This window comes from Streptomyces sp. NPDC003034, assembly GCF_053591375.1.
The window spans coordinates 56,888-168,492 of the sequence record NZ_JBSFTS010000010.1 but is presented as its reverse complement, the minus strand read 5'-3'; the positions used below and the strand labels follow the sequence as shown (position 1 = coordinate 168,492).

General features: G+C 72.7%; 105 protein-coding genes and 2 pseudogenes (2 of these 107 running past the window's edge). 47 read left to right on the top strand and 60 right to left on the bottom strand.

Annotated elements, in window-relative coordinates; all coding sequences use genetic code 11:
- The 6 genes from ACWDX7_RS13865 to ACWDX7_RS13840 form a co-directional block, all read right to left on the bottom strand.
- Positions 1-655 carry the 5' portion of a glycosyltransferase family 9 protein gene (locus ACWDX7_RS13865; protein ID WP_451493333.1) on the bottom strand. Its footprint begins 425 nt before the window's first position, so the window shows 655 of its 1,080 coding nt (coding positions 1-655); its start codon is at positions 653-655; its stop codon lies beyond the left edge, outside the window.
- Positions 652-1,353 carry a D-glycero-alpha-D-manno-heptose-1,7-bisphosphate 7-phosphatase gene (locus tag ACWDX7_RS13860; protein WP_451493332.1) on the bottom strand — a complete coding sequence of 234 codons (702 nt, stop codon included), beginning with the start codon at positions 1,351-1,353 and terminating at the stop codon, positions 652-654. Before ACWDX7_RS13860 ends, ACWDX7_RS13865 begins: the two co-directional genes overlap by 4 nt.
- Positions 1,350-2,426, bottom strand: a complete 1,077-nt coding sequence (locus ACWDX7_RS13855) for a glycosyltransferase family 2 protein (protein WP_451493331.1) — start codon at positions 2,424-2,426, stop codon at positions 1,350-1,352. The genes ACWDX7_RS13860 and ACWDX7_RS13855 overlap by 4 nt, the downstream gene beginning before the upstream one ends.
- The gene (locus tag ACWDX7_RS13850; protein ID WP_451493330.1) at positions 2,423-4,087 is read right to left on the bottom strand and encodes a carbamoyltransferase family protein; all 1,665 of its coding nucleotides are present in this window, start codon (positions 4,085-4,087) and stop codon (positions 2,423-2,425) included. Before ACWDX7_RS13850 ends, ACWDX7_RS13855 begins: the two co-directional genes overlap by 4 nt.
- 85 nt (positions 4,088-4,172) lie before the next feature.
- Complete coding sequence (locus tag ACWDX7_RS13845; RefSeq protein WP_451493329.1) at positions 4,173-5,135, bottom strand: NAD-dependent epimerase/dehydratase family protein; 963 nt, start codon at positions 5,133-5,135, stop codon at positions 4,173-4,175.
- A gap of 182 nt (positions 5,136-5,317) precedes the next feature.
- A complete protein-coding gene (locus ACWDX7_RS13840) occupies positions 5,318-6,064 on the bottom strand; it encodes an SDR family oxidoreductase (protein WP_451493328.1) in 747 nt (248 codons plus the stop codon).
- Positions 6,065-6,261: 197 nt separating this feature from the next.
- Here ACWDX7_RS13840 and ACWDX7_RS13835 point away from each other — a divergent pair, with 197 nt between their 5' ends.
- Positions 6,262-7,146 carry an oxygenase MpaB family protein gene (locus tag ACWDX7_RS13835; protein WP_451493327.1) on the top strand — a complete coding sequence of 295 codons (885 nt, stop codon included), beginning with the start codon at positions 6,262-6,264 and terminating at the stop codon, positions 7,144-7,146.
- 172 nt (positions 7,147-7,318) lie between these two features.
- Positions 7,319-7,837: a DUF6098 family protein gene (locus ACWDX7_RS13830; RefSeq protein ID WP_451493326.1), complete on the top strand. Its 519-nt coding sequence runs from the start codon at positions 7,319-7,321 to the stop codon at positions 7,835-7,837.
- Positions 7,838-7,927: 90 nt separating this feature from the next.
- Here the strand turns inward: ACWDX7_RS13830 and ACWDX7_RS13825 are convergent, their stop codons facing one another.
- Entirely contained in the window at positions 7,928-8,494 is a 567-nt protein-coding gene (locus ACWDX7_RS13825) for a hemerythrin domain-containing protein (RefSeq protein ID WP_451493325.1), read from the bottom strand.
- Between the two features lie 208 nt (positions 8,495-8,702).
- Between ACWDX7_RS13825 and ACWDX7_RS13820 the strand changes: the two genes are divergently transcribed.
- Positions 8,703-9,239 (top strand): hypothetical protein, encoded by a 537-nt coding sequence (locus tag ACWDX7_RS13820; RefSeq protein WP_451493324.1) that lies wholly within the window; start codon positions 8,703-8,705, stop codon positions 9,237-9,239.
- Between the two features lie 71 nt (positions 9,240-9,310).
- On the opposite strand, the gene ACWDX7_RS13815 is transcribed toward ACWDX7_RS13820, so the two are convergent.
- From ACWDX7_RS13815 to ACWDX7_RS13800, 4 genes are all read right to left on the bottom strand, one after another.
- Entirely contained in the window at positions 9,311-9,730 is a 420-nt protein-coding gene (locus ACWDX7_RS13815) for a CBS domain-containing protein (RefSeq protein ID WP_451491578.1), read from the bottom strand.
- Positions 9,731-9,891: 161 nt separating this feature from the next.
- Positions 9,892-10,317, bottom strand: a complete 426-nt coding sequence (locus tag ACWDX7_RS13810; protein WP_451491579.1) for an STAS domain-containing protein — start codon at positions 10,315-10,317, stop codon at positions 9,892-9,894.
- A gap of 167 nt (positions 10,318-10,484) precedes the next feature.
- On the bottom strand, positions 10,485-11,732 hold the full coding sequence (locus ACWDX7_RS13805; protein ID WP_451491580.1) for an FUSC family protein: 1,248 nt from the start codon (positions 11,730-11,732) through the stop codon (positions 10,485-10,487).
- Positions 11,733-11,755: 23 nt separating this feature from the next.
- Positions 11,756-12,463 carry a UdgX family uracil-DNA binding protein gene (locus ACWDX7_RS13800; RefSeq protein ID WP_451491581.1) on the bottom strand — a complete coding sequence of 236 codons (708 nt, stop codon included), beginning with the start codon at positions 12,461-12,463 and terminating at the stop codon, positions 11,756-11,758.
- Between the two features lie 289 nt (positions 12,464-12,752).
- On the opposite strand from ACWDX7_RS13800, the gene ACWDX7_RS13795 reads away from it, so the two are divergent.
- Positions 12,753-13,277 (top strand): GNAT family N-acetyltransferase, encoded by a 525-nt coding sequence (locus ACWDX7_RS13795; RefSeq protein WP_451491582.1) that lies wholly within the window; start codon positions 12,753-12,755, stop codon positions 13,275-13,277.
- A 91-nt stretch (positions 13,278-13,368) separates the two neighbouring features.
- Here the strand turns inward: ACWDX7_RS13795 and ACWDX7_RS13790 are convergent, their stop codons facing one another.
- Complete coding sequence (locus ACWDX7_RS13790) at positions 13,369-13,608, bottom strand: chaplin (protein WP_451750517.1); 240 nt, start codon at positions 13,606-13,608, stop codon at positions 13,369-13,371.
- A gap of 300 nt (positions 13,609-13,908) precedes the next feature.
- Between ACWDX7_RS13790 and ACWDX7_RS13785 the strand changes: the two genes are divergently transcribed.
- The 4 genes from ACWDX7_RS13785 to ACWDX7_RS13770 all read left to right on the top strand — a co-directional run bounded on the left by ACWDX7_RS13785 (position 13,909) and on the right by ACWDX7_RS13770 (position 18,650).
- On the top strand, positions 13,909-15,204 hold the full coding sequence (locus ACWDX7_RS13785) for a DUF2254 domain-containing protein (protein ID WP_451491584.1): 1,296 nt from the start codon (positions 13,909-13,911) through the stop codon (positions 15,202-15,204).
- Positions 15,205-15,408: 204 nt separating this feature from the next.
- A complete protein-coding gene (locus ACWDX7_RS13780) occupies positions 15,409-16,974 on the top strand; it encodes an alpha/beta hydrolase (protein ID WP_451491585.1) in 1,566 nt (521 codons plus the stop codon).
- A 252-nt stretch (positions 16,975-17,226) separates the two neighbouring features.
- Positions 17,227-17,925, top strand: a complete 699-nt coding sequence (locus ACWDX7_RS13775; RefSeq protein ID WP_451491586.1) for a dioxygenase family protein — start codon at positions 17,227-17,229, stop codon at positions 17,923-17,925.
- A 239-nt stretch (positions 17,926-18,164) separates the two neighbouring features.
- On the top strand, positions 18,165-18,650 hold the full coding sequence (locus tag ACWDX7_RS13770; RefSeq protein WP_451491587.1) for an allene oxide cyclase barrel-like domain-containing protein: 486 nt from the start codon (positions 18,165-18,167) through the stop codon (positions 18,648-18,650).
- A gap of 187 nt (positions 18,651-18,837) precedes the next feature.
- On the opposite strand, the gene ACWDX7_RS13765 is transcribed toward ACWDX7_RS13770, so the two are convergent.
- Entirely contained in the window at positions 18,838-20,169 is a 1,332-nt protein-coding gene (locus ACWDX7_RS13765; protein ID WP_451491588.1) for a hypothetical protein, read from the bottom strand.
- 683 nt (positions 20,170-20,852) lie between these two features.
- On the opposite strand from ACWDX7_RS13765, the gene fusA reads away from it, so the two are divergent.
- From fusA to ACWDX7_RS13735, 6 genes are all read left to right on the top strand, one after another.
- On the top strand, positions 20,853-22,934 hold the full coding sequence (fusA, locus tag ACWDX7_RS13760) for an elongation factor G (RefSeq protein WP_451491589.1): 2,082 nt from the start codon (positions 20,853-20,855) through the stop codon (positions 22,932-22,934).
- A 168-nt stretch (positions 22,935-23,102) separates the two neighbouring features.
- Positions 23,103-24,125 (top strand): SDR family NAD(P)-dependent oxidoreductase, encoded by a 1,023-nt coding sequence (locus ACWDX7_RS13755; protein WP_451491590.1) that lies wholly within the window; start codon positions 23,103-23,105, stop codon positions 24,123-24,125.
- A gap of 74 nt (positions 24,126-24,199) precedes the next feature.
- Entirely contained in the window at positions 24,200-24,682 is a 483-nt protein-coding gene (locus ACWDX7_RS13750; RefSeq protein WP_451491591.1) for an SRPBCC family protein, read from the top strand.
- Positions 24,679-26,259 carry a phytoene desaturase family protein gene (locus ACWDX7_RS13745; protein WP_451491592.1) on the top strand — a complete coding sequence of 527 codons (1,581 nt, stop codon included), beginning with the start codon at positions 24,679-24,681 and terminating at the stop codon, positions 26,257-26,259. The genes ACWDX7_RS13750 and ACWDX7_RS13745 overlap by 4 nt, the downstream gene beginning before the upstream one ends.
- Before the next feature lie 187 nt (positions 26,260-26,446).
- The gene (locus ACWDX7_RS13740; RefSeq protein WP_451491593.1) at positions 26,447-28,129 is read left to right on the top strand and encodes an SDR family oxidoreductase; all 1,683 of its coding nucleotides are present in this window, start codon (positions 26,447-26,449) and stop codon (positions 28,127-28,129) included.
- Positions 28,130-28,149: 20 nt separating this feature from the next.
- Positions 28,150-29,532 carry a cryptochrome/photolyase family protein gene (locus tag ACWDX7_RS13735; RefSeq protein ID WP_451491594.1) on the top strand — a complete coding sequence of 461 codons (1,383 nt, stop codon included), beginning with the start codon at positions 28,150-28,152 and terminating at the stop codon, positions 29,530-29,532.
- A 131-nt stretch (positions 29,533-29,663) separates the two neighbouring features.
- On the opposite strand, the pseudogene ACWDX7_RS13730 reads toward ACWDX7_RS13735, so the two are convergent.
- The 6 genes and pseudogenes from ACWDX7_RS13730 to ACWDX7_RS13705 all read right to left on the bottom strand — a co-directional run.
- Positions 29,664-30,431 (bottom strand): annotated as a pseudogene (locus tag ACWDX7_RS13730) (IclR family transcriptional regulator domain-containing protein); the annotation flags it as partial.
- Between the two features lie 869 nt (positions 30,432-31,300).
- Entirely contained in the window at positions 31,301-31,879 is a 579-nt protein-coding gene (locus ACWDX7_RS13725) for an RNA polymerase sigma factor (RefSeq protein WP_451491595.1), read from the bottom strand.
- A 356-nt stretch (positions 31,880-32,235) separates the two neighbouring features.
- A complete protein-coding gene (locus ACWDX7_RS13720; RefSeq protein WP_451491596.1) occupies positions 32,236-32,904 on the bottom strand; it encodes a maltokinase N-terminal cap-like domain-containing protein in 669 nt (222 codons plus the stop codon).
- 94 nt (positions 32,905-32,998) lie between these two features.
- Complete coding sequence (gene bla / locus ACWDX7_RS13715) at positions 32,999-33,982, bottom strand: class A beta-lactamase (RefSeq protein ID WP_451491597.1); 984 nt, start codon at positions 33,980-33,982, stop codon at positions 32,999-33,001.
- A gap of 129 nt (positions 33,983-34,111) precedes the next feature.
- Entirely contained in the window at positions 34,112-34,315 is a 204-nt protein-coding gene (locus tag ACWDX7_RS13710; RefSeq protein WP_451491598.1) for a hypothetical protein, read from the bottom strand.
- Positions 34,316-34,341: 26 nt separating this feature from the next.
- Positions 34,342-35,127, bottom strand: a complete 786-nt coding sequence (locus tag ACWDX7_RS13705; RefSeq protein ID WP_451491599.1) for a DeoR/GlpR family DNA-binding transcription regulator — start codon at positions 35,125-35,127, stop codon at positions 34,342-34,344.
- A gap of 223 nt (positions 35,128-35,350) precedes the next feature.
- Here ACWDX7_RS13705 and ACWDX7_RS13700 point away from each other — a divergent pair, with 223 nt between their 5' ends.
- Positions 35,351-37,444 (top strand): SpoIIE family protein phosphatase, encoded by a 2,094-nt coding sequence (locus ACWDX7_RS13700; protein WP_451491600.1) that lies wholly within the window; start codon positions 35,351-35,353, stop codon positions 37,442-37,444.
- A gap of 385 nt (positions 37,445-37,829) precedes the next feature.
- Here ACWDX7_RS13700 and ACWDX7_RS13695 read toward each other — a convergent pair whose 3' ends face one another.
- Together ACWDX7_RS13695 and ACWDX7_RS13690 are read right to left on the bottom strand one after the other, a co-directional pair.
- Positions 37,830-38,840 carry an AraC family transcriptional regulator gene (locus ACWDX7_RS13695; protein ID WP_451491601.1) on the bottom strand — a complete coding sequence of 337 codons (1,011 nt, stop codon included), beginning with the start codon at positions 38,838-38,840 and terminating at the stop codon, positions 37,830-37,832.
- A 291-nt stretch (positions 38,841-39,131) separates the two neighbouring features.
- Positions 39,132-39,305: a hypothetical protein gene (locus ACWDX7_RS13690; protein ID WP_451491602.1), complete on the bottom strand. Its 174-nt coding sequence runs from the start codon at positions 39,303-39,305 to the stop codon at positions 39,132-39,134.
- Positions 39,306-39,578: 273 nt separating this feature from the next.
- Here ACWDX7_RS13690 and ACWDX7_RS13685 point away from each other — a divergent pair, with 273 nt between their 5' ends.
- Both ACWDX7_RS13685 and ACWDX7_RS13680 read left to right on the top strand, forming a co-directional pair.
- Positions 39,579-40,862 (top strand): exo-beta-N-acetylmuramidase NamZ family protein, encoded by a 1,284-nt coding sequence (locus ACWDX7_RS13685; RefSeq protein WP_451491603.1) that lies wholly within the window; start codon positions 39,579-39,581, stop codon positions 40,860-40,862.
- Positions 40,863-41,139: 277 nt separating this feature from the next.
- The gene (locus ACWDX7_RS13680) at positions 41,140-42,048 is read left to right on the top strand and encodes an endonuclease/exonuclease/phosphatase family protein (RefSeq protein ID WP_451491604.1); all 909 of its coding nucleotides are present in this window, start codon (positions 41,140-41,142) and stop codon (positions 42,046-42,048) included.
- Between the two features lie 29 nt (positions 42,049-42,077).
- On the opposite strand, the gene ACWDX7_RS13675 is transcribed toward ACWDX7_RS13680, so the two are convergent.
- Positions 42,078-42,791, bottom strand: a complete 714-nt coding sequence (locus ACWDX7_RS13675; protein ID WP_451491605.1) for a ribonuclease H family protein — start codon at positions 42,789-42,791, stop codon at positions 42,078-42,080.
- 317 nt (positions 42,792-43,108) lie between these two features.
- Between ACWDX7_RS13675 and ACWDX7_RS13670 the strand changes: the two genes are divergently transcribed.
- On the top strand, positions 43,109-44,278 hold the full coding sequence (locus tag ACWDX7_RS13670) for a DUF418 domain-containing protein (protein ID WP_451491606.1): 1,170 nt from the start codon (positions 43,109-43,111) through the stop codon (positions 44,276-44,278).
- A gap of 55 nt (positions 44,279-44,333) precedes the next feature.
- Here the strand turns inward: ACWDX7_RS13670 and ACWDX7_RS13665 are convergent, their stop codons facing one another.
- Both ACWDX7_RS13665 and ACWDX7_RS13660 read right to left on the bottom strand, forming a co-directional pair.
- Positions 44,334-45,653 carry an SH3 domain-containing protein gene (locus ACWDX7_RS13665; RefSeq protein WP_451491607.1) on the bottom strand — a complete coding sequence of 440 codons (1,320 nt, stop codon included), beginning with the start codon at positions 45,651-45,653 and terminating at the stop codon, positions 44,334-44,336.
- Between the two features lie 257 nt (positions 45,654-45,910).
- Positions 45,911-46,627, bottom strand: coding sequence for a TetR/AcrR family transcriptional regulator (locus ACWDX7_RS13660; protein ID WP_451491677.1), 717 nt, complete (start codon positions 46,625-46,627; stop codon positions 45,911-45,913).
- Between the two features lie 181 nt (positions 46,628-46,808).
- Here ACWDX7_RS13660 and ACWDX7_RS13655 point away from each other — a divergent pair.
- The 3 genes and pseudogenes from ACWDX7_RS13655 to istB form a co-directional block, all read left to right on the top strand.
- Positions 46,809-48,265 (top strand): annotated as a pseudogene (locus ACWDX7_RS13655) (CocE/NonD family hydrolase); the annotation flags it as partial.
- A 170-nt stretch (positions 48,266-48,435) separates the two neighbouring features.
- Positions 48,436-49,299 carry a Mu transposase domain-containing protein gene (locus ACWDX7_RS13650; RefSeq protein ID WP_451750541.1) on the top strand — a complete coding sequence of 288 codons (864 nt, stop codon included), beginning with the start codon at positions 48,436-48,438 and terminating at the stop codon, positions 49,297-49,299.
- A gap of 115 nt (positions 49,300-49,414) precedes the next feature.
- Positions 49,415-50,194 carry an IS21-like element helper ATPase IstB gene (gene istB / locus ACWDX7_RS13645; RefSeq protein ID WP_451491678.1) on the top strand — a complete coding sequence of 260 codons (780 nt, stop codon included), beginning with the start codon at positions 49,415-49,417 and terminating at the stop codon, positions 50,192-50,194.
- 78 nt (positions 50,195-50,272) lie between these two features.
- Here the strand turns inward: istB and ACWDX7_RS13640 are convergent, their stop codons facing one another.
- Positions 50,273-50,605 carry a YdhR family protein gene (locus tag ACWDX7_RS13640; protein ID WP_451491609.1) on the bottom strand — a complete coding sequence of 111 codons (333 nt, stop codon included), beginning with the start codon at positions 50,603-50,605 and terminating at the stop codon, positions 50,273-50,275.
- A gap of 692 nt (positions 50,606-51,297) precedes the next feature.
- On the opposite strand from ACWDX7_RS13640, the gene cutA reads away from it, so the two are divergent.
- Positions 51,298-51,624, top strand: coding sequence for a divalent-cation tolerance protein CutA (gene cutA / locus ACWDX7_RS13635; protein WP_451491610.1), 327 nt, complete (start codon positions 51,298-51,300; stop codon positions 51,622-51,624).
- A gap of 7 nt (positions 51,625-51,631) precedes the next feature.
- Here cutA and ACWDX7_RS13630 read toward each other — a convergent pair whose 3' ends face one another.
- The 3 genes from ACWDX7_RS13630 to ACWDX7_RS13620 form a co-directional block, all read right to left on the bottom strand.
- On the bottom strand, positions 51,632-52,069 hold the full coding sequence (locus ACWDX7_RS13630; RefSeq protein WP_451491611.1) for a hypothetical protein: 438 nt from the start codon (positions 52,067-52,069) through the stop codon (positions 51,632-51,634).
- 335 nt (positions 52,070-52,404) lie between these two features.
- Positions 52,405-52,653, bottom strand: coding sequence for a hypothetical protein (locus ACWDX7_RS13625; protein WP_451491612.1), 249 nt, complete (start codon positions 52,651-52,653; stop codon positions 52,405-52,407).
- 167 nt (positions 52,654-52,820) lie between these two features.
- Positions 52,821-53,330, bottom strand: a complete 510-nt coding sequence (locus ACWDX7_RS13620; protein ID WP_451491613.1) for a hypothetical protein — start codon at positions 53,328-53,330, stop codon at positions 52,821-52,823.
- 394 nt (positions 53,331-53,724) lie between these two features.
- Here ACWDX7_RS13620 and ACWDX7_RS13615 point away from each other — a divergent pair, with 394 nt between their 5' ends.
- Positions 53,725-54,099, top strand: a complete 375-nt coding sequence (locus tag ACWDX7_RS13615) for a toxin Doc (protein ID WP_451491614.1) — start codon at positions 53,725-53,727, stop codon at positions 54,097-54,099.
- A 28-nt stretch (positions 54,100-54,127) separates the two neighbouring features.
- Here the strand turns inward: ACWDX7_RS13615 and ACWDX7_RS13610 are convergent, their stop codons facing one another.
- The 9 genes from ACWDX7_RS13610 to ACWDX7_RS13570 all read right to left on the bottom strand — a co-directional run bounded on the left by ACWDX7_RS13610 (position 54,128) and on the right by ACWDX7_RS13570 (position 61,296).
- Positions 54,128-54,514: a hypothetical protein gene (locus ACWDX7_RS13610; RefSeq protein WP_451491679.1), complete on the bottom strand. Its 387-nt coding sequence runs from the start codon at positions 54,512-54,514 to the stop codon at positions 54,128-54,130.
- 313 nt (positions 54,515-54,827) lie between these two features.
- Positions 54,828-55,769 (bottom strand): MurR/RpiR family transcriptional regulator, encoded by a 942-nt coding sequence (locus ACWDX7_RS13605; RefSeq protein ID WP_451491615.1) that lies wholly within the window; start codon positions 55,767-55,769, stop codon positions 54,828-54,830.
- Positions 55,770-55,947: 178 nt separating this feature from the next.
- Positions 55,948-56,289, bottom strand: coding sequence for a TcmI family type II polyketide cyclase (locus tag ACWDX7_RS13600; protein ID WP_451491616.1), 342 nt, complete (start codon positions 56,287-56,289; stop codon positions 55,948-55,950).
- A gap of 20 nt (positions 56,290-56,309) precedes the next feature.
- Complete coding sequence (locus ACWDX7_RS13595; protein ID WP_451491617.1) at positions 56,310-56,789, bottom strand: SRPBCC family protein; 480 nt, start codon at positions 56,787-56,789, stop codon at positions 56,310-56,312.
- A gap of 1 nt (position 56,790) precedes the next feature.
- Positions 56,791-57,045: an acyl carrier protein gene (locus ACWDX7_RS13590; RefSeq protein ID WP_451491618.1), complete on the bottom strand. Its 255-nt coding sequence runs from the start codon at positions 57,043-57,045 to the stop codon at positions 56,791-56,793.
- Positions 57,046-57,075: 30 nt separating this feature from the next.
- The gene (locus ACWDX7_RS13585) at positions 57,076-58,314 is read right to left on the bottom strand and encodes a beta-ketoacyl synthase N-terminal-like domain-containing protein (RefSeq protein ID WP_451491619.1); all 1,239 of its coding nucleotides are present in this window, start codon (positions 58,312-58,314) and stop codon (positions 57,076-57,078) included.
- Positions 58,311-59,582, bottom strand: a complete 1,272-nt coding sequence (locus ACWDX7_RS13580) for a beta-ketoacyl-[acyl-carrier-protein] synthase family protein (protein ID WP_451491620.1) — start codon at positions 59,580-59,582, stop codon at positions 58,311-58,313. Before ACWDX7_RS13580 ends, ACWDX7_RS13585 begins: the two co-directional genes overlap by 4 nt.
- Entirely contained in the window at positions 59,579-60,022 is a 444-nt protein-coding gene (locus tag ACWDX7_RS13575; RefSeq protein WP_451491621.1) for a cupin domain-containing protein, read from the bottom strand. The genes ACWDX7_RS13580 and ACWDX7_RS13575 overlap by 4 nt, the downstream gene beginning before the upstream one ends.
- Before the next feature lie 176 nt (positions 60,023-60,198).
- Positions 60,199-61,296 (bottom strand): SchA/CurD-like domain-containing protein, encoded by a 1,098-nt coding sequence (locus tag ACWDX7_RS13570; RefSeq protein ID WP_451491622.1) that lies wholly within the window; start codon positions 61,294-61,296, stop codon positions 60,199-60,201.
- A gap of 288 nt (positions 61,297-61,584) precedes the next feature.
- Here ACWDX7_RS13570 and ACWDX7_RS13565 point away from each other — a divergent pair, with 288 nt between their 5' ends.
- Entirely contained in the window at positions 61,585-63,216 is a 1,632-nt protein-coding gene (locus ACWDX7_RS13565) for an FAD-dependent oxidoreductase (protein ID WP_451491623.1), read from the top strand.
- Between the two features lie 131 nt (positions 63,217-63,347).
- Here the strand turns inward: ACWDX7_RS13565 and ACWDX7_RS13560 are convergent, their stop codons facing one another.
- Complete coding sequence (locus ACWDX7_RS13560) at positions 63,348-63,557, bottom strand: acyl-CoA carboxylase subunit epsilon (protein WP_451491624.1); 210 nt, start codon at positions 63,555-63,557, stop codon at positions 63,348-63,350.
- 317 nt (positions 63,558-63,874) lie between these two features.
- Here ACWDX7_RS13560 and ACWDX7_RS13555 point away from each other — a divergent pair, with 317 nt between their 5' ends.
- The 6 genes from ACWDX7_RS13555 (at position 63,875) to ACWDX7_RS13530 (ending at position 71,901) form a co-directional block, all read left to right on the top strand.
- Positions 63,875-64,093 (top strand): hypothetical protein, encoded by a 219-nt coding sequence (locus ACWDX7_RS13555; protein WP_451491625.1) that lies wholly within the window; start codon positions 63,875-63,877, stop codon positions 64,091-64,093.
- Positions 64,094-64,568: 475 nt separating this feature from the next.
- Positions 64,569-66,053, top strand: coding sequence for an aldehyde dehydrogenase family protein (locus ACWDX7_RS13550; RefSeq protein ID WP_451491626.1), 1,485 nt, complete (start codon positions 64,569-64,571; stop codon positions 66,051-66,053).
- 15 nt (positions 66,054-66,068) lie between these two features.
- Positions 66,069-67,682 (top strand): GMC family oxidoreductase, encoded by a 1,614-nt coding sequence (locus ACWDX7_RS13545; protein ID WP_451491627.1) that lies wholly within the window; start codon positions 66,069-66,071, stop codon positions 67,680-67,682.
- A gap of 20 nt (positions 67,683-67,702) precedes the next feature.
- Positions 67,703-68,800, top strand: coding sequence for a quaternary amine ABC transporter ATP-binding protein (locus ACWDX7_RS13540; RefSeq protein WP_451491680.1), 1,098 nt, complete (start codon positions 67,703-67,705; stop codon positions 68,798-68,800).
- 52 nt (positions 68,801-68,852) lie between these two features.
- The gene (locus tag ACWDX7_RS13535) at positions 68,853-70,922 is read left to right on the top strand and encodes an ABC transporter permease subunit (protein ID WP_451491628.1); all 2,070 of its coding nucleotides are present in this window, start codon (positions 68,853-68,855) and stop codon (positions 70,920-70,922) included.
- Between the two features lies 1 nt (position 70,923).
- The gene (locus tag ACWDX7_RS13530) at positions 70,924-71,901 is read left to right on the top strand and encodes an ABC transporter substrate-binding protein (protein ID WP_451491629.1); all 978 of its coding nucleotides are present in this window, start codon (positions 70,924-70,926) and stop codon (positions 71,899-71,901) included.
- 102 nt (positions 71,902-72,003) lie between these two features.
- Here ACWDX7_RS13530 and ACWDX7_RS13525 read toward each other — a convergent pair whose 3' ends face one another.
- From ACWDX7_RS13525 to ACWDX7_RS13515, 3 genes are all read right to left on the bottom strand, one after another.
- Complete coding sequence (locus ACWDX7_RS13525) at positions 72,004-73,218, bottom strand: S8 family serine peptidase (protein ID WP_451491630.1); 1,215 nt, start codon at positions 73,216-73,218, stop codon at positions 72,004-72,006.
- 361 nt (positions 73,219-73,579) lie between these two features.
- Positions 73,580-73,948, bottom strand: coding sequence for a PRC-barrel domain containing protein (locus tag ACWDX7_RS13520; protein WP_451491631.1), 369 nt, complete (start codon positions 73,946-73,948; stop codon positions 73,580-73,582).
- 92 nt (positions 73,949-74,040) lie between these two features.
- A complete protein-coding gene (locus ACWDX7_RS13515) occupies positions 74,041-74,202 on the bottom strand; it encodes a hydrophobic protein (protein ID WP_451491632.1) in 162 nt (53 codons plus the stop codon).
- A 253-nt stretch (positions 74,203-74,455) separates the two neighbouring features.
- On the opposite strand from ACWDX7_RS13515, the gene ACWDX7_RS13510 reads away from it, so the two are divergent.
- From ACWDX7_RS13510 to ACWDX7_RS13495, 4 genes are all read left to right on the top strand, one after another.
- Complete coding sequence (locus ACWDX7_RS13510; RefSeq protein WP_451491633.1) at positions 74,456-74,611, top strand: DUF6131 family protein; 156 nt, start codon at positions 74,456-74,458, stop codon at positions 74,609-74,611.
- Between the two features lie 90 nt (positions 74,612-74,701).
- Positions 74,702-75,550, top strand: coding sequence for a DUF1206 domain-containing protein (locus ACWDX7_RS13505; protein WP_451491634.1), 849 nt, complete (start codon positions 74,702-74,704; stop codon positions 75,548-75,550).
- Between the two features lie 140 nt (positions 75,551-75,690).
- The gene (locus ACWDX7_RS13500) at positions 75,691-75,945 is read left to right on the top strand and encodes a DUF6381 family protein (protein WP_451491635.1); all 255 of its coding nucleotides are present in this window, start codon (positions 75,691-75,693) and stop codon (positions 75,943-75,945) included.
- Positions 75,946-76,050: 105 nt separating this feature from the next.
- Entirely contained in the window at positions 76,051-76,560 is a 510-nt protein-coding gene (locus tag ACWDX7_RS13495) for a mycothiol transferase (RefSeq protein WP_451491636.1), read from the top strand.
- Between the two features lie 81 nt (positions 76,561-76,641).
- On the opposite strand, the gene ACWDX7_RS13490 is transcribed toward ACWDX7_RS13495, so the two are convergent.
- Entirely contained in the window at positions 76,642-78,003 is a 1,362-nt protein-coding gene (locus tag ACWDX7_RS13490; RefSeq protein WP_451491637.1) for an FAD-dependent oxidoreductase, read from the bottom strand.
- A gap of 256 nt (positions 78,004-78,259) precedes the next feature.
- Between ACWDX7_RS13490 and ACWDX7_RS13485 the strand changes: the two genes are divergently transcribed.
- Positions 78,260-78,451 (top strand): DUF5302 domain-containing protein, encoded by a 192-nt coding sequence (locus ACWDX7_RS13485; protein ID WP_392051861.1) that lies wholly within the window; start codon positions 78,260-78,262, stop codon positions 78,449-78,451.
- Between the two features lie 85 nt (positions 78,452-78,536).
- Here ACWDX7_RS13485 and ACWDX7_RS13480 read toward each other — a convergent pair whose 3' ends face one another.
- A complete protein-coding gene (locus ACWDX7_RS13480) occupies positions 78,537-79,130 on the bottom strand; it encodes an NAD(P)H-dependent oxidoreductase (RefSeq protein WP_451491638.1) in 594 nt (197 codons plus the stop codon).
- A gap of 162 nt (positions 79,131-79,292) precedes the next feature.
- On the opposite strand from ACWDX7_RS13480, the gene ACWDX7_RS13475 reads away from it, so the two are divergent.
- Both ACWDX7_RS13475 and ACWDX7_RS13470 read left to right on the top strand, forming a co-directional pair.
- On the top strand, positions 79,293-79,706 hold the full coding sequence (locus ACWDX7_RS13475; protein WP_451491639.1) for a rodlin: 414 nt from the start codon (positions 79,293-79,295) through the stop codon (positions 79,704-79,706).
- A gap of 214 nt (positions 79,707-79,920) precedes the next feature.
- Entirely contained in the window at positions 79,921-80,844 is a 924-nt protein-coding gene (locus tag ACWDX7_RS13470; protein ID WP_451491640.1) for a glycoside hydrolase family 19 protein, read from the top strand.
- Positions 80,845-80,892: 48 nt separating this feature from the next.
- Here the strand turns inward: ACWDX7_RS13470 and ACWDX7_RS13465 are convergent, their stop codons facing one another.
- From ACWDX7_RS13465 to ACWDX7_RS13425, 9 genes are all read right to left on the bottom strand, one after another.
- On the bottom strand, positions 80,893-83,655 hold the full coding sequence (locus tag ACWDX7_RS13465; protein ID WP_451491641.1) for an AAA family ATPase: 2,763 nt from the start codon (positions 83,653-83,655) through the stop codon (positions 80,893-80,895).
- A 258-nt stretch (positions 83,656-83,913) separates the two neighbouring features.
- Positions 83,914-85,686 (bottom strand): S8 family peptidase, encoded by a 1,773-nt coding sequence (locus ACWDX7_RS13460; protein ID WP_451491681.1) that lies wholly within the window; start codon positions 85,684-85,686, stop codon positions 83,914-83,916.
- A gap of 557 nt (positions 85,687-86,243) precedes the next feature.
- A complete protein-coding gene (locus ACWDX7_RS13455; RefSeq protein ID WP_451491642.1) occupies positions 86,244-86,981 on the bottom strand; it encodes a DUF1838 family protein in 738 nt (245 codons plus the stop codon).
- Positions 86,982-87,089: 108 nt separating this feature from the next.
- Complete coding sequence (locus ACWDX7_RS13450; protein ID WP_451491643.1) at positions 87,090-88,337, bottom strand: cytochrome P450 family protein; 1,248 nt, start codon at positions 88,335-88,337, stop codon at positions 87,090-87,092.
- Entirely contained in the window at positions 88,334-89,572 is a 1,239-nt protein-coding gene (locus ACWDX7_RS13445; RefSeq protein ID WP_451491644.1) for a cytochrome P450, read from the bottom strand. The genes ACWDX7_RS13450 and ACWDX7_RS13445 overlap by 4 nt, the downstream gene beginning before the upstream one ends.
- Positions 89,569-90,198 (bottom strand): GTP-binding protein, encoded by a 630-nt coding sequence (locus tag ACWDX7_RS13440; protein ID WP_451491645.1) that lies wholly within the window; start codon positions 90,196-90,198, stop codon positions 89,569-89,571. The genes ACWDX7_RS13445 and ACWDX7_RS13440 overlap by 4 nt, the downstream gene beginning before the upstream one ends.
- A complete protein-coding gene (locus ACWDX7_RS13435) occupies positions 90,179-90,538 on the bottom strand; it encodes a DUF742 domain-containing protein (protein WP_451491646.1) in 360 nt (119 codons plus the stop codon). The genes ACWDX7_RS13440 and ACWDX7_RS13435 overlap by 20 nt, the downstream gene beginning before the upstream one ends.
- Entirely contained in the window at positions 90,535-90,936 is a 402-nt protein-coding gene (locus ACWDX7_RS13430) for a roadblock/LC7 domain-containing protein (RefSeq protein WP_451491647.1), read from the bottom strand. The genes ACWDX7_RS13435 and ACWDX7_RS13430 overlap by 4 nt, the downstream gene beginning before the upstream one ends.
- On the bottom strand, positions 90,933-92,597 hold the full coding sequence (locus tag ACWDX7_RS13425) for a sensor histidine kinase (protein WP_451491648.1): 1,665 nt from the start codon (positions 92,595-92,597) through the stop codon (positions 90,933-90,935). Before ACWDX7_RS13425 ends, ACWDX7_RS13430 begins: the two co-directional genes overlap by 4 nt.
- 323 nt (positions 92,598-92,920) lie before the next feature.
- Here ACWDX7_RS13425 and ACWDX7_RS13420 point away from each other — a divergent pair, with 323 nt between their 5' ends.
- Positions 92,921-93,817 carry an ATP-grasp domain-containing protein gene (locus ACWDX7_RS13420; RefSeq protein ID WP_451491649.1) on the top strand — a complete coding sequence of 299 codons (897 nt, stop codon included), beginning with the start codon at positions 92,921-92,923 and terminating at the stop codon, positions 93,815-93,817.
- Positions 93,814-94,635, top strand: a complete 822-nt coding sequence (locus tag ACWDX7_RS13415; protein ID WP_451491650.1) for an ATP-grasp domain-containing protein — start codon at positions 93,814-93,816, stop codon at positions 94,633-94,635. The genes ACWDX7_RS13420 and ACWDX7_RS13415 overlap by 4 nt, the downstream gene beginning before the upstream one ends.
- Before the next feature lie 92 nt (positions 94,636-94,727).
- Here the strand turns inward: ACWDX7_RS13415 and ACWDX7_RS13410 are convergent, their stop codons facing one another.
- Together ACWDX7_RS13410 and ACWDX7_RS13405 are read right to left on the bottom strand one after the other, a co-directional pair.
- Positions 94,728-95,885: a DUF2330 domain-containing protein gene (locus tag ACWDX7_RS13410; protein ID WP_451491651.1), complete on the bottom strand. Its 1,158-nt coding sequence runs from the start codon at positions 95,883-95,885 to the stop codon at positions 94,728-94,730.
- Positions 95,886-96,090: 205 nt separating this feature from the next.
- Positions 96,091-96,987 (bottom strand): hypothetical protein, encoded by an 897-nt coding sequence (locus ACWDX7_RS13405; RefSeq protein WP_451491652.1) that lies wholly within the window; start codon positions 96,985-96,987, stop codon positions 96,091-96,093.
- Positions 96,988-97,176: 189 nt separating this feature from the next.
- On the opposite strand from ACWDX7_RS13405, the gene ACWDX7_RS13400 reads away from it, so the two are divergent.
- Positions 97,177-97,593: an STAS domain-containing protein gene (locus ACWDX7_RS13400; protein WP_451491653.1), complete on the top strand. Its 417-nt coding sequence runs from the start codon at positions 97,177-97,179 to the stop codon at positions 97,591-97,593.
- A 198-nt stretch (positions 97,594-97,791) separates the two neighbouring features.
- The gene (locus ACWDX7_RS13395; RefSeq protein WP_451491654.1) at positions 97,792-99,270 is read left to right on the top strand and encodes a condensation domain-containing protein; all 1,479 of its coding nucleotides are present in this window, start codon (positions 97,792-97,794) and stop codon (positions 99,268-99,270) included.
- Positions 99,271-99,331: 61 nt separating this feature from the next.
- Here the strand turns inward: ACWDX7_RS13395 and ACWDX7_RS13390 are convergent, their stop codons facing one another.
- Positions 99,332-99,601, bottom strand: a complete 270-nt coding sequence (locus ACWDX7_RS13390; RefSeq protein ID WP_451491655.1) for a hypothetical protein — start codon at positions 99,599-99,601, stop codon at positions 99,332-99,334.
- Positions 99,602-99,786: 185 nt separating this feature from the next.
- Between ACWDX7_RS13390 and ACWDX7_RS13385 the strand changes: the two genes are divergently transcribed.
- The 3 genes from ACWDX7_RS13385 to ACWDX7_RS13375 all read left to right on the top strand — a co-directional run bounded on the left by ACWDX7_RS13385 (position 99,787) and on the right by ACWDX7_RS13375 (position 101,669).
- Complete coding sequence (locus ACWDX7_RS13385) at positions 99,787-100,125, top strand: thioredoxin family protein (RefSeq protein ID WP_451491656.1); 339 nt, start codon at positions 99,787-99,789, stop codon at positions 100,123-100,125.
- 141 nt (positions 100,126-100,266) lie between these two features.
- Positions 100,267-101,454: a cytochrome P450 gene (locus ACWDX7_RS13380; protein WP_451491657.1), complete on the top strand. Its 1,188-nt coding sequence runs from the start codon at positions 100,267-100,269 to the stop codon at positions 101,452-101,454.
- Between the two features lie 20 nt (positions 101,455-101,474).
- Complete coding sequence (locus ACWDX7_RS13375) at positions 101,475-101,669, top strand: ferredoxin (protein WP_451491682.1); 195 nt, start codon at positions 101,475-101,477, stop codon at positions 101,667-101,669.
- A gap of 87 nt (positions 101,670-101,756) precedes the next feature.
- Here ACWDX7_RS13375 and ACWDX7_RS13370 read toward each other — a convergent pair whose 3' ends face one another.
- A complete protein-coding gene (locus ACWDX7_RS13370) occupies positions 101,757-103,280 on the bottom strand; it encodes an FAD-binding oxidoreductase (protein WP_451491658.1) in 1,524 nt (507 codons plus the stop codon).
- A 338-nt stretch (positions 103,281-103,618) separates the two neighbouring features.
- Positions 103,619-103,822, bottom strand: a complete 204-nt coding sequence (locus tag ACWDX7_RS13365; RefSeq protein ID WP_451491659.1) for a cold-shock protein — start codon at positions 103,820-103,822, stop codon at positions 103,619-103,621.
- Positions 103,823-104,215: 393 nt separating this feature from the next.
- Here ACWDX7_RS13365 and ACWDX7_RS13360 point away from each other — a divergent pair, with 393 nt between their 5' ends.
- The gene (locus tag ACWDX7_RS13360) at positions 104,216-105,592 is read left to right on the top strand and encodes a DEAD/DEAH box helicase (protein WP_451491683.1); all 1,377 of its coding nucleotides are present in this window, start codon (positions 104,216-104,218) and stop codon (positions 105,590-105,592) included.
- 101 nt (positions 105,593-105,693) lie between these two features.
- Here the strand turns inward: ACWDX7_RS13360 and ACWDX7_RS13355 are convergent, their stop codons facing one another.
- From ACWDX7_RS13355 to ACWDX7_RS13345, 3 genes are all read right to left on the bottom strand, one after another.
- Entirely contained in the window at positions 105,694-106,632 is a 939-nt protein-coding gene (locus ACWDX7_RS13355; RefSeq protein ID WP_451491660.1) for a class I SAM-dependent methyltransferase, read from the bottom strand.
- Positions 106,633-106,845: 213 nt separating this feature from the next.
- Positions 106,846-107,067, bottom strand: a complete 222-nt coding sequence (locus tag ACWDX7_RS13350) for a hypothetical protein (protein ID WP_451491661.1) — start codon at positions 107,065-107,067, stop codon at positions 106,846-106,848.
- A 134-nt stretch (positions 107,068-107,201) separates the two neighbouring features.
- On the bottom strand, positions 107,202-107,768 hold the full coding sequence (locus ACWDX7_RS13345) for an SRPBCC family protein (protein WP_451491662.1): 567 nt from the start codon (positions 107,766-107,768) through the stop codon (positions 107,202-107,204).
- A gap of 552 nt (positions 107,769-108,320) precedes the next feature.
- Between ACWDX7_RS13345 and ACWDX7_RS13340 the strand changes: the two genes are divergently transcribed.
- Entirely contained in the window at positions 108,321-110,066 is a 1,746-nt protein-coding gene (locus ACWDX7_RS13340; protein ID WP_451491663.1) for a VanW family protein, read from the top strand.
- Positions 110,067-110,201: 135 nt separating this feature from the next.
- Positions 110,202-111,605, top strand: partial view of an acyltransferase family protein gene (locus ACWDX7_RS13335; protein ID WP_451491664.1) — the 5' portion only. The gene runs 42 nt beyond the window's last position; only the first 1,404 of its 1,446 coding nucleotides appear in the window; its start codon is at positions 110,202-110,204; its stop codon lies off the right edge, out of view.

Sequence of the window (111,605 nt, the reverse complement as noted above, 5' to 3'; positions counted from 1 at the left end):
CCGGGCCTCCGGTCACGACGACCCGGTACCCGGCGCGGTGCAGGGCCGCGCAGGCGCGTGCGGCGCGCGCCGGACTCCAGGCGCGCGCCGTCACCGCCGCACCCGGGTGCAGCACCACATACGGGTCCCGCCCGGTCAGATGCGTGCAGTCGGGCGGTTCACTGACACGAAGGTCCCCCCCGTCGCCTCGCGGCAGCGCGAAACCGGCGTCCACCGCGAGGTCCAGGGCGGCCTGCGCTTCGTGGCGGTCGGGACGTCGGTGGTGGCGCAGGTCGAGGAGTGCACCGGGATAGTCTTCGCAGTCGGCGGCCGTCCAGCGGACGCCGGCGAGTTTGAGCAGCAGGGCGGCCGGCAGCGGGCTCTGGTGGTAGGAGACGAGGATCAGCGCGCGGTCGAAGCGGCCGCGGGACACGGTGGCGATCAGGTCGAGCCAGGGGCCGTTGGACACGGGTACGGGTTCCAGACCCACCCAGGGGGCCTCGTAGACGAGCACGTCGTCGACGCCGGGCAGCAGCCGGGCCGCCGGCGCGCCCTGCGGACCGCACAGCAGCGCGGTGTGGGAGGAACCGTGTGCGACGGCGCGCAGCGCGGGTCCGGCCAGGATGACGTCGCCGGCGCTGTCCAGCCGGACCACGAGCGTGCGCGGGGCGGTCATCGCACACCGCTCGGCGTGCGCACGGTGTCGGTGTCGTCGGCTCCGGTGTTTAGGACGAGGCGGACGGCCGCCAGCAAGTCGGGGGCCGTCTCCAGGGCCCGGCGGACCTCGTCGGGCCGGGTGAGGGCGGTGGGCACCAGGATCCCGCGGGCCCCGGCGGCGCGGGCCGCTTCCATGTCGGCGCCGATGTCGCCGATGACGACGGTGCGGCCGGCCGGTACGCGCAGCCGCGCGCAGGCGGCGAGCACCAGTCCGGGGGCCGGCTTGCGGCAGTGGCATCCGTCGTCCGGTCCGTGCGGGCAGACGGCCCATACGGCGAACGGTCCCATGAGGGCGTCCACGCGCCGGCGCACAGCGTCGACCTGGTGGCGGGTCAGCAGCCCGCGGGCCACCCCCGACTGGTTGCTGACCACGCCGACCGGGATGCCGAGGGCGGTCACCGCGGCGACGGCCTGCCGGGCCGAGGGCATCGCCAGGACGCGTCGGGGGTCGCCGTTGTAGGGCACGTCCACGACGAGCGTGCCGTCGCGGTCGAAGAGGACCGCCGCCGGGAGGGCGGGGTCCGCCGCCGCGCCGTCGGATGACGAGGGGCCGCGCGCGGGTGCGCAGGGGAGCCCGCCGGACAGCCAGGGGCCGTCGGCAGTGGAGGCGGCGGAGGCGTTCTGCGCCGGACCCGTCGGCGGGAGGCGGCCGTTCATGCCCGTACCTGCGCGACGGCCCGCTCCGCGGTGCCCGCCGGGAGGGGCCCGGGCCCGGGGGACGCGAGGGGGCGGGCGCGGCGGTGGACGGCCAGGCCCCGCAGCCAGTGCCAGCTGGCGGTGGGAGGGATGAGTGCGCTGGTTATCGCCATGGCGGCACTCTCCTCGCGGGTGCGCGGCCCCGGCGCGATCCGGGCCGCGGCGAACTCGGCGGTCCCGGCCAGCCATCCGGCGGCGCACAGCGCGGCGGCGCCGGGCCGGCGCAGTGCGGCGCAGGACAGCGCCGCCAGGGCCGCGCCGGTCACCAGCAGGTGCCGTGGGAGTCGTCCGCGCGGTGCCTGCGCCCGGCTCCACCAGTCCCGGCCGTGCAGCCGGGTCATCAGCACGTCGTCGGCGTTCCCGGCCTGCTGGCGTACGGAGATCCAGCGGTCGGCGGGCCGGACGGGGTGGGTGGTGCGGCGGCTGCCCGCCGCGAGGGTCCAGCCCGCGTCCTGGACGCGCAGTGCCAGGTCCGCGTCCTCGCGGTAGGCCCGCCGGAAGCGCTCGTCGAATCCGCCGACGGCTTCCAGGGCCTTCCGGCGGTAGGCCATGTCCGCGGTGATCCACCGGGCGCTCGCCAGCCCCGCCGTATTGCGTTCCCAGTCGGTGGGGCGGCGGTCGGCGGGCAGGGGCACGGTGATGCGCGCGGTGACACCGGCGGTGCGGTCCGCCGCGCCCGAAAGGTCGCGGGCCAGCTGCTCGCACCAGTCCGGAGCGGGGACCACGTCGTCGTCCAGGAAGACGACCCACGCCACCGTGCCGGCCACCCGCCAGCCCGCGTTCCGCGCGGCGGCCGGCCCGCGGCCGCCGGTGCTCACCACGGTGGTGAGCGGCCGCAGCGCCTCGGGGACCTTGGCGAGCGGCCCGGCGCCGCGCGGCGCCCGCCGGTCGTCCACGAGCACCACCCGGTCCGGCCGGGGCCCGCGGGCGTGCGCCAGCGCCGTGAGGCAGGTGTTCAGGCTGGGGCGGCCGAGGGTGGGGATGACGACGGCGTACGCGGGGGCCGCGTGCCGGGCGCCGGGTGTACCGGTCATCGCGACCACCCGTCGTCGCCCGAGCCGAAGAAGGTGCCGCGCCGGACGGCGTACGGGCCGATGGCGAGGAGGTCGACCGGTGAGGAGCCGAAGCATTCCAGCGCTTCGCGCGGGTCGTCGACCATGGGCCGGCCCGCCGTGTTGAGGCTGGTGTTGACCACCACGGGCAACCCGGTGAGCTGCTCGAACTCGCTGAGCATGCGGGCGACCAGCGGTTCGGACGCCGGGTCGACGGTCTGGATGCGGGCCGTCCCGTCGACGTGTACGACGGCGGGGATCCGCTCCCGCCACCCCGGCGCGACCTCGTGGACGAAGAGCATGTACGGGCTGGGGATCGGCCCGTCGAAGATGTCCGCCGCCCGGTCGGCGAGGACCATGGGGGCGACCGGCCGGAACTGCTCGCGGCCCTTGACGTCGTTGAGGCGTTCGAGATTGCCCGCGTGGCCCGGATGGGCCAGCAGCGAGCGGTGGCCCAGTGCCCGCGGCCCGTACTCCGAACGTCCCTGGAACCAGGCGACGACGGCGTTGTCGGCCAGGGCGCGCGCCACGGTCGCGGCGATGTCCGGCGGGCGCTCGAACGGCACGGCGGCCGTCTTGAGGAGGGCGCCGAGCTCGGCGTCGGACCATTCGCGCCCCAGATCGGCTCCGCCCATGGGCTCCGGCTCGTCCCCCAGGCCGGCGGAGAGCAGCAGCGCGCCGCCCAGGGCGGTGCCGGCGTCGCCGGCGGCGGGCTGTACCCAGACCCGGGAGAAGGGCCCTTCGCGCGCGATGCGGGAATTGGCCACGCAGTTGAGGGCGACGCCCCCGGCGAGCGTGAGCACCTGGTCGTGCGTCTGGCCGTGCAGCCAGCGCGCGAGGTCCAGCAGTGTCTCCTCCAGTACGGCCTGGGCGCTGGCCGCCACGTCCGCGTGGTCCTGGGTCCAGGGCTCCTCCGGGTCGCGGGGGGCGCACAGTTCGTGCCAGGGGACGCCGGTGGCGCGGAAGCCTCCGTCGCCGGTGGGGTGGACGTAGCGACGCAGTTCCGCCAGCATGCGCGGCCTGCCGTGCGAGGCCAGGGCCATCACCTTGAACTCGTCCGAGGAGCGCAGGAATCCTAGGTGGGCGGTGAGTTCCTCGTAGACGAGGCCCAGCGAGTGCGGCAGGTCCTGGGCGTACAGCGGCTCAAGCCGGTCATGGACGCGCCGCGCCGCCAGATGGGAGGCGCGCTCGCCGCGCCCGTCCAGCACCAGCACGGAGGAGGTCTCGGCGCCGTCCGCGGCGAAGGCTCCCGAGGCGGCGTGGGCCATGTGGTGCGGGACGAAGCGGACGATGCCCCGGTCCAGGCCGGGAAGCGCCGTCGCGAGGAACCCCGGGGCCTCCCGCGCGTACATCAGCCTCAGGTGGTCCCACGGGTCGTCCAGGCCCATGGCATCGGCGGACAGCGCGAGATCGGGGTCGAAGGAGTAGGCGACGGCGTCGAGGTCCTCGGGACGCAGTCCCGCTCGCTTCAGGCACCAGGCCGCGGCCTGTTCGGGCAGCTCCCACGCGGAGAACGGCAACGGGCGCTTGCCGTGCTTGCGGCGCGAGAACCGCTCCTCCTCGGCGGCGGCGACGGTACGCCCGTCGACGACGACCGCGGCGGCGGGGTCGTGGAAGAGGGCGTTGATCCCGAGAATGCGCATGATGACAGCCTTTCGATGAGGAGCGCGCCAGGCCCTGCCGGTGCCCGCGGGCACCGCGAGGGCATTGGGCCGTGACAGCCGGGGGTCAGCTGTCCGGGTGCGCGCGGAACCAGGCGATGGTCCGCCGCAGTCCCTCTTCGGCCGTCACCGTCGGTTCCCACTGGAGCTTGTCGTGCGCCAGCGTGATGTCCGGACAGCGCACCGCCGGGTCGTCCGTGGGGCGCTCCACGAAACGGATCTCGGAGCGGGAACCGGTCAGTTCGATGACCCACTGGGCCAGTTCCAGCATCGTGATCTCGTTCGGATTGCCGATGTTGACGGGGCCGCGCATCCCGTGGGCCGCCGCGGCGAGGATGCCGCGCACCGTGTCGTCGACGTAGCACAGCGACCGGGTCTGGAGGCCGTCGCCGGTGACGGTGAGCGGCTCGCCGGCCAGGGCTTGGCGGACGAAGGTCGGGACGGCACGGCCGTCGTAGCCGCGCATCCGCGGACCGTAGGTGTTGAAGAGGCGCACGATGCCGGTGTCGGTACCGTGCGCGCCGGCGTCGGCGGTGGTCAGCGCTTCACCGAAGCGCTTGGCCTCGTCGTACACGCTGCGCGGGCCGACCGGGTTGACGTTGCCCCAGTACCGCTCGTTCTGCGGGTGCTCGTGCGGGTCGCCGTACACCTCGGATGTGGACGCGAGTATGAAGCGGGCGCCCGCCTTGTGGGCCAGTGCCAGCGCGTTGCGCGTGCCGAGGCTGCCCGTCTCCAGGGTGTGCAGCGGCAGCCGCAGGTAGTCGGCGGGTGAGGCCGGCGAGGCGAAGTGCAGGACGAGATCGGGCGGCCGCTCGACGGTGAAGGGCTGGGAGACGTCGGCCTGGTGGAAGACGAAGCCGGGCCGGTCCCGCAGGTCCGCGATGTTCTCGGGGCGTCCGGTACTGAAGTCGTCCAGGCAGGTGACGTCCGTACCCGCGTCCATCAGGGCGGTGCACAGGTGGGAGCCGACGAAACCGGCACCGCCGGTGACGACGGCGTGCTCCCAGCGGCGTGGGGCTGCTGTGTTCATGGAAACCTCCTCTGACGAGCGGACTTCGAGTTGTGCTCACCCTGCGTCGGACCGCGCCCTTCGGCACGCGGGGATACGGCATTGAGGTGATTCACGGGCCGTTAGCCCGTCGGCCGGGGCGGGGCGGGCATCCGCCGGCCCCGACAATCCGGGAGCCGGCCGGCGCGGCGGACCCGGCGGTGTCACGGCCAGGACGGCTCCCGCCGGGGGACGACCACCAGTTCCGACACCGCGCTGCCCGCCGGCACCGAGAGGGCGTACAGCACCGTGTCCGCCACGATCTCCGGGCTCTGCAGCATGGAGACGTCGGCGTCGGGGAAGCGGTCGAGGATGAACGCCGTCTCCATACCGCCGGCGATGATGCCCGTGACGCCGATGCCCGGGCAGTCCCGCTGAGCCTCCTTGAACAGGGTGTGCGTGAAGGCCCGCAGTCCCGATTTGCTCGCCGAGTACGGACCGGCCTCCGTCCACGTCCGGTTCGCCGCGGTCGACAGGATGTTGACGATGTGGCCTCCGCCCTGGCGGATCATCCGGCGGTAGGTCTCCAGGCACAGGTACATCGGCCCCAGCAGGTTCGTGGTCACCACCCGTGTGACCTCCTCGGCCGTCAGGTGCTCGATCGGCTTCGAGACGTCGACGGCCGCGTTGTTGACGAGGATGTCCACCCGCTGGCCGTCCTCCTCGGTCTCCCGCAGGACCGCGGCGACCGCGCCCGCGTCGCAGACGTCCATCGCGACGAAGCGCGCCTTGCCTCCGGCTGCCATCAGCCCGGCGCACAGTTCCTGCGCCAGGTCCTCGCGTACGTCCGCCACCAGGACGGAGGCGCCGGCGTCGGCCAGCCTCCGCGAGATGGCGGCGCCCAGGCCCCGCGCTCCGCCGGTCACCAGGGCCTGCTTGCCGTGCAGGTTTCCGTATACCGCGCCGCCCATGCCGCTGTGCCTTTCCTCGGTCCGGCGGTGGCCGACGCAGGGTTCGACCGCGCTGCCGCCGCTCTTGCCCTCCACTGTGCGGAGCCCCGCGCGAGCGGGCACGCCGGGTTACGCCACTGCGCCCCCTACGCCCCCGGATCGGGCGACGGCCACCGCGCACTGCTGACAGGAGCCGGGCCGAAGACCACAATGGAGGGATGGCAGCGTCGTCCGCCCCTGTGCTGGCCGGGCTGCGGGAACAACTCGGCCGCAGCCTGTTCCACCGCGTCGCCGGTGACGCCGGTCCGGCGAACCGGGCCCGCATCCACGGCACGGCCGGGCCGCGCTGGTTCGGCCCCGAGCGGCCCGTCCGCCGGGTCCACGGCGACGCCTCGATGTTCATCGGAGGGCTGCGCGCGCTGCTGCTCCAGTCCCTGCACCCGCTGGCGATGGCCGCTGTGTCGGCCCATTCCGGATTCCGCGGGGACCCGTGGGGGCGGCTCCACCGCACGAGTACCTTCCTCGCGGTCACCACGTACGGGACGGCGGAGCACGCGCAGCAGGCGGTCGATCACGTACGGGCCGTTCACGAGCGGATACGCGGAACGACCGCCAGCGGCGAGCCGTACCACGCCGGTGACCCGCATCTGCTCGCCTGGGTCCACATCGCCGAGATCGACAGTTTCCTGCGGGCGCACCAGCGGTACGGCGCCCACCCGCTCGACGGAGCCGGCTGTGACGCCTACATCGCCGACACCGCTCGCGTGGCCACCGCGCTCGGCGTGCCGGATCCGCCGCTCAACAGGGCGGAGCTCGCCGAGCGGCTGCTCGCCTACCGGCCGGAACTGCGCGGCACGCCCGAAGCACGGGACGCCGCGCGCTTCATCGTCCTCCACCCGCCTCTCCCCCTCGTCGCGCGCCCGCCGTATGCCGTGCTCGCCGCGAACGCGGTCGGCATGCTCCCGGACTGGGCGCGGTCGGAGCTGGGGCTGCCCTGGCTGCCGGCGGTGGTGGAGAAGGCCTGCGTGCGGCCCACGGGCCACGCGATGACAGCGGCCATCCGCTGGGCCATGGGCACGCCTGCTCCGACCCGGGACCGCTGAGCGGGCGCCGTACCGGTCCTGGACCGGCCCTGAGCCGTGACGCTCGGGCAAGAAGAGCGCGGCGGCGTGGACGTTAGGAGCGGCGCCCGCCTGGGCAGGCGCCCGCTGACGCCGCGCACCGCGAGATGGCCGTGCGGCGGACTGGAAGCACTGCACTACCCGGGAGGACCAGGTGGATGGGGACGCGCGGCTCCCGACGCTCAGGAGCCTGGACGAGGTCGCCGAACAGCTGACGGACACCGCGCAGGTGTACGTACGCTGGTCGCGCGGCCCCGACACCGACCTCGGCACGGCCCCGGGCGCCGACCCGGGGAGGGACCCGGCCAGGGGCTCGGGCGGGGAGTCGACTGCGCGTACGCGTACGGCTCGCAGCTCTGACGAGCTCACCGGCACCCCGCTGCCCGGGCTGTCGGCCAACCCGCTCGCCGTGGAACCCTGGTGGGGAAACCGGCCGCTCCGGATCTGGGTCGCGCGGCGCCTGCACGACTACAGCCACCTCCCCCGGATCAGAGGTGCCGACGTGCGGCCGTGGCTGCTCAAGGGCAGGGAAGTCGGCCGTGGACCGGACAACGAGCCCCTCGTCGGTGACGTGGAGCCGCTGGCCTGGATCGAACTCGGCGTCATCGAGGAGGCCACGAAGGAGATCACGATGCAGCCGGGCCGGTGGGGTCCCATCCAGCGCACCCCCTGAGGGACCTGCCGAAGCCCCTTCCAAGACTGGCAGAGCCGTCTTGGAAGGGGCTTCGTCGGCGGACGCGGCTTCGTCGGCGGACGCCGTTGTTCAGGAAGGCTCTTTGCCGCGCCCGGTCATCGCGTCGCGCAGCCGGTCCACCAGCCCGACGCCGGGGGCCAGGAGCTTGTTGGCCGGCGGCTTGTCCGGGGCGGAGGGGTGCGGGCGGGTGGGCGCCGTCTTCTTGGCCTGGCGCACCTTGTCACCGAGACCGTCGAGTACGTCCTGCGAGCAGGCGGCCCGCAGGCGCGGGAAGAGGTCGTTCTCCTCGTCGGCGACGTGCGCCCGGATCTCCGCCATGAGCTGCATGATCATCTCATCGAACCGGGGGTCGTCGGCGTCGCACCCCTCAAGCGCCTTCATGGTGCGCTCCGCCGCGGCGTGGTCTTCGAGTTCCTTGTCCGCGATGCTGTCGCCGTTCGGCAGGTGTTTCCGCGCGGCGGGATACAGGTACGCCTCCTCCGCCACCGAGTGCCGGACGAGTTCCATGGTCACCTGGTCCGCGTACTGCTTTCTCCGGGGGTCACCGGAGGGCAGTTCCTCGATATTGGCGAAAAGCTCCTCGACCTCCTGGTGGTCGGCCATCAATTCCGCGATCACGTCTCCGCCGTGCCCCATGGGGAGTCCCTTCTCCGCAATGTGCTCCGAAATGCTGCGGTCCTCAGTGAAACCCGCCGACCCCGCGGAGCGAGCTTCCACGCGCTCCGCGTGTCGGCCCCGCGTCCTCACCCATGCACTGTGACCTGGCCCATTCCGCAAATGGCCCTGAGGCGATAGAGTCCCGTCCTCCCCCATTCGCCCCGCTTCTTACTCCGAATTGGCCACCGTGTCCGCAGACTCCCCCCTCTCCTCCCTGATAGCCGCGACGGCTCAGTGGCTCACCCACGCCTACCCGGCCGCCGGGGGCGCCTTCCAGCGCGGTCTGGCCGAGGCGCAGGCCCGCCAGGCCGTCACCGTCGCCGCGTGGCTGCGGTACCCCACGGAGCTGGACGCAGAGCTGATGGGGCTCCTGGGACCCGGCGGCTCGGCGCGGCTCGACTGGATCACCGGCGCCGAGCCCGAGGGGTCCGACGACGACACCCAGCCGCACGCGTGGCGCAGCTGGGTGGACGAGGTCGTGGCGAGCTGGGCCGCTTGCCTGCTGGGCACCCCCGCCCTGGTGAGCGCGGCTCTGACGGCCCTACCGGGGACGGAGCGCGCGACGGGCGGAGCCGTCGAATTCCGGCGCCTGACCCATCCGACCGAGAACGACTGGCAGGCGGCGGCGCTGCTCCGCCACCCCGACCTCCTCGCTCCCGTCGCCGACCTGCATCAGGAACAGCTCAAGCAGCTCCTCCAGGGGACGGCCTCCCCCGCTTGCTGACCCGGCCCCGGCATGGTGGCGCCGGCCCCCGCCGTGCGGCGGGGGCCGGCGCCACGGCCGGGGCCGACGCGTCAGGTGTTGGACTCGGCGGCGCTGATATCGGCGAGCGCGGACTTCTCGTCGCGCTCGATGGCGAGGTCACCGAGGGAGACGATGCCCACGGCCCGGTCTCCCTCGACGACGGGCAGCCTGCGCAGTGAGTGGTCGCGCATCAGGCTGACGGCCCGGTCGACGTCGTCGTCGGGGCCGACGCTGACGACGTCCGCGCTGCAGATCTCGCCGACGGTCGTGTTCTCGGGATCCTTGCCCTCGGCGAGGGCGCGAACGACCAGGTCCCGGTCGGTGACCAGACCGCGCAGATGCCCGTCGTCGGTGACCAGCACGTCACCGATGCCCTCGTCGCGCATGCGGCATGCGGCGTCGTGGACGGAGGTGCCCTCGCCGACCGTGACCAGACGCTCGGTCATGATCTCTCGAATCTTCTGAGCCATCATGTACTCCTTGAGGTGTGGGCGGACTGCGGCCACGGGACGGCCGCACACCGTCCGCACAGCGCCCCTTCCCCTGCCCCGGCGCCCTATTCAGGCACGGGAGGGTCACCCGGCGGCGCGGCCCCGGTACGGCGCGGCTCGACGGGCCACCCGCGGCGCACCTACCCGAGGGGCAGGCTCTCCCCCTCGGCCGCTTCGCCGGCAGCGCGGTGGCGTTCACGTTCGGCGCGCTCCTGGATCATGCGGCGGAAGCCGACCAGAGCGCTGTGCTTGGCGGAGTACGGTCCGGCGCCGGGCAGACCCGCGATCGACCCCATGAGCCGCCGGGGCTGGGGCTGCCAGCCCACGACGAGCACGCGGAAGCCGCGGTGCTCGGCACGCCGGTGCAGTTCGAGGAAAAGCAGCAGGCCGGAGGAGTCCATGAAGGGCACCTCGTGCACGTCGATCAGGGCGACGGCCGCCTCCGGAGGGACCACGTCCAGCACCTGCCCCAGGACCGGCCCGGCGGCGGCGTCCAGTTCGCCCGCCGCGCTGATGAGGACCGTGTTGCCGGCGCACTGGATCACCGTATGGAAAGAGGCCGTCATGGTGGTGCCCTTCCTGCTGCCAGTTGGCCGCACTGGCGGGCGCACTGCCGCAGCCCGAGAGCACATCCTGCCTCCGGGGAAGCCCTTCGCAGGCCCAGGCGCGCCAGAGGAACCGTTTCTCTCACCGCGGCGAGGGCCGGTGGTTCTCAGGGGACAGCTGACCGCCGTTACCGGCGCCCGGCCTTCTTCCGGCCCGAGGCGCGCGCCCCGACCGACGTCCGGCGTACCCGCTGACCCATGCGGTGCAGGCGCGGATAGCGTTCCCGCTGCGTGCGGGAGTGCCGGTCCAGTTCCTCCAGGAGCCGTTCCGAGCGCTTCTCCACGCCCAGCTCGTCCAGGACGCGGTCCGCTTCGGCGAGCAGCGCCCCGTACAGATGCCACTCCTCCGGGTGGTCCCGTACCTCCTCCAGCAGCAGATCGGCGAGGCGGTCCCGGCTGACGCGCGCGGTGTGCAGTTCCTGCGTCAGCCGGGCCTCGGCCTCCTCGGCGTTGGCGCTGACCTGGGCGGTGATCAGTTCGGCGAAGGACTCGACGGCGATGGCCGTATGCCCGTAGAGGTCCTGCAGGGCGCCGGTGACGGGGTGGGGCAGGAGGGGGCCGTCCTCCGCCCGGACCTTGGCCAGGTCGGTCAGCGTCCGGCAGGACACCCGCAGGACCACGGCGCAGATCTCCAGGGTGTCGAGCCCCGTGCGCAGCACCAGGCGGAACAACGTGCCCTCGCGGACCCGGGGATTGAAACGCAGGCTGTCCTCCGCCTGCCGCAGCGCCGCGTCGACCAGCGCGATGTCGTTGTCGAGCCGGCGTGCCTCGTGCAGCCGGGCGGCGGCCTCCTCGACGGTCGTGCGGCCGCCCAGGGCGGTGCTGATGTGCAGCAGCAGGGTCTGCATGCGCTCGGCCAGGTCGGTGATGGCATCGCTGGCGGGCTGCACCCAGACCGGCGGCACGAAGAGCACGTTGAACAGCAGACCGACCGCGGCACCGATCAGCGTCTCCAGCACCCGGTCCCACGCCGTGTCCGCCACCCTGGTCACGCCGAGGACCAGCATCGCGCTGATCGCCACTTCGGGCACGAACTCGCCCGCCTTCACGACGCGGCCAATGACGAGGGAGGCGAGGATGATCAGCCCCAGGCTCCACCAGGTCAGCCCCACCAGGGCACTGAAACCGATCGCGATGAGGACTCCGGCGACCACCGAGTTGACGCGCCGGACCCCCGTGGTGAGCGTGGTGTACAGCGTCACCTGCACCACGAGCAGGGCGGTGAGGGGAGCGGTCAGGGGAGCGGGCTCGCTGCTCAGTTGCAGCGCGACGACGTACGAGACGACGGCGGCGGCCGTGGAGCGGACCGCCTGGACGACGGCGGGCTCCCGATAGCGGCGCACCAGATTGCGCAGGGTCCGGGAGCGTTCACCCACGCCGTCTCCCCGAAATATGCGGCTCAATTCAGCGCCTTCGCGGCGACGCGCAGGTCGGCGAGGAGTCCCCGGTAGGCGGCCTCCCGGTCGGGGGCGCGCAGGACGGCCGAGGGGTGCACGGTCGCGAGCAGTCGCGCGTGCCCCGGCGCGGTCCCGGCCGGGCTCTCGCCCAGGGCGTCCGGGTCAGGCATGGGCAGCAGGACGCCGCGCTGCTCGGTCACCCGGAACGAGTTTCCGAGGAGGGCCTTTCCGGCCGTGCCGCCGAGGGCGATGACCAGATCGGGGTCGATGACCCGCAGTTCCGCCGCGAGCCAGGGCCGGCAGGCTTTCATCTCGCGCAGACTGGGCGCCTTGTGGATCCGGCGTTTGCCGCGTTCGGCGACCGTGTGCTTGAAGTGCTTGACGGCGTTGGTGAAGTACACGGGTTCGTCGTCGATGCCCGCTTCGCTCAGCGCCTTGTGCAGGAGCGCTCCGGCGGGCCCCACGAAGGGTTCGCCCCGGCGGTCCTCCTGGTCTCCGGGCTGTTCCCCGACGAGTACGAGGCGTGCCTCGGCCGGGCCCGCTCCGAACACCGTCTGCGTCGCGTCCTCGAACAGCGGGCAGCCGCGGCAGGAGGCCGCGGCCCGCCTGAGGTCCTCCATTGCGCCCCTGGCGGGTACGAAGGGTCCGGCGTCGTACTCCGTGGGCGCGGAGGCCGGGCGATCACCATGGGTGTCCGCTCGTGCGTCCATCGATACCACCCTCTTCTCCGTGCCCTCGGTGAGCGCGACCCTCGGTGAGCGCGCGCCCGTTCTCCCGGCACCCGGAACTGCTCCCGGCCCGGGCGACCGGCCGTGGACGCACGGCGCTCCCCCCGCCTGCCCGCCGGGTAGGGAAGTAATCACACCAATCGCCCGTTGTCCGAGGCCAGCGGCATAGCACTGTCTGCCGGAAGGGGGCCGGTGGCCTCGCCGGCCACTGCGCCGACGAGGACCGGAAGCGACCCGTCGGCCGGACGGCCCGGCTGTTAGGGTCCGGCGTATGCCCGAACTCGTCGCCCCCACCCCCCGGCTCCACTCCTCGTGGCTCGCCTCACGCGCGGAGTGGGGTGCCGATGCCCACATGGACGGCGCCGGCCTCGGCTCCGACGACGACGTGGACAGCCCGGAGGGCTTCGCCGCCTGGGTGGAACGTCTGCGGGGCTACGGGGACCGTACGCGGCCGGTGGAGCAGGGGCGGGTTCACGCGACGTACTGGTGGATCGCCGAGGGGGACACGTATCTGGGGGCCATCGACCTGCGGCACTACCTGAACGCGCTCCTGCTCGACGCGGGCGGCCACATCGGCTACAGCATCCGGCCCTCGGCGCGCCGGCGCGGCCTGGCCACCTGGGCGCTGGCGGCGGTCCTGCACGAGGCCCGGATCATGGGAATGGACAGGGTGCTGCTGACCTGCACCCCGGACAACGCGGCATCGGTGCGCACGATCGAGCGCTGCGGCGGCGTACTGGAGGACACCCGCGAGACCCTGATCGGTCGCAAGCGGCGGTACTGGATCGACCTCTAGGCCCAAGCCCTGGTCCGGGCTTCCGTGGCTCCGCCCGGGGGAAGGCCTCGTCCCGGCCAGGCCGTGGTCCGGGACGAGGCGGGCCTCAGCCTCAGGCGTTGACGCAGACGTTGCCGGTGGCCGGGTTGGCGGCCCCGATCAGGCTCACACTGTTCCCGCAGAGGTTGACCGGAAGGTGAATCGGGACCTGGACCAGGTTGCCCGACAGGACACCCGGGGAGTGGGCCGCGACCCCGACGGCGCGGGCGTCCGCGGACGCCGCAGAAGCTCCGCCCATGACCGCCAGGGCGACCGCCATGGCAAGACCGGCACTCTTCCAAACACGCGACACGTGGCATCTCCTCGCATTACGGCAGCGGCAGTGAAGCACCGCGCGGCCCCGGAAGGGGCCGCCAGCCCTTTCCTTCGGCAGCCGGGGCGAAAAGGTTCGCCCCGGACGGGAGGGTTCGCCCGAAGGCGTGCTCCCGACTCCTCTGTTCGGAGGTATCCCGGCTGTGCGGAGTTGCCGGGTGGGCGGTTCACAGGGCTCTGGACGCGCAGTAGCCGGAGCCGCGCAAGAAACACCGTCCCCGGACAACCCGGCTGGTTCCCCAGGAGGAGGACCAGTAGCCGTCCTCGCTATTGTCCCCTCATGAACGTTTTGCCCGGATTCAGGAAACCGTGGCGGTTGCTGAGGATGAGGGAGCATCTGCGGGACACCCTGTGGTTCGCTCCCGCCGCCGGGCTGGTCTTGACATGCCTGCTGTGGAATACCGCCCGGGTAGCGGACGAGGAACTGGTCACCGCTCTGGTGGATGCCGGGATCAGCGTGCGGGACTTCACGGAGGACGCCAAGGCGATCGTCACAACGGTCAGCCAGGCGATGATGACTTTCCTCGGGGTGGTGTTCAGCATCTCCCTGGTGGCGCTCCAGATGACGAGCGGTCAGCTGACGCCCCGGGTGGTCCGCATCTTCGTCCGCAGCCGGATCACCAAACTGACGCTGACGGTCTTCTTGTCGACCTTCGTCTTCTCGCTGCTGGTCCTCACCTCGTACAACGACACGGTGGCACCCGGCCGTGGCACGCCGGTGCCACTCCTGCAGTCATTGGTCACACTCCTGATGGTCGGCTTGAGTCTGCTGCTGTTCATCGCGTATGTGACGTCCACGGTCCGGCTGATGCAGGTGGGGCCGGTCGTCGACCGCATCACACGGGAAGCACTGCGCGCAGTTGCCCGGCACGCGGTCGCGGAAGTCGGGCCGGTTGAGCTGCCGGCGCAGACCGGGGTGCTCCAGCACCGGGGGCGGGCCGGGGTGCTGCGCGAGGTGGACGTGGAGCGGCTGGTCGGGCTGGCCCGCCGGCACAACGTGGTCCTGCGGGTCATCCTGCGTGTCGGGGACTACGTCATGCCCGGCACCGTGCTGCTGGCGGTGCACGGCGGCCGCTGGCCGGCCCCGTCGGCAACCACGGGATCGGTGGTATGGGTGGGGAGCGACCGCGGTGCGCAGCGGGACCTGGGTTTCGGGCTGAGGCAGCTGGCCGACATCGCCCTGCGGGCCTTGTCCCCGGCCGTCAACGACCCCACGACCGCGGTGCAGTGTCTGGACCGCATCGTGCACCTCCTGGCAGCACTGGGCACCCGCCCTTTGGGTCCCGTACTCCACCGCGACCGCGCCGGCCAGGTACGGCTCGTCCAGGCCGGACCGGAGTGGACGGACCTCGTCGATCTCGGCCTGACCGAAATCCGTGCCGCGGCCGCCGCCCAGGCACAAGTCACACGCCGCATGCTCGCCGGCATCGACGACCTCCTCCCGCTCGTGCCCCACGAGCGGCGAGAACCGCTGCTCCGGCACAGGGCCCTGCTGGAACTCTCCGTGCACCAGGCCCTCTCCGATCCGGCCGACAGCGCCTTCGCCCTGCGGAGCGACCGGCAGGGCATCGGGTAGAAGGTCAACTCCGCTAAGCCGGCAGACCGATGCACCACCAGTGCTCGCCTCTCAACGCCGTTCAGCCGTGTGGGTGCTCCGGGCAGGCGTCCGGCAGGCGGCGGCCGTAGCGTCGCCGTGGACCAACCATGCCTGGGCCGGGGCAAGTGACCGGACGCATGGTGTACCCGGCTGTTGCATCCGGCTCATGGAATGGCACCGCTCATGCGCGCGAAGCTCATCGTGACCAGCACGCTCCTGGCGGGCGCCGTGGCGGCCGGCTGCGGCAGCGGCGGCGGGCAGACGGTCAGTGGCGCTGCGGCCGCGCGGATGGACCTGCGCACGTTCTACGAGCAGGACGTCACCTGGCGCGCGTGCCCCGCCGGGGATGTCCCCGCCGACGCCCCCAAGGGATTGCAGTGCGCGACGGTGCGCGTGCCCTTGGACTACAGCCGGCCGGGCGGCCGCATGATCGAAGTCGCCGTCAACCGGCTGCCCGCCACGGAGCCGGGCAGGCGCGTCGGGTCACTGCTGACCAATCCCGGCGGCCCGGGCGGGTCGGGCCTGGGGTACGTGTACGACAGCGCCACGGAGTTCTCCCCCGCGGTGCGGGCCCGGTACGACATCGTGGGGATGGACCCTCGCGGGGTGGGAAAGAGCTCGCCGGTGCGGTGTCTGACCGCGCAGGAAGAGGCCCGCCTGGACAAGGCGGCGGACGCTGATGTGCGGACGATCGGGCGGGGGTACGCCAAGGCGTGCGCGGCGCAGGCGGGTGACCTGCTGCCCTTCGTCGGCACCGACAGCGTGGCTCGCGATCTGGATGTGGTGCGGGCCGTCCTCGGTGACGAGAAGCTGGCGTACTACGGGCTGTCGTACGGGACGCTGCTCGGCCAGTTCTATGCCCAGCAATTCCCCGGCCGCACCGGGCGGATGGTCCTGGACTCGGTCGTCGATCCCAGCGTATGGCCCGCTGACACCGCGGCCGAAGGGGCGGCGTTCGACACGGCGCTGGGCGTGTTCGTCCAGAGCTGCCTGGACAGCGGCGACTGCCCCATGGGCGGCGGGCGAGCCGAGGTCACCAAGAGGATCGACGACCTGATCACACGGCTGAACCAGCAGCCGGTCAAAGCCGCCGACGGCGCAGTCATCACCGGCTGGGATCTGGCCGGGGGGCTGAACCAGACGCTGTTCGCCGAAGAGCTGTGGGTGGCCGCGCAGGAAGCCCTCGGGGCCGCTTTTCAGGGCGACACCACGCCGTTGGCCGCCTACCTGCGCCTCATCACCGGGGACGCTACGGGTGCTTCCTCCGACATGGGCGGGGGTTTCGCGGTGCGCTGCCTGCACCTGCGCGCGGATCAGCGCACTGCGTCGGCCGTCGAGGAGACGGCCGACGAGGTCGACAAGGCCGCCCCCGTCTTCGGCCGGATGATGATGATCGGCCGGTACGCGTGCACCGACTGGCCTGCCAAACCCCTGCCCAACGCCGGACGCGCACTGAAAGCAGAAGGCGCGCCCGAGATCCTGCTCGTGCAGAACTCCTTCGACGCCGCCACCCCCGCGCAGTGGGCCCGTAGCGTCGAAGGCCAGCTCGACAGGGCCCGCCTGATCACCAACGCCTCCGGCGGCCACGGCTTCTACACCAAAGGCCCCTGCACCAGGAAGGCAGTCGACGACTACCTTCTGAACGGCACCCTGCCCGCCCACGGAACCGTCTGCCACGACAGGGCCCCCGGCATCACAACCACGAGCCCGAGCCCCAGTGCCAGTGCCAGTGCCGTACCGGCCGACTGAACGTACAGGGGTGCAGCCCGCCAACTTCCGCACTGACCTCCGCGGCGCGCCTGCACGGGCTGCGGGCCAAGCTTGGAGGTGGCAGGTGGCAGGTGGCAGGTGCCGAGTGTGGGTGCTGCCGAGTGTGGGTGGTCCCGTCAACCAGTCAGCCTCTGCACGCCGTGTCGATGACCACCGGACCCTGCGGGTTGGGGCACGGTTGCCGTGGCAACCGTGCAGCCCAGCACCCGAGATCATCCAAGGGATTCCCTCATGCCCGAAAACGCCCCCTCCCCCGCCAGCCGTCGCGCTGTCCTCCTGGCAGCGGGTACGGCCGGGATGGCCACACTGGCGTCAGCCTTCGCCGCCTCCGCGACCGGCCACGGCCCCGAACAGACCGCGGCCCACTCGAATCCTCTGCCCCAAGCGACCACCCCGGCCTGCGTCCTGACCACCGAGTGGGGCGCCGGCCCCTACTACCTCGACCTGGACCGGGTGCGCTCCGACATCACGGAAGACCGCGAGGGCATCCCCTTCCGCCTCGACCTCACCATCGTCCGCAGCTCCCAGGGCTGCCGGCCGCTGGAAGGAGCCGCCGTGGACGTCTGGCAGGCCGACGCGGCAGGTGACTACTCCAGCAACGGCGCCACCTTCCTGCGCGGCACCCAGATGACCGACAGCGCCGGCCGGTGTACCTTCCGCACCATCGTGCCCGGCTGGTACGCCGAACTCGCCCCCCACATCCACTTCAAGGTCCGGCCCGACAACCACACGGAAACCTCCTCTCAGCTCTTCTTCCCCGAAGACCTGCTCAAGGAGCTGTACACACGCCAGCCCTACGCGCAGCGGCAAGTCCCGGAACAGCCCAACGCCCGTGACGACCGCTACCGGTCCTCCGGCGCCTCTCTGACCCTCTCGCTCACCCCCGACGGTGACGGATACCGCGCCGCGTACACGGTGGGAATCGCCTGAGCACAGTGCGCGGCACGCTCCTGAAAGGGACCTGGCGGCTGGCCGGTCCGCACACCGCGTGTTCGACGGCGGCCGCTGGCCGGGCCATCGGCCAGGGGAGTCATTGCGCGGCACCGACGGGTGACAGTCGGCCTGCCGAACAACGAAAGCCACCCCAAGCGGTGCACGGTGGGACTGCGGATCGCCAGCCTCCCAGGGCGATCTGGTCACCCCTACTGCCCCCACGCACTGGAGGCCCGATGCCCCACTACCGCTCCCACCGTGTTCTCGCCGCCACCGCCGCCGTCTGCGCAGTTCTGGCCACAAGCGCCTTCACATCCCCGTCCCCCAGCCAGCCGGCCCGCTCCGACAAAAGACTGCACTGGATCGGAGTGGAGGAGACCAGCACCCAGACTCCCACCGCGCGGGTGGGCGACATCTGGTCCGTCTACCGCACCCTGTACGAGGCCAAGGACGGCAAGCCGGGTCGCAGGATCGGCGAGTCCAGCTCACAGTGCAGCGTCGTCCACGTCACCGCGAATGAGCTCGTCTCCCACTGCCATGGCGTCGCCCAGACCCGTGAGGGCAGCATCAACATCGGATCCATGCAGACACGCACCGGCCCCGGCCCGCACTCCTGGACCGCGGCGGTACTGGGCGGAACCGGTGCCTATCGAGGTGCCACCGGGGAAGCAACCCTCACCCGACATGACAAGTACACGCTCTTCGACATCGATCTCGACTGAAGCACCGGCGTGCATGATCCGTCCCCCGGGGAGCGCGCGGAGGGGCCCTGGCCTCCCCCCGGCCAGGGCATGTGACTCAGCCCCGGAGCCACACGCCTCCCGAACTCCTCGACCAACGACTCCCCCACGAAGTTGTCGTAGCCCATCGGGTGCGGGCCCGGGGAGGGGGGCTTACCCAGGGTGCGGGTCAGCGCCGGCTGGGTGTGGGGGTGCGGTGCAGGAACTCCAGCCGTTGTTGTGCCAGTTTCAGGTGGCGCGGATCGAGGGACGGCAGGGCACGCAGGAGGCTGATGAGTTCCGGACCCGCCTCGATGGCGGCGGCCCGGTCCTTGAGCCGGCTCCAGCAGTACAGGGCGCCGGCCGCCGCGGCCTGGACCTCCGGTGCGTCCGGGGGCTGCTGGGCGAGCCGGGTACGGCCCGCACCGGTCCACAGCCGGGTCGCGAGCCGGAAATCGCCCGCCATCCGTGCGAGGTCGGCGCGGATCTCCAGCCACTGGGTCGCCGCCGGTGAGGTGTACCCGTAGGTCTGCAGGACGTGCTGCTCCCACGCCTGCGCGAGCGTGGCCGCCTCCACGTGCCGGCCGGAGACGGCCAGCGCGTGGATGCGCGGACGCGGATCGTGGGCCGCGGCGCCGGCCGGCGTCGGCGGCCGGGCCGGGACCTGCTGCCTCGGCGGCGGGTGGAGCGGTGGGGCCTGTCCGGACCCGCCGGCCGGCGAGAGCGGCGCGGCCGCCGGAGTCCGCGGCGGGAACCAGGAGCCGTGGCCGCCGGTGGTTGCGGCCGCCGGGCCGGTGTCTTTCCCGGTCGCCGGGGAGAAGGACCGCCCCGGCCCGGCGGGCGCGCCCAGCTCGCGGGCCGTCGGCAGGACCATCGCGCCCGGGGGCAGCGCCGCGGCTCCCACCGCCAGGGCGTGCAGCTGCAAGCCGGGGGGCCGGCCGGGGCTGCGGCGGAGCTGGTCGATCCACTGCCGCGTATAGGGGCTGACGCCGTCGCCTCCGCCGGCGAAGGCGGGCGGGGAGACGACTCCGTACACCTCCGCGCAGGGGGAGGCCGGCAGGCTGCCGTACTCCTGTAGCACCGGCCACGCGGTACTGTCCGCGACCAGATCGAGCAGGAGCACGGTGGGGAGGCCGGCCGGGCGGCCGCGCAGTTCGGCGCCCAGCCATTCCCAGGGCAGTGCCGTGTAGCGGACCGTGCCCGGCGTCGTCCCCGCCAGGGCGAAATGGAGCTGCCTGCCCCGGCGGTCGGCCGTCAGCCGGCCGGAGAGGTAGACCAGCAGCGGGCCCGGCGTGGCCGCCGCCGTGCGCAGCCGGGTCAGCACGGTGTTCGGGTCCCGCGCCCCGTCGAGATACGTGGTGTCGGAGGGCAGCTCGCTGTTCAACAGCATCGAGACGGGCACCATCCCCAGCGCGGCCAGGTTGGCACTCGGCGCCACCTGAACGGTGCGGCGGCGCACCGCGACATCCCCGGCCAGGAGAAGCGCGTGCCCCCGCTGAGGCTCCAGCCCGATGTTCTGCATGACCGAACCGTACTCACTCCCTCCGCCCGGGAAGCAGCCCCTCTCCCCACCCGCGCCGGGGGTTGCGGAAGCGGACGGCGGGACGGAACTGCGGCGGGGAACAGAGCCCGCCGGGCTGCGGAACCGATGGCTCCACCGATCCGCCCACCGTGGGCCGGAGTCGGGGTCGGTTCCGCTCCTCCTCGGCGCGGCCTCCCGTCAGCCGCCCCCGGGCCACCAGACGGACAGTCAGGCACCTTCTGCTCGTGCCGTCTTCGACCTGGCAGACGGAAAACCGCGTGCCCCCGGACGACCGCGCTCATAGACTCGGCGGGCACGCTGCCGACCGGGCACCGCGCATCTCATGCCGAGTGAAGAGAAGGGGAACGGGCCATGCGCGTCCACCGCACCGCCGCCTTCGTTCCCCCGTCCCGGTACGACGTGATCCCGGTGTCTCACCGCGGGCGGTGCCGGCTGCGCGGCCGGCACCGTGTCCCCGTGACGCACCTTTAGGTCTCCCCTTCCCGCTCCCGTACGCCACCCGCCCGGGCTTCTGCCGCCCAGGGCGGGGCTGTCGGCGACCGCGTGTGCCCGCTGCTCCGAGCAGAGGCCGGCGCCGTCCCGGCCGGGCCCACGGGCGGGGGGGGGCCGCCGTCCCGGGAATCGCGCTGCCCTCTTCCTCAGCACGTGAAAGGCCACGGGCCATGCGCACCACCGACCGACCCCTCGTCACCAGTTCCCCCACCACCACCCCCACCACCGTCCGCAATCTGGGCATCCTCGCCCATGTCGACGCGGGGAAGACCACGATCACCGAACGCATCCTGTTCGCGACGGGCGCCATCCACCGGCGGGGCGAGGTCCACGACGGAACGACCGTCACCGACTTCGACACCCAGGAACGCGACCGCGGCATCACCATCTTCGCCGCCGCCGTCAGCTGCTCCTGGCACGGGCATCGCGTCAACCTGATCGACACCCCCGGCCACGTCGACTTCGCCGACGAGGTCGAGCGGTCCCTGCGGGTGCTCGACGGGGCGGTCGCGGTGTTCGACGCCGTCGCGGGCGTCGAACTCCAGAGCGAGTCCGTGTGGCGCCAGGCCGACCGGCACCAGGTGCCGCGGATCGCCTTCGTCAACAAGCTGGACCGTGCGGGCGCCGATCTCGACACGGCCGTCGCCTCGATCCGGGAGCGGCTGGGCGCCGTCCCCCTCGTGGTCCAGCTGCCCATCGGGCGGGAGGACGCTTTCACCGGCGTCGTGGACCTGCTGACGATGCGTTCGCTGCTCTGGCCCGCCGGCTGCGACACGTACGAGACCGGGCCGGTGCCGGAGCCGCTGCGGCAAGAGGCGGAGCGGCGCCGCCGGCTCCTGGAGGAGGCGGTGGCCGAGCTCCATCCGGACGCGCTGGAGGAGTTCTGCGCGACGGCGGCGCTCAGTGAGCGGACTCTGGTGCGCGCTCTGCGGGAGCTGACCCTGCGCGGGGAGGGCCTGGTGGTGCTGTGCGGCTCGGCGTATCGCAACCGCGGGATCGAGCCGCTGCTGGACGCGGTCGTCGCGTACCTGCCGTCGCCCGCCGACATGCCTCCGGTACGGGGCGTGGACCGCGGCGCGGAGCAGGAGCGCGCCCCGGACCCGGCGGAGCCCTTCGCGGCCCTCGCCTTCAAAGTGACGGCGACGGCGACCGGGCGGCTCACCTACCTGCGGGTCTACGCGGGCACCCTGCGCAAGGGGGCATGCGTACTGGACGCCGGCACGGGCCGTACGGAACGGGTCGGCCGGATCCTGCGGGTGCAGGCCGACCGGCACGAGGAACGGGAGGAGGCGGTCGCCGGTGACATCGTCGCCGTGGTCGGGCTGAAGGCGGCCCGGGCGGGCACGACCCTGTGCGCGCCGACTGCCCCGTTGCTGCTGGAGCCCCCGTCGGTGGCCGAACCGGTGGTGTCGGTGGCGGTCGAGGCCCGCCGCAGCGGTGACACGGGCCGGCTCGCGTCGGCGCTGGCGCGGCTGGCCGAGGAGGACCCCTCGCTGACGGTGCGGTCCGACGCGGAGACCGGCCAGACGGTGCTGTCGGGGATGGGCGAACTCCACCTGGAGGTGGCGGTGGAGAAGATCCGGCGCGCCCAGGGGCTGGAGGTCGTCGTCGGCCGGCCGCAGGTCTCCTACCGGGAGACCGTCGTACGCGGCGTGACCGGCCTCGTCTACCGCCATGTCAAACAGGACGGTGGCGCCGGGCAGTTCGCTCACGTGGTCCTCGACGTCGAACCGCTGGCGGAGGGGGGCTTCGAGTTCCGGTCGGCGGTGGTCGGCGGCCGCGTGCCGCAGGAGTACGCACGCGCGGTGGAGGCCGGCTGCCGCGACGCCCTCGCCGAGGGCCCGCTCGGCGGTTTCCCGGTGACCGGGCTGCGGGTGACGCTCACCGACGGGGCGACCCACTCCAAGGACTCCTCGGAGCCGGCGTTCCGGGCGGCGGGCCGGTTCGCGCTGCGCGAGGCGCTCCGCGCCAGCACCGTCGAGCTCCTGGAGCCGGTCGTGGAGGTCAGGGTGACCGTCCCGGAAGACGGTGTCGGGCCCGTTCTCGGTGATCTCGCGGCCCGCCGCGGCCGGGTGTCGGGGTCTACGGCCCAGGCCGGGACCGCGGTGATCACGGCAGCCGTGCCGCTGGCCGAGCTGTTCGGCTACGCGTCCCGGCTGCGCGGCCGGACCCAGGGCCGGGGGACCTTCACGGCCCGGCCGACGGGCCTCGCCCCCGTACCGCCCTCGGTGGCGGGCGCGCTGCTGGCCTAGCCGGGGCAGCGGCTGTTCCTCGGCTGACGCGCTGCCGTCCGAGAGCCGGGGAGAGGACGTACTCGCTCCGCCCCGTACGCCGGGGCGGAGCGGTCGTGGCGCCCGGGCCGGGAGACAGTCGGTCCCGCGCGCAGGCATGAAGTCGGGAATCCAGGTGAGACGCCACGCATGAGGATGCGAGGGCGGGTCGTCGTGATCACGGGCGCGTCGAGCGGGATCGGCCGTGCCACCGCACTGGCGTGTGCGCGGCGCGGGGCGAAGGTGGTCCTGGCGGCCCGCAGCGAGGAGTCGCTGCGGGCCGTCGCCGCCCAGTGCGACGCCGCCCACCGCCAGGCCGAGGGTTTCGCCGTGCCCACCGATGTGACCGATGCCGCGGCCGTGGACGCACTCGCCGAGGCGGCTGTCTCGCGGTACGGCAGGATCGACGTCTGGGTGAACGCGGCGGCCGTGGGCATCTTCGGCCGCTTCGACCAGACGCCCCCCGCCGACCTGCGCCGCCTGCTCGACGTCAACCTGATGGGCGCCGTGTACGGGGCGCGCGCGGCCGTTCCCGTCATGCGCCGCCAGCGGCGGTCCCTGCTCATCGACGTCTCGTCCATGCTGGGCGGCGTCGTGCAGGCTCCGTACATGTCGGGCTACGTGATGTCGAAGGCGGCCCTGACCACCTTCGACCACGTACTGCGCCAGGAACTGTCCCTGACCGGCGCGCGGGGCATCACGGTGTGCACGCTGCTTCCGGGCGCGGTGGACACCCCCTTCTTCCACAACGCGGCCAACCACACCGGCCGGCGCCTGCGTTCCATGCCCCCGGTCGCCACTCCGGAACGGGTCGCCCGCGCCGTCGTCGGCACGGTCCGCCGCCCGAGGCGGCGCGTACTGGTCGGCCCGTACACGGGCTTGCTGGCGCTCGCCCACGCGCTGGCCCCCGGGCTCGTCCGAAGGGTCGTCACCTGGCGCACCGACCACGCGTACTTCGGCGCACCGGGCACCGCACCGCAGACCACCGGGACGCTGTACGCGCCGACCGCGCGGAACGCGGCGGTGCGGGGCGGACGCGGAAGCGGCTGGCGCACGGCTCTGCGCCGTGGCGCGGCCGCGGCCGTGGCGGGGGGCGCAACAGCGCTTCTGGTACGGGCGGCCCCCGGATGCCCCCGGGCTCCCGCGCCGCCGCACGGCACGCGCCGCGGCTGACGCGCCCCGGAACCGTCCGTCGAGGCCGCACAACAGATCCCATCGAGTACAGGACCGCTGACAGGGAGATTCTCATGGCAGAGCGCCACCGGCTCATCCGCCGCCCGCCCGCTGACGTGTGGGCGGTGCTGAGCGACGGCCGCCGGTACGCCGACTGGGTGGTCGGGACCCATGCCTCGTGGGAGGACGACGGGGGCTGGCCACGGGAGGGGTCCGCCTTGAAGTACCAGCTGAAGTTCGGCCCGTGGACCTATACAGGCCGTACCATCGTGCGCATCCTGGAGCCGGGCCGGCGCCTGGAGCTCGAAGCCTTGAGCGGAAAGGCCGGCAGCGCCCGGATCGCCATCGAGGTGAAGCCCTGGGGCGAGGACACCCTCGTCATCGTCGACGAGCACCCCTTGCGCGGACCGGCGGCCACCTTCCACACCGCCGCGTTCGACGCGCTCCTCCAGCTGCGGCACCGCAACATGCTGTCGCGTCTCGCCCACGTCGTGGAATCGGGGCACCCGGTCGAATCGGGGCACGCGGTGGAGTCGGGGGAAGGGCAGCTCCCGTGACGGCGCCTGACGCCGTCGTGATCGGGGCCGGTCCGAACGGTCTGGTGGCCGCCAACCTCCTGTGCGACGCGGGCTGGCAGGTCGTCGTCCTGGAAGCCCGGGACGAGCCGGGAGGAGCGGTACGCAGTGACCGGGGCCTCGACCCGGACTTCGTCCACGACCTGTTCAGCGCCTTCTACCCGCTGGCCGCGGCCTCGCCGGTCATCCGGCGGCTCCGCCTGGAGGACGAGGGGCTGCGGTGGAGCCGCTCCCCCGCCGTCGTCGCCCACCCGCTGCCGGACGGCCGGTGCGCGGTCCTCGCCGCCGATCCACGGGACACGGCCGCCTCGGTCGGGCGTTTCGCCCCGGGTGACGGCGCGGCGTGGGAGCGCCTGTACCGGCTCTGGCAGCGGATCGGCGACGACCTGACCGGGTGTCTGTTCACGCCCTTCCCGCCCGTCCGGCCGGGCCTGCGGCTCGCGGCCCGGCTGCGGGCCGCCGAAGGACTGCGGCTCGCGCGGACGATGCTGCTGCCCGCGCGCCGGTTCGGCGAGGAGCAGTTCGCCGGTGAGGGTGCCCGCCTGCTCGTCGCGGGCAACGCGCTCCACGCGGACCTCGGTCCGGAATCCGCCCTCGGCGGCGGCTTCGGCTGGCTCATGTGCATGCTGGGCCAGGAACACGGCTTCCCCGTGCCCGTCGGCGGCGCCGGGCAGCTCTCCGCGGCGCTCGTCCGGCGGCTGGAGGCCCGCGGCGGCGTCCTGCACTGCGGGCGGGCGGTGACCCGGGTGGTGGTCCGGGACGGGCGTGCGGTCGCGGTGCGCACGCAGGACGGCGCCGAGATCCCGGTACGCCGGGCCGTACTGGCCGACGTACCGGCTCCGCTCCTGTACGAGTGCCTCGTCGGGGAGGAGCACCTGCCGCCCTTGCTCCGCGGGGACCTGCGGCGCTTCCAGTGGGACCTGGCGACCGTCAAGATCGACTGGGCCCTTTCGCGCCCGATCCCCTGGCACGCCGAGGGCGCGCACGGTGCCGGGACCCTTCACCTGGCGGACGGGATGGACCATCTGACGCGGTTCGCCGGGCAGCTGGCCATGAGCAGGGTGCCCGACGCGCCCTTCGTCATCCTCGGCCAGATGACGACGGCCGACCCGAGCCGTTCGCCTGCCGGTACCGAATCCGCCTGGTGCTATACGCACGTGCCGCAGCGGGTCCTCGGCGACGCCGGTGAGGACGGCATCACCGGGCTGTGGGACGAGCGGGAGAAGGAAGCGATCGCCGCCCGGGTGGAGTCCCGGATCGAGCGGCTCGCCCCCGGCTTCCGCAGCGCGATCCGTGCGCGGCGCGTGCTCGCCCCGCCCGATCTGGAACGGCTCAACCCCGCTCTCGTCGGCGGCGCGGTCAACCAGGGCACGACCAGCCTGCACCAGCAGTTGCTGCTGCGTCCGGTTCCCGGTAGCGGCCGGCCGCGGACGCCCGTACGCGGCCTCTACCTGGCCTCCGCGTCGGCGCACCCGGGAGGCGGCGTCCACGGGGCGCCGGGGGCGAACGCCGCGCGTACGGCCCTGCGCTCGCTGCGGCCGCCGCGCCGGCGGCCGTGAGGCGGTGGACGGCCGGGGCCCGCCCGCGCGCGGCTCCGTACCTCGGTCCGTCCGTCCGCCCGTCCGCCCGAGCAGGACGCGGGTGTCGCGTTCGCGCACCTGCGGCCGCGCCTGTACCAATGACACCGAGGGCCGCTTCGCGAGCCTTCCCGGAGTCCCGGCGGGGCCAAGAGGAGCGGAGACAGCCATGACGGGCCTGCACTGCCTGGTCACCGGAGCCACCGGCTACATCGGCGGCCGGCTGGTGCCCGAGCTGCTGGAAGCCGGGCACCGCGTCCGCTGCCTGGCCCGCTCGCCCGAGAAGCTGCGCGACCATCCCTGGGCCGGTCGCGCCGAGGTCGTCCGCGGCGACGCCACCGACCCACGGTCCGTGGCGGAGGCCCTGCGCGGCATCGACGTCGCCTACTACCTCGTCCACGCCCTCGGCGGCGGCTCCGGTTTCGAGGCACGCGATCGCACCGCCGCCCGCGTCTTCGCCGAACAGGCCCACGCCGCCGGGGTCCGCCGCATCGTCTACCTCGGCGGACTCACCCCCGCCGGCATCCCCGTCCGGGACCTCTCCCCGCACCTGCGCTCCCGCGCCGAGGTCGGCGAGATCTTCCTCGCCGGGGCCGTGCCGGCCACCGTCCTGCGCGCGGCCGTCATCATCGGCTCCGGCTCCGCCTCCTTCGAGATGCTGCGCTACCTCACCGAACGCCTGCCCGTCATGATCACGCCCAGCTGGGTCGGCACCCGCTGCCAGCCCATCGCCGTCCGGGACGTGCTGCGCTACCTGGTCGGGAGCGCGGCCATGGGTCCCGAGGTCGACCGGGCCTTCGACATCGGCGGGCCGGACGTGCTCACGTACGAGGAGATGATGCGCAAGTACGCCGTCGTCGCGCGGCTGCCGCACCGGCTCATCCTGCGCGTCCCGATGCTCACCCCGAGGCTGTCCAGCCTCTGGATCGGCCTGGTCACCCCCGTACCGCGCTCCCTGGCCAGACCGCTCGCGGAATCACTGCGGCACGAAGTGGTCTGTGCGGAGCACGACATCGCTCGCTACGTCCCCGACCCGCCCGGCGCGCCCCTCGGCTTCGACCAGGCCCTCACGCTCGCCCTGCAGCGGGTGCGGGAGGCCGAGGTGACCACCCGCTGGTCCTCGGCCTCCCTCCCGGGGGCGCCCAGCGACCCGCTGCCCACGGACCCCGACTGGGCGGGCGGCAGCCTGTACACCGACCGGCGCGCACGGACCGTCGACGCGTCGCCGGCCGCCCTGTGGCAGGTGGTGGAGGGCATCGGCGGGGACCACGGCTGGTACTCCTTCCCGCTGGCCTGGGCCGTGCGCGGCTGGCTCGACCGGCTGGTCGGCGGTGTCGGCATCCGCCGGGGCCGCCGGGACGCGGCGCGGCTGCGGGTGGGCGATTCGCTGGACTTCTGGCGGGTGGAGGAGATCGAACCGGGCCGCATGCTGCGCCTGCGCGCCGAAATGCGGCTGCCGGGCCTCGCCTGGCTGGAGATGTGCGCGGACCCGGTGGCGGACCCGGACCCCGGCCGGGACAGTGACCCCGGCGCGGGCCGGGAGCACGGCGCGGGCAGGGAGCACGGCGGCGGTCCGGAGCCCGTTTCCGCCCCAGCCATCCGCGCCGCCGCCGAGCCCCGTCCCCGCGTGCGCTACCGGCAGCGGGCGCTGTTCCACCCCCACGGACTGCTCGGGCATCTGTACTGGTGGAGCGTGTCGCCCTTCCACGCCGTGGTCTTCGGCGGCATGGCCCGCAACATCGCGCGCGCCGCCGAACGCCTGGACCAGGAGGCCGGCGCGCGCTCGGCGGCGCCATCCGCCCGGGGCCGGTCCGCCGAGGTACCCGCCGCCCCTCGTCCCCCGCGGACCTGAACGCCATGGAGCGGCACATCATGAACGTCGCGGTGGTCCTCTACACCTCCGACCTGCGCCTGCACGACCATCCGCCGCTGCGCGCGGCGCTGGCCTCCTGCGAGGCAGTGGTCCCGCTCTTCGTCCGCGACCGGGCCATCTCGGCCGCCGGCTTCGCACCGCCCAACCGGCAGGCCTTCCTGGCCGACTGCCTGACCGATCTCGACACCGGGCTGCGCTCGCGCGGCGGCCGGCTCGTCATCCGCTCCGGCGACGCCGTCACCGAAGTGTGCTCCCTCGTACGGGAGACCGGCGCGCGCGAGGTGCACATGGCCGCCGGGGTCAGCGCGTACGCCCATGCCCGCGAGGACCGGCTGCGCGCCGCCCTCGAAGCCGCCGGCGCCCGCCTTTACGTGCACGAGGCGGTGGTCACCGTCGTCGCCCCGGGGACCGTCCACCCGGCCGCCTCCGGCCACTTCGCCGTCTTCACCCCCTACCTCCGCCGCTGGGCCGCCGAGCCGCTGCGCGCCGCCGCCCCCGCCCCCCGGACGGTCCGCGTCCCCGACGGCGTCGGCTCGGAACCGCTGCCCGCGCGCGCCGCCGTCCCCGGAACCTCCCCGGGCCTCCCGCGAGGCGGCGAGATCCGAGCCCGCCGCCTCCTGGCGGGCTGGCTCGGTTCGGGTGTCACCGACTACGAGGAGACCCACGACGACCTGGCGGGCGACGCCACCTCCCGCCTCTCCCCGTACCTGCACTTCGGCGCCCTGTCGCCCACCGAGGCGGTCCTCGGCGCCCGCGCGGTCGGCGGGGGCGGCGCCGATGCCTTCGTACGGCAGTTGTGCTGGCGCGACTTCCACTACCAGGTGCTCGCCGCCCGGCCGGAGACGGCCGCGAGGGACTACCGCCCCCGCCACGACCGGTGGCGCACCGGCCCCGAGGCCGAGGAGGACATCGAGGCCTGGAAGGACGGCCGCACCGGCTACCCCGTGGTCGACGCGGCCATGCGCCAGCTGCGGCACGAGGGCTGGATGCACAACAGGGGCCGCATGCTGGCGGCGAGCTTCCTGACCAAGACCCTGTACGTCGACTGGCGCACCGGCGCCCGCCACTTCCTGGACCTCCTCGTAGACGGTGACGTGGCGAACAACCAGCTCAACTGGCAGTGGGTGGCCGGCACCGGCACCGACACGCGCCCCAACCGGGTCCTCAATCCGGTCCGGCAGGGCCTGCGGTACGACCCGCTGGGCCGCTACGTGCACCGCTGGGTGCCCGAGCTGGCCGCGCTCGCCGCCCCGCGCGTCCACGAGCCGTGGCGGCTGCCGGCGGCGGAGCGCGCGCGGTACGACTACCCGGAGCCGATCGTGGACCTCGCCCACGGGCTCGACCGCTTCCGGCAGGGCCGGGCAGGCGGTGCCTGGACCTAGCCGGTCGTGGTCAGGATGCCGCTCCCGGGTCCGGCGGCGCCGGTTCGCGGGGGCTCGTCCCGCTGCGCCGTGCCCGTGGTGACGGATCCTTCCTTGCAGCCTTCCTTGCGCGGTGCGCCCGGGCTGCCGGCGACGACGAGTGCGAGCAGGACGGCGGCGGCCTCGCTCTGCAGGATCCGGGCGGCCTGCTTGAGGCGGTGGGGGTCGGGGGCCGGGATGGACAGGGCCAGGCATTGCGCGTTCGGACCGGCGGTGATCGGGACCGCCGCGCACACCGTGCCCAGCGCGTACTCCTGGAGGTCCAGCAGCGGCGCGTTGGGCCGGCGTTCATCGAGTTGGTGGAAGAGGACCTGCTGACTGGTGATGGTGTGGGAGGTGAGGCGGGCGGTCCGGTGGCGGGACAAGTGGTCCCTGCGGCCGTCGTAGTCCAGCTGGGTCAGGAGCGCCTTGCCGACGGCGGATGCGTGGGCCGCGGCGCGGAAGTCCACCCATTCCTCCACCAGCGGTGTCGCCGGCCCGTCGGCGTACTGGGTGATCGAGACCTCTCCGTCGGTGTACCGGGCGACGTAGACGGCGGCGCCGACCGCGTCCCTCACCCAGGCGAGGGCTTCGTGGAGCTGCCCTCGCCCGTGCTCGTTCACCGCTTCGGTCAGGAGCAGGGCGGTGCCGGCGACGTAGGCCTCCGGCCCGGTCGCCGCGGCCAGTTCGGCCCGGATCAGCTGCTCCATCACCCGGGCCAGCACCAGCTGCGGCAGTTTCGTCTCACGGGCGATCTGCGTGAGGCTCACCCCGCCCGAGTGGCGGTTGATGATCTCCAGTACGCGCAAGGCGTGGTGTACGGATTCCAGGGCGGCCGGGGCCGGCTGCCCCTCGGGCGACCTGCGGGCCGCCTGGGTCAGCTGAGGGGCCTTGAGTGCTTTGAGCGCCCATGCGTTGGCCTCCTCCGTCAGGTTCAGGGGGCTGAGCCGTGCGTGCTGGGCGACGGCGACCGCGACCTGCGGGCCGGGGCAGAAGACCTCTCCCACATCCGGGTCCGCCGCCGAGAGCCGCGCGGTGACGGCTCGGTGCAGCCGGGCGGGAAGCCGGTAGCCGGTGCGTCCGGACCGGCCGGGGCCGCCCGTGAGGGTGGTGAGGTCCTGGGTGGTGAGGGGCGGGGTGGTCCAGATGACGGAGGCGCCGAGGGCGTCTTCGAGGTCGGCCGGGATCTCCGGCAGGGCCGGCAGGTCGTCATCCGGGGGGAGCGTCCGGGCCTGGCGGTTCCAGTGCCGGGCGGTGGAGATCTCCGCGCGGGCGAGATGGTGGAGGTACAGGCAGCGGGCGGCGGTTTGGGAATCGGCTCCGGCCGCGTACTGGAACCAGAACTGCGCGCTCTCCATCTTCCCGGCGAGGTGCAGCAGACTGGCGAACAGCAACGCCGACGGCATGCTGTGGGGCCACGAACCCGCCGCCAGGGCGCGCCGGGCGAAGGCCCTGCTCTCCACCAGGCACCTGGCCGTGTCGTCCAGGCTCCTGGCCGCGCGTACGTGGCACGCGGCGTCCAGCACCAGCCGATCGGAGACGGCCGGCACTCTCTGGCCCGGCACCGGCAGCCCGGTCCGTGCGGCGGTGGTCGTCGCCGAGCGGGCGCGGTCGGCCACGACGCGGCGGGCGATCCGGCGGCGGGCCGCGTACTCGTCGTATCCGGCGTACTCCTCCGCCAGCACCGTCGCCTCCTGCAGCGCCGCGTCCAGCCCGCACAGCGGCATGTCGCCCTCGCGTGTCATGTCGCTCACTGGTCCTTCTCCTCTCCGGGGATCCAGTCCACCCCGAGCTTGCGGGACAGGGTGCGGCGTGCGCCGCGGACGTGCGAGCGGACCGTCGCCGGGGCGATCCCCATCATCCGGGCGACCGTGTCGTAGTCGTTGCCCAGCAGGAAGGCCAGCAGCACCACGTCGTAGTGCCGCTCGGACAGCTCCGCGATCGCCGCGTACAGGCCGAGCTTCGACTCCAGCAGCTCCAGGCGTTCCCGTGAGGACCGGCGCAGCGCCGCGAACCACGCCGTCTCCACCATGGCCACCGGCCGGTCCAGCACCGTCAGCCTCCGGTCGACGTGCTCGCGCAGGGCGGCCCAGGCGAAGGCGTGCAGGCTCTCCTCCCGCAGGGCGTGGGGCCAGACCTTCAGCAGGAAGGTAAAGACGTCGTCGACGGCCTCCTCGGCGTCCCGGGGCGTGCCCAGTTGCAAGTGGGCGTAGCGCAAGTAGGCGCGGTGGTGCTGGGAGTGGAAGGCCGTGAAGTCCACGGGCAGGACGCCCGCCAGTTCGCTGGAGACCGCCTGGTCCCCCGACGGGTCGAACTCTCCTTCGCTCATGCGCTCCCCCGCTGCTGCTGGGCGGACACGCGGAGCGCGGTGGTGACTATCAGCGCGAGGGCGACATGGTCGGCAAGGTTCACTTCGGCGAAAGACCTTCCCACTGGTGTGTGCGTACAGCGCTGCCTGCCCCGTGTCCGGCAGCCGTGGAGCGCCGAGCGCTCCTCAGCACCACCCCATCGGAAAAGGCGCCGCATCGTGCACACCGGTCACCGGAATTCTTGTGGAAGAGGCGCACTCGGTTTCTCGCGCGCCCCCTCACACCCGAACACACCAGGCCGGAAAGGACAGAAGGGACAGGGGGAAGGAGAGAGGGAAGGGAAGGGGCAGAAGGAGGAAGGGAGAGAGGGAGGCGGCTACTTGAGCACCGCGAAGGCGGCGCGGTGCCGCGTACCGTCCGCGGAGCTCCAGCCGGCTGCCACGTGCCCGTGCGTCCCGGCCGGTCCGGACGCGCCGTCGCCGTCCGGGTCCGGCCGCAGGACGCGTGTCACCGTGAGGGTGTGCGGGCCGTCCGGCGCCGCCGGGTCCAGGACGAGATCGGTGCCGTCCGGCCCGTTGCCGACGGCCGTGCATCCGGTGGAGGGCGACAGGCCCGCCCCGGCGAAGTGAGCGGTGACCGAGGGATCGGGGGTGTCACTCGTGCTCTGGTGCTGCGGTTCGGCGCGACCCTGGAGCAGCGCGAGCAACCGGCCGATGAGAACGGGGTCGTGGGCGCCGTCGTACACCCAGCGGCGTCCGAGCACGCCGTGCTCGGAGGTGCCGATCAGGGCGTGCTCCGCCGCGTCGAGGGGAGCTCCACGGTAGGTCACGGGTACGTGGTAGGCGACCGGTTGTGTGCCGGACCGGTCCTCGATCACCATGAACTCCATTCCCACCTCCCCCTCGGGGTCGTCGAGCCGGAAACCGCCGGCCCCGCTCAATTCGGGTGCGCTGCCGGCGCCGAGGTACCAGGGCTGCGTGGGGAGCCACGAGGCGAGGAGTTCGAGCTTGCCGGGGGTCATTGTGGTCGCGTGGATGACTGCCATGCCTGGTCAACCGCCGGGGCCGCCCGTGGATTCCGCAGCGCGGGGCCGGAGTTCCGGCCCCGCGCCGGCCACGACAGGGGTGGGGCAGACGAGGTCAGACCAGCGCCGCCGCCACGAGCCGGGAGGCTTCCGCGATCAGCGGGTCGTCCGCCTTCGCGTCGCGGACGTACTGGGTCGTCAGGATGGCCAGTACGATCGGCGGGCGGTGCGGGGGCCAGGCGATGCCCACGTTGTTATTGGTTCCGTACGATCCGCCACCGGTCTTGTCCGCGACGCTCCAGTCGGCCGGAAGGCCCTTGCGGAGCCTCTCGTCACTGGTGGTATTCGCCAGCAGCCACCCCGTCAGCCGGTCCCGGTCGCCCGCTTCCAGTACGTCTCCGAGGACGAGCCGGGCGTAGGTCTGGCCGATGGCGCGAGGATTCGTGGTGTCGGTCTCCCGTTCCGGTTCGGCGGAGTTCAGCTTCGGTTCCCACCGGTCGAGGCGGGTGGCACGGTCCCCGATCGAGCGGCAGAACGCGGTGATGGCCGTGGGACCGCCCAGCTCCCGCAGCAGGAGGTTCGCCGCGGTGTTGTCGCTGAAGGAGATGGCGGCGGAGCACAGTTCGCCGATGGTCATGCCGTGGGCGAGATTCTCGGGCAGGCTGGTCTGCGGGGAGTAGCCGGAGCGCTTGACGGTCTTGTCGCCGTACCGGATGCGCCGGGCGAGGTATTCGCCGTCGTGGTCGAGGTCGCGCAGGACGGCCGCGGCGGCGAGCGTCTTGAACACGGAGCACATCGGAAAGCGCTCGTCCGCCCGGTGGAGCACCGTGCGGCCGGTCGCCGTGTCCAGGGCGAACACTCCCAGGCGAGCGCCGTGGTCCCTTTCGAGCGCCGCCAGCCGGTCGGCGAGGTCGTCCGCGCCCGGCGCCGAGCCCGTAGCACCCGTGGAACGCGTAGAACCCGCCGATGCCGCCGATGCCGCCGATGCCGCCGACGCGGTGCCGGGTCCGGCGGCCGTCAGGGCCGCCGCCGCGCCGATGGCCAGGACGGCGCGGCGGGTGGGGGTTGCTCCTGCGGTCTCCAAAGTCCTTCTCCTCATCGTCAGAGCTCGTCTTACGGACGGAAGACGCACGCTACGGCCCGAACGGTTCGGTCGCTCCGTGGGTTTGTTGGGTTTCGTGGGTTGGGTGGGCTCGGTGGGATCAGATCGCTCAGATGACTCCGACGCCTACGGCAGCGAGCTCCGCGGCTCTCCGGCACGGCCGCCGGCCTCCCGTTCGTAAGCGGCGGCGAGTTCGGCGACGAGGTCGTCCCGGCCCGCGGCGACCGCCGCGTTGATCTTCGCCACGTAGGCGTCGTGGAGCGGATCGCCTTGCGCCGCGGGCGGCCGCGGCGCGGCTCCCGAGGGGGAAGGGTGGGGTACAGCAGGCACGGGATCACTCCGTACGAGGGGTCGGGTCAGGACAGGACGATGTCGACGCCGGCGTCGCGCAGGGCGGACAGCGTCTCCGGCCCGCTGGGGTGGGTACCGCCGTCGTCGGCCGCGGTGTCGGTGACGAAGGTGTCCACGGCTCCCAGTGGGGCGACCTTGCTGAAGGCGCGCACTCCGAGCTTGGTGGCATCGGCCACGGCGATGGTCCGCGAGGACTGGGCGAGGCCGGACTGCTTCACCGCGGCGTCGTCCAGGGAGAATTCCGACCATCCGTGCTGGGCCTGGACCCCTCCGATCGACATGAGGTACACGTCGAACGCCATGGCTTCCAGGGCCCGTGCGGTGAGGGGCCCGACCAGCGATCCTTCCCCGGCACGGGTTTGACCACCGATGACCAGCAGCCGGATCCCCGGCCGGTCGGCCAGCCGTACGGCGCATTGCAGACTGAGGACCGCCACCGTCAACGGTGCCCGGGCCACCAGGTGCTCGGCCGCCGCCAGGGTCGTGGTGCCCGCGTCGAGCAGTACGGTCGACCCGGGCTCCACCAGCTCCGCGACGGCGCGGCCCAGCCGGTCCTTGGTCGCCGCCTGCCACTCCACGCGGGCCGCGAATCCCGGCTCCTCCTCGCGCGACCGCGTGGCGACGGCGCCACCGCGTATCCGCTTCACCACGCCCTGGCGCTCCAGCTCGTCCAGATCGCGCCGCACCGTCATCTCCGACACGCCGAGCCGCTGCGCCAGCTCGGCCACGGAAACGCGGCCGGGGCCCTGCACCAGCCGCAGTGTGAGATCGAGACGATTCGCTACTCCCATACCCACTTTCTAACACAGAGCTGTTCGAATGAACAGGAAAATGTGAGATTACGGGCCGTGGGCAGCCTCCGGCGTGCCACTGCCCCGCGGCTCCGTGGTGCGGCTTTCGGGGCCGTCATGTCGACGTGACGGTGTCCTGGGCAGACGATGAGGGGGGCGTCGGTCGATCCGGCCCGGTGTGAGCGGGCCGCTCACACGCGGCGACTGTGCAGGAGGGCCAGGGATGGCGGATGCGGAGGCATGGCGAGCCGCGGCGGGGACACCGGTCGGGCCGGTGGATCCCTCGCTCGCGGCCGGCGGCCTGCTCGACGTACTGGGGGTGGCGGCGGTCGTCCTGGACGCCGAGGGCAGCATCCGGTTGTGGAGCCCGCAGGCTCAGCAGCTCTTCGGCTACACCTCCCGTGAGGCCCTGGGCCGCTACGCGGCCTCCCTGCTGGTCAGCGAGGAGCACCGCGATGTGGTGCTGAGGCTGTTCTCACGGGTGATGTCCGGCGGCGAGACGTGGGCGGGCGTGTTCCCGGTCCGCCACCGGGACGGCCGAACCGTGTCCGTGGAGTTCCGCAACATGCGGCTGGAGGCCGAGAACGGGCGCCTCTTCGCCCTCGGCCTGGCGTCCGAGGAGGCCACGCTGCGGCGCGTCGAGCGTGACCTCGCCCTCTCGATGCGCCTGGTGGACCAGTCCCCCATCGGCCTGGCGGTCCTGGACACGGACCTGCGCTACATCCTGGTCAACCCGGCTCTGGAACGCATCAACGGCGCGTCCGCCGCGCAGCACCTCGGCCACCGGATCGGCCATGTCCTGCCCTTCCTGGACAGCGCCGGCATCGAGGCGCAGATGCGGGAGGTCCTGACCACCGGTGAGCCGGCCCTGGACACGTTCACGACCGGTCGCACGCACGCGAGCTCCGAGCGGGACCACGCCTGGCTCGTTTCGCTGTACCGGCTTGAGGACCAGGCCCACCACGTCATCGGCGTGGCCGTCTCCGTCGTGGACGTCACCGAGCAGCACCACGCGGCCCTCTCCGCCGCCCAGGCGCGCCGGCGCCTGTCCCTGATCGCGGACGCCTCGGTGCGGATCGGCACCACGCTGGACCTGTACGTCACCGCCCGGGAGCTGTCCGACATCGCGGTCCCGGAAGTCGCCGACATCGCGGCCGTCGACGTCCTCGACACCGTCCTGGCCGGCCCGAGACCCGGCGAGAACACGGACGGCGGCGCCGTGCGCTTCCGTGCGCTCGCGGTCAAGGCGGCCTACCGCACACCCGCCGAGCAGGCCGCGGACCCGGTGGGCGAGGTGGCCATGTACGGACCGACGCGCCTGGTCACCCAGTGCGCCCGGTCGGCCGTACCCGTCCGCATCTCCCACGTACGGCCCGAGGACTTCCCCCGGATCGCCCGCGACGCCGAGGCCGCGCGGCTGCTCCTGGAAGCCGGCGTGCACTCGTACCTCGCCGTCCCCCTGATCGCGCGCGGGGAGGTCCTGGGAACCCTCGACCTCAAACGCGCCCGCAACCCGGCGCCCTTCAACCGCGACGACGTCCTGCTCGCCTCGGAACTGGCCGCGCGCGCCGCCGTCTGCATCGACAACGCGCGCTGGTACCAGAAGCAGCGCCAGTCCGCGGTGACCTTGCAGCGCCATCTCCTGCCGCAACAGCCGGCCACCACCGCCGGTATGGACATCGCCTTCCGCTACCAGCCGGCCACCGGGGACGACGAAGCCGGAGGCGACTGGTTCGACGTGATCCCCCTGGGCGGTGACCGCACGGTGCTGGTCGTCGGCGATGTGATGGGCAGCGGCATCAACGCCGCGGCCACCATGGGGCAGTTGCGCGCCACCGTCCGCGCCCTGGCCCGTCTCGACCTCGAACCGGCCACCGTCCTGACCCACCTCGACACCGCCACCGCCGACCTAGGCGACGCCATGGCCACCTGCGTGTACGCCCTGTACGATCCGCACACCCGCCACTGCCGGATCTCGTTGGCCGGTCACATGCCGCCCGTCCTCGTCCGCCCGGGCCACCACCCGCAGCTCCTGGACCTGCCCACCGGCACGCCGCTGGGCGTGGGCGGTCCGTTCACCACCACGACGCTCACCCTGGGCCTCGGCGACGACCTCGTCCTCTACACGGACGGCCTGATCGAAACCCGCGACCAGGACATCGACACGCGCCTGGAGACCCTCACCGACCTGCTGGCCGGGCCGAGCCGCACGCTCGAAGACACCTGCGACCTCCTGCTGGCCGCCCTGCGCCGCCCCGACACCCACGACGACGTAGCCCTCCTCGTCGCCCGTACGCACACCCTGGACGAGCGCTGACCCGCGGCTTACCCGCTACGGACCGACAACCGGCCTGTGTAAGACGGGCGGAGCCGGCCGCGCCCCGCCCGGCGGGCACGGGGGCAAGTGGTCCGCCGGGCGGGTGCGCAGGGCGCCGGTGACGTGCCGGGCCCACGGCCCTCGCCATACCGAGGGCCGTCCGGCCCGGGATCGCCGCGGGAGGCACCCCCGTGGCTGCCCGCTGTGCGATCCCGCCCGCGTCGCCGCCCGGACCGCGGGCCGCCGTTCGGCGCGTGTGCGCCCTCGGCGGGTGTGTTCCGGGCCGGCCGGACCACATCATGTCCGCGGGGCGAGTCCTGCGGCTATCCGTTTTCGGCGGGGCGCCGGCACTTTTCCGGATAGCGGGGCGGCCGGGTCTTCGGCTTCACTGGTCCCGGCGGGCGTTGCGGATCGTCTGCGAGGGGGTCTCCCCGTAGGCCTCGCTGTAGTGGCCGGTGAACCGGCCCAGGTGGGTGAAGCCCCAGCGCAGCGCCACGTCGGTGACCGTCGGCGGAGTACGGCCGTCGGCGGGCGCTTGGAGGTCACGGCGCGCCCGTTCGAGCCGCACCCCGCGCAGATACGCCAGCGGCGTGGTGTTCAGGTGCGAGCGGAAGCCCTCTCTCAGACTCCGTACGCTCACCCGGGCCGCCTGGGCCATGTCGGCTACGGATATGGGCTCCCGGGCGTGGTCGGCACAGAAGTCCGCGGCGCGGCGTACGGCGGCCGGCAGGGCCGCGGGGCCGTGGCCGGCCACCTTATCGCTGAGCACGTGGGGTTGCGCGTCCAGCAGGCCGTTGACCAAGAGCTGCTCGAAGTGCCGTACCGCCAGCGGCGAACGGGCGGCGAGTCCGGAGCCGGCGAACTCGGCGAAGTGCCCCACGACGCTCAGCCAGGCCTGCACGGGCTCGGCCCGCCCGTCGAACACCGGGGCGAAGTCGAGCGCCCTGCGCGGCACGTCCCCGAGCCGGACGGAAAGGGCCTCGTCGACCATCCGGCGCGGAATGACGAGGACTCGGTTGACGCTGGCCTCGTTCCAGCGCATCGACATCTGCTGCCCCGGTCCCACGATGCTGAGCGGGGAGGAGAGCGTCCTGCCGTTCACGGTGACGGCCCCGTCCCCAGCGAGCGGCACATGGATGTTGTAGAAGTCCAGCGGCGCGCCCGGCTTGACCTCGACCTCGGCGCCGTAGCCCAACTCGTAGAGACCGAGTGCCCCTTCGTGGGAGCACCGGAACCGGCCGTTGAGCGCGTGGTCGGCGAGAACCGAGAGCCGGTTCGGCGCGAAGCGCGTGCTGATCAGGTGGTGCAGTTCTTCTACGTCGCTGCCCCGGAACAGGAGGCCGTGCTCCCCCGCCGCCTGCTCCGGACCGCGTCCGTTGGTGTCAGAGATGTGCATGTGCATGTACCTCACGCCGGGCTACGGTTTCTTCGGGCCGGGCAGGTCGGGAGCCGGGCCCGGCTCCCGAGTACCCCGGATGCGGTCGCGTCCCCGGATTGCGGTCACGGGCCGTATCGGGTCGGCCGGCCGGCCGGCCGGCGCCAGGTGTGGGGACGCGCATGTGGCGAGCGGACCGCCCCGGGTGACGGGGCGTCCGTACGGCGCGGAGCGCGGGCCGTCTCCCTCGCGCGCCGCTGATTATCGTACTGTGCTGGCGCACCGCGCCCGGCGGTGGCCGAAACGGTCGCTTCAGCTCTTGTCCTGGGCGAGGATCCGGTCGGCGATGGAGTGCGGGCAGGCGGCCGTGTGCCAGGTGACGGAGACCGAACCCTCTTCGACCCAGAGGCTGCGGACGCCTCCGTCCTCGGGTCTGGCCCGGCAGAAGGAGCAGACGACGGTCTCCGACCGGAAGAGATCAAACATGGCCGGTGTCCTTTTCTCCAGGCAACGTTCGCACACCAGGTAGTCCAGAACTATCAAATCCGGCACCGTCCGGCTGTAGTACCCGCAAGTACACACCAGAGCGGACCGTCATCCCGCCGCCCGCATCGGCGCGCCGGGCGCGTCCCGCGCGCACGTCCCCGCCTCGCCCGTCACCGGCTCGTGTGTCGCCGGCTCGCGTATCCCCGCCTCGCGTATCCCCGCCTCGCGTGTCGTCGAGGCAACACCCGGTAGGCAGTGGCTACCTTGCGTCTCATGACGTCTCGGAGGGCCTTCCTCACCACTTCCGCCGCCGCCGTCGCCGCGGCGCTGCCCGCGGCACCGGCACCGGCATCGGCAGCCGCCGCGGCCCGCGGCCACCGGGCGGCCGCCCCGACCCCTCCGGTGCTTCCCGGCTTCGAGCGGCTCGCCGCGGACGGGTACCGCCTCCTGGAGGGCCAGCGGGTCGGCGTGTTGACGAACATGAGCGGCATCACCCGCGACTGCAAGGGGATCGTCGACGTGATGCACGGCGACGAGCGGGTGAAGGTGACCGCCGTCTTCACCGGCGAGCACGGCTACCGCGGCACTCCGCAGGCCGGTCTCTCGGAAGGCGACACCACCGACGCGTCCACCGGCCTGCCCGTCTTCGACACCTATCAGCGCAGCGGCCAGGCACTGGCCGAGGTGATCGAGCGGTCCGGGGTGGACACGGTCGTCTACGACTTCCAGGACTGCGGAGCCCGCTTCTACACCTGCACCTGGACCCTCTACGACGCCATGGTCGCGGCCGCGGCGGCCGGGCGCCGCTTCGTCGTCCTCGACCGGCCCAATCCCGTCACCGGCCTGCGCGCGCTGGGCCCGGTCCTGAACAAGAAGTACGCCACCTTCGTCGGCCGCGAACCGATCGCCCAGGCCCACGGGATGACGCCCGGCGAGCTCGCGCTGCTCTTCAACGAGCGCTTCCTCCCCAGCGCCGCCGGCCGCCGCGTCGAGCTGGAGGTCGTGCCGCTCACGGGCTGGCGCCGCCGCGACTTCTACGACGCCACCGGCCTGCCCTGGGTCCCGCCGAGCCCGAACATGGCCACCCCCGCGACCGCCCTCGTCTACTCGGGGACCTGCCTCTTCGAAGGCACCAACATGTCCGAGGGCCGCGGCACCGTCCAGCCCTTCGAACTCCTGGGCGCCCCGGGCCTCGACGGCCGCTGGGCCGCCGCCGCCAACGGCCTCGGCCTGCCCGGCGCGCACTTCCGCGAGGCGTACTACAAGCCCACCTTCTCCAAGTACAGCGGCAGGACCGTCGGCGGACTCCAGATCCACGTCCACGACCGCACCGCCTACGATCCCGTACGCACCGCCGTCGCCCTCCTCGTCACCGCCAAGAAGACCTGGAAGGACTTCGCCTGGCGGCCCGACCACTTCATCGACAAGCTCTCCGGATCCGACCGCCTGCGCACCATGATCGACAAGGGGGCCGGCCCGGACGACATCACCGCTTCCTGGCAGGACGAGCTGGCCGCCTTCGACACCGTCCGGCGCGCCCACCTCCTCTACGGCTGAGGGCCGGGTAGCCGGAGTCCCGCGTCACCCCGGCCGCCGGCAGATGGCCGCCTCACCCCGGTCGGCACCTGTCCAGCTGGAACCCGACGACCGCTCTCGTGCGTCGTAGGGCACGACGTCGTGCTCATGTCTCCGGGACGAGGACGGGTCCGGAACAGATGGGTGGGGCGACGTGGAGCAGGCGAACGGTGATACCGCACGGAGGCCGGAGAGCGCGGGGGCGCGGGGGCGGTGGGATCCGGGGCGATGGGCGCGGGGCAGACGGGCGCGGGGGCGGGTGCTCGCGTCGCTGGCCGTGCTCACCGCGTGTCTGCTGGCGTTCCACCGGGCCGTGCCCGACACGCCGGGCCGCCTCGGCAGCCTGCTGGAGGCCTTCCTGCCCTGGCTCGGCCTCGCCGTCCCGGTGCTGCTCGTCCTCGCCCTGCTGCGCCGCGCGCGCACCGCGCTGGTGGCCCTGCTGCTGCCGGTCGCCGTCTGGGCGCACCTCTTCGGCGGGCTGTTCCTGCCGGACGGGGGCGGTCCGCACGACATGACGGTGCTCCAGCACAACGTCAGTGACGAGAACGCCGACCCCGCCGGCACCGCGCGCGCCCTGATCGGGGCCGCGCCGGAGCTCATCGCTCTGGAGGAGCTCACGCCCGCCGCGCTGCCGGTGTACGGGGCGGTCCTGGCCCCCGACTATCCGTACCACGCGGTCGAGGGCACGGTCGGACTCTGGTCGAAGCATCCGCTGTCGCAGGTGCGGCGGCTGGACATCAAGCCCGAAGGCATCGCGGCGGGCTGGAGCCGTGGGCTGCGGGCCGGGGTGCGTACGCCGCGGGGGGACATCGCGGTGTACGTCGCCCACCTGCCTTCGGTCCGCCTCCGGTGGAGCGGCTTCGATTCCGCCTGGCGCGACGAGAGCGCCCGGCTCCTGGGCGCCGCCGTCGCCGCGGAGAAGGTGGACCGGGTGATCCTGCTGGGGGACCTCAACGGCACGGTGGACGACCGCGGGCTGGCTCCGCTCACCTCACGGCTGGACACTCCCGCACGGGGCTTCGCGTTCAGCTGGCCCGCGGCCTTCCCCCTGTCCCGGATCGACCAGATCCTGACCCGCTCGGCGACCGTCGGCGAGGTCCGGACCCTGCCCGCCACCGGCAGCGATCACTTGCCGGTCGTGGCCCGCCTCCGGTTCGGCTCCTCGTGAGCGCCGCCTCCGGTGCGGGTCCGGCCGCCCTACGTCGCGGGAGCGCCGGGCGCGGAGGCCGCGCAGGCCTGGTGACCCCAGCGGTTCCCGTTCTTGGTGATCAGGTCTCCGGCCGCGTACGGCTGCCCGCACGGGCAGGTGCCGGGGAACTTCGCCTTGATGGCCCGCGCGGCGCGGGGCGGGGCGGTGGACGCGGGCGCCGCCTTCCCCCGCGTACCGGACTTCTGGCGCGACGGTGCGCTGCGGGCCGGAGCCGGAACCGGCATCTGCTCGGTCCCGAGGGCCGTGCCGGCGGGCTCCTGGGTGAGGGCGGCATCGCTGGCGGCCTGGTCGGCGATGGCGTTCAGGTGGTCGCCGTCCTCGCGGTGTGCGGGGACGTACACGAACGTCACTTCGCGCTCGGTCAGCAGCCGGTCGATCCGCTCGACGAGTTCCCGGTTGGCGACGGGCTGTCCGGAGGCGGTCTTCCATCCGTTGCGCTTCCAGTTGGGCAGCCATTGCGTGACGGCCTTCATCGCGTACTGGGAGTCCATCCGTACCTCCACGGCCGTCCCGGGGGCGACCGCCTCCAGCAGGCGCTGCAGAGCGGTGAGCTCTCCCACGTTGTTGGTGGCCCGTCCCAGCGGCCCGGCTTCCCAACGCTCGGGGCGTCCCTCGGCATCGGCGATGACCCACGCCCATCCGGCGGGGCCCGGATTGCCCTTGGCCGCTCCGTCACAGGCGGCAATGATGCGATCTGACATCCCCCGATCATGCCCCACGCAGCGCGCCCCGGATCCCGCGTGCCTGCGGTGCGGTGTCCGCCGAGAAGCTCCCGCCCCGGCGTGGTCCCGGCCCCGGCCTGCTCCCGGCCGCGCAGGCCGTCATCGCACCCGCAGCCGCAGCCCCGGTGAGATCCCTTGCCGGGATTAAGATGATCTTTAGGCTCAGCGCGGTCGGACGGAATCTGCTGTGCGCCGGCGCCCGAAGGCGGGGCGCCGGTCGCAGGACGACCACGAGGCACTCAAGGAGAACAGTGACCATCACGGCTGCGTCCACTCGGCCGCCACGGCCGCAGCGCATGACGGAGCTCGATGCCCTGCGCGGCTTCGCCCTCTTGGGCATTCTCCTGGTCAACGCCCTGATGATGGCCGGCCCGTACGGCCACGGCGGCGTCGGCGACCCGGCCGCCTCCACCGCCGACGAAGCCGTTCAGGCGGTCGTCCAGACCTGCGCGGCCAGCAAGTTCTACCTCCTGTTCTCCTTCCTCTTCGGCTACAGCTTCACCCTCCAACTGGCCTCCGCCGAAGGCGACGGAGCCGACGCCGTGCCCCGGCTGCTGCGCCGCTCCCTCGGCCTGTTCCTGCTCGGAGCCCTGCACGCCGTGCTGCTGTACGTCGGAGACATCCTCATGACGTACGCCGTCCTCGGGCTGGTGCTCATCGCCGCCCGGAACTGCTCTCCGTGGGCCGCACTGCGAGCGGCCCGGATCCTGTACGGCTGCGCGAGCGCCTTCCTGCTGCTCCTCGGCGCCCTCTTCCTGTTCGTGCCCGACGCCGAGGCCGCCGCATGGAACAGCGAACTGTCCGCCGGTTTCCCCGGGCTCGTCGCCGACTACCGCGGCGACGCCGCCTCCGTCGTGCGGGCCAACCTGAGCCAGTTGCCCGACGCCCTGCTGTCGTCGGTGCTGCTGATGGGCAGCTTCGTCCTGGCGGCCTTCCTCACCGGGTTCCACTGCGGCCGGCGCCGTCTCCTCGCGGGCGCGCGAACACCGCGCGCCATGCTGCGCCGCGTCCTCGTCCTCGGAGTGGCCATCGGCCTCCCCGGCAGCGTCTTCATGGCACTGACCAACGGCGGCCGCCTCGGGGAGGGCTGGGCCGTGCTCGGCGAGGCGGTGGGAATCTCCACCGCACCCGCTCTCACCGCCGCCTATGTCTGCGGACTGCTCCTGCTCATGCGGACCGCCCGGGGCGCCCGCCTGGCAGCCGTCCTGGCACCCGCCGGACGGATGGCCCTGACGAACTACCTGAGCCAGTCCCTCGTGATGGCCTTGGTCTTCACCGCTTACGGGCTCGCCCTGTACGACCGCCTCGGCACGGCGGCCGTGACCCTCGGCGCCCTGGTGCTGTTCACGGCACAACTGGCCCTCAGCGGATACCTGATGCGGCGATTCCGCTACGGGCCGGTGGAGTGGCTGCTGCGGGCCCTGACACTGGCCAGGCTGCGCCCGGCCGAGCCGGACGGCCCCTGACGGCGAAAGGCCCCCGCGGCCGTCTCGGCTGCGGGGGCCTTCCTCATGCACCGGGTCAGCAGAACGGAATGCGGTTCAGGTTCTGCGCGTAGCGGGCGGTGATCCAGCCGCGGCCGTCGGCGAGCTTGTACCAGATCGAGTTGCCGTCGACGCTCTGGCCGTTGACCTTGCACTGGACCAGCACCAGGGTGCCGTTCTTGGCCTTGCCGGTCTTCTCGTAGTGCGTGCCGGGTCCGGAGCGGACGCTCAGCCCGTGGCCGTGGCCCGAGGAGATGATGCGGGCCTTCGGTGCCTTCTTCGGCGTGTGGTGGCCGCCGCACTTCTTGCACGCGCCCGGCTTGCCCGTGTCTCCCTTGGGGCCTCGGGGTCCCTGAGGGCCCTCAGGTCCGATGGGCCCGCGGTCACCCTGGGGGCCCTGGGGTCCGGGCGGACCGCCGGCGGGTCCACGGTCACCCTGAGGTCCCCGCGGACCCTGGGGGCCCTGAGGTCCGGGCGGACCACCGGCGGGTCCACGGTCACCCTTGGGTCCCTGCGGGCCCCTCGGTCCGATGTGTCCGCGATCGCCCTTCGTGCCCCGGGGACCGCGGTCGCCCCTGTCCCCCTTGGGGCCGGCGGGTCCGCGATCGCCGCGGTCGCCCTTGTCGCCCTTCGGGCCTCCGGACGGGCCCTGGGGACCCTGCGGCCCGGCGGGTCCCCAGGGGCCGGTGTCGCCGCGCTCGCCCTGGGGCCCGCGGTCGCCGCGGTCACCGCGGTCGCCCTTCTCACCGCGGTCCCCCTTGTCCCCCTTCTCGCCCCTGTCGCCCCGGTCGCCCTTGTCACCCTTGGGCCCGGGGCGACCGGGCTTTCCGTGATGACCGGGCATGCCCGGGCGGCCGTCGTCGCCCTTGGGGCCGGTGACGGAGGTGGCGACGGCGAACAGCGCGACCGAACCGGTCCCGAACGCCCACTCGCCGCCGTCCAGGGTCGTGCCCTCCGGCGCGTCCGCGTCCACCCGCAGCGTCACTCCCAGCCGTGTCTGCGCGTTCGCCGGGAAGGAGAAGCCGGCGCGGGTGCCGGCGTTGCAGGTCAGCCGACGCGCGTCGGCCGACCGGGTGCACGCCACGGAGGCGCGGTCGCTGTTCCAGGAGAAGCGGGCCTCCGGGAAGCTGGTCCGTTCCGGCGCGGTGACCCGGAACGTGGAGCTGACCGCCCTGTCCGGCCCGTTGTCGGCCACGATCACGATGCGGCCGGTGCGGCCGGGCGCGATGGAGGGTACGTAGGGCTGGGAGAAGCGGATGTTCGCCGAGTCGGCCAGCGCCGGTGCGGCGGGCACCAGACAGGTCGCGGTGACGGCCGCGACGACAAGGGCCGCGGGCGTGCAGCGGAATGATGGCAAGGGTGTTCCTCCGCAAGGGAAGACGACGGAACCGGCATGCGGCCGCACTGCGCGGTCAGCCGGTGGACGAGAAGTCCGCACCAGTTAAAGCCGATCAAGAGCGACAGCGGTGGGACCCACGCGATCAGCGTCACTCGGTTGCCATACCCCCACTGCCAGGACGGCCGCCCCCGCAGCCCTTGCCCCGCTGCCGACCTCCTCGGCTCACCGACGCGGGACTGGGACCCCACTCCTGCTCGATGGCGCCCTGCGCGGGATCAGTCGGTGGCCATGCCGTCGATCAAGCGGTTGAGGAAGCGGGTGAAGGTGGCTTCGGGGGTGAGGGGGCGTCCGGGGGCCGAGAGGGCTTCGGCGAGTTCCGGATGGTGGCCGTCGGCGGCGACCGCGGCCAGGTAGCGGGCCTCGGCCGCGGCCCGGTCCGGGGAGCGTGAGGCCGCGCTCTGCGCGATCTCGTGGGTGACGTGTCCGGCCACGAATGCGGTGAGCTGCGCGAAGACTTCGAGCTTCGCCGCACCGTCCAGCGCGGTGGGCCGCAAGACGGCGAGCGCGTGTTCCAGGAAGGCCAGCGTGCTGGGCCCCGGAACGCGCCGCGTGGACAAGGCGGCGGGCAGCCAGGGGTGGCGCAGCATGTGGGCGCGCTGGAGGTGGGCGATGGCCTTCAGATCGACGCGCCAGTCGCCGCTGGGCGGGTCCGTGACCGTCAGTTCGCCGCTGACGTGGTCGACCATCAGTTCCAGCAGCGTCTCCTTGTCGGGGGCGTAACTGTAGAGCGACATGACCCCGGCTCCGACCTGGGCGGCCACCCGCCGCATGGTGACGGCTTCGAGCCCTTCGGCGTCCGCCAGGCTGACGGCCGCCACCGTGATCGCCTCCCGGCTGAAGGAGGGCCTGCGGCCCCTGCGGGGTTCGGTGGGACGCAGCCAGAGCTGTTCGGGGTCGACGCCGGCGGCGCCGGACCCTCCGTCACGGGACACGTTCTCGCGCTCCTTCCCCTGGTTCGCCGAGGCGGCTCTTGCGAAGGTCATCCAAACATGCTCTATTCTCGTACACCGTACGAGAATAAGGAGCGGAACGATGCCATCCCGCACGCCCGAGGCTCTGACCGCACCCGCTTGGGTGCCACCCGCCGGCAAGCCGCCGCTGTCCGCACGGATGATGAGGGCGACCTGGCGCGGCCTGCCCGCCCGACGGCACGAGGTCGGGTGGGAGCCGGGGCTGCACGTGCCGGCCGCCGACGGAAGCCCCTTGATCACGGACCACTACTTCCCGCGTGGGCAGGGCGACTTCCCCACCCTCCTGGTCCGCTCCCCTTATGGCCGAGGCCTGCCCTGGTCTGCCCAGTACGGCCTGCTCTTCGCCGAACAGGGCTTCCACGTGGTGCTGCAGAGCTGCCGCGGCACCGGCGGTTCCGGAGGCGCGTTCGACCTGTGGCGCAACGAGGCCGCCGACGGCCGGGCCGCGGTCTCCTGGCTGCGCGAGCAGGCCTGGTTCAGCGGCACGCTGGGGACCGTGGGCCCCAGTTACCTGGGTTACGCGCAATGGGCCCTCGCCCTGGACCGCCGCCGGAACTGAAGGTGATGGTGGTCCAAGTAGGACTGCACGATCCCCACGCCCTGTTCCACGCGGACGGTACGCTGCGCCTGGAGAACGCCCTCGCCGTCGGCGCGGGCATGACCTACCAGCACCAGGGCATGGCACCGCTCCTGAGGGCGACGCTGCGCCTGCGACGCCACCTGCGCGCCGTCACCACCGCGCAGCCCCTGCGTGGGGCGTACGCACCCGCCCTCGGAGGCGAAGTGCCGTGGCTGGACGAGGTCATGACGCACCCGGACGCCAGGGACCCCTACTGGCGAGGGGCGTCGTTGGCGGAGTCGGCGGAGCGGCTGCGCGTGCCCACCACTCTCATCACCGGATGGCACGACGCGCTGGTCGACCAGACCTTCGAGCAGTACGACCGGCTGCGCCAGGCCGGATGCGAGAGCGCCCTGCTCGTCGGTCCCTGGACCCACACCTCCGCCCTGCAACGGGGATGGCCCGAGGTGTTCGCCGAGAGCCTCGCCTGGCTGCGCGCCCACCTGTACGCCGACCCCTCCGGCCTGCGTCCCACCCCGGTGCGCGTGCACATCGGCGGCGAGAACGCCTGGCGGGACCTCGACGGCTGGCCGCCGGCCCCCGCAGCCACTTCCTGGTACCCGGCCCCGGACGGCCATCTGGGCCAGCGGCCCCCCACGGACTCCGCGCCACTGACGACGTTCCGCTACGACCCGGCCGACCCCACCCCGTCCGTCGGCGGCCCGCTGCTCTCCCGCACCGCCGGCCCGCGCGACAACAGCACCCTCGAAGCCCGGAACGACGTCCTGACGTTCACCGGCCCACCGCTGACCGAGCCCGTGGATATCCTGGGCCCGGTCTCCGCACGGCTGAGCATCTCCACGGACACCGGGCACGCCGATGTCTTCACCCGCCTGTGCGACGTGGACGCACAGGGCCGCTCGGTCAACGTCTGCGACGGGCTGGGCCGAGTGCGGACAGCTGGACGTGCGCCCTCGCAGGTCACCGTGGCGATGAGCTCCACCGCGCATCGCTTCGCCGTCGGTCACCGCATCCGCTGGCTGTCTTTGACAGGGTGAACGGGAGCCAGTGGGGCAACGGGATTGAGAGCCACTGTTTCGGCAACGAGATTGGGAGCCACCCTGTCTGATGGTGTGTGACATGCCGCTGATGGCGTAATGGGGACTTTGGGCTGTTTGGCCGGTCACGCTGTGCTGCGTTGATCACGGTCGTGTCCGGAGCCCGTGGGTGTACAGGTCGCGTGAGTGGATCTTTGAGCGGATCCGTCGTGACCGCCGGTTGGATCCAGCGGTCTCGGGGCGGGTTCTGGCTCAGCGGTACAAGGTGTCGCGGAACACGGTGGCGAAGGCGCTGGCGTGTCCGGTTCGAGCAGGAGCGGCCGCTGCTGGCGCCGCTGCCGGCGGACGAATACGACGCCGGGATCGATCTGATGCCGCTGGTCCACCGCAACGGACGGGTCACCGTCCGCCAGGGCTACTACTCGGTGCCCGCGAAGTTCATCGGCATGAAGGTGCGGGTGAAACTGCGGGCGAATGAGGTCTGGGTCTACGACGGACGCCAGGTGGTCGCCCGCCACCCCCGGCTGACGCGCCGTTACACCTACCACGACATCCTGGATCACTATCTGGAGATCCTGCTGGTCAAGCCGGGCGCGTTCGCCGGGGCCGCCGCGCTCGCGCAGGCCCGCGCCGAGGGCGGCTTCACCAAGGTGCACGAGGCGTTCTGGTCCGCGGCCAAGAAGAAGACCGGGGACAAAGAGGGCACCCGGATGCTGATCGAGGTGCTGTTGCTGCACCGGCAGCTGCCCGCCCGCGCGGTCCTCGCCGGGATGGCCACCGTCCTCAAGGTCGGCTCCGTCAGCACGGACCTGGTCGCGATCGAGGCCCGCAAGGCGATCGAGGAAAGCGGCATGGAAGACGTCGGGCCCGCCGAGGTCCACGGTGATGATGCTGCCCTGGGCGGCGAGGACGAGGACAGCGCCATCGAGGAAACGCACGGCGCTATGGGGGCGAAGGTGATCTCTCTGCACACCCGGCGTCTGCCGCCCGATCCCCGTCCCGCGTGCCGGACATGAGCAAGTACGACCGGCTGCTCAGGCCGGTGACCGACACCACGAAGAGAAAGGGCACCAGCGCATGAGCCCCACCGCCACCGCCAAGCCGGCCTCCGAGCAGGTCCCGCCCACCCGGATGCCGCTGCCCGAGAGCGACCCGGAGGACGCATTGATCGACGAGGCATGCCGGGACCTGCGGCTGCCCGCCTTCCGCGAGCGGTTCGTGGAGATGGCGGCCACCGCCCGGCGCGAACAGTCCTCCTACAAGCAGTTCCTGCTCGACTTGTTGCAGGTCGAGCGCGCCGACCGGGATGTCCGCCGCCAACAAAGGCTGGTCCGCTCGGCGCGGTTCCCCCGTCCCAAGCGGCTGGAGGATTTCGACTTCGACCGCAACCCCAACGTGCTGCCCGAGACGGTCGGTGTCCTCAAGAACACGTCCTGGGTGCGCGAGGGCCGCCCATTGGTGCTGATCGGTGACTCCGGCACAGGCAAATCGCACCTCTTGATCGGGGTCGGTACGGCGATCGCCGAGGCCGGGATGAGCGTCCGCTACACCACCACCTCCGCCTTGGTGAACGAGCTCGCCGAGGCAGATGCCGCCCGCCGCCTGTCCTCCGTGATCGCCCGCTACAGCAAGGTCGACCTTCTCTGTCTGGACGAGTTCGGCTATCTGAATCTGGACAAGAAGGGCGCCCGGCTGCTGTTCCAGATTTTCACCGAGCGCGAGGAGTGCAGGGCGACCGCGGTGGCCACCAATTCACCGTTCGCCGAGTGGGACAAGATCTTCGCCGATCCCAGGCTCTGCGCGGCCATCGCCGACCGGATCACCTTTCGCTGCACGCTGATCCAAACCGGCACCGAGTCCTACCGCTACCAGACCACTGAGTCCGAACGCCAGCCCAAGCCGGCGCGGTGACCGAGATTCTCGACGTCGACACGCAGCGGGACCCGGTCGCCGACGCTCACCGCGCCGTCGCCGCCAGTCGCTGACGGGTCACCCAGCCGTGCCCGCCTGAGCGGACTCGGCGAAGGGCCCCCGGTCGGGCCGAAGCGAATAGAGCACCTCGTACACCTCGCGGCGGACCTCGACCGCTTCGTACGCGGCGGGGATGGTGCGGGCGAGCTCGGTCTCGCGGAACGCGTCGAGCGCCTCCCGGCTCTCGAAGAAGTAGATGCCGCACACGTCGCCGGTGGCGCTGTCGCGGCCGTAGACCTTCTGCAGGAGACCAGGTACGTCACGGAAGCGGGGCCGCCGCTCCTGCAGTCGCCGCTCGAACTCCCGCGCATCGAGTCCGGACGTGATCCGGACGAAGAGAATGGCGGACATGGAGTCACTTCCGTCCTTGAGAGTCGAGCCCCCTGGTTCGAGTCTACTACTCAAGCTGCAGATCGTGATCTTGCTGGTTGGGCCGGGTCGGCAGACGGAACGGCCCCCGTTGATCACCGGTGTTGGGTAGACATCCCTAGATCAGCTTGGCACCGCTGGACCACCCTGGCCATGCCATCGGCCGGGCCATTGCATGACGGAGGCGGGCCCTGATGAACCGCGCCTGTCAGGGACACGGGGCAAGAGGGCCCGGGACCACCAAGCTATCGGTTCACGCTCGCATCGTTACCGCGGACACTCCCTGCCCCATCCCACACAGCCGGATGTCACCCGATAGGGGCGGCTCCCATTCTCGTTGCCGATCATGGACTTGTGTCGTGCTCCGTCCTCTCCACTGACGGAGCAATATGGCTCTCATTCCCGTTGCCCCACTGGCTCCCGTTCACCCTGTCAAAAACACGCTGGCAGATCAGCGGGGGCGCCCATCCGCGCTACGCCCGCAGTCCCGGCAACGGGGACTCGCCGGTGGACGCCACCACCTTCACACCGGTGCGCATCACACTCCACACCGACTCGGCATTGATGCTCCCCCGCGGCTCTGGGCCGGCGTCATTCTTCAGCCCGCCGGGGCACGGCTGACGAGCCGTGCCGTGCCGTGCGCCGGGCGCGCGTCTCCTCGTACGCTCTACGGCATGACGAACGGTGACCTCATCGTGGTGACCACCACCCATGACGTCGAGGAGAAGGCCCGGACGCTCGCGGCCCAGGTGGTGCGCGAGCGTCTGGCCGCCTGCGCGCAGGTGTACCCCGTCAGCTCGGTGTACTGGTGGGAGGGCGAGGTGCGCAGCGCCAGCGAGTGGCGGATCGACTTCAAGACGCGGGCCGCCCTGTCCGATCGCCTGTCGCGGTTCCTCACCGAGCACCACGACTACGACACCCCCGAGATCGTCAGCGTGCCCCTGGCCGGGGGCAGTGCCCCGTACTTGGACTGGGTGAACGCCGAGACCCTCCCGGACTGAAGCCCTGCTACACCACGCCGCCCAGGGTGGACACGTACACGGCGACGATCCCCACGACGCAGGCCACGACCAGCCAGGAGCGCAGGCTCGTGTGCCGGCCGGTGCGGCGGGTCCGCCGGGGGGTTCGGGTCCGGGCCGGCGCGGGGGCGGCAGGGCCCGGCGCGGTCTCGGCCAGGAGGCGGCGGCAGACCGCCGCCAACTCGCCCGTACCGGCGGACAGGCGGGCGACCGCCTCCGAACGGGCGGGGGCGGTCGTCCCACCGTCGAGTATCCGGCCGGCGCGCAGCAGGACCTCGTCCCGGCCCGCGCCGGGGGCCAGGCTGATCCAGCGCTGGACGTGTTCACCCCGGATGACGACACCGCCCGAGCGGTCGCGGTACACGGTGTGTTCCCGCCACAGCACGTCGGCCAATTCGCCTGCGGCCTCCCGCAGTTGCGCGCTCATCTCTTCCCCCGCCTCACCTGTGAATCAAGCGACTAGGGCGTGTCTTCCGGGTCTTGTCGGCCGAGCCCGCGTTGTCCGGTGCCGTGCATCCCAAGGCGGAGGAGCTTGCCTCGTACTGGACGTACCTGGAACCCCGACAACGCAGGGAGGTGCGGTGCCGGGCAGCGCGGGCCCGGCAAGATCCGAAAGACACGCCCGAGGGGACTCTAGTGCCAGTGCCGCCCACCCCTGCGGCGGGGGCACCGGTCGGGCGGCGAGCGGGCTCAGGCCACTACCGGGCCCCGCGATCACGGCCCGCGAGAGTCACGGACCGCGAGGGTCACGGCGCGTGTGCCTCACGGCAGGTCGTCGGTCGGCGGGTCGGCCATGTACACGTGGGGCACGTCGGTGTCCCACTCCACCAGCGCCGTGTCGCCGAGGACCACGTCGTCGGGGTCGGGCATCCCGGCCCGCCGGAGGAACTCGATGACGTCCTCGTCGGAGTGGGCCAGACCCAGCGACTCCTCTCCGCTCATGGTCCGCAGGGTCACCTGCCGGCCTCCCGACGGGTGGATCCGGTGCACGACGACTGGCGCATGACGCATACCACCAGCCTCACCCCCGGAAGCGGACCCGGCACCCCGGGAGCCCGCACCCGTGACCTCCGCTCAGGGTCGTCGTTGAACCGTCCGGTCAGCGAAGTGACACCAGGCCCCTGGGTTCTCCCACGTTCCCAGGGGCCGGTCGCCGCGGCCCCCGGGGGCGCGGGAGCTCATGGCGTCCGGCCGGTGGTGGGAAAGGCGGCGCCGCCGGCTCCCGGGACGCGGAACATCGAGGGGTCGGGGTAGGTCGCCTTCTCCGCCCGGACGACTTCCTCGATCTTCGCCTTGAATTCGGGCTCGAAGAGATCGACGTCCAGCAGGAGCCGGAGCCCCCGCAGGGTCGGCTCCAGGAGCGGGCGGGCCATTCGGGAGCCGCCGCCAGCGATACCGATGAATCCGGAGCGCGCCAGCGCCAGCTTTCCGCTCGCGCGACCCTCGATGCCGGCGGTCGCGTACCCCACGACGAGTGCGAGTTCGGCGAGGAACCTGCGGGTTCCGAGCGCCATCTCCTCGGCGCCCTGCAGGGTCTGGACGGCTCCGCCCGCCACCTTGAAGTCGTCGTTGGTCCGCTTGAGGCCGCGTCCTTCGTACACGGCGAGGGCCTCCTCGAAGAGCCGGCCTGCTTCGTCGACCGCCTTCATCGCCGTCACCAGCTGATCGATGTCGAGCTCCCGCGTCACGCTGCCTCCTGATCCGGAACTGTGCTGGACAGACCGTAGGAGGCAAAGGCTCCGCTACGGAACCCCCTGTGGCGGCGCGATACCGGAAGGTGATCCACGCGACCCGCCGAGCCGTCCAGCCGAGGAGCCGTCCGGGCGGAGGGCCGCCGAAGCAGGCAGGCCCGCCCGGGCGGGGCCGGCCTGCCCGGGCGGTCCCCGACGTCCCGGACGGCCGCGCCACCCACCACCGGCTCCGGCGAACAGCCACCCGGGCCGCGCCCGGGCGCGCATACTCGGAACATGGCTGACACCACCACCGCCGAGGTCGACACCGACGTCCGCGAACGGCTCGCCGCCGCTGGGCAGAACGAGGCCGGGCCCGCGCGCACCGGCGCCCGGGCGGTGTGAGGCCCGCGTGGAACTGCACATCGACCACCGCTGGCTGCTGGAGCGGCAGGAAGCCCTGTTCAAGGACGTGGAGGTGGCCGACCACTCCGCACTGGCCGCCGCCGTCACCCGGCACCGCGTGAACACGCCCAGCCTCCAGGTGGACCGCCCCGACGCCTACTGGCGCGCGGCCGCCCTCCTGGACGCGATCGTCCTGCTCCGCCCCCTCCCCGCCTCCAACGAGTACTTCGCCTACGGGGTCGCCGTCGCCTACATCGAGGCCTGCGGGAAATCCGTGGACGCGCCGTACGAGAGGTGGCGCGAGCTCATCACCGACATCCGCCTGCTGCGGCTGAGCGTCTTCGACGTGGCGGACCGCCTGCGTTCCTGGCAGTCCGCGTAACCAGGGCCGGGAGGGGCCGCGAGCGGCGTCAGCGCCTGCGCTGTGCGGGGGTGTTGGCCAGGAGCGCGTCCGTGACGAGCCGGACGCCCCGGGCCAGGCGGCTGAGCTGTTCGAGTTCCACGGCGTACATCCTGATCGAGTTCTCGATCACGGACTCCGCCACGCCGAGCATGGGCAGTTCGGCCCGGCTGGTCTGCAACGCCACCCGCACGGCCCGCATCTCGTGCTGCAACTGGAGCTGCACGTGCCGGGAGAGGAGCACGTGATGGCGAGTCAGCGTCAAATAGCCGCCGTAACGCGCCGGGAGCAGGTCCCGGAGCCAGCGCGTGGCCGTGCGCTCCCAGTCATGAGTGCCGGGCGGCTTGACCTGGAGGGGCCAGTCCGGGCTGCGCGTGATGGGGGCCGTCTGCGGCATTCTCGTCACTTCCGAGGGGTGTCGAACTCTGATCGAGACGTGCGGGGGCGGCCTCGGCCCAGGGGTTGACCGAGGCCGCCATGGGCGCTCAGCGGATCCGAAAGCCCGGACTCGACACACGGCCGCGACGTGAGGAGGAGCGTCACGCGGTGTGTCTGTTCTGGAAGGGCGTGGGGATCGCCCTCCTGGCATCTGGTGGATCCGGAGCGCCGCCGTCAGTAAACATATATACCGTCGAGTACGCAAGCGCATGAAAAATTTCATGCGCGACGCAGCTGAATGCGTCCCTCCGGTCTGGTGGCCGGTCGACGCTCTACAGGAAGAAGCCGTGCTGGTCGGCGACCTGCTCGTAGCCCTCCAGGCGGGCCTGCGTCCGCTCGGGGTCGGCGTCCGCCATCGCCTGCAACAGCGCCGCGGACAGCATTCCGGGGGCCGCGTAGGAGTCGAACACCAGGCGTGAGCCCGTGCCCGCGGTGAGCGACACGTCCGCCTCGTCGACCAGCGGCCCGAGGGTCGGATCCGTGATGAGCACGACGCGCAGCCCCGTGCTGCGCGCCGCTCGCAGGGCCGCCAGGGTCTCCTTGGCGTGCCGCGGCATGGCGAAGGCCAGGACCCACGTCCCGCCCGCCGCCCGGGACTGCAGCAGCGCGTCGTAGGCCACGCTGCCGCCGCGGGTGACCAGGCGTACGTCGGGGTGGATGCGCCGGGCCGCGTAGGCGAAGTACTCCGCCAGGGAGACCGAGATGCGCAGTCCGAGAACGGTCAGCGGCACGGAAGCGGCCAGCTCGCGGCCGATGTCGAGTACCTGGTTGGTGTCGGCGAGCAGCCGGCGGACGTTCTCCAGGTTCTCGATCTCGGCGTCGACCGCCGTCTGGAGCTCGTTGCGGCGGATCTCCTCGCGGCTGTCCGGGGAGCCGGCGATCGCGCTCAGCGCGATGGGCTGGAGCACCTCGCGCAGGGCCGGATAGCCGCTGAAGCCCAGGGACGCGGCGAAGCGGGTCACGGAGGGCTGGCTGACGCCGACCCGTTCGGCGAGCTCGGTGATCGAGAGGAACGCGGCCTCGGTGAGGTGGTCGATGAGGTACTGGGCGATGCGCCGCTGTCCCGGGGACAGGCGGCGGCCGTCGAAGAGGGCCAGGAGCCGGTCGGCCGGCGCGAGGAGCTTGTCGGCCGGGGCGCCGCCCGGCTCCGACGACTGCCCGCTCGGCGTGATCGCAGCCGCCTGTGCCCGTGCCTGCTGCTGCCCCGATGACACCGGAGGCCCTCCTTCTCATGTCACTCGTGTTCCAACATAGCCCACCTCCTGTGGCCGACCTGCCGCTCCGGGCGCGGGGCGCGCTGCGCCGGGTCCCGTGGACGCAAGGGCCGCGGGGGCCCCGGACGCGCGGCGGGACCCGCACACTCGGTGTGCGGGTCCCGGCCGGACGCGCGGTTCAGCGCTTGCCGGACCTCTCCCAGCGGTAGAACTCGTGGGCCATCGCGTCCTGGGGACCGCGCCAGGTGTCCGGGTCGTGCGGGCTGATGTACGCGGTGAGCCGCTCGCTCAGGTCCCGGAAGGCCGGGTGGTCGGTGACCTGCGCGATGGCAGGTCCCGGTGGCCTGTCTGAATCGATGAGGTGGAGGTACACGTCGCCGAACTGGAACAGGCTGCGGCGCGTGACCCCCACGAGGTGCGGGAGCTCGCCCGCGTCCGAGGCGGCGAAGAGTTCGGCGACGTCGGGTGCCGATTGCGGCGCCATACGGGCGACGATCAGAGCACGGTGCGTGGTGTGCATCCGGGTGCTTGCCTTTCGTGTCAGATACGGCTGACCGCGGGGGTGCGGGTCTCGCGCTCGCGCTGCTCGATCTTGTCGCGGATGAGGGCCATCTGGACCTTGGAGTTGCGGTTGATGTTGTCGGTCATCCACGCGTCGTCGACCGGCGCGTCCGGCTTCATCGCGAAGTCCTGGGTCCACTTCATCCGGGTGCCGCCGGGCACCTCGAAGTACTGCCAGTGGATGTCCATGTGCGCGAAGGGGCCGGTCTCGACCCGGCGTGCCCGTACCGTCAGGGCCGGGCGGTCCGTCGTGCGCTCCGAGACCCAGCTCCACACCTTGCCGTTCTCGTCGGGGTGCATGGTCAGGCGGAACCGCGTGGTGTCCCCCTCCTGCGCGAGGATGTCGATCGACGCGTACTCGCTGAACAGCTGGGGCCAGTTCGGCAGGTCGTTGGTCATCTCCCACACGACGTCCACGGGCGCCTTGACGGTGATCTCGTTCTCGGTGTGTCCCGGCATTTCAGGCTCCTGTCATGAGGCTGTTGTTGACGAGGTCGAGGAACTCTCGGGGGGTCTTGCAGCGGTCGGCGTCGGCGGGCAGGGCCCGGCCGCGCCGGTTCTCCAGCTCTCCGACGATGCCGAGCAGGCCCAGCGAGTCGAGGCCGTAGTCCTCGAACGCCGATTCCGGGCGGCTCGCCATCTCGGCGGGGTCGACGCTGATGCCGGCGCTCTTCATCAGGGCCGCCAGCTCCTCCATGGTCAGTCGGTCCGACATGGTGGTTTCTCTCTTCCTACGAGGGGACTGCTACAGGGGCGCCGGGGGGCCTTTGCGCAGGACGAGCGCGGAGTGCGAGCCCATCCGGCCGCGGCTCAGCACGAGCGCGGTGCGCAGCTCCGCGGAGCGGGCGCTGCCGGTCACCACGTCCAGGTCGTGGCACACGTCGTAGACGTTCGGGGTCGGCGGGACGGTGCCGTGCTCCAGTGCCAGGACCGCCGCCGCGGTATCGAGGGCGGGCGCCGCGCAGTACGCCCTGCCGGTGCCGGTCTTGGGCGCCGTCACCGGAACCTTCCGCCCGTGTGCGCCGAGGGCGTCGGCGATCGCCCGCGCCTCGGCCGCGTCCGCCTCCGGGGTGCCGAGGGCGTCCGCGAAGACCACGTCGATCTCCTCGGGGGCGCAGGCCGCCTCCCGCAGGGCGCCCCGGATCGCGTGGGCCAGCCCTTCCCCGGACTCGTCGGGCCGTACGGTGCCGGTGAAGGTGGCGGTGTGGCCGGCGAGCACGGCGCGGACCGTGGCGCCACGGCGGTGGGCCTCGGTCTCGTCCTCGACGAGGAACATCGCGCCGCCCTCCGCGGGGACGTAGCCGCAGGCCTTGGCGGTGAAGGGCCGGTAGGCGCGTTCGGGGTCCTCCGCGGTGCTCAGTCCCTCGTACCCGAGCTGGCAGACGAGGGAGTACGGCGCGAGGGGCGCCTCCGTCGCCCCGACCAGCATCGCCCGGCTGCCCTGGCGGATCGCCCGGGCGGCGTGCGCGAAGGCGTCCAGGCCGCCGGCCTCGTCGCTGGCGACGACGGAGCAGGGGCCCTTCAGTCCGCGGCGGATGGAGATCTGACCGGTGCTCGCGGCGTAGAACCAGGCGATGGACTGGTAGGGGCCGACGTAGCGGGGGCCTTGGTCCCACAGCCGTTGCAGCTCGCGCTGCCCGAATTCGCCGCCGCCGGATCCGGCCGCCGTGACGACGCCCACGGAGAAGGGGTCGCCCTCGTAGTCGGCGCGGCCGAGCCGGGCGTCCTGCAGGGCGAGGTCGGCCGCGGCCAGGGCGTGGTGGGTGAAGCGGTCCGTCTGCACGAGGAAGCGGTCCTCGACCATCGCGCCCGGATCGAAGCCCCGTACCTCGCCCGCTACGCGCAGCGGCAGATGCTCGCAGCCGGGGCGGGTGACGCGGTCCAGGACGCTGAGGCCGGACTGGGTCGCCTTCCAGAAGGCATCGGCGCCGATGCCGTTGGGCGCGATGACCCCGATTCCCGTGATGACCGTACGGCTGGTCATGTGACCTCCTCCTTCGGCCGGGTCATGACGACGGCGGATTGGAATCCGCCGAAGCCGCTGCCGACCGAGAGCACGTTGCGCAGCGTGCGGCTGCGGGCGGTGCGCGGGACGTAGTCGAGGTCGCACTCGGGGTCGGGGGTCTCGTAGTTCGCCGTCGGCGGCACGACCTGATGGGTCATGGCGAGCACGCAGGCCGCCAGTTCGATGGCGCCGATGGCGCCGAGGGAATGCCCCACCATCGATTTGATGGAGGTCATCGGCGTCTTGTAGGCGTGCTCGCCCAGGACCCGCTTGACCGCCGCGGTCTCATGGCGGTCGTTCTGCTTGGTCCCGGAGCCGTGCGCGTTGACGTAGTCGATCTCATCGGCGGCGATCCGGGCCTGGGCCAGGGCGGTTTCGATCGCCCGGGCCATCTCCAGGCCCTCGGCGGTCAGCCCGGTCATGTGGTGGGCGTTGCCGAAGGTGGCGTAACCGCCGATCTCGCAGTAGACGGTCGCACCGCGGGCGCGGGCGTGTTCCAGCTCTTCGAGTACGAGGACGGCGCCGCCCTCGCCGAGGACGAATCCGTCCCGGTCGGCGTCGAAGGGCCTCGACGCGTGGGCCGGGTCCTCGTTGTTCGGCGAGGTCGCCTTGATGGCGTCGAAGCAGGCCACGGTGATGGGCGAGACGGGTGAGTCCGAGGCGCCGGCGATGCAGATGTCCATCCGGCCCTCCTCGATGGAATGAACGGCGTACCCGACGGCGTCGAGTCCCGAGGTGCAGCCCGTGGAGACGGTCTGCACCGGGCCGCGCGCACCCGTCTGTTCCGCCACGGCGGAGGCGAGGGTGGCGGGCGTGAACGCCCGGTGCAGGTAGGGTCCGGCGAGCCGGTGGTCGACGTCCCACCAGGCGCCGGACTGGCTCACGGCGACGTAGTCGTGCTCCAGGCGGGTGGTGCCGCCCACGGCCGTGCCGAGGGAGACACCGGTCCGCCATGCCTCGTCCGTGGAGAGGTCGAGACCGGCGTCGCGTACGGCTTCCCGGGCGGCGACCAGGGCGAACTGGATGTACCGGTCCGCCCGGTCCGTGTCCTGCGGGGAGAGGCCGTGCGCGGCGGGGTCGAAGTCGACCTCCGCGGCTATCCGGGAGCGGAAACCCTTCGGGTCGAACAGAGTGATCCCGCGGGTCGCCGTACGGCCGTTGGCCAGCAGGTCCCAGAAGGCGCGGACGCCTATCCCGCCCGGTGCGACGACGCCGACTCCGGTGACCGCCACTCGTCGGCGGGTCATGAGACCACCTCCGTCCGGTCCGGCGGCCGGTCCCATCCCGTGCTCTCCGGGTGCGGGGCCTCTTCGGTGTCCACGTGGCCGAGCTCCGGCCGGGGGGCGAGCGGGCCGAGGTGGAAGACCATGCGGGCCTCGGTGTCCCCGACGTTGCGGAAGCGGTGGCGCACGTTGAGGGGGACGAGCAGTCCCTGGTCGGTCCGCAGCGGGTGGGGCTCGCCGTCGAGGTCGACCTCCAGCCGCCCGCTGACCACGTACACGAACTCCTCGGAGTACGGGTGGTAGTGCTCGGCGATCGACTCACCGGGGGCCATGACGGCCAGACCCATGAAACCGCTGGTGGAGCCCACCGAGGTCGGGGTCAGCACGGCCCTCAGATCGCCTCCGCGCCTGCGGTTGGGCTGCGTCTCGCTGAGGTCCACGATGCGTGGGCGATGTTGGGTCATGGCGGGTTTCCTCCTGGCGTATGGAGCCTGGACGGGGGCTGGTGGGGGCTGGGGGCGGTGATGGCGGAGCGGCCCCGGGGGCGGGCGGTGCGAGCACGGCGTGAATCGAGGGCGGGGGGAGCTCAGGGCGGTGCGGGCTCGGGCTCGGGCCCTGGACCCGGGGCCTGGGCCCGGGTTCAGGACGGCGCCGGGGCCCTGCGGTCGGTGATCAGCTTCATGGTGTGGTCCGCGGCGCGGGCGGGCCGCCCGGCTCCGGCCATCAGCCGTTCCAGCACCGCCGCCTTGCGCGCCCCTTCGACCCCGAGGGCCGCCGCGGGCTCCGCGTCGAGCGGGCCGCGGACGTCGATGAGGCGGACGACGATGTCGTCGCGCTGGAAGATGCTGCTGCTGCGCACGATGCCCGCCGGGCGGTGCGCGGCGGCCTCGTCCTGCCGCGCCAGGAACTTGGCGAGCGCGGGGCCGCAGCCGGGCTTGGCCGGGTAGAACAGCGCGTGCCGCTTCACCTCGTCGGACTCCGGTTCCACCGCGGCGACGTGGTGGACGGCCGGGAGGGCGGCGCGCATGAAGAACATGCGGGCGGACTCCGGGTCGTTCAGGTTCCGGTCCTGCTCCAGGTAGGGGTTGATGGCCTCTTCCACGGCCCGCACTTCGGGCTGCTCGGAGACGTGGCGCAGGGCCGCCATCAGGTCGCCCTGGACCTCCACCGTCCGTACGACCCGGTTGCCGTGCATGAAGAGGGACGTGCGGCAGAGGCGCGTGTGGTCGTCGACCCGGGCCGCCGGGGAAGCGTAGCTGGAGAGGATGGAGGCGACCTCCTTCTCGCTGCCCGGCTTGACCGTGAAGGTGAGGGCGTGGCGGACGATGCCCGCGCCGAGGCGGGGCGAGGGCTGGAGCCGGGCCCGGGACGGGCGCGCCGCCTGGTCGTAGCCCCGGCCGGTCTCCCGCAGCACGGTGAACTTGAGCGGGCGCATGGTGCGGGCGCAGGCGCCCAGCGGCTTCACCTGTTCGGCGTGGTGCTCGCTGTTGACCCAGGCGAGGTACTGGGGGGCGCTCTCCCACTCGCTGGTGATGAGCCACTGCGAAGGGTTCTCGAAGGACTGGCACAGCTGGTCGCTGATGTGGCCCGGGACCGAGGCGATGTCGTGGCGGAGTTTCTCGTACGCCTCGAAGAACCGCTGCTGGGCCCCCTCGTGGAGGTCCATCAGCAGCACGACCCGGAGCATGGAGCCGTCGAAGGCCGACTGCGACACCCGTTCGGACAGGGTGGTTGTCATCTGCTCACTCCTTCGTGAGGGGGTGGAGATCCGTCGCGAGCTCCGTCGCTCCCGGCACCCCTCGTCCGTCATCGGTGGCGTCCGCCCGGGCCCGGCGGCCGCCTCGGTGGGAACAGCAGGCCGGCGCATCTCAGGGGGAGCCGCTGTGGCTCATCGTCATCCGTATGGGGACGTACCGCTACATGTCCGGATCAAGCGGGTGACAACGGGCGACTCGCCCGGGCCTCATCACGGATCGGGGGCATAGACAGTGCACTGCCCCCCACAGGAAACAGGAGCCCGCAGCTGATGGAAGACAAAGCCGATGTTCGCGTACCGGTTCTCGTCGTGGGCGGCTCCCTCGTGGGCCTGTCCACCTCGTTGTTCCTGAGCCGTCACGGCATCAGGCACCTGCTGGTCGAAAAGCACGCCGGTACCTCCGTCCACCCTCGCGGACGGGGAATCAACGCCCGGACCATGGAACTCTTCCGGACGGCGGGCGCCGAGCCCGCCATCCGGAAGGAAGCCTCCGCGCTTGAGGCCAATCAGGGCATTCTTCAGACGGAGTCGCTCATCGGAGGCGAGCACAACTGGCTCGTCAAGGCGGTCGACCCGTCCGGGGCGATCGCCCGGCTCAGCCCGACCGGCTGGTGCCTGTGCAGCCAGAACAACATCGAGCCGGTGCTGGCCGCGCAGAGCGGCGCGCAGGGCGCCGACGTGCGGTTCTCCACCGAACTGATGAGTTTCGACCAGGACGCCACGGGCGTGAGCGCCCTCGTGAAGAACCGCGACACCGGTGAGCACCTCACCGTCCGCGCGGACTTCCTGATCGCCGCCGACGGCCCGCGCAGCCCCGTCCGGGAGGCGTTGCGCATCCCCCAGACCGGCAACGGCGAACTGTTCCACAACGTCAGCATCACCTTCCGCTCCGAGCGGCTCGCCGAGGCCCTGGGCGACCTGCGCTTCATCGTCTGCTACCTGATGCGCCCGGGCGCCGACGGGGCGCTGCTTCCCGTCGACAACGAAACGCAGTGGGTCTTCCACGCCCCCTGGCACCCGGAGACGGGCGAGACCCTGGAGGACTTCACCGACGAGCGCTGCGCGGCGCAGATCCGCGAGGCGATCGGCGTACCCGACCTGGACGTCGAGATCGGCGGCACGGCGCCCTGGCACGCGGCGGAGCGGGTCGCCGAGCAGTACTCGGTCGGCAGGGTCTTCCTGGTGGGTGACGCGGCCCATGAGATGGCCCCCACCGGCGCGTTCGGCTCCAACACCGGCATCCAGGACGCGCACAACCTGGCCTGGAAGATCGCGGCCGTGCTGGACGGCTCCGCCGGAGTCGAGCTGCTCGACACCTACGAGGCCGAGCGGCTGCCGGTGGCCCGCGCCACGAGCGAGCGCGCTTCCGCTCGTTCGGCCGAACACAGCCACCCCGGCTACGTGCCGCCCCCCACCATGGGCGGCGGCCCGGGCAGCGGGGTCCTCACCACGGCGATGGGTTACTGCTACCCGCGCGGCGCGGTCCTCGGCGGCGAGCCCGGGCGGCCCGTCATCCCGGATGCGCTGCGCCTGAAGGGCGACACCGGTACCCGGGCGCCGCACATGTGGGTGACCAGGGCCGGTGCGCGGATCTCCACGCTTGACCTCTACGAGCGGTCGTTCGTACTGCTCAGCGGCCACGGCACGCCGTGGCAGGAGGCAGCGCGGCAGGTGGCGCGCCGGATGCCGGTCCGACTGGAGGCCTACACCTTCGGCCGGACCGGGGACGCCGACCTGATCCCGGAGGGCGAGGCGGACTGGACCGAGGTCCACGCGATGACGGCCGAGGGCGCGGTGCTCGTACGGCCGGACGGATTCGTGGCGTGGCGGTCCGAGGGCGCGGTGGCCGATCCGCAGGCGCAGCTTCTCGACGTCCTCTCGACGGTGCTGCACCGGGCGTGACCGCTTCACGACCCCTTCCGCCGGCCGGGCGCGCGGCCGGCGGAAGGGACTCAGCGGCAGGCCGGGCAGACGCGGCCTCGGCACCACCGGCAGACTCAGCGGCCGGCTCAGCGGCCGGCTCACCGCCCGGCTCAGCGGCAGGCCCAGCAGCTGGCCCAGCAGCTCGCGTTACGCCATCCGGGTCGTCGGCGGTGGAGTACGCAACCGGCGCCCTCGACCGCCTTTCCGGTGGTCCGGCGCGCGTAGCAGGCGACCACGACCGCGATCGCCGCCAGTTCCTCGGGGGCGGCCACGCCCTTCTCGACACGCAGCAGGCTCGCTATGGGGACATCGTTCGACATCGGCACGGCCTCTCGTACGGTGGCTGCGCCGCATGCGCCCGGTGGCGCGAAGGTCGGACCGACGCGTCGGTGACACGGGCTGCACGCGGGTGGCGGCTCGGCGCGCTGACGGGCAGTGACCCGTGCGTGCGAAGCGGCCGGCGGGTTCTCGTCGGGTCGCCGGGACTCCTGACGCGACCGACGCTACAAGCGGGCGGCGGACCCGGCATTCCGGCGAGGCGGCCGCTGCCCCTGCCCTTCACGCGGCGGGGCGGGCACGGTCGGGCCCGGCTCACGCCCGCCCCTCCCGCGACTCCCGCGCCGTCACCGGGCCGGCCGTGAGCGGCCGCCGGCCCCTGGTGTGCCGGGGCTGCTCAAGTCACCTGTACGCGATCTGCACCAGGGACCACGCCGGGCGGAACCGGGCCGGGCAGTGGGAGGTCGATCACGAGACGCCCGTACTGTGCCCGCTCGAAGCGCTGCTGCCGCTGACCGGGACTGCGGCCGACGTCCATGACCTGCCCGGCGCACGCGAGGTCCTGGGCTCACCGGACTGAAGCGGAGGGGGCTCGGAGGTCTAGGGCGTGCCTTTCGGATCTTGCCGGCCCGCGCTGCCCGGCACCGCACCTCCCCGCGTTGTCGGGGCCTCCCAGTACGTCCAGATACGAGGCAAGCTCCTCCGCCTCGGGATGCACGGCGCCGGACAACGCGGGCTCGGCCGACAAGATCCCATAGACCCGCCCTAGACCGGACGGGTGAGCGGCACGGTCGGCGGGACGGGTCGGCCGGACGGGGGAGCCGCACGCGTCAGCGCGGGAGCCGGCCCGCGTGAGCCGGCCGTATGCGGCTCGATCGCGTCCCGCGCCTCCCGGCGCCCGCTCCCCCGCCCCTCGGGGGGCCCCACCCGCACCCCGAGTGACTCCGGTCACTTTGCGTAACTCAGGAGCTTGCCCGGCCGAGGACGGGGCATGCGCGGACCTTGCCAGATCACCGCGGGTCCGCCGCGGTGCGGAAGCGGAGGTACAGCGCGTCGTGTCGGAGCAGCCAACCATTCACATAGCCGGGGCATGGCGGTCCGCGCTCTCGGGAGCCACCCGGGAGATCGTGGATCCCGCGGATGCCACCGTCCTCGCCGTGGTCGCCGAAGGCGGCGCCGCCGACACGGATGCGGCCATCAGCGCCGCACGCGCCGCCTTCGACGGCGGCGAATGGCCGGGCACCCCGGTCTCCGAACGGGCCGCACTGCTGCGCCGCACGGCGGACTTGCTCCAGCGCGACCGCGAGCGCATCGGCCTCCTGGAGAGCCGGGACGCGGGCAAGACACTCGAAGAGGGCCGCGTGGACGTGGACTGCGTCAGCGACGCCTTCCGCTACTTCGCCGACCTCGTCACCGGTGAGGGCGCCGGCCGCGTCGTGGACGCCGGTTCCCCCGATATCCACAGCGTCGTCGTCCATGAGCCGGTCGGGGTGTGCGCCCTGATCACGCCGTGGAACTATCCGATGCTCCAGGCCAGTTGGAAGATCGCCCCGGCCCTGGCGGCGGGGAACACCTTCGTCATCAAGCCGAGCGAGCTCACTCCGCTGACCACCGTCGCCCTCGTGGAACTGCTGGTGGAGGCGGGGCTGCCCGCAGGAGTCGCCAATGTGGTCACCGGCGCGGGCGACCCGGTCGGCGCCCGCCTCGCCGCCCACCCCGATGTCGACCTGGTTTCCTTCACCGGTGGGCTCGCCAGCGGTACGAAGGTCATGCGTGCGGCCGCCGACACGGTGAAGAGGGTCGCCCTCGAACTCGGCGGCAACAACCCGAACGTGGTCTTCGCCGACGCCTGCGCCACCGAGGAAGGCTTCGACACCGCCGTCGACCAGGCCCTCAACGCCGCCTTCATGCACAGCGGCCAGGTGTGCTCGGCCGGTTCGCGGCTGATCATCGAGGAGTCGCTGCGCGAGCGGTTCGTCGCCGAACTGGCCCGGCGCGCCGAGAAGATCCGCCTGGGCCGGGGCACCGACCCGGGGATCGAGTGCGGCCCGCTGGTCTCGGCCGCGCAGCTCGCGCGGACGGAGTCGTACGTCGCCTCCGCGCTGACCGAGGGCGCCGTGCTGCGGGCCGGCGGTGAACGGCCCGCCGGTCCCGGCTACTTCTACCGTCCCACCGTGCTCGACCGCTGCCACCGCCGCATGCGGGTGGTGCGCGAAGAGGTCTTCGGGCCGGTCCTGACCGTCGAGACCTTCCGTACCGAGGACGAGGCCGTCGCGCTCGCCAACGACACCGAGTACGGGCTTGCGGGCGGCGTCTGGACGGCCGACCAGGGCCGCGCCCGGCGGGTGGCCGGGCGGCTGCGCCACGGCACCGTATGGATCAACGACTTCCACCCCTACCTGCCGCAGGCGGAGTGGGGCGGCTTCGGAAAGTCCGGCATCGGGCGCGAGCTCGGCCCGTCGGGCCTGGCCGAGTACCGCGAGACCAAGCACGTGTACCAGAACCTCGCTCCGCGCCCCGTGCGCTGGTTCGCGGGCTGACGGAGCAGGAGAGACATGACCACCCCCACGCACCACCACACCCGTACGGACGGCTCCCACCCCCACGGCCCGGCCCCGGACCGGGAGCGGGCCGAGGAGCCGGAGCAGTCGCAGGAGTACGACTACGTCATCGTCGGCGGCGGCACCGCGGGCTCCGTGATCGCTTCCCGCCTCACCGAGGATCCGGACGTCACCGTCGCCGTCATCGAGGGCGGGCCGAGCGACGTCGACCGTCCCGACGTGCTCACCCTGCGCCGCTGGATGGGCCTGCTCGGCGGGGAGCTCGACTACGACTACCCCACCACCGAGCAGCCGCGCGGCAATTCCCACATCCGGCACAGCCGCGCCCGGGTGCTCGGAGGCTGCTCCTCGCACAACACCCTCATCGCCTTCAAGCCGCTGCCGTCCGACTGGGAAGAGTGGTCGCAGGCGGGCGCCGAGGGCTGGCACGCGGCAGCCATGGAGCCGTACTTCGACCGGCTCCTCAACAACATCGTGCCGGTGGCCGAGGCCGACCGCAACGCCATCGCCCGCGACTTCGTGGACGCGGCGCAGAGCGCGCTGGGCGTGCCCCGCGTCGAGGGCTTCAACCGCAAGCCGTTCCACGAGGGGGCCGGGTTCTTCGACCTCGCCTACCACCCGGAGGACAACAAGCGTTCCTCGGCCTCGGTGGCGTACCTCCACCCGGTCATGGACGACCGCCCCAACCTGAAGCTGCTGCTGGAGACGTGGGCGTACCGCCTGGACGTGGAAAGCACCCGGGCGCGGGGCGTGCACGTCCGGGCCGGGGACGGTACGCGCTCACTGATCCGGGCCCGCCGCGAGGTGCTGGTGTGCGCGGGCGCGGTCGACACGCCGCGGCTGCTGCTGCACTCCGGCATAGGCCCGCGCCGGGACCTGGAGGCCCTGGGGATCCCGGTGGTCCTCGATCTGCCGGGGGTCGGTGAGAACCTCCTCGACCATCCGGAGTCGGTGATCGTCTGGGAGACGAACGGCCCGATCCCCGAGAACTCGGCGATGGAGAGCGACGCGGGGCTGTTCGTCCGGCGCGACCCCGACTCCCCAGGGCCAGACCTGATGTTCCACTTCTACCAGATCCCCTTCACCGACAATCCGGAGCGGCTCGGCTACGAACGCCCCGCCCACGGCGTCTCGATGACCCCCAACATCCCCAAGCCGCGCAGCCGCGGCCGCCTCTACCTCACCAGCGCGGACCCGGAGGCGAAACCCGCCCTGGACTTCCGCTACTTCACCGACGAGGACGACTACGACGGCCGGACCCTGGTGGACGGGATCAAGCTGGCCCGCGAGATCGCGGCCACGGAGCCGCTGGCCGGGTGGCTGCGGCGCGAGGTCTGCCCCGGACCCGAGATCACCGACGACGAGGCGCTGAGCGACTACGCCCGTTCGGTGGCGCACACCGTCTACCACCCCGCCGGTACCTGCAAGATGGGCGCCGCTGACGACGAGAGCGCCGTCGTGGCACCGGACTTGAAGGTGCGCGGACTCGACGGCCTTCGTATCGCCGATGCCTCCGTCTTCCCGACGATGCCCGCGGTCAATCCGATGATCGGAGTACTCATGGTCGGCGAGAAAGCCGCCGAGCTGCTGCGAGGTGAGGTCCGGTGAACGCCACCCCCACCACCTCCGTGACCCGCAGCGCCCTGGATCCCCGCGGCTCCGACGACCCGGGCGGCACTCCGGTCTTCTCCGTCGAGGGCTTGTGGAAGGTCTTCGGCCCCCGGCGCAAGGCCGTCCGGGTGCCGGGCTCCGAGCTCGCCTCCCTGCCGGCCGCCGAACTGCGCGAGCGCACCGGCTGCACCGCTGCCGTCCGCGACGTGACCTTCGACGTCCGCAAGGGCGAGGTCTTCGTCGTCATGGGCCTGTCCGGATCGGGCAAGTCCACCCTCGTCCGCTGCCTGACCCGGCTGATCGAGCCCACGGCCGGGTCCCTCTCCATCGACGGCGAGGACGTGCTCGCCATGGATCCGGCGCGGCTGCGCGGCCTGCGCCGCCACCGCGCCGCGATGGTCTTCCAGCACTTCGGACTGCTGCCGCACCGCACCGTCCTGGACAACGTTGCCTACGGCCTGGAGATCCAGGGCGTGAGCCGCACCGAGCGGCGCGCCAAGGCGGCCGAGATGGTCGCCAAGGTGGGCCTCGAAGGCCTGGAGGACCGGCGGCCCGGCCAGCTCTCCGGCGGTCAGCAGCAGCGCGTCGGTCTCGCCCGCGCCCTGGCCGCCGACCCGGAAGTGCTGCTGTTCGACGAGCCCTTCAGCGCCCTGGACCCGCTGATCCGCCGTGAGATGCAGGACGAGGTGGCCCGGCTCCACCACGACGAGGGCCGCACGATGGTCTTCATCACCCATGACCTGTCCGAGGCGCTGCGCCTGGGCGACCGCATCGCGCTGATGCGCGACGGCGGGATCGTGCAGCTCGGTACTCCCGAGGAGATCGTGGGTTCCCCCGCCGACGCGTACGTACGGGACTTCGTCCGCGACGTGCCGCGCGAGCAGGTGCTCACCGTGCGCAGCGCGATGCGCCCCGCGGCGGCCGGAGAGGCCGAGCAGGGGCCGGCGCTCACCCCCGGGGCCACCGTGGTGGAAGCCATCGAGGCCGTCGCCCGCAGCGGCGGCCCGGCCCGAGTCGTTGACAACGGACGGTGCCTGGGGATCGTGGACGACGCGGGGCTGCTCGCCGTCGTGGCGAACCTTCCCGCCACGGCCGGCCGGGGGGTGGCGGCATGACGCGCCGGGCCCACCGCGCCGTGGCCGTCGCCCGGACCGGGAGGTGGTGCGGATGACCGCGACGACCACGACCCCCGTACGGGAGCCCGGACGGCGGGGCCGCCCCGGGCAGCCCGAGGCACCCGGCGCACGTGACCGGTCCGAGCCCGCGCGGCCGACCGCCGCCGCGAGCTCGCCCGGGCGGCGTCCGAAGGCCCTGCCGCTGCGCCGCCGCGCGCGCCGCGGGGTACTGCCCCTCGTCCTCGCCGCCCTGGTACTCCTCCCGCTCGCGGTCCTCTTCCCCGGTGCCGGGACCTGGCCCTCCGCCCTGACCGTCGACCTGTCCGGGCCGCTGGGCCGGGCCGGCGACTGGATCATCGACAACCGCGACGGCCACCCGCTCTTCCTCTACTTCTTCGGGCATGTCAGCAACATCGTGGTGGCGTCCGTCCGCGCGGTGTACGTCATGCTGCTCGCCGCCGGCTGGACCGGCGTCACCGCCGCGGCCGGCCTGGTCGCCTGGCGCCTCGCGGGCGTGCGGCTCGCCGCCACCTGCGTCGCCGCCTTCGCCGCCTGCGGGCTGCTCGACATGTGGGTTCCGACGATGCAGACCCTCGCCCTGATGGTCGTGGCCGTCGCCGCCTCCGTCGTGCTCGGCGCCCTGCTGGGCCTCGCCGCCGGGCTGTCCCCGCGGGCCGGGCGGGCGCTGCGCCCGGTGCTCGACACCATGCAGGTGCTGCCCGCCTTCGCCTATCTGCTGCCGATGGTGCTGGTCTTCGGCATCGGCGTGCCCGCCGCCGTCCTCGCCACCGTCGTGTACGCGGCCCCGCCGATGGCCCGGCTCACCGCACTCGGCCTGCGCCAGGCCGACCCCGGGGTGCTGGAGGCCGCCGCCTCGCTCGGCGCGACCGGCCGCCAGCGCCTGCTCACCGCGCGGCTGCCGCTGGCCCGCCGGCACCTCCTGCTCGGGGTCAACCAGGCCGTCATGATGGCGCTGTCGATGGCCGTCATCGCCTCCGTGATCGGCGCGGGCGGTCTCGGTGACCGGGTCTACCAGGCCCTCGCCTCCGTGGACGTCGGCGCCGCGCTCGCCGCCGGCATCCCCATCGTGCTGCTCGCGGTGGTCCTCGACCGCACCGCCGACGCGGCGGGCACCCGCCTGGGGGCGGCCCTGCTGCCCGCGGCCGAGCGCTCCTTGCTGCGCCGGGTGTTCGCCGGCTGGTACGGACGCCTGCTCACCGGCCTCGCGGCCGTGGCCGCCGCCGTCGCGGGCCGGATCGCGGGCACCTCCCTGTGGCCCGAATCCTGGACCGTGCCGATCGCCGAGCCCGTCAACCGGGCGGTCGCCTGGATGACCGATCACCTCTATTCCGGGGTGCCCGTCGTCGGCGGCACCGCCGACTGGGCGGCCCGCTTCACCGGCTGGATCCTCGACCCGCTGCGCGCCGGGCTGCAGGCCACCCCCTGGTGGCTGCTCCTGATCACGGTCGGCGCGCTCGGTCTCCTCGCCGGCACCCGGCGTACCGCACTGACGGCTGTGCTGGCGCTGGCCGCCATCGGTGTCCTGGGCGTGTGGGACTCCTCCCTCGACACGCTTTCCCAGGTGCTGGCCGCCGTCGCCGTCACCCTCGTCCTCGGTTTCGCTATCGCCGTCGGCGCCGCCCGCAGCGCCCGCGCCCACCGGCTGCTGCGCCCGGTGCTCGACGTGTGCCAGACCATGCCGCAGTTCGTCTACCTCATTCCGGTGGTCGCGCTGTTCGGGGTCGGTCGCGCGCCCGCCGCGGCCGCCGCCGTCGTGTACGCGCTGCCCGCCGTGGTCCGCATCACCACCGAGGGCCTGCGCGGGGTGAATCCGGCGGCGCTGGAGTCGGCCCGCTCGCTCGGCGCCACCGGATCGCAGCAGCTGCGGCAGGTGCAACTGCCGCTGGCGCGGCCGGCCCTGCTGCTCGCCGTGAACCAGGCGGTGGTGCTGGTCCTGGCCGTCGTCATCATCGGCGGGCTGGTCGGCGGCGGTGCGCTCGGCTACGACATCGTCCTCGGCCTGGCCCAGGGTGACCTGGCCACGGGCCTGGTGGCCGGGGCGGCGATCGTATGCCTCGGCCTGATGCTCGACCGCGTCACCCAGCCCGCGAAGGAGGCCTGACATGCAGGTACGACACCAGGGGCGGGGCCGGCGTGCGGTCGCCGCACTCGCCGCCGCGGCCTCCCTCGCCGCCCTCAGCGGCTGCGGCGCGGCCGACATGACCCGCCAGTCCTCCCCGTACGCCGCCGCGCAGGGCGCCAAGACCGTCACCCTGTCCGTCCAGTCCTGGGTGGGCGCCCAGGCGAACACCGCCGTCGCCGCCTACCTGCTCGAACACGAGCTGGGCTACCGCGTGGACACGGTGCAGGTGGACGAGGTCCCCGCGTGGGACGCGCTGAGCCAGGGCCGCGTCGACGCGATCCTGGAGGACTGGGGCCACCCGGAGCAGGAGAAGCGGTACGTCCAGGACAAGAAGACGATCACCCCGGCCGGCGAGCTGGGCGTGACCGGCCACATCGGCTGGTTCGTCCCCACGTACTTCGCCGAAGCGCATCCGGACGTCACCGACTGGAAGAACCTCGACAAGTACGCGGACCTGCTGCGGACCGCCGAGAGCCGCGGCAAGGGCCAGCTGATGGACGGCTCGCCCTCGTACGTCACGAACGACAAGGCGCTCGTGAAGAACCTGGACTTGGACTTCGAGGTGGTCTTCGCGGGCTCCGAGGCCGCGCAGATCACCCAGATCAAGCAGTTCGCGAAGGAGGGCAAGCCCTTCCTGACCTACTGGTACAAGCCGCAGTGGCTGTTCGAGCGGGTCCCGATGACGGAGGTCGTGCTTCCCGAGTACCGGGAGGGGTGCGACGCGGACCCGGAGAAGGTGGCCTGCGCCTATCCGCACACACCGCTCCAGAAGTACCTCAACACGCGTTTCTCCCAGGCGGGCGGGAAGGCGGCCGCCTTCCTGAAGAAGTTCCGCTGGAGCGTCGAGGAGCAGAACGAGGTGGCCCTGATGATCGCCGAGGAGAAGCTGCCTCCGGAGCAGGCCGCGAAGAAGTGGGTGGAGCGCAACGAGGAGGTGTGGAAGCCGTGGACGCGCTGATCCGCGCCCCGCGCCGCTGACACCTGTCGCTCCGGCGGCACGCCGGGGCCGCTCGCACCCCCTCGGTGCGAGCGGCCCCGGTTTCTCCCGCGGACGGCCCCGCTAGCGGGCGGACACGTTGAGCAGCTTGTTCGGAGTACCGGTGCTCGGGTTGCTGATCTTTCCGGCGGTCGCCCCCGTGGTCAGGGCCTGCGCGACCTGCGAGGGAGAGGCGTCCTTGTGACCGGCCAGATAGAGGGCCGCGGCTCCGGCGACGTGCGGGGTGGCCATGGAGGTGCCCGAGATGGTCTTGGTACCCGTGTCGCCGTCGTTCCAGGTCGAGGTGATGTCCGAGCCCGGCGCGTAGAGGTCCACGACGGAACCGAAGTTGGAGAAGGAGGACTGGGCGTCGGTGACCGTGCTGGAGGCCACCGTGATGGCTTCCCGGACCCGTGAGGGCGAGCCCTGCCCCGCGTCGCTCGACTCGTTGCCGGCCGCGACGGCGAAGGTGACACCCGCGGCTATCGCCCGGCGCACGGCCTCGTCGAGCGCCTCGTCCGCGCCGCCGCCGAGACTCATGTTGGCCACCGAGGGCCCGGTGTGGTGCTGCGTCACCCAGTCGATGCCGGCGACGACCTGCTCGGTGGTGCCCGACCCGCTGTCGTCCAGTACGCGCACGGCGACGACCTTGGCCTTCTTCGCGACCCCGTGGGCCTGGCCGGCTATCGTGCCGGCGACGTGCGTGCCGTGGCCGTTCCCGTCGTCGGCGCTCTGGTCGTTGTCCACGGCGTCGAAGCCGTGCTCGGCCCGGCCCCCGAAGTCCTTGTGGCTGATCCGGACGCCGGTGTCGATGACGTACGCCGTGACGCCCTCACCGCCCGCGTCGGGGTACGTGTACTTCTTGTCCCCCGCCGTCCCCGTCTGGTCGACGCGGTCGAGGCCCCACGACGGAGGGTTGTCCTGGGTGGTGTTGATGGAGAACTTCTTGTTCTGGACGACCTTGTCCACGGCCGGATCGGCGGCGAGGCGCTTGGCCGCGGTCTCCGAAAGCCCGGAGGTGGAGAAGCCGTTGACCGCGGACGTGTAGCTGCGCTGGAGCTCACCGCCGTACTTCTTGGCGAGGGCCCGCTTGTCCGCCGCCTGGTCGAGTATGACGATGTAGCTGCCGCTGAGCGCTCCGGGTGCGCCGAGCCCGTACACCGTTCCCTCGGCCGGGGCGGTCGCACCGGCGAAAGGGGATAACAGCATGCAGACGCCGGTTGCGGTGGTGACTCCCGTGGCCACTGCCAGGAGCCGGAGCCCGCGTGAACGTGTGCGTGCATGCTTGTGGGTTGACATGAAGAGGTGCTCCTCGTGTTGACGTGTGGGGCGTCAAAGCGTTGTCGCGCAACCCCTGTGGAGCCGGAAGATCTCCGGGGGTTGGTTCGAAACCCTGACCGATTCGCAGAGGTGATTTCAAGGCCGCCCCGCCCGTCACCGTTATTCAACAAGGTTTCTTAAAGAGACCTCCTCGTTAGCACCTCGGAACGATCACACTCTTCGAACGACCTGCACATGTACGGCACATCCAGGTGCCGTTCGCGAACGCCCGGGCCGCAGAGCCCGATCGGCGCGGGGCGCGGACGCGGGACGCAAGGGCCGCGGACATGCCGCTGGGGGCCGACACCCGGTGGTGTCGACCCCCAGCGGTGTGAGGATGTCAGGCCGGGCGGCCGCCGAACGGCGCTCCGGTGCCGTAGTAGGTGCCCAGTTCCTCGCGGTACCCCGCGTCGCCCAGGTGCTTGTCCCGGTGGAACTCCGGCGCGTTCTTGATCTGGTCCTTGGTGAGGTCGACGTAGACCTTCTCTTCCTCCACGTCGACCTTCGTGATGGCTCCGGCCGGGAGGAGGATCTCCTTTCCGAAGATCCATACTCCGGTGTCCACCACCAGATAGGAGGAATCCACCTCGTCCGTGTGCTTGTCCACCTTGCCGATGGGGCCCTCGGTCGCCTCCACCTTGTAGCCGGTGAGGTCCGTACCCGGGAGGTAGCCGGAGGTCTGGCGGTAAGCCCACACATTGCCGCTCATGGAAACGAGACTCCTTCGATAGCGGGAAAATCTGATCGTTCTGTGCCCCGCCTTTTCCTGGGACACGGTGACGCCGTTATGCGGTGATGCCGTTACCAGCGATACCAACGGCCGCCGCCGCCCGCCGGGCGGGCGACGAAGCCCACCAGCCACACGACCAGGACGATCGCGGCGATCCACCACAGCGCCTCCAGGGCGAAACCGGCGCCGAAGAGGATCAGGGCGAGCAGAAGAACGAGAAGCAGGGGAACCATAGTTGTCAACCTCCGCTGCCTCGGGTGCCCCGTCGTCCGGTCTCTACACCCACGAATCCACGAACGGCCGCGATTCCCCATCCGCTCGTGAATGCGGAGGACGGAGACCACCATCGGGAACCGGTACGCCTCCCCGTGCGGGCGGCGGCTCCGAAGGTGCCAAAAACGCCTCCTGGGCTCCGCAAGCCGTCTTCTCGGCATGGATCTACTCTGGGGAGAGAAGCGTAGGTACTGCGCGAGATCGGAGAGCACCATGATCGTGCTCGGAATCATCCTGCTGGTCGTCGGTTACGTGGCCGGTATCTCCATTCTGTGGACGATCGGAATCATCCTGGTCGTCATCGGAGCCATCCTGTGGATCCTGGGATCCCTGGGGCACGCGATCGGCGGGCGGCGCCACTACTGGTAAACCTCCCCCTCTATCACCGTCGTGCCGGGCGCCCGGCGGGTCCCCGGACCGGGCCGGGATACCGGGCCCGTCCCGGGGTAGGCGGCGGACATGTCTCCTCACGCACCGTTCCGCACTCGACCCGGACGTTCGCGGGCCGAGCGTTTCGCACGCAGTGGCGCTGTCGAGGCCGGGGCGCGCGGCGGCTTCCTGGGGCGCGGGGTCATCTACGTCCTGGTGGGCGTACTGGCTCTGCGCATCGCCTTCGCCGACGACGGCGGTCAGCAGGCGGACCGCGGCGGCGCCCTGGCGGAGGTCGCCGCCAAGCCCTTCGGCAGTGTCCTGCTGTGGCTGATCGGCGTCGCGCTGGCGGGTATGGCCCTCTGGCAGCTGACCGAGGCGATCTTCGGAAAGGCGGGTGAAGGCGGCCGCAAGCCCGGCAAGCGTGCGCTGGCGGCCGCTCGCTGCCTCTTCTACGCCTTCGTCTCCTATTCCGTCCTCGCCTATGCCGCCGGGGACAAGAGCAGCGGCAGCGGCTCCTCCGACCAGCAGTCCAACGACGTGACGGCCACCGTGCTGAGCTGGCCCGCGGGCCAGTGGATCGTCGCCGCCGTCGGCGCCGCCATCGTCTGCTCCGGGGTCTGGATGGCCGTTCAGGCAGCCCGGCACAAGTTCCGCAAGGACCTGAAGACGGGCGAGATGTCTGCCCGGACCCGACGTGTCGTCGACCTCCTGGGCGTCGTCGGCGGTGTCGCCCGCGGGGTGGTCTTCGCCACCGCCGGCGGCTTCGCCGTGGCCGCGGGGCTCAGCCATGAGCCGGGTCAGGCGAAGGGCGTGGACGACACCCTGCGCTCCTTCTCCCAGACGTCCGCGGGTCCCTGGCTCCTCATGCTCATAGCCGTGGGGCTGATCACCTACGGTGTGTTCTCCTGGGCCAGCGCCCGCTGGCGCAGGATCTGAGCGCCCCTGCCGCGCCCGCCGCGCCCCGTCGTGGGCGTCCGCGTTTGTGCCCTCGGACCCGGGGCAGGCGGGCAGCGGCGACCGAACCGGTGACCGCGGAGACCGCGGCCGTGGCCGAGGGCGTGCCACGATCTGGGGCCGTGAGCCCTAGCGATGACCCGTACGAACCCTGCCCGACGACCAAGACCGGTACGACAGGAGTGATCATGAAGAAGGCGGACGGGACCGAGGAGAGCACCCGGCGGATGCGGGACGAGGCCGAGCGGCTGGAACAGGAGGCGGCGCACGCCACCGACCCGGCGGAGCGCCAGCGGCTGACGGAGCAGGCGCTGCGGGTCAGGGAGACGAGCGAGGAGGTCAACGGCCCCGGCAGCGGAACCATGGACCCCATGTAGCCCCCGGCCGGACCCGTATTCGGGCGTGTCGCGTGCTCCGCGGCGGGCCGGGCGGCTTGCATGGTCGCCGGGCGAGGGCGCCCGCGATACGACTGGGGATGGTGCATGAAGGTTACGGACGTCATCGCCGACGGCTTCGGACGCATCCAGGAGGTGGTGCACGAGGTCGTGGACGGGCTCTCCGCGCAGGACCTCAACGCCCGGATCGACCCGGCCGCCAATTCCATCGCATGGCTGGTCTGGCATCTGACGCGGGTGCAGGACGATCACGTGGCGGACGCCGCGGATCTGGAGCAGGTGTGGCAGGCGCAGGAGTGGGCGGACCGGTTCGCCTTGCCGCTGCCCGCCGATTCCACCGGGTACGGCCACACCGCGCGGCAGGCCGGCACCGTCCGCGTCGACTCGGGCGAGCTGCTGCTGGGGTACTTCGAGGCGGTGCACGAGCAGACGACGCGCTTCGTCCGCGGGCTCGCCGCCGCCGATCTGGACCGCGTGGTGGACGAGGGCTGGGATCCGCCGGTGACGCTGGGGGTACGCCTGGTCAGCGTACTGGCCGACGATCTGCAGCATGCCGGGCAGGCGGCGTTCGTACGGGGTGTGCTGGAGCGGCGCTGAGCCCGTACGGCCGGTCTCCGCGAGGCGGCCGTACCCGTGAGCGAGAAGGGCGGGGCCCGCCGGTGAGGGCGGGCCCCCGGCTTACGCGCCGCTCGCTTCGAGCATCGCCTCGCGCTCGACGATCTTCACGCGCTCGCGGTCCTGGGGGACGCCCAGGGCCTTCTCGGCCGCGTCCAGGCGGTACCAGCCCTCCCAGGTCGTGTAGCGGACGCTCCGCTCGGCGAGGAAGGCCTCGACCGCCTCCGGTGCCGGAGCGGCCGGTGTGTGCAGGCGGCCGTCCGCGTGATCGGCCAGGAGGTTGGCGACGGTCTCGTTCGCGTCGCCCTTGGTGTGGCCGATGAGGCCGACCGGCCCGCGCCGGATCCAGCCCGTCACGTACGTCGACTGCAGGTGGCGGCCCGCTTCGATGACGCGGCCGCCCTCGTCGGGGACCGTGCCGGATTCGACGTCCCAGGGCAGCTTGGGCAGCTCGTCCGAGAGGTATCCGACGGCCCGGTAGACGGCCTGGACGTCCCAGGTGTGGAACTCGCCCGTTCCCTTGACGTTGCCGGTGCCGTCGAGCTCGGTGCGTTCGGTGCGCAGTCCGACGACCTTGCCGTTCTCGCCCAGCACCTCGCAAGGGGACTCGAAGAAGTGCAGGAACAATTTGTGCGGCCGGTCGCCGATGTCGCGGATCGCCCAGTTCTCCAGGGTCTTGGCAACCATGTCCGCCTGCTTGTTGGAGCGGCGGGTGGCGATCGAGCCCTCGTCGTAGTCGATGTCCTCGGGGTTGACGATGACCTCGATGGTGGGCGAGTGGTCCAGTTCCCGCAGCTCCATGGGGCTGAACTTGGCCTGGGCCGGGCCGCGGCGCCCGAAGACGTGTACCTCCAGCGCCTTGTTGGCCTTGAGGCCGGCGTAGACGTTCGGCGGGATCTCGGTCGACAGCAGTTCGTCGGCCGTCTTCGCGAGGATGCGGGCCACGTCGAGGGCGACGTTGCCGACGCCCAGGACCGCGACCTTCTCCGCCTCCAGCGGCCAGGTGCGGGGGACGTCGGGGTGGCCGTCGTACCAGGAGACGAAGTCGGCGGCGCCGAAGGAACCGTCGAGTTCGACGCCCGGGATGGCCAGGGCGCGGTCGGCGGTGGCACCCGTGGAGAAGATCACGGCGTCGTAGAACGACTGCAGCTCGTCGAGGCTGATGTCGTTCGGGTAGTCGACATTGCCGAAGAGGCGGACCTGCGGCTTGTCGAGCACCTGGTGCAGGGCGGTGATGATGCCCTTGATCCGCGGGTGGTCGGGAGCGACGCCGTACCGGATCAGCCCGAAGGGTGCGGGCATCTTCTCGAAGAGGTCGATGGACACACCGGGCTCGGCGGCGGCCTCTGACTTCAGGAGCGCGTCGGCGGCGTAGATTCCGGCGGGGCCGGCACCGACGATTGCTACCCGCAGGGGGCGAGGCATGAGAAGGGTCCCTTCGAGCGAAAACAAGCTGGATCAAGGGAACCCTAAACTAAGGCATGCCTTACTCGGCACCCGGTGTGCACTTATGACCCCATAAGCCGATCTTATGGCTGGCCCAAGCCCCCCTTGGGTACGGTCGGCGCGCCCGCTGCGGCCGCTCCCCGGCCCGCCGCGCCCCACGCGGTCAAGGGGAACCCGCTGGTCAGCGCGCACGCCAGCTGACAGACTGAAGCGCTTGAACACCCCAGGAGGACAAATGGCAGACGAAACCGATACCCCGCAGGACGAATCCCCGGCGGATGAGGCCAAGCGCAAGTTCCGGGAGGCCCTGGAGCGCAATGCCGCCAACGCGCAGTCCCAGCAGTCGCACCAGAGCCGGGCGAAGGTCCAGGGTTCCAGCAGCGGCCCCGGCGGCAAGAACAAGAAGGTCCGCCGCAAGACCGGCTGACCCTCGTACGCGAGGAGCTCAGTCTCGCCGTCGCGACGGCGGGACCGGGCAGCCGTACCGCCGCGCCGGACCACGGGCGGCCACTTCAGGTGATCAGACCGGCCGCCTCCCGGCGCGCCTCGCACAGCCAGCCGGCCCGGGTGGACCCGGCCGAGTCCGTGACCGTCCGAAAGACGCGCCGGCGGATGTCGGTGACTCCTGCGTACGGCAGCACACAGGCCGACCAGATCGAGCGCAGCGGGTCTCCGAACTCGCTCGCCTCCCGGTCGGCGGGGGTGTCGGAGGTGTTCAGGACGAGCGCCCGGCCGGCCTTGAGCAGGCCCTGCGGTTCGCCGTCCGCCGCGCCCAGCTTGTAGGCGACTCCCGGCACGAGCACGCGCTGCACCCAGCCGGTGAGCACGGCGGGGGGCATGCCCCACCAGTTCGGGTGAATGAAGACCAGGGCGTCCAGGGTCGCGACCTCGGCACGGTGCAGGGCCACCCGGGCATCCGCGGCGCCACCGGCGTCGCCGACGGTCCCGGTCTCCTCGGCCGACAGCAGCGGAGGGAAGCCCTCCGCGTACAGGTCGTGCGCGATGACGTGGCAGCCCCGTTCCGCCAGTTCTCCCGCCACGGCTTCGGACAGCGCATGGTTGAAGCTGCCCTGCCGCGGGTGTGCCAGGTAGATCCCGACGCGCATGGTGCGCCCTCCAGTCAGTCGGCCGACGGCCATCATCTCCTGCGGGGTACGCCGCTGGGCCACCCGGGTGAGGGGTGATAACCCCTGGCGCCGCGGGGAGTTGATCAGCCTGTCCCGCCGGGGGCACCTCCCATGCGACCTGCGAACAGAAGGATCCTCCAGATGCTCAAGAAGTTCATGGCCACCGCCGCGGTCACCGCCTCCGCGCTGGGAGCGGGTGCAGCAGCAGCAGCCCCGGCGATGGCGATCGGCAACGACAACGGCGTCAACACGGTGAACGGCAACGGCGCCTCGCAGGTCTACGGCAACCAGGAGACCAAGGGCGCCATGAGCCCGCAGCTCAGCGCCGTTCAGGGCTCCCTGAACAAGCTCTGCGTCGGGCTGCCCGCGAGGGTCAACGCCCAGTCGATCGTGGGGATCATCCTCAACGTCGGTGTCCAGGACATCAACGTGCTGGCCAACCCGCAGCACCAGCAGTGCACCGAGAACTCCACGCAGGGCAAGGGCGACGACTCGCTCTCGCACATCGCCGAGAACATCCCGGTCCTCTCCGGCAACCTCTCCTCGGGCAGCTGACGCCCGACGCCTTGATCGGACGCCTCGATCCGACATCGCACAACGGCTCCCGCGCCGGCGTGACGCGCTCCCTAGCGCCACGTCGGCGTCGTCGTACGGGCTTTGAGCGAACCGGAGCAGATTTGGTCTAGACCTTGACAGGTTCAGACCACTTCGATTCAGTGGCGACAGCCGCCGCCCCCACGGCGACTCCCCCCACTGAAGGAGCAGTTACGTGATACGTGCGCTTCGCCGCCGCGCCCTCGCCCTGACCGCCGCCGCGGCCGTGACGGCCGGCATCGCCATCGCCTTCCCCTCCTCCCCCGCCGCCGCGGCAGCCCCCTGCGCCACTCCGTGGGGCGCATCGGCCGTCTACACCAACGGCATGAGCGCCTCGCACGACGGGCGCAACTGGCAGGCGAAGTGGTGGACCCAGGGCGAGAGCCCGGGCACCACCGGACCGTGGGGCGTCTGGTCCGACCAGGGCGCCTGCGGTGGCAGCGGGGGCCAGGAGCCGGACCCCGGCCCCGGTGACCCGTCCGGATTCGTCGTCTCCGAGGCCCAGTTCCAGCAGATGTTCCCGAACCGGAACCCCTTTTACACCTACAACGGCCTCGTCGCGGCGCTCTCCGCCTACCCCGCCTTCGCCAAGACCGGTGACGACACCGTGAAGCGGCGCGAGGCAGCCGCCTTCCTCGCCAACGTCTCGCACGAGACGGGCGGGCTCGTGCACATCGTCGAGCAGAACACCGCCAACTACCCCCACTACTGCGACGCGAACCAGCCGTACGGCTGTCCGGCCGGCCGGGCCGCCTACTACGGCCGCGGCCCCATCCAGCTGAGCTGGAACTTCAACTACAAGGCGGCGGGTGACGCCCTCGGCATCAACCTGCTCGCGAACCCGTACCTCGTCGAGCAGGACCCGGCCGTCGCCATGAAGACGGCGCTCTGGTACTGGAACACGCAGAACGGCCCCGGGACGATGACCGCCCACGCGGCCATGGTCAACGGCGCGGGATTCGGCGAGACGATCCGCTCCATCAACGGCGCCCTGGAGTGCAACGGCGGCAATCCCGCCCAGGTCCAGAGCCGCGTCAACACCTACCAGCGGTTCACTCAGCTGCTCGGCGTGACCCCCGGGAACAACCTGACCTGCTGACCCGTCGGTCCACCGCCCGGCGCGCCGGCCGACTGAGGACCGCGTTCCTCAGTCGGCCGACGGCGTGCGCAGTGCGGTGGCCAGCTGGGCGCGCGAGCGTACGTCGAGTTTCTGGTAGATGCGCGTCAGCCGGGCTTCCACCGTCTTGACGCTGAGGAACAGCTTCGCCGCCGCCTCCTGGTTGCTCGCCCCCCGGCTGACGAGCAGGGCGAGGCGGGCCTCGGCCTCGGTCAGGGCCGCGGCCGCCTCCGTACGGCTGCCCTCGCCCACCGCGGCCGGCTCGGCGGCCAGTTCCGTCCAGGGGTCGGCCCCGGCCAGCTCGAAGACCTCGGCCGCCGCCCGCAGCGCGGCGCGGGCGGGCGCGCGCCGGCGGCGGCGGCGTTCCACCCGGCCGAGGGCGAGCAGCGTACGGCCGCGTTCCAGGGGCAGTTCGAGGGCTGCGAACCGCTGCGCCGTCTCCGCCAACAGGCGGACGGCCTCGTCCGCTTCGCCCCGCGCGGACAGGCACAGGCCGCGGGCACGGTCGAGGGCGGCGACCACACTGTCCCGTCCGAGCTCGACGGCCACCGGGCGGACGGAGCCGAGCAGTTCGGCGGCCGGGGCCGGTGCGTCGGCCGCGATCAGCGCCTCGGCGAGCTCCCCGTGCCAGCGCAGGACCGAGGGGTCCACCACCTGCTGGGCGTACTCCAGTTCCGCGACGCGGCGCAGGGTGGTGACCGCCTTCGCCGCCTCTCCCGTGGCGAGTTCGACCAGGCCCAGCGCGTGCAGGCTGCGGGAGAGGAAGACCTGGTCGTGCTCCTCCTGCGAGGCCTGGATACCGCGCCGGGCGTATCCGGCGGCGCGGGCGAAGCTGCCGCCCATGGTCTCGGCCATGGCGGCCACGTACCAGGCGGGGCCGGGCGAGAGCCCCGCCTCGATCGTCAGCTCCAGAGCGCGGCGGGCGTGCGCCGAGGCGGCCGCACACCGGCCGCTGCGCAGTTCCACTTCGGTGAGGCTGCGCAGGACCTCGAAGACGTCCTCCGCCGAGCCGGTGCTCTGGACGGCGGGCAGGAGGACCAGCAGCTGCCGGCGGGCGTCGGCCAGGCGGTCGTCGAAGAGTGCGTGCCGTACGGCGAGGTACTGCGGCGCGTTGCGCATGCCGAGCGGCACGTCGGGAGCGGGGAGGGCGAGGGCCTCGGCGAGGATGGCTTCGGCGTCGGGGTCCCCGAGGATGCGGCCCATGCGGGCCCTGACCGTCAGGGCCATGGCCTCGGCGACCTGGTCGCCGCCGCGGGCGGCGAGCCGGCCGGCTGCGGCGGCGGCGTCGCGGGAGCGGACCGGGTCGCCGTCACTGAGGTTGTGCTTCCAGGCGATCCGCAGCTGCACCGCGGCCTGGAGCGAGGGGTCGCCGGCGGCGTCGGCCATGGCGCACGCGATGGTCTCGTCCAGGGCGGCCAGGGCCTGCCCGGCGGCGTCGATCACGGCGAGGCGGGCGCGCACCCGGTCGGCGGGTGAGGCGTCGCGGGCCAGCACGGCCCGGGTGGCGCGGCGGGCGAGGTCGGCGCGGCCGGCCCAGCCGGCGTCCTCGGCGGCTCCGACGAGGCGGGCCAGTTCCTCGCCGGGCAGGTGGGACGGCGTGCGCTCGGCGGCGAGCAGGCCGAGCTCGGCGGCGAGCGCCCGCTGCCCCCGGCGGCGGCAGGCCGCGGCAGCCGCGGTGATCTCGGCGGCGAGCCACTGGTCGGGGGTGTCCACGGCCAGCGCCCGGTGGCGTACGGCCTGGACGGGATCGTCCACGGCGGCGGCCAGGGCGGCGTGTCCGGCGGAGCGTTCGGGCCAGCCGGCGTCCGCGGCCAGGGCGGTGGGCAGCGCGCCGGCGGTGAACTCCACTGCGCCGTCCTCCCCCACGGTGACCAGAGCGGCCCGTTCCGCTTCGGCGAGCTCGGCTTCGGCGTCGGGGCGCCCGGCGCGGCGCAGCAGTGCGACGGTGGGACGGGCGGCGAGGGCGGCCAGCAGCAGGGTGCGGCGGGCGCGGGCCGGGGCGGCGGAGAGCAGCCGGCGGGCGACTTCCCGGGCCTGTCCGGAGACGGGCAGGGTGTCGGCGTGGTGGGCGCTGCCGTCGCGGGCCTCACCGAGGGAGTGGCCGAGGGCGAGGGCGAGGCGGGGGTTTCCGCCGCTGGCCTGGTGGATGCGGCCGGCGAGGCGGGCCGGGAGGCCGCGGCGCACCAGCAGCTCGGCCACTTCGTCGGCGCCCAGCGGCGGGACGGGTATCTCCGGGGTGCCCGGGCCGCAGAGGGCTTCGCCGACGGAGGCCCCGCCCTGGACGCATTCGGCCACGAGGACCCGTACGCCGGGCGGGGTGAGGCGCAGCGCGAAGCGGAGCAGGCCGGTGCTCTCGGCGTCGAGCCACTGGGCGTTGTCGAGGACGAGCAGGACGGGGCGGCGGGCGGCGAGGGTACGCAGCACCTCTACGACGGCGAGGCGCAGTGCCACGTGGTCGCGGCCCGCGTCGGGGGCGTCCGCCTCGCGGCGCAGGAGGGCGATGGCGGTGCGCTGGGGGCCGGAAAGCCTGTCGAGGGCGGCGTACGGGACGGAGGCCAGGAGCGCGGCCGCGGAGGCTTCGGGGATCCACTGGTCGGCGGCCTCGGGTGAGAGGCGCAGCACGGTTTCGCGGCGGCGTTCGGCGGCGGCGGCGATGGCGCGGGCCACTTCGGTCTTGCCCGCTCCCGCCGGTCCGGTGAGGAGGGCGCGGCCGTGCGCGGCCAGCGCGCGGTCGACCGCCTGGATCAGTTCAGCGTGTCCGACGCTTGTGTCAGCGTGCCCCGTCGCCGCCACGCACCGCCACCAGCCTCTCGGTCCCCAGTTCCTGTGCCTTTCCTGTGAGAGGCGACAATACGAGGTCGGATGGCGGGCGGGTCCGGATTGTGACGCAGAAATCAGTCACGTGACAGGAAAGCCCGGCGGACCTGCCGATACGAGGTGTATGGGCAGGTCCGACGGGCTGTGTTGGTCCGTACTATCGGGCCGTCAGGCGGAGTTGGCGGCCGGACCGGACCCGTTCGGGTCCGGTCGGCCCCGGTCTCTCGGACCGGATCAGAAGCCGAGGCTCCACGAGTCGATGTAACCGGCGTCGGAGGCGGCCACGTCCTGGACGCGGAGCTGCCAGGTGCCGTTCGCGGGCACGGCGGAGGCGTCGACCGTGTAGGTGGTGATCACGTTGTCGGCGCTGTCGCCGGAGGAGTTCTGCAGGCGCTTGACGACTGCGCCGGAGGGGCCGACCAGGTCGATGACGAGGTCACCGCGGTAGGGGTGCTTGATGTCCACCGACACCTTGAGCGTGGCCGGGGCGTTCCCGGTGCGGCCCGAGACCGTGATCGAGGAGGAGACGGCGCCGCCGTTGTCCGGGATCGAGACGTTCATGGTGTTCTCGTGCACCGGGATGGTGGCGCCGGAGGTCACGGCGTTCACGGTCGCGGTGGCGTCGGCGAGACCGGCGCCGCAGCCGCCGGTGCAGGTGCCGGCCAGCGGACGGGCGTTGGTCTTGATCGCCGACTCGACCTGCGCCGGGGTGATGGCGGGCTTGGCGGCGACCAGGAGCGCGGCGAGGCCCGCGACGTGCGGGGCGGCCATGCTGGTGCCCTGGTAGGGCTTGTAGTTCTCGGCCCCGGGGGTGCTCGCGCCTGCGTTCAGCGTGGAGAGGATGCCGTTCTCGGGGGTGGTGATGGTGCCGGGCGTGTCGGTGGCGCGGCGGGTCTCACCGCCCGGGGCGGCGATGTCGATGACCGTGCCGTAGTTGGAGTAGAAGGAGCGGTCGCCGGTGCGGTTGCTGGCGGCCACGTTGATCACGTTGCCGCAGCTGGCCGGGGAGAAGCCGCTGGCGTTGGCGTTGCTGTTGCCGGCGGCCACGACGACGGTCGTACCGCGGCTGACGGCCGCGTTGATGGCGTTCTGGTAGCTGCTGCCGCAGGTGCCCGAGCCGCCGAGGCTCATGTTGATGACCTTCGCGGGGGTGGCGTTCGCCGGGACGCCGGGGACGGAGCCGCCGGAGGACCAGGTGATGGCGTCGACGATGTCCGAGGTGGTGCCGCCGCACTTGCCGAGCACGCGCACCGGCTGGATCTTGGCGCCGTACGCGATGCCCGCGATGCCCTTGGCGTTGCCCGTGGCCGCGGCGATGGTGCCGGCGACGTGCGTGCCGTGCCACGAGGAGCCGCTGGCCGGGGAGCCCGTGCCGCACTCGCCCGCCGCGGTCCAGTCGCCCTGGTCGGCCGGGTTGCCGTCGCGGCCGTTGCCGTCACGGGCGTCGGTGGAGCTGGAGATGAAGTCGTAGCCGGCGACCACGTTGGCGGCGAGGTCCGAGTGGGCCACGTAGCCGGTGTCGATGACGGCGACGGTGACGCCGGAGCCGGTGGTCTTGTCCCAGGCCGCGGGCACGTTCATACCGGCGACGGGCTCGAAGAGGTCCCACTGCTTGGCGTACTCGGTGTCGTTCGGGGTGGCCATCGCGTAGGCGCGGGAGTCGGCCTCGACGTAGGCGACGTCCGGGTCGGCGCGGAACTGCGCCATGACGTCGGCCGCGTCCTTGGGGGCGAGGGTGCCGCCGAGGTCGACCAGAGCGGCTCCGGTGCCCAGGCGCCGCTCGAACTTGGCCTTCTCGCCGGCCTTGCGGCCCTTGGCGGCGGCGTCGTCGGCGGCCGCGGTGTTGGAGGTGGCCTCGGCGGCCGTGGACTTGTACCCGACGATGAGGTTCTCGACCGGCGCGGCGGGGGTGGCGACCGTGGCGGCCGGAGCCGGGGCGTCGGCGGCGACGGCCACGGAAGCGGTGGCCGTGGCGGAGCCGGCGAGCAGGGTGACGGAGATCGCCACCACGGATATGAGCCTACGTCTGGTTGCGTGCACGGTATCCCTTTCGCGGGCCGTTTCCGGACGGGTCCGGAGCGGCCGGTCGGTGCAGTGTGGGAGGTGTATCGGCGGCCGCGGGGCCGGGGGGAGCTGGTCGGACTCGTCCCGGCCGCCGCCGCGCGCCACGTTGCTCCGGCCTCGACGGTGAGACCGGACAACGGCGATGACCGGCGATCCGCCGGGCCCGACGGCATCGCGCCATGTGGGGTTGGCGCGTGGACCGGTGGGCCCGGGAAGATCGCCGGTGGGCAGACAGTAGGCAACGCGGGGATGAACTCGATACGGGGAAAACCCTTGTCCGCCCCCTGCCGCTCCCCCGGGTCACCCTCTGCCGGGCGTTCGCCCCCTGCGCTCAGCGGAGCCGGGAGCAGCCGACGGTGAAGGCGTCGGCTAAGCCGAGCGCGGGCGGCTGGACGTGCGCAGGGCGGGGTGTGCGCGGCCCTGCCAGTGCCGGAGCAGGCGTCATGACCGGTTCCCCTCCCCCGTCCTCTTCGCCGGGTACCGGCGTTCCTCCGGTTGACCTACCGGGGCGAGGAGAGCTTACGGAAGTAGGTCCAACTGGTTTCGTTCGGGTCGGTCCACGCCTCCGGGGCGTGGGCGAATTGGGGCTGGTTGTCGCGGATGTACGCGCGGGTGCGCTCGGGAACCTCCGCGTAGGAGCCCAGTTTCCGGCCCCGGCAGTGGAAGGTGAGGCCGCCGGGGCGCTGGCCCTGTTCCATCCACGGCAGCCACGGGGACATCCGCGTCCAGGACATCGTCGAGGGGACGCTCGCCGCGTCCGTGGTGAGGGCGCTCGCGGGGGCGAAGAACTGGAAGAGCTCCAGCGCCCGGTAGGTGTCGTCCGCCGAGTTCGCCGGGAAGTCCGCGACCGGGAGGGGCGAGGGATAGGCGAGCGGGATCTCCAGGCTGAAGCAGACCTGGTCGCCGAGCTCGGTCACGGGGATCGGGAAGGGCCGCCACCGCTGGTTCGCCGGATCGTTCCAGACGTGGACGACCGGCTTCTCCTCCCAGGTCTCCATGATCTCCCGGGTGCGCGGGTCCAGGTAGAACGCCGCCTCCCGGGAGAGCAGTTGGTAACCGCCGCTCTCCTCGTCCGTGAGGAGGCGGGCGACATTGAGCCCTTCGAAGCCGAAGAGGCGCCGGTAGGGCTCCTGCGGGGCCCAGGAGTAGACGTCACCGGACCACCAGAAGGCGACCTCGCCGCCGTCGAGCGAGGCGCGGGTGCGGGCGAAGGCGTGCAGGAGCTCAGCGGGCGTCATACGGCGTACTGTGCCAGTCCGCCGGCGCCGGCCGCGGCGATCTCCCGGCTTTGAAGGGAACCAGGCCGCGGTCCCCGGCCGGCGGGGCGAGCGTCCGCGCCGGACCGTTCAGGCGAGGCGGACGGGGAGCTCGTACAGGTCGTTCTGGGTCAGGACCGGCTTGTTGCGCAGTTCCCCGGGCCTGACGGCCAGGGTGAGGCCGGGAAAGCGGGCGTAGAGGGCCGGGAGGGCGACGAGGGCCTCCAGCCGGGACAGGGCCGCGCCGGGACAGACGTGCGGGCCGTGACCGAAGGAGATGTGGCGGTTCGGGGTGCGCGTGACGTCGAACTCGCCCGCCGTATCGCCGTGCTGCTCCTCGTCGCGGCCGATGGCGCCGAAGGAGACGATCAGTCCCTCGCCCTTCGGCAGCACCCGGTCGCCGACCTCGATGTCCTCGGCGGCGAAGCGGATGAGTACGTGCGAGGTCGGGGTGGACCAGCGCAGCGTCTCCTCGATGACGTTCTCCCAGGGGACCTCGCCCTTGAGTACGAGCGCCCGCTGCGCCGGGTGGGTCTCCAGGGCCACGACCGCGTTGACGATGAGGCTGATCGTGGTCTCGTGGCCGGCGGCGACCATCAGCTGGAGGGTGTTGGTGATCTCCTCCGTGCTGAGGCGGTCGCCGTCCTCGGAGGCGGCGATGAGCGCGCTGGTGAGGTCGTCGCCCGGGTTCTGGCGCTTGGACTCCACGATGCGGGAGAACAGCGCGCCGAGGTCCGCCATCATCCGCGGCACGTCCTCGGGCAGCGTCTGCGTGGAGAAGAACTTCTCGAACAGCGCCTTCATCAGCGGGTGGTCGGCCGCGTCCACGCCCATCAGCTCACTGATGACGCTCATCGGGAGCGGGTAGGCGAACCCGGCCTTCAGATCGACGCTCTCGCCGGGCGGCAGCGCGGCCAGCCGCTCCAGCATGCCGTCCGTCAGCGCCTCGATGCCCGCCCGCAGTTTCTCCACCCGGCGCACCGTCAGCGCCTGGGCGACCAGCGTGCGCAGGCGGCGGTGCTCCTCCCCGTCGACGGTCAGCATGGACCGGCCGGGATTGACCAGCCCGATCAGCGGCCAGTCCGCGGGTATCTCACCGCGCCGCCAGGCGCCCCACACGTTGATGTCCTTGACCACGCGGGAGTCCGTGAGGAGTTTGCGCGCCTCGGCGTGCCGGGTGACGGCGTAGACGCCGACACCGCCGGGCAGGACGACCCGTACGAGCGGGCCGGCCGCGCGCAGGGCGGCGCTCTCCGCGTCGAGGTCCGCGACGAAGGGGTCCAGGGCGATGGCGGCGGGGCCACCGGGACCGGCGGCGTGTTCGGTCGGGCACGTCATCGGGTCGCTCCTAGGGCGGGGGTGGGCGTGTAGGTCACGGGCAGTTCGGACAGGCCGCGCAGCCAGGGGGACGGGCGCCGCGCGAGGGAGGAGGCGGGCACCGCGAGGTCGACGTCCGGAAGCCGGTCGAGGAGGACTTCGATGGCGGTGCGCGCGATGACCTCGGCGACCTCCTGGGCGGGGAAGGGGCACCGGTGTTCGCCGTGCCCGAAGGAGAAGAAGGCGTTGTTGCCGCCGGTGAGGACGCCCGCGTCGGTGCGTACGTGCGGGTCGGCGTTGGCGGCGGCGAGTCCGAGCAGGAGCAGGTCGCCGCGGGCGATGCGCTGCCCGCCGAGGTTGGTGTCGCGGGAGGTCCAGCGGCCGGCGACGTTCTGGGTGGGGGTGTCCTCCCACAGCACCTCGTTCATGGCTTCGCCGACGCTGTGGCGGCCGCCCGCGAGGGAGGCCTCGAACCGGTCGTCGGTGAGCATGAGCCGCAGCGAGTTGCCGATCCAGTCCGCGGTGGGCTGGTGGCCGGCGGCCAGCATGACCATCAGGTCCTGGGCGATCTCGTCCACGGTGAAGCCGGACCGGTTGGCGAGCATGCGGGAGGCGACGTCCTGGCCGGGCGCGGCCTGTTTGGCGGCGAGCAGCGCGTACATCGACGACCCGAGGTGGCGCTGGCCGTCCAGGGCCCCCTCCCGGCCGTTGATCATGTCGTTCATGGCGGTGACGAGGCCGGGGCCCTGTTCGTCGGAGAAGCCGTAGATCCGGGCGAGGACGCGCAGCGGCAGCAGCATCGCGTACTGCCCGACGATGTCGCAGGCGCCCTTGCCGCACACCGCGTCGATCAGTTCGTCGGCGAACCGCTCGGCGTGGCCCTTGAGTTCGAAGGGGTCCACCGACTCCAGGGCGTCGCCGATCACGGCGGCCCGCTGCCGGTGGCGTTCGCCGACCGTGTACAGGATGGAGGGCTGCTTGCGGCCGATCATGGGCAGCAGCGGCCAGTCGGCGGGTATGCGGTCCCACTGGTTCCACAGGTCGGAGTCGCGGGAGAAGAGCACCGGGTCGCTGGTGACCTGGTGCAGTTCGCGGTAGCCGAGGACCAGCCAGGCCGGTACGCCCCCGTCGAGGACGACCGGGGCGACGGCGCCGTGGTCGCGCCGCATGTCGCGGTACAGACCGGTGGGATCGGTCTGGAACCGGGGACCGCTCAGGGGAACGGGCGGCGGCTCGTGGGCGGCTGGGCAGGTCACGGGGCGGGCTCCGGGGTCTTCGACGGGTTCTGACGGACGGCCGTCTGCAGGTGCTGGACGAGGGAGATCAGGACGTGCTGGGCGGACTCGCGGGAGCGGGCGTCGCAGAACACCAGGGGGACGCCGTCCGGCAGGTCCAGGGCCGCCCGGACCTGTTCGGCGGTGTGCCGCTCCGCGCCGCCGAAGTCGTTGCAGGCCACGATGAAGGGGGTGCCGTGGTGTTCGAGCCGGTCGATGGCGTACCAGGAGTCGGCGAGCCGGCGGGTGTCCACGAGGACGACGGCGCCCAGCGTGCCGGAGAAGAGCCGGTCCCACAGGAACCAGAACCGCTCCTGGCCGGGGGCTCCGAACAGGTAGAGCACGTTGCGGGCGTCGAGGGTGATGCGGCCGAAGTCGAAGGCCACGGTCGTGGCGTTCTTGCCGGCGATGCCGTCGGTGTCGTCCACGGCCTCACCGGCCTTGGTCATCGTCTCCTCGGTGTTCAGCGGGCGGATCTCGCTGACCGACCGGACCATCGTGGTCTTGCCGACACCGAAACCGCCGACGATCACGATCTTCAGACCGTTGTCGGCGGTGCTGTGCAGGGTCTGGCGGGGTTCCCTCGGGTCAGAGGTTGCGGAGTCCAACGAGCACCTGCTCCAGGATGTCGAGGTCGGGAAGGCGGGCCGTCGTCACAGAACGCGGATGGCGGGCGCTGACGCGGCCCTTGCCGAGCAGGTCGGCGAGGAGGATCCGTACGATCGACACCGGCAGGCGCAGCTCGGCCGCGATCTCCACGACCGCCGTCGGGTACTGGCACATCCGCAGGATCGCCGCGTGTTCGGACTGCATGCCGGGCACCGGTTCGTATTCGGCGACGATCAGCGTGACGAGGTCGAAGGCATCGGAACCGGAGCGGCTGCGGCCGCCGGTGAGGGTGTAGAGCCGGTCCGGGGAGTCGTCCCGGCCCGGCCTGCTCCTGCTCATCCCCGGGGCCTCGCGATGAGGTGCTCGCCGAGCTGCTCGACCAGCTCCGACATGTTGTGGCCCACCAGTCCGGCGTCGGCGTCCTCGGCGGCGACGAGGGCCAGGTGCGCGCCCTCACCGGCCTCGACGATGAAGAGGATGCCGCCGTAGAACTCGGCCATCGCGGAGCGTACGCCGCCGGTTCCGTCACCGAACTCGATGGAAGCGCCGTGCGAGAGGCTCTGGATGCCCGCGGCGATCGCGGCGAGCTGGTCGGCCTGGTCTACGGAGAGCTCCGGGGTGCGGCACAGCTTGAGGCCGTCGCGGGAGAGCACGAGGGCGTGCCGGGCGCCGGGGGTGCGCTCCAGGAGGCCTTCCAGGAGCCAGCTGAGCGTCTCGTCGGTGGTGGGGCCGGTCATTCCGTGTTGCCTTCCGGGTGCGGGGGTTCGTGCGGGGACGGCGGCGTGGGCGGGGCGGATGCCGCGGAGGCGCCGCGGACCGCCTGGCGGAAGCTGCCGAAGCGGGCGGCCGAGCGGGACGCGCCCGTGGGGCCGGTGGGTGTGGCGGCCGTGGGCGTGGTGCCGGGCGGTGTGGTGCCGACGGGTGTGGTGCCGGGCGGTGTGGTGCCGGCGGGTGTACGGGCCGCCCTGCCGGCGGCGTCGGGGCCCTGGGGGTGGGCGGCCGCCAGGGTGCGGCCGCGCTTGCGCTGCGGCAGACCCCCGGTGGGGTCGGCCGGGGATTCCAGCGCCGGGCGCTGCCCGGCCGGGATGGCGCCGGCTCCGGCGGCCGTACGGTCGTCCGCGCGCCCGGCGGCGCCGGGCGCGGCGGGGGTCGCGGGCAGCGCGGCGCGGGCAGCGGGCAGGGCGGCGGGCGCGGGGGCCGGCGTCGTGCCCGGTGCGCGTTCCGGTGCGGGCGCGGCTTCGGCCGCAGGACGGCTGATCAGCTCCTGCGGGAGCATCATCAGCGCGCCCGTACCGCCGCGCGCCGAGGGCCGGAAGGAGACCGTCAGCCCGTGCTTGCGGGCGAGGCGGCCGACCACGGCGAGACCGAGCCTCGTGCCGGAGAGCCCGGCGAGGTCCAGCGACTCGGCGGTCACGGCCTGTTCGGCGCGGCGCAGCTGGACCTCGCTCATGACCAGGCCGCTGTCCTCGACGGTGATGATGATCCCGGCCGGTACCTCCTCCACGTAGACGTGGACCTCGGCGGTCGGCGGGGAGAAGTTCGCGGCGTTGTCGAGGAGTTCGGCGAGGGCGTGCATGACGCCCTCGGCGGCGTGCCCGGCGACGGCGGCGTCGCTGGTGGAGTGGAGCCGGACCCGCTGGTATCCGCCGATGCGGCCCATCGCGCCGCGCAGGATCGATTCCATGACGATCGGCTTCGCCCAGCGGCGGCCGGAACGGGCGCCGGTGAGCACGGCGATGGAGTCGGCGAGGCGGCCGGCCTGGGCCGTGCGGTGGTCGAGGTGCAGCAGGTCGCCGAGGACGTCCTCGTCGGCGTGCCGGTGCTCCATGTCGCGGAGGTCGGCGAGCATGCCGGTAGCCAGGGCCTGCATCCGGCCGGCCGCGTTGGCGGCGGCCGCCATGGCCGCGGCCCGCCCGGACTGGGCGCGCCGCAGTTCATTGCCGAGGTGCTCGCGGGAGGCGCTCTGGGCGGTGACCAGCTCGTCCAGTTCGGCGGCGTGCGCGCTGCTCAGCCGGTGCAGTTCGGCGGCGTGCGCGCTGCTCAGCCGGTGCAGTTCGGCGGCGTGCGCCTCGGCGAGCCGTGCGCGCTCGGCGGTGTGCGCTGCCGCGCCGCGCGCCGCGTCGGCGGTCAGCCGGGCGAGGTGCGCGTCACGGGCGGCCAGTTCGCCGCCGAGGCCGGAGACCCGGGCGCGCAACAGCCGGGTGGTGTGCGAGGACCAGGTCACGGTGAAGGCCGCTACGGCGAGGAGCAGCACGCCCGCGCCGGAGAACCAGCCGAGGGGGACCCGTACGGAGGGCGGGGCCGCGGCCACCGCCGCTGCGGAGAGCGCGCCCGCGATCACCGCGGTGATCAGCAGGGCCAACGCGGAGGGCCGAAGGGGGGAGGGCGGCGCCGTCATCAATCAAAGCCTCATACCGGGCGTATATGGAGGAGAGGGTTCCTTTAGGTAACGAGGGCCAACTATAGGAGAGTTGCTGATCGTTTTGGAAAGGTCTTGGCGATTATTACCTTCTGTAGTGCCCGATAAGGACTGCCCTGAAGGCATATCCCACCGTTACGGCGCGCCATAACTCTGCCTCACATCGGCCTCCAGGCCCGGCGAGGGCAGGTTCGGCCGCGACCCCGGGCAGGACGATCATCACATTGCGGTGCATGACATCCTGTGACGTCACAACTCGCCGGACGGAATCGGCGGACGTCCGGGGAATATGGGGAAGGTCCATGAGGCTCTGCTTTCTGGTGGAGGAGCACTACCGCCACGACGGCATGCCGAACGAGGTGGTCAGGCAGCTCATCGCGTGGGGACACCAGGTCGATGTCGTGCGGCCCGGTGGCTCGTTGCTGCGCGTGTCCGAGGCCGTCGACAGGGGCGCGCACGACGCGTGGGTGCTCAAGACGGTCTCGGGCGGGCCGGGCCTGACCCTGCTCGAAGCCGCCGCCGCGGCCGGGATGACCACGGTCAACGACGCCCGCTCGATCCGGGGCGTACGGGACAAGGCGCTGGCCGCCGCCATCGGGGCCGACCGGGGGTTGCCCCTGCCGCCGACGTACGCGGTGGCGCGCCCCGAGCTGCTCAGGGAGATACCGGCGGCTCAGTACCCCCTCGTCGTCAAGCCCGCCGACGGCAGTTCGGGGCGAGCCGTCCACCTGGTCCCCTCACCGGGGCGGCTGGAGGTGATGCTGCCCCTCCTGGCGGGCGAGGGCATGCTCATCGCCCAGCCGTACGTACCGAACACCGGCACCGACATCAAGGTGTACGCGGTCGGCGGGGAGCTGTTCGCGACCGAGCGCTGCTCGCCGCTGCATCCGGACCCCTCGGTGGGGGAGCGCCGCGTGCCGCTGTCGGCGGAGCTCGCCGCGATCGCCACGCAGGTGGGGGCCGTGTACGGACTGGACCTGTACGGGGTCGACGTGCTGCTGGGCCCGGACGGGCCGGTGGTCGTGGACGTGAACGACTTCCCGAGCTTCCGTCAGGTGCCGGACGCGGCTGCGCGGGTGGCCCGCGCGGTACTGGGGCTGGCACGTGCGGGCGGCTCGGCGGTCGCCTGTCCCCCGCCCCGCACGTTGCCCGTGTCCATTCCGGCGCAGGCCGTCGCGCGCGTGGGCGACAGCGTATGAGGATCGGCCTGATCACGCCGGAGCCCGGACATCCGCTGCTGGCAGCGGCCGCCGCAGCCCTGCGGGAGGGCGGGCACGTGGTGGAGGCGGTCGATCCGAGCGCTCCGGGGCACGGCGCCGCTTCGCCCCCGGCCGACGTGTACCTGCTGAAGTCGCGGACTCCGCAGGCCCTCGGCCTCGCCCGGTCCCTGGAGCGGCGCGGCGCGCCCGTCGTCAACTCGGCGGCGGCGACCGCGCTCTGCCAGGACCGCACGCGGATGGCGGAGCTGGCCCTCGGGGCCGGGCTGCCCTTCGCGGAGACGAGCACCTACGACTCCCTCGCGGCGTGGGCCGCCACCGCGCCCCGCGTCCCCTCCCCCCTGGTGGTCAAGAGCCGCCTCAGCCGCAGGGGCGATCTGGTGGCGCGGGCCGATGATGGGCAAGCGGTACGGGAGTTGGCGGCCGCGTGGCCGCGGGAGCCGGTCGTGGTCCAGGAGTTGGCTCCCAACGACGGCTGGGACCACAAGCTGTGGGCGATCGGGGGCCGGGTCTTCGCGGCCCTGCGCCGTTCCGAGCTCTCGCCCGCAGGCCGTGGCCCCACGCTGCCGCTGGCGGTGAGCGAACCGGCGTCGCGGTGGGCGGATCTGGTGCGCGAGGTCGGCGCCGTCTTCGCCCTCGACGTCTACGGCGTGGACATCGTCGACACCGGTGGCGGCCGACCGCTGATCGTGGACGTCAACGCCTTCCCGGGCATCCGCGGCCAGGCCGGGGCCCCGCAGGCCCTGGCCGCGCTGACGCTGCTGCGGGCCTGCGAAGCCCGGGGGGCGTCGGCACCGTAGCCGCGGCGCCGGGGCCTCACGCGGCACCCGGCGCGGAGGGGGCCGGCGGCCGGTTCAGGGCCGCCGCGCGCGCCCCGGTCAGCGGTGAGGGCTCAACGGCGGTCCGCGGCGGCGTCGCCGCCCCGGTGCGGGGCCCCGTCCTCCCTGGGACCGGCCTCGGAACCGGGGCCGTCGGCGGAGGGGCGCGGACGGCCGCGGCCGCGCAGGCGGATCACGGCGAAGACCGCCCCTGCCACGAGGACGGCCGACACGGTCAGCAGCCAGACCGGAATGCCGTCGCCCACGGTGAGCAGGCGCTCCCGGTAGACGGTCCGCCGGTACGGGGTGTCCTTGGCGGTGGCGCGCAGTTCGTGGTCACCGTCGATGCGGCTCGGTTCGGGGAACTCCTGCTCGATCGCGGTCAGGAAGACCGGTGCGCCGCCGGCGAGTTCGGCGAGCGGGCCGTCCTCGGGCGCCACCCTCCCCGCGAAGGTCACCGCGGGCGCGGATCCGCCAATCCGGGAGCGGGGCTCCATGCGGTGGTCGGCCAGGACGTACAGGCGCAGGGCCTGGGGCGTCGTCGCCATCCGGGACAGCCGCATCGGATAGACGAGCCGGTCGCTCTCGAAGCGGATCTTCAGCGGGTCCAGATCGCCCCGCAGGGGCTTGCCCTGCTGCCGGGGGGCGAGCCGCACGGCGACGTACTCCCACTTCTGGTCGACGTAGGGCTGGAGTTCGGTGCCGAGCCGGTCGGGGAGCCGGAAGCCGTTGGTCTCCAGCCAGTTCCGCAGGGCGTCCGGGTCGGTTGCGGTCAGCCGCGCGACGTCGAAGTCGCCCAGCTGCTCACGGCCGACGACGCCGACCGAGGGCTCGCCGCTCCCCGGGAGCGCCCCGGCGACGCCGTCGACGGGGCTGAGGGAGAAGGGCCAGTCCTTGTTGCGCGGCCAGAAGTAGCTACGGGTCTTGCGCTCGGGCAGGGTCAGCCGGGTGAGATCGCTGAACATATCCGGGTCGCCCAGCTCCACCGTCGCCCGTCCCGGCACCGGCATGATCCATGCTGCCCGCCGGGCGTCGCCGCGGACGCTGAACCGCATCACGATCTGTTCCGTACGGCCGTCCCAGCGCACGACGGAGGTTTCCCGGTCGACCCCGATCGCGGACTGGCCGTCGGGGATCATCGCCCCGCACCCGCAGGCGTACGCCGGGCTGATGAGCGAGCCCACCTGCGTCGCGAGCAGGGCGAACAGCAGTGCCAATATTCTTCGTTTCATCCACACGGGGTCTCAGACGGCCGCCCGCGGCATCCGGTTCCGTACATTCCCCTCTCTCCGGCACGGCGGTGCGGGCGGGAGGGTGCACAGACGGGCACCCGACGCCCAGGTGAGACGGGCCGGGCGGCCGCGGCGATCGCCCCCGGCAGCCAGTCCACGGCCCGGCGGAAGCCGAAGCCGAGCCGGACGGCGTGGGCCACCGCACTCAGTGGCCCGCGCCGTCGCCGCCCTCCCGGGCTTCGCCCTCCGTCAGGTCACGCAGCCGCCGCTCGGCGGTGACCGCCGCGCGGTGGGCCTCCTGCGCCGCCCGTCCGGCCGCCCGGTGCTGCTCCTCCGCCTCGGCCACGGCGGTGTACGCGAGCTCCCGGGCGGCCTGGGCCCGGTCGACCTCCGCCTCGGCGGCCGTCGCCTGCTCGCGTGCCCGCTGCCGCGCCGCCTGCGCCTGGCGGAGTTCCTCCTCCCGGGCGGCGGCGGCCTGCTGTGCTTCCCGGACGGCGGTCCGGGCCGCCTCCAGGCGGGGGTCGGGCCGGCGGTCGGCGGCCGGTGGCCGGGAAGCCGCGGCCCGCCGGGCCTGTTCGGCCTGCTCGGCCTGCGAAGGCCCGGGCGGCGGCACGGCCCCCGGGTCGATGCCGGGGAACTCCGGCACGGGGGCCGGGGCCTTCACGAGCCGCCCCGAAGCCCAGGCCTCGGCCGCCTCGGGCCCGGCGAGGACCGCGTACAGGATCTGCTCGACCTCCCGCAGCACCGTCTCGGAGGCCGGCGCCCCGGCTTCGTCCGTCAGCCGCAGCGCCTCCCGGGCCAGCGCGCCGATCACCACGTGCTGCTGGTGCGACAGGGCCCGCAACTCCTCCCCGTTCAGGGACCGGTGCGCCGCCCGCAGCGCCTGCCCGAGCTGGAGGAACTGCTCGACCTCGGACGGCTTGCCCCGTACCAGCAGGTTCGAGGCCCACGCCGCGAGCGTGGGACGCCGCAGCGCCGCGATCCGCTTCGCCGCCGCCCGGTCCCCGGCCCGTTTCGCATGGGCCGCCGCCTCGTCCCGCGCCGATGTGAACCGCGCCGGGGGCAGCCCGTACAGCTCGTCGATGATCTCTTCCACATCCACGCCGCCCACTGTCCGCCATCACCGCCCGGGTAGGAGGGACCGGGTCCGCTCCGCGCGCCGCACGCAGGGGCACGCCCGTGCCCCAGGTGAGTGACGAAGATCGCCGGAACGGGTCAGTGGCACGGCCCACGCGGGTGAAGCACGGGCCGCCACCGGTTTCCACCCGGGCCTGAGCCCGTTGGGGGTGCCATGAACACTCCGATAAGCGCCCCGATACTGCCCGCGGCCGCCGCCCCCGCCGACCTCGACTCCGTGGTCGAGGCCTGCGTGGAGAGCGGACCCGACTCCCTCCCCCGCATACGGTCCACGCTCCACGACGGTGTGCTCACCGTCAGCCTGGCCGGCGAGTTCGACCACTACACCTGTGCTCCCCTGCGCCGCCTCCTCAAAGAGGGCGCCGCCCGCGGCGCCGGCCGACTCGTCCTCGACGCGGCCCTGGTCACCTTCTGCGACTCGGCGCTGCTGAACGCGCTGGACCAGTGGGCCGACTCCGGCCGCCGCTGGGAACTGGCCACCGCCTCCCGGTCCGTCCGCCTGCTGCTGGCCGTCGCGGCCCGCGCACGGCTCGCGCACCCCGGTCGCCGACGCGAAGGGGCGAACGCATGACCTTCACCGCCCTGACCGTGATCCCGCTCCTCCTCGCCGCCGTCCTGACCTGGCGGCTCCCCCCGCCGCCGACGTAGGCCGCGCACGCGGTCGCGGGTGGCGCCCTGCCCCCGAGCCGACCCGCGAGCCCGTCCGTCACTTCCGCGGTGCGGGGGTCGTTAGGGCCTGGGGGTTGTCTCGGGGCGAAGGGATGAGGGTATGCGGCAGTTTCCTCTGGAGATGCACGACGTGGCACCCGGTCGGGTGGTGGAGTGGCGATTGCGGTCCACGGCGGAGGAGGCGGGTGGCGGGGGCGAGACCTCCGGCCGGAGGGCGTCCTTCAACCAGGACAAGCACTTCACGGTCGCCGAGGAGAGCCGCGCGGCCGACGACCCCGTCGCGTCCTGGCTCGCGGTCACCTTCGAGGTGACGGGTGTCCTGGACCAGCCGGCCCTGGCGCAGGCACTGCTCGCCTTCGTCCAGCGGCACGAGGTGCTGCGGTGTGCGTTCCGCCGCCTCGCCGGGGAGTTGGCGTGCGAGCCGCTGGACCCCGCCGAGCTGACCCTGGACGCCGAGCACGTGGCTGTCTTCGAGACCTCCGAGCTCCTGCGTGATTTCCTCGTCGAGCGGTTCAGGCGCAGCATCGACACCCTTTCCTGGCCGCTGTTCACCATGGGCGCGGTGCTCCGCGAGGGTTCCGCGACGGTCTACCTGGCCTTCGACCACATCGTCTGCGACGGCATGTCGATGCCGATCGTCGTCCACGAGGTGCTGACCGCCTACGAGGCCCTGTGCCGCGGCGAGGACATCGATTTGCCGCCCGCTCCGAGCTACCTCGACTTCGCGGAGGAACAGCGCCGCCGCTACCTCTCCATCGACGCCGCGGACGAACGCCTGGACTACTGGAAGAGCTTCATCGGGCGGGAAGGCGAGTTCTTCCCCCGCTTCCCGCTCGACCTCGGTGTGGAACCGGGCCGGATGTATCCGATCGTCAACGAGGCCTCCCTGCTGCTGGACGCAGCCGAGGCGGAGGTGTTCGAGAAGGCCTGCCTGACGGTCGGCGGCAAGCCCTTCATGGGCGTGCTCGCCGCCGTCGCCGTCTGCCTGCGCAAGGCGGGCGGGCCCGGCGTCTACCGCGGCTTCATGCCGGTCAGCGAGCGCGGGCGGGGCGCTTGGACCCAATCGGTGGGCTGGTTCGTCAACACCATGCCGATCGAGTTCGACGCCTCCCCCGGCCGGGACTTCGCCCAGGTCATGGCGGGGGTGCGGGCCGGATTCACCGAGATGATCAGCCATATCGACGTGCCGTTCGTCCGCGCCTGGGAGCTGCTGGCGCCCGATGAGTTCGCCGCCCGTTCCTGGCCCTACCCGGTCAACTTCTTCTCGTACATCGACATGCGCAAGTGCCGGGGCTCCGAGCGGCACGAGGAGTGGCAGCCCACCACCCATGTGTGGTCGGCGCGCGCCAACGGGGCCTGCTCCTGGTTCCACCGGGACGCGGACGGGCTGCACATGAACTCCATCTACGTCGACACCGCGGCCGCCCGGCGCACCATGGGCGACTTCCAGGAGGCGCTGCGCCGGACGGTGCGGGAGCTGGCCCGTTCCGGCGGATTCGGCCGGCCCATCGCGCTCACCGCACCGCGCAGGTCCGGGCGCACCCCGCTCGACGTGGCCGCGTACGCCCGCCTCCGCTGAGCCGCTGCGGCGGACAACAGCGGCGGGACGGGAGCGGCGGGACGGGAGCGGGGCGTACACGTCACGGGCCGTCGCCCGACCAGTCCCAGTGGGTGGAGCCGGCCGCGCGGCGCCGGTAGTGGGCGCGGCCGCCGGCGCCGAAGCGCCCTATCTCGGTCGGGAGGCGGACCTCTTCGGCGCACTGGGCCTCGCTCCAGCTCGTGATGTCGAGGAGAAGGCCGTCGAGCGGGCCGCCGACGAGTTCGCCGTAGACATGGCCGGGGCGGGGGCCCGGATCGGGGTCGTCGTGGTCGGCGCCGTAGATCCGGCGCCGGAGCATGCTGTCGTCCATGTGGATCAGCCTTGCAGGCACCACTGACAACGGGGTGGCGGAGGCCGCCCGAGTCCGCGCGCGGGCCCTGGATCGGTGCGCGGCGCAGTACGCGCCCAGCCCCTGGACCGGTGCGCGGCGGCAGGTGCGGCGATGATGGGTGCGGCCTTCCCGGGCAGGGGAAGCACGGACGAGGAGCACCGCACATGGCACGTCGGGTACACCAGCCCCTGGAGGACCAGGAGTTCGACTTCATCCTCTCGATGGCGTCAGGCCCGGTCCTGGCCTATTTCTGCGGCAGCTGGCCGAAGGCCGTCGAGGCGTGCCGCGCGATGGACGCGGTCGTCGGCGAGCTGGCCCAGGAGTACGGCACTCGGTTCACCGCCGTGCGCACCGATATGACCCGCTGCCCCGGGCCCACCCGGCGCTACGGCGTGACCGGCGCCCCGACCGCCGTCCTCGTCAAGGACGGCGAGGCGGTCGCGAGCCAGGCCGGGCCGATGACGCGCGAGGAGCTCCGGGGCTTCCTGGACGCCCACCTCTGAGCGGGCGCTCCCCGACAGGGGGCCGTATGGGCGAAGACGGGCGATCTGGCCGGAACTGGCATGGATAGATAGGTGCCTTAGGCATGTAATGGAGTCCGGAATGAGACGCAACCATCGCGTGCGAGGTGCTCCATGTACTCCATGTCAGACATCGTTGACTTCCCCCAGGACCGGACCTGCCCCTACCATCCACCGGCCGCCTACGAGCCGCTGCGCCAGGGGCCGCCGCTCTCCCGCGTCACCCTCTTCGACGGCCGCTCCGTATGGGTGGTGACGGGACATGCCGAGGCGCGCGCCCTGCTCTGCGACGGCCGGCTCTCCGCCGACCGCCAGAACGCCGCCTTCCCCGCCCCGACCCGGCGTTTCAAGGGCCTGCAGAACCGGCGCACCGCACTGCTCGGGCTCGACGATCCCGAGCACAACACCCAGCGCCGGATGCTGATCCCCCGCTTCACCCTGAAACGGACCGCCGCCCTCAGGCCGCAGATCCAGCAGACCGTGGACCGGCTCATCGACGAGATGGCCGCCGAGGGCCCGCCGGCCGAGCTGGTCGGCGCCTTCGCCCTGCCGGTGCCTTCGATGGTGATCTGCGCCCTGCTCGGGGTTCCGTACGAGGACCACGAGTTCTTCGAAGGGCAGTCGCGCCGGCTGCTGCGCGGGCCGGAACCGGCCGATGTGGAGGAGGCCCGGCAGGAGTTGGACGGCTACCTCCGCGACTTGATCGAACGCAAGCGGAAGGAGCCCGGCGACGGGCTGCTGGACGAGCTCGTCGCCAGGCGCCTGGAGACCGGCGAGGTCGATGCCGAGGACCTGGTCGCGCTCGCCGGGATCCTGCTCATCGCGGGCCACGAGACCACGGCCAACATGATCTCGCTCGGGACGTTCACCCTGCTGCGGCACCCCGAGCAGCTGGCCGAGCTCCGCGCGGATCCGGCCCTGCTCCCGGCGGCCGTGGAAGAGCTGATGCGCTTCCTGTCGATCGCGGACGGGATGTTGCGGGTGGCCACCGAGGACGTGGAGATCGGCGGGGTGACGGTCCACGCCGACGACGGGGTCATCTTCTCCACCTCCGTCATCAACCGCGACGAGGCCGTCTTCGCCGAGCCGGACGCCCTGGACTGGCACCGGCCCGCCCGCCACCACCTGGCCTTCGGCTTCGGCATCCACCAGTGCCTGGGCCAGAACCTGGCCCGCGCGGAGATGGAGATCGCGCTGGGCACGCTGTTCGAGCGGCTGCCGGGGCTGCGGCTGGCAGCCGAGCCGGACCGGATCCCGTTCAAACCCGGCGACACCATCCAGGGCATGGTCGAACTGCCCGTGGCGTGGTGAGGGCGGTGCCGGACGTGCGTCTGCGCATCGACATCGACACCGGCGTCTGCATCGGCGCCGGTCAGTGCGCGCTGACCGCTCCCGGGGTGTTCACCCAGGATGACGACGGGCTGAGCGAGCTGCTGCCCGGCCGCGAGGACGGCAGCGGCGGCGCGCTGGTCCGCGAGGCCGCCCGCGCCTGTCCGGTCTCCGCCATCTCCGTACGGGAGGCCTGAAACCGTCTCCGTACGGGAGGCCTGAAACGCGGGTGGGGCCGGGGCCACCGCCGGCCCCGGCCCCACCCTTCACCGCGCGGGGACGGGTCAGTCGATGCCCTGGGCGAACCGGAAGAAGCGGTCCGGGTCGTAGGCCCGCTTGACGGACCGCAGGCGGTCGTAGTTCTGCCCGTAGTAGGCCTGCCGCCAGTTCGTCAGGGCCGGGTCCATGTAGTTCTGGTAGGACCGGTGGTTGGAGTACGGGTCCATCGTGGTGAAACCGCCGTCCACCCAGGCCTGGGCGCGGTCCTTGTCCTCCTGACCGGCGTCCGGTCGGGTCAGCCCCACCGAGTAGCCGGCGTTGAAGAGCGCGTCGCGGTGGACGAACGCGGTGGCGGACGGGGCGAGGTCGTTGATCTTGCCGCCGTAGGCGAAGAGGCCGAGGAAGCGGAACTGACCGGGCCGGACATCGGCCGTGAAGGCTCCCATGGCCGCTTCGGCCGCGGAACGGGTCCATGCCGCGGGGAAGAACATGTTGCGGCCGGTGGAGTAGTTGTCGCGGGGCAGCTGCGCGTCGGGCGAGTAGCCGATCCGGTGGCACTCGGTGACGGTCTTCTCCCCGCAGCCGAAGACCTTCATCATCGCCTGCTGGTAGGGCAGTTCGGTGACGGTCCGGCTGGTGCTGGGCCGGCCGGCCGCAGTGACGAACCGGTCGAGGGCCCGGTCGCAGTCGGCCTTGGCACCCGCGTAGGCCCCGGTGAGGACCACGTACGGCTCGGAGCCGGCGGGACCGTCGGTCGAGAGGAGGAACAGCAGCTCCGCGGCGAGCTCCCGGGGCGCGTCCTTGATCCACTCCTGCCAGGCCAGGATCACGTCGACGGCGTCCGACCAGCGGAAGTTGAGGTTGTAGCTGGTGAGCGAGGGTATCTGGACCGGCCGTATCTCGAAGTTGGTCACGACGCCGAAGTTGCCGCCGCCGCCACCGCGCAGGGCCCAGTACAGGTCCGGGTTCTCGTTCTGCGAGGCGCGCACCGTGCGGCCGTCGGCCAGTACGACCCGGGCGGAAACCAGCCGGTCGGAGCCCATGCCGAACTTGCGGGACGCGAAGCCGAGACCGCCGCCCTGGAGCCAGCCGCCGACGGCGACCGTGGGGCAGGTTCCGGACGCCACCTGGATGTTGTAGGGGGCCAGCGTGTTCAGGACGTCGACGCCCTGGCTGCCGGGGCCCAGGTGGACGGTGTCGCCGGGGCGGACGCTGTTCATCCGGGAGACGTCGATGACCAAGCCCGGGGTGGTCGAGTAACCGGCCGCGCTGTGGCCGCCGCTGCGCACGGCGGGGGTGAGGCCGTGGTCCCGGGCGAAGCGGACACAGGCGGCCACATCGCGTTCGCTGGTGCAGTAGGCGATGGCCTGCGGGTGGATCACGTCGAACTGCGCCAGTTGCAGTTGCTTGGCCGTCTCGTACGTCGCGTCGGCAGGCAGGACCAGGCGGCCCGAGAGGCACCCCTGCAGGGTGCTCCAGGGCGGGGTGCCGGCGGCCTGCGCCAACACCAGTCCGCCGGTGCCGACCGTCAGTGCGGCAGCCGCGCCGACGCCGGCTCCGGCGCGGATGAGCGAGCGCCTGCTGATCACTGGACCACACTCCGTTCCGTCCTGGCATGCAGGACATGGGCGTCCTGGCGAGCAGGACGAGGACGTTGAACAGATGCAGCATCGGGGACGGACCCCCGGACAGGGGACGCGTCGGCCCGCAGTCCGTCACAACGCCCGCAGGTGATCACTTTCGGCCGGACGCCACGAGGCCCGGGACCCCGCCCGCCGACGCCCGAGAACCGGACACCCCGAGGCCCGGAGGCCCGGAGCTCCGCCCGCGACGCCGGAACCCGACGCCCGGACGCCCGAGAGCCCCGCCGGACGGACCGGCGGGGCTCTCGGCACGGGCTCGGCCCGTGAAGCGGCGCTGGGGGGCGTTAGAGGGTGACCACCCGCTCAGCCTGGGGGCCCTTGGCGCCTTGGGTGACCGCGTACTCGACCTTCGCGTTCTCCTCCAGCGACTTGAAGCCGCTGGACTCGATGGCGGAGAAGTGCACGAACACGTCGGGGCCGCCGTCGTCCTGCTGGATGAAGCCGAAGCCCTTCTCCGAGTTGAACCACTTCACGGTGCCTGTTGCCATTGGTGCTGATCCTTCTCAACGTTCCACTGCGGGCCGCGCACGCGGCCGTTTCCGATCCTGCCCAACGGTCCGGCCGAGCACACGCCGGACGCGGCCAACCGGGTGCGCGTCGGACAATCGAACTTCTGGCCGCCGCGTCGGCGGATCGGGGGAACCGGAGATCGGCGAGCCGTGGTCCGAGAGCCGTGGATCGGCCCGGGAACTGGGCGCCGGGGGCCCGTAGCCCCCGCTGGTACCATGGGCGGTTGACCATCTTGTTCTTGCTTCGAAAGGTTCTGCATGAGGAACCCGTCAGCTCATGGGCGCTTCGGTGTGAAGGCCGGGGTGAAGGCCCCCGCCAAGGGCGGCGCCGCCAAGGCCACCCGGACCCTCGGACCGCAGGGCGAGTTCGCGATGCCCGCGACGAAGACGCCGGCGCTGCCGCCGGTGGCATCGTTCTCCGAGCTCGATCTGCCCCTTGAGCTGATGGAGACCCTGGCCGGCCTCCAGGTGAAGGACCCCTTCCCCATCCAGGCCGCGACGCTTCCCAACGCGCTGGCGGGCCGGGACGTCCTCGGCCGTGCGCAGACCGGCTCCGGCAAGACCCTCGCCTTCGGCCTGGCCCTGCTGGCGCGCACAGCGGGACAGCAGGCGGACCCGAAGCGGCCGCTCGCGCTGGTCCTCGTACCGACGCGCGAGCTGGCGCAGCAGGTGACCGACGCCCTGACCCCGTACGCGCTGGCCCTGAAGCTGCGGCTGGCCACGGTGGTCGGCGGGCTCTCGATCGGCCGGCAGTCGGGCGCGCTGCGCACCGGCGCCGAGGTCGTGGTGGCAACCCCGGGGCGCCTCAGCGACCTGGTGGGCCGCCGTGACGTGCACCTGGAGCGCGTGAAGATCACCGTGCTCGACGAGGCCGACCAGATGTGCGACATGGGCTTCATGCCGCAGGTCACCGAGATCCTCGACCAGGTGCACCACGCGGGCCAGCGGATGCTGTTCTCGGCCACCCTGGACCGCAATGTCGATCAACTGGTGCGCCGCTACCTGAAGGACCCGGTCTCGCACTCCGTGGACCCGCAGTCGGCCTCGGTGGGCACCATGGACCACCACGTGCTGCACATCCACGCGGCCGACAAGTACTCGACGGCGACCGAGATCGCGGCCCGCGACGGCCGGGTGCTGATGTTCCTGGACACCAAGCACGGCGTCGACCAGTTCACCAAGCACCTGCGGGCCATGGGCGTCCGGGCGGAGGGGCTGCACAGCGGCAAGTCGCAGCCGCAGCGTACGAGGACCCTCGCGCAGTTCAAGACGGGCGCGGTCTCGGTCCTGGTGGCGACCAACGTGGCCGCGCGCGGCATCCACATCGACGACCTCGACCTCGTGGTCAACGTCGACCCGCCCGCCGACAGCAAGGACTACCTGCACCGCGGCGGCCGTACGGCCCGCGCGGGCGAGTCGGGCCGGGTCGTCACCCTGGTCACCCCGAACCAGCGCCGCGACATGGTCCGGCTGATGTCCGATGCCCGGATCCGGCCGACCATCACGCAGGTGCGGTCAGGGGAGAGCGCGCTCAGCCGGATCACCGGCGCCAAGGCCCCGTCCGGGGTGCCGCTGGCCGGCGCCGCGCCGACCGACGCCAAGGGCCGGCCCTCGGGTTCGGACCTGGGCTTCCGCGGGATGGGCACCCGGCCCGGACGGCCGGGCAAGGGCAAGGAGTCCCGCAAGACCATGGAGGCCCGGCAGACCGCCGAGGCCCGCCGCGCGGCCCGGGTCCGCCGGGGCCAGTAACGCCCGTACGCCGGCCCCCGGGCCGGTGGCGCCGTACGGCGGCGGCCCGGTCGGTGACGCCCGTACGGAGGCGGCCCCGGCGCGGTGTGGAGGGCTGCCCGTCAGCGGCGGCGACGGCGCCGCCAGGCCACGATCTGGCGGGTGAGGACCGGCGGCAGCACGTCCTTGGCCAGCCTGCGCCAGCGGCCACCCGGCCTGCCCGGCGCGGCGGGGGCGGGCGCCTCGACCGGCCGGTCCGGCTCGGCTACGGGGTGCAGCGGCCGCGGCGGCTCCGGCGGGATCGCCTCCTCGTCCATGACGCGGACCACCGGCCGGCCGGCGATCACGTCCACGTCGTGCGAGAGGTCCGTGCGGCCCTCCAGCCAGCTGAGCAGCGCGGCCTGGTGGGGTGCGGGATCGTCCCACGTCGCGTACAGCTTCAGGCCGGACACGCAGATGGGGCGCAGTTCACCGGTGACCACCGCCGTCCAGACCGCGGCGGCGACGCCGGGGCAGTGCTCGGAGCGGTAGTCGTCGAAGACCACCACGGCGCCAGGGGCCGCCACCAGGCGGGAGGACTCGATGTCCGTGACGACGTGCTCGTAGAGATGCGAGGCGTCGATGTGGACGAAGCGGCAGCTCGCCGGGCGCACCTTTTCGGCGACGACCGAGGTCGGGGCCTGGATGACGGTCGGCAGGCTCGTGTGGAAGGCCAGGTAGTTCGTCTCGAATCCCCGGCGGGTGAGCGTGGGATACGACCACCGGTTCTCCGCGAGGTTGGAGTCGTCCGTCGCAGGGGAGTCGAAGAGGTCGCAGACCGTGAACTCCTCACCCTCCCGTAGGTAGCGGCCGAGGAAGATCGTGCTCTTCCCCATGAAGGCGCCGAGCTCCAGCAGGTCACCGGACTGCTCCGCGTCCGCGTTCTGGCGGGTGAGGAACCAGTCGAAGAGCACCTGGTCGGACGCCCAGAACCAGCCTTCGACCTCGCCGTAGGCCTTGGGGGCGGGCAGGGCCGGTTCGCCGTCGGGGGTGGTGACGGGAACCTGTGAGACGTGCGACACGGAGAGTCATCCTCCAGCGGAATGGCATCGGTTCCAACGCTGATACCCGGCCGGGTAACGGAACCCTAGCCCCCGCACAGATGTGTGGCGAGACCTCTGCGGAGTAAAGGTGGATCAGGTCCGCACACCGCCGTTCGCGCGGCGGCGCAGGCGCTGGGCGGCCGCGGCGGGTACGGGGGGCGGACGCGAGGAGGCGGAGGGCCTCGTACGAGGTCAGCGACCGGGCCGCGGTGCGCTGGCACCAGTCGGAGGCGGTGGTGAGCTCGGCCGGGACCGGGGGTCGCCACGGGTGATGGCGGTGAGCAGCGTGCACTCGCGCAGCGTGCGCTCCAGGAGGCCGCGGCCCGCCAGCACGCCGGTCACGGCGGCGGTCCAGGGGGTGACAACGGCGCTCTCGGCCGTCATCCGGTCGGGATCGCGCAGCACGGCGGCCACGGCATCCGGCGGCTCCTGCGCGGAGCTCGCCCGCCCGGGGCGGGGGTGGGGACGGGCGGGCTTCGGCTTCCCGGAGCGTGCCGGGAAGCGGAGGGCCGGACTGCGCTGGGCGCCGGCCCTTCGCACCCCGCCGGTCAGATGTCCTCGGGTGCCTCGCGGAGCCCGTGGTCGTGGGCCTCGTACGTCTCGTGCCCGCCGTGGCCCCGGCCCGTATCGTGCTCCGGCTCGGGCAGCGGAGCCCCGGTCTCCAGCAGCGTCTTGAGACTGGAGGCGAGCATCGGCCAGGCGCGGGCGCACATGCCGATGAGTGTGCTGCCCGGTTCGAAGCCCTCGTGCAGGATGGTCAGCCGCGCGAGGGTGTCACCGACCGGCTCGATCTCATAGGTGACCTTCGTGCGCCGCTCCTTCGCCAGTTCGGCCCGCAGCTCCTCGTCGATCCCCACCGCGGCCGCCCACTGCGGGCTGAAGGTGTGCCACGTGTAGGAGAGCCGGCGGTCCGGGACGCAGTCGAGGACCACCTGCGCGGGGTCGCTCGTGCGGCTTCCGCGCGCGACCCAGTCCATCGGCGAGCCCACCGCCCAGTCGGTCTCGAAGCTCAGGCCCCAGTACCGCCGGGTGAAGGCCGGTTCGGTGAGGGCCTGCCAGACCCGGTCGGGATCGGCCTGGATGTACACGGTGTAGGTGATCGCGCTGTCATTCATGGCCCCATGCTGCGCGACCACGGCCCGTGGACGCCGGATTTCCGTATTTTCCGGATCACGGCGATGCCCGCGGCCCTGCGTCCAGGCACCCGGCCCGACACGGGTGCCACCAGCGGGCGCCTCCTGCGGGAGCTCCGTGAGCCGCCTGCGGATAGGACGGGGCAAGGAAGGGCGGACGCGGGCGGTGTGGACCGCGGCGAGCTCCCGGTGGCCGGCCGGACGGCGGTGAGGGGGCCGCGATCCGGGCGCGAGCCCCGTACGCCTGCGGGCTCATCCCACGTTCCCGACCGCTCGTCATCACCGGCCACGGCCTCGTCGGACAGCTGCGGCATCGGAGCTCCGTTAGCCGCGGGCGGAGCCGCCGGCTGTGCGGCAGCGGCCGCCGTCCCGTCGTTGCGGCGGCCGATGTAACCGGACTAACACCGTCCGCTTTGCCGCCCCTATACCTCCTTATTACCTGGTTATGCCAGGCTTGGTACCTTCCCCGGGCGGACCGGCGGCATGAAAACCGCCGGTCCGACCATTTCAGCCGGACCGAGGAGAGAGCGACAGATGCGACCTGCTTCCCCTGGGGGCAAACGGGCTTCCACCGGCAAGCGGTGGACCCCGGCGGGCCTCGCGGGCGTGGCCGGCGGCGCCGCGGTCCTCGGTTTCGGCGGGCTGTACGCCGCCGGGCTCCTGCTGGCCGGTGGGGACGTCGCCCCGGGCACGAAGGTGCACGGCGTCGACATAGGCGGCATGAGCCGGTCCGCGGCCAGCGAGGTGCTGGACCGCAAGCTGGGCCCGTCCGCCGCCGCCCCCGTCGCCCTGCGGATCGGCGAGCGTACGGAGGAGGCCGCTCCGGCCGCCCTGGGCCTGTCCCTGGACACTGCCGCGACCGCCGAGCGCGCCGCGCGCCCCGGCTCCGACCCCTTCACCGTCATCGCCCGGCTGTTCTCCTCCGGCGACCCCGATGCCCGGCCGGTGGTCCGCTTCGATGAGAAGACGGCCCGTGCCTCCCTGGAAGACATCGGGAAGAAGACCGGGCAGCCGGTCCGCGAGGGCTCCGTAGCCTTCGAGAAGGGCAAGGCCGAGGCGGTGCGGCCGGTCACCGGCATAGCCCTCGACGTGGACCGCTCCCTGGCCGCGCTGCGCGCCGCCTACACGGGCGGCGCCCCGGCTCCCGTCACCCTCCCCGTCACGCGGACGGAGCCGCGGATCGGCCTCCAGGAGACGGAGCGGGCCCTGAAGGAGTTCGCCGAGCCCGCGATGTCCGCCCCGGTCACCCTCACCGTCGCCAGCCGGCCCATACCCGTCGGCCCCGCCGTCCTGTCCAAGCACCTGACGATGAAGGACGACGGCCAGGGCCGCCTCTCCCCCGGCCTCGACTCCGAGGCGCTGCTCGAAGACCCCGCCGTCGCCGCCCCGCTGCGGCAGGCCACGCCCGGCCCCGCCGAGGCCGAGCTCCGGCTCGACGGTAACGACCGGGTCGTCGTCGCCGAGGACGGCCGGGCCGGCCGCGAGGTCGTCAAGCAGGACCTGGGCAAGACCGTGCTGCCGCTGCTGACCCGGACCGGCGAGACCGCCCGTACCGGCGAGGTGGCCACCGAGACCACCGCGCCGCGGCTCACCAAGGACACGGTGCCGCAGCTCGGCATCAAGGAGAAGCTCTCCTCCTTCACCGTCAACTTCGAGCCGGCCGCCTACCGCACGACCAACATCGGCCGGGCCGCCGAGCTGATCAACGGTTCGCTGGTGCTGCCCGGCGAGACGTGGAGCTTCAACCGCACGGTCGGCGAGCGCACGAAGGAGAACGGCTTCGTCGACGGTCTGATCATCAACAACGGCCAGTACGAGAAGGCCGCCGGCGGCGGGGTCTCGGCGGTAGCGACCACCGTCTTCAACGCGGTCTTCTTCGCGGGCGTCAAGCCGGTCGAGTACGGCGCCCACTCCTTCTACATCGAGCGCTACCCCGAAGGGCGCGAAGCGACCGTCGTATGGGGCAGCCTCGACCTGCGCTTCACCAACGACTCCGGCAAGGCCCTCTACATTCGGGCCCAGGCCACCGAGTCCTCCATCACGATCACCTTCCTGGGCACGAAGAAGTACGACGAGATACGCGCGGTCCAGGGCCCGCGGACCAACATCCAGGAGCCGGCGGAGCGCAAGGGCAAGGACCCGAAGTGCGAGCCGCAGTCCCCGCTGGAGGGCTTCGACGTGGCCGTCGACCGGGTGTTCGTGCAGGGCGGCCAGGAAGTCAAGCGGGAGACGATGAAGACCCGCTACACGCCGCGCGACAGCGTGACCTGCGAGGCTTGAGGCACGCGGACACGGGGGCGACTGCCCGGGGAGTGGCGTGGGGCGGGAACGACGTGGCGGGGAGCGGCGTTGTGAGCATGACGGGCTGGGGAGTCCGGGGAGTGACGTGGTGCGGCATGACGGGGTGGGAGTGACGTGGCGGACAGTGGCGTGGCCGTGGGGGCCGGACGGGGCGGGGCGAAGCCGGTGACGGGGACCGGGGGCACCGCGGGCGGTGAGGCCGCGGGCACGGCGGTGGCCGAGGCGGCGAGCGCGGCGGGCGGTGAAGCGGCGAACGCGGCGGGCGTCGGAGCCGCGGGCACGGCGGGCGGCGGAGCCGCGGGCACGGCGGGCGGCGGAGCCGCGGGCACGGCGGGCGGCGGAGCCGGCCCGGGTCGGCTGGCGGGAGTCGACGCCGTACGCGGCCTCGCCGTCCTCGGCATGTTCGCCGTACACGTCGGACCGAGCCCGCAGCCGGAAGGCGCCGGTTACCTGCTGGTCGCCGCCGACGGACGCGCGCCCGCGCTCTTCACCCTGCTCGCCGGTTTCTCCCTCGTCCTCGCGCAGCGCGGCCGCGGCCCCACCGGGGGACCCGAGGGCTGGGCGCAGCGCTACCGTCCGCTGCTGATCCGCTGCGCGATCATGGCCGCGCTCGGCCTGTGGCTGGCCTCGCTGTGGCCCGGGATCCTCGTCATCCTGGCCTTCTTCGCCGTGTACTTCCTGGCCGCGGAGCCCTTCACCCGGCTCTCCACGCCCGTACTGACCGCGGTCGCGGGTGTCTCGGTGGTGGCGGGCCCGCTGCTGTCGTTCCTGCTCGGGCCGGTGTTCGGGTACGAGGCCTCCGGGCGGGGCGCGGTCCCCGAAGCCACCGGTCTGACGAGCTGGGCGGGGCTGGGCGAGATGCTGTGCGAGCTGCTGCTCACCGGCGCGTATCCGCTCGCCACCTACTTCCCGTACGTTCTGGCCGGGATGGCCCTGGCCCGGCTGTGCGACGTACGCAGGCGCGCGGTGGCGGTGCGGATGGCGGTGTGGGGTACGGCGGCCGCGGTCGCGGGCTACGGTGCGGCCTGGCTCGCCACCCACGTGTTCGGCGCGCGGGAGCGGCTGCTGGAGGCGATAGCCGTGCACCACCCGCAGGCCCTGGCCGCCGCCGACCCGGTCCGCGAGGTGCTGCGCGGGCAGTACGGGGCCGTGCCCAGCACGTCCTGGGACTGGCTGCTCGTGGCCGACCCCTACAGTCAGACCCCGCTGGAAACGCTCGGCAACGCCGGCGTCGGCTGCGCCCTCATCGGCCTGTGCGGGCTGCTGGCGCGCCGCCGGGCGGGCGTCCGGCTATTGCGGCCGCTCACCGTGCTCGGTGCGATGGCGCTGAGTGCGTACGTCGTCCACGCGCTGGTGCTGGCCGGCCCGGCCCATGGCGCCGCGTCCTGGTCCGCCTGGCTCGCCTTCAGCGGCGCGGCACTCGCCCTGACCTGGGCCTGGCAGCGCGCCTGGTCCCACAGCCCCCTGCGCCGGGGGCCGCTGGAACACGCGCTACGGCTGGTCGCGAACGGGCCCGGC

Coding starts and splice junctions, on each gene's coding strand:
- ACWDX7_RS13640 (WP_451491609.1), bottom strand. CDS start 50,605: ATGTCCGCCATTCTCTTCGTCCGGATCACGTCCGGACTCGATGCGCGG.
- ACWDX7_RS13825 (WP_451493325.1), bottom strand. CDS start 8,494: ATGGGGCACGGCGGAGACGTGATCGCGGAATTGATGGCCGACCACCAG.
- ACWDX7_RS13845 (WP_451493329.1), bottom strand. CDS start 5,135: ATGAACACAGCAGCCCCACGCCGCTGGGAGCACGCCGTCGTCACCGGC.
- ACWDX7_RS13565 (WP_451491623.1), top strand. CDS start 61,585: ATGGAAGACAAAGCCGATGTTCGCGTACCGGTTCTCGTCGTGGGCGGC.
- ACWDX7_RS13400 (WP_451491653.1), top strand. CDS start 97,177: ATGAACACTCCGATAAGCGCCCCGATACTGCCCGCGGCCGCCGCCCCC.
- ACWDX7_RS13575 (WP_451491621.1), bottom strand. CDS start 60,022: ATGACCCAACATCGCCCACGCATCGTGGACCTCAGCGAGACGCAGCCC.
- ACWDX7_RS13510 (WP_451491633.1), top strand. CDS start 74,456: ATGATCGTGCTCGGAATCATCCTGCTGGTCGTCGGTTACGTGGCCGGT.
- ACWDX7_RS13495 (WP_451491636.1), top strand. CDS start 76,051: ATGAAGGTTACGGACGTCATCGCCGACGGCTTCGGACGCATCCAGGAG.
- ACWDX7_RS13415 (WP_451491650.1), top strand. CDS start 93,814: ATGAGGATCGGCCTGATCACGCCGGAGCCCGGACATCCGCTGCTGGCA.
- ACWDX7_RS13740 (WP_451491593.1), top strand. CDS start 26,447: ATGACGGGCCTGCACTGCCTGGTCACCGGAGCCACCGGCTACATCGGC.
- ACWDX7_RS13580 (WP_451491620.1), bottom strand. CDS start 59,582: ATGACCCGCCGACGAGTGGCGGTCACCGGAGTCGGCGTCGTCGCACCG.
- ACWDX7_RS13770 (WP_451491587.1), top strand. CDS start 18,165: ATGCCCCACTACCGCTCCCACCGTGTTCTCGCCGCCACCGCCGCCGTC.
- ACWDX7_RS13630 (WP_451491611.1), bottom strand. CDS start 52,069: ATGAGCGCGCAACTGCGGGAGGCCGCAGGCGAATTGGCCGACGTGCTG.
- ACWDX7_RS13725 (WP_451491595.1), bottom strand. CDS start 31,879: ATGAGCGAAGGAGAGTTCGACCCGTCGGGGGACCAGGCGGTCTCCAGC.
- ACWDX7_RS13585 (WP_451491619.1), bottom strand. CDS start 58,314: ATGACCAGCCGTACGGTCATCACGGGAATCGGGGTCATCGCGCCCAAC.
- ACWDX7_RS13385 (WP_451491656.1), top strand. CDS start 99,787: ATGGCACGTCGGGTACACCAGCCCCTGGAGGACCAGGAGTTCGACTTC.
- ACWDX7_RS13390 (WP_451491655.1), bottom strand. CDS start 99,601: ATGGACGACAGCATGCTCCGGCGCCGGATCTACGGCGCCGACCACGAC.
- ACWDX7_RS13570 (WP_451491622.1), bottom strand. CDS start 61,296: ATGACAACCACCCTGTCCGAACGGGTGTCGCAGTCGGCCTTCGACGGC.
- ACWDX7_RS13505 (WP_451491634.1), top strand. CDS start 74,702: ATGTCTCCTCACGCACCGTTCCGCACTCGACCCGGACGTTCGCGGGCC.
- ACWDX7_RS13560 (WP_451491624.1), bottom strand. CDS start 63,557: ATGTCGAACGATGTCCCCATAGCGAGCCTGCTGCGTGTCGAGAAGGGC.
- bla (WP_451491597.1), bottom strand. CDS start 33,982: ATGAGGAGAAGGACTTTGGAGACCGCAGGAGCAACCCCCACCCGCCGC.
- ACWDX7_RS13455 (WP_451491642.1), bottom strand. CDS start 86,981: ATGACGCCCGCTGAGCTCCTGCACGCCTTCGCCCGCACCCGCGCCTCG.
- ACWDX7_RS13340 (WP_451491663.1), top strand. CDS start 108,321: ATGCGACCTGCTTCCCCTGGGGGCAAACGGGCTTCCACCGGCAAGCGG.
- ACWDX7_RS13775 (WP_451491586.1), top strand. CDS start 17,227: ATGCCCGAAAACGCCCCCTCCCCCGCCAGCCGTCGCGCTGTCCTCCTG.
- ACWDX7_RS13515 (WP_451491632.1), bottom strand. CDS start 74,202: ATGGTTCCCCTGCTTCTCGTTCTTCTGCTCGCCCTGATCCTCTTCGGC.
- ACWDX7_RS13765 (WP_451491588.1), bottom strand. CDS start 20,169: ATGCAGAACATCGGGCTGGAGCCTCAGCGGGGGCACGCGCTTCTCCTG.
- ACWDX7_RS13345 (WP_451491662.1), bottom strand. CDS start 107,768: ATGAATGACAGCGCGATCACCTACACCGTGTACATCCAGGCCGATCCC.
- ACWDX7_RS13435 (WP_451491646.1), bottom strand. CDS start 90,538: ATGAGCAGGAGCAGGCCGGGCCGGGACGACTCCCCGGACCGGCTCTAC.
- ACWDX7_RS13705 (WP_451491599.1), bottom strand. CDS start 35,127: ATGGGAGTAGCGAATCGTCTCGATCTCACACTGCGGCTGGTGCAGGGC.
- ACWDX7_RS13425 (WP_451491648.1), bottom strand. CDS start 92,597: ATGACGGCGCCGCCCTCCCCCCTTCGGCCCTCCGCGTTGGCCCTGCTG.
- ACWDX7_RS13750 (WP_451491591.1), top strand. CDS start 24,200: ATGGCAGAGCGCCACCGGCTCATCCGCCGCCCGCCCGCTGACGTGTGG.
- ACWDX7_RS13430 (WP_451491647.1), bottom strand. CDS start 90,936: ATGACCGGCCCCACCACCGACGAGACGCTCAGCTGGCTCCTGGAAGGC.
- ACWDX7_RS13480 (WP_451491638.1), bottom strand. CDS start 79,130: ATGCGCGTCGGGATCTACCTGGCACACCCGCGGCAGGGCAGCTTCAAC.
- ACWDX7_RS13800 (WP_451491581.1), bottom strand. CDS start 12,463: ATGGACGCACGAGCGGACACCCATGGTGATCGCCCGGCCTCCGCGCCC.
- ACWDX7_RS13755 (WP_451491590.1), top strand. CDS start 23,103: ATGAGGATGCGAGGGCGGGTCGTCGTGATCACGGGCGCGTCGAGCGGG.
- ACWDX7_RS13360 (WP_451491683.1), top strand. CDS start 104,216: ATGCCCGCGACGAAGACGCCGGCGCTGCCGCCGGTGGCATCGTTCTCC.
- ACWDX7_RS13810 (WP_451491579.1), bottom strand. CDS start 10,317: ATGACGGCCTCTTTCCATACGGTGATCCAGTGCGCCGGCAACACGGTC.
- ACWDX7_RS13675 (WP_451491605.1), bottom strand. CDS start 42,791: ATGTCAGATCGCATCATTGCCGCCTGTGACGGAGCGGCCAAGGGCAAT.
- ACWDX7_RS13700 (WP_451491600.1), top strand. CDS start 35,351: ATGGCGGATGCGGAGGCATGGCGAGCCGCGGCGGGGACACCGGTCGGG.
- ACWDX7_RS13485 (WP_392051861.1), top strand. CDS start 78,260: ATGGCAGACGAAACCGATACCCCGCAGGACGAATCCCCGGCGGATGAG.
- istB (WP_451491678.1), top strand. CDS start 49,415: ATGCCGCTGCCCGAGAGCGACCCGGAGGACGCATTGATCGACGAGGCA.
- ACWDX7_RS13780 (WP_451491585.1), top strand. CDS start 15,409: ATGCGCGCGAAGCTCATCGTGACCAGCACGCTCCTGGCGGGCGCCGTG.
- cutA (WP_451491610.1), top strand. CDS start 51,298: ATGACGAACGGTGACCTCATCGTGGTGACCACCACCCATGACGTCGAG.
- ACWDX7_RS13835 (WP_451493327.1), top strand. CDS start 6,262: ATGGCAGCGTCGTCCGCCCCTGTGCTGGCCGGGCTGCGGGAACAACTC.
- ACWDX7_RS13450 (WP_451491643.1), bottom strand. CDS start 88,337: ATGACGTGCCCGACCGAACACGCCGCCGGTCCCGGTGGCCCCGCCGCC.
- ACWDX7_RS13365 (WP_451491659.1), bottom strand. CDS start 103,822: ATGGCAACAGGCACCGTGAAGTGGTTCAACTCGGAGAAGGGCTTCGGC.
- ACWDX7_RS13490 (WP_451491637.1), bottom strand. CDS start 78,003: ATGCCTCGCCCCCTGCGGGTAGCAATCGTCGGTGCCGGCCCCGCCGGA.
- ACWDX7_RS13720 (WP_451491596.1), bottom strand. CDS start 32,904: ATGGCAGTCATCCACGCGACCACAATGACCCCCGGCAAGCTCGAACTC.
- ACWDX7_RS13525 (WP_451491630.1), bottom strand. CDS start 73,218: ATGTCAACCCACAAGCATGCACGCACACGTTCACGCGGGCTCCGGCTC.
- ACWDX7_RS13860 (WP_451493332.1), bottom strand. CDS start 1,353: ATGAACGGCCGCCTCCCGCCGACGGGTCCGGCGCAGAACGCCTCCGCC.
- ACWDX7_RS13670 (WP_451491606.1), top strand. CDS start 43,109: ATGACGGAGCTCGATGCCCTGCGCGGCTTCGCCCTCTTGGGCATTCTC.
- ACWDX7_RS13795 (WP_451491582.1), top strand. CDS start 12,753: ATGCCCGAACTCGTCGCCCCCACCCCCCGGCTCCACTCCTCGTGGCTC.
- ACWDX7_RS13850 (WP_451493330.1), bottom strand. CDS start 4,087: ATGCGCATTCTCGGGATCAACGCCCTCTTCCACGACCCCGCCGCCGCG.
- ACWDX7_RS13815 (WP_451491578.1), bottom strand. CDS start 9,730: ATGGCTCAGAAGATTCGAGAGATCATGACCGAGCGTCTGGTCACGGTC.
- ACWDX7_RS13590 (WP_451491618.1), bottom strand. CDS start 57,045: ATGTCGGACCGACTGACCATGGAGGAGCTGGCGGCCCTGATGAAGAGC.
- fusA (WP_451491589.1), top strand. CDS start 20,853: ATGCGCACCACCGACCGACCCCTCGTCACCAGTTCCCCCACCACCACC.
- ACWDX7_RS13395 (WP_451491654.1), top strand. CDS start 97,792: ATGCGGCAGTTTCCTCTGGAGATGCACGACGTGGCACCCGGTCGGGTG.
- ACWDX7_RS13855 (WP_451493331.1), bottom strand. CDS start 2,426: ATGACCGGTACACCCGGCGCCCGGCACGCGGCCCCCGCGTACGCCGTC.
- ACWDX7_RS13695 (WP_451491601.1), bottom strand. CDS start 38,840: ATGCACATCTCTGACACCAACGGACGCGGTCCGGAGCAGGCGGCGGGG.
- ACWDX7_RS13735 (WP_451491594.1), top strand. CDS start 28,150: ATGAACGTCGCGGTGGTCCTCTACACCTCCGACCTGCGCCTGCACGAC.
- ACWDX7_RS13380 (WP_451491657.1), top strand. CDS start 100,267: ATGTCAGACATCGTTGACTTCCCCCAGGACCGGACCTGCCCCTACCAT.
- ACWDX7_RS13595 (WP_451491617.1), bottom strand. CDS start 56,789: ATGCCGGGACACACCGAGAACGAGATCACCGTCAAGGCGCCCGTGGAC.
- ACWDX7_RS13410 (WP_451491651.1), bottom strand. CDS start 95,885: ATGAAACGAAGAATATTGGCACTGCTGTTCGCCCTGCTCGCGACGCAG.
- ACWDX7_RS13625 (WP_451491612.1), bottom strand. CDS start 52,653: ATGCGTCATGCGCCAGTCGTCGTGCACCGGATCCACCCGTCGGGAGGC.
- ACWDX7_RS13600 (WP_451491616.1), bottom strand. CDS start 56,289: ATGCACACCACGCACCGTGCTCTGATCGTCGCCCGTATGGCGCCGCAA.
- ACWDX7_RS13475 (WP_451491639.1), top strand. CDS start 79,293: ATGCTCAAGAAGTTCATGGCCACCGCCGCGGTCACCGCCTCCGCGCTG.
- ACWDX7_RS13530 (WP_451491629.1), top strand. CDS start 70,924: ATGCAGGTACGACACCAGGGGCGGGGCCGGCGTGCGGTCGCCGCACTC.
- ACWDX7_RS13685 (WP_451491603.1), top strand. CDS start 39,579: ATGACGTCTCGGAGGGCCTTCCTCACCACTTCCGCCGCCGCCGTCGCC.
- ACWDX7_RS13785 (WP_451491584.1), top strand. CDS start 13,909: ATGAACGTTTTGCCCGGATTCAGGAAACCGTGGCGGTTGCTGAGGATG.
- ACWDX7_RS13690 (WP_451491602.1), bottom strand. CDS start 39,305: ATGTTTGATCTCTTCCGGTCGGAGACCGTCGTCTGCTCCTTCTGCCGG.
- ACWDX7_RS13545 (WP_451491627.1), top strand. CDS start 66,069: ATGACCACCCCCACGCACCACCACACCCGTACGGACGGCTCCCACCCC.
- ACWDX7_RS13520 (WP_451491631.1), bottom strand. CDS start 73,948: ATGAGCGGCAATGTGTGGGCTTACCGCCAGACCTCCGGCTACCTCCCG.
- ACWDX7_RS13610 (WP_451491679.1), bottom strand. CDS start 54,514: ATGCCGCAGACGGCCCCCATCACGCGCAGCCCGGACTGGCCCCTCCAG.
- ACWDX7_RS13840 (WP_451493328.1), bottom strand. CDS start 6,064: ATGGGCGGCGCGGTATACGGAAACCTGCACGGCAAGCAGGCCCTGGTG.
- ACWDX7_RS13420 (WP_451491649.1), top strand. CDS start 92,921: ATGAGGCTCTGCTTTCTGGTGGAGGAGCACTACCGCCACGACGGCATG.
- ACWDX7_RS13535 (WP_451491628.1), top strand. CDS start 68,853: ATGACCGCGACGACCACGACCCCCGTACGGGAGCCCGGACGGCGGGGC.